The sequence below is a fragment of the Streptomyces sp. R11 genome (assembly GCF_041051905.1).
Lineage (GTDB): Bacteria > Actinomycetota > Actinomycetes > Streptomycetales > Streptomycetaceae > Streptomyces.
Window position 1 is genome coordinate 3,705,001 of sequence record NZ_CP163432.1, and the last position, 114,355, is coordinate 3,819,355.

Annotated in this window: 98 protein-coding genes, 1 tRNA gene and 1 riboswitch (1 of these 100 cut by a window edge); of the genes, 38 read left to right on the plus strand and 61 right to left on the minus strand. The window is 71.0% G+C overall.

Annotation, left to right across the window (positions count from 1 at the left end):
* On the plus strand, positions 1-774 hold the 3' portion of the coding sequence (locus tag AB5J55_RS16805; RefSeq protein WP_369271459.1) for an RDD family protein. Its footprint begins 210 nt before the window's first position; only the last 774 of its 984 coding nucleotides appear in the window; the start codon falls outside the window, past its left edge; the stop codon is at positions 772-774.
* Positions 775-798: 24 nt separating this feature from the next.
* Here AB5J55_RS16805 and AB5J55_RS16810 read toward each other — a convergent pair whose 3' ends face one another.
* Complete coding sequence (locus AB5J55_RS16810; RefSeq protein WP_369271460.1) at positions 799-1,413, minus strand: hypothetical protein; 615 nt, start codon at positions 1,411-1,413, stop codon at positions 799-801.
* A gap of 197 nt (positions 1,414-1,610) precedes the next feature.
* Positions 1,611-3,068 carry an adenosylhomocysteinase gene (ahcY, locus tag AB5J55_RS16815; protein ID WP_369271461.1) on the minus strand — a complete coding sequence of 486 codons (1,458 nt, stop codon included), beginning with the start codon at positions 3,066-3,068 and terminating at the stop codon, positions 1,611-1,613.
* 550 nt (positions 3,069-3,618) lie between these two features.
* Here ahcY and AB5J55_RS16820 point away from each other — a divergent pair.
* Positions 3,619-5,742, plus strand: a complete 2,124-nt coding sequence (locus AB5J55_RS16820) for a fructose-specific PTS transporter subunit EIIC (RefSeq protein WP_369271462.1) — start codon at positions 3,619-3,621, stop codon at positions 5,740-5,742.
* Positions 5,743-5,818: 76 nt separating this feature from the next.
* Here the strand turns inward: AB5J55_RS16820 and AB5J55_RS16825 are convergent, their stop codons facing one another.
* The 7 genes from AB5J55_RS16825 to AB5J55_RS16855 all read right to left on the minus strand — a co-directional run bounded on the left by AB5J55_RS16825 (position 5,819) and on the right by AB5J55_RS16855 (position 13,878).
* Complete coding sequence (locus AB5J55_RS16825; protein ID WP_369271463.1) at positions 5,819-6,799, minus strand: cation diffusion facilitator family transporter; 981 nt, start codon at positions 6,797-6,799, stop codon at positions 5,819-5,821.
* Positions 6,800-6,970: 171 nt separating this feature from the next.
* Complete coding sequence (gene manA / locus AB5J55_RS16830) at positions 6,971-8,122, minus strand: mannose-6-phosphate isomerase, class I (RefSeq protein ID WP_369271464.1); 1,152 nt, start codon at positions 8,120-8,122, stop codon at positions 6,971-6,973.
* Positions 8,123-8,240: 118 nt separating this feature from the next.
* Positions 8,241-9,374 (minus strand): SIS domain-containing protein, encoded by a 1,134-nt coding sequence (locus AB5J55_RS16835; RefSeq protein ID WP_369271465.1) that lies wholly within the window; start codon positions 9,372-9,374, stop codon positions 8,241-8,243.
* Positions 9,375-9,684: 310 nt separating this feature from the next.
* The gene (locus AB5J55_RS16840) at positions 9,685-9,855 is read right to left on the minus strand and encodes a Trm112 family protein (RefSeq protein ID WP_086725970.1); all 171 of its coding nucleotides are present in this window, start codon (positions 9,853-9,855) and stop codon (positions 9,685-9,687) included.
* Positions 9,856-10,257: 402 nt separating this feature from the next.
* Positions 10,258-11,622 (minus strand): phosphomannomutase/phosphoglucomutase, encoded by a 1,365-nt coding sequence (locus tag AB5J55_RS16845; RefSeq protein WP_369271466.1) that lies wholly within the window; start codon positions 11,620-11,622, stop codon positions 10,258-10,260.
* A 113-nt stretch (positions 11,623-11,735) separates the two neighbouring features.
* Positions 11,736-13,352: an L-lactate permease gene (locus tag AB5J55_RS16850; protein ID WP_369276207.1), complete on the minus strand. Its 1,617-nt coding sequence runs from the start codon at positions 13,350-13,352 to the stop codon at positions 11,736-11,738.
* Between the two features lie 148 nt (positions 13,353-13,500).
* Positions 13,501-13,878, minus strand: coding sequence for a DUF3499 domain-containing protein (locus tag AB5J55_RS16855; RefSeq protein WP_228044524.1), 378 nt, complete (start codon positions 13,876-13,878; stop codon positions 13,501-13,503).
* A 343-nt stretch (positions 13,879-14,221) separates the two neighbouring features.
* On the opposite strand from AB5J55_RS16855, the gene AB5J55_RS16860 reads away from it, so the two are divergent.
* Positions 14,222-14,671, plus strand: a complete 450-nt coding sequence (locus tag AB5J55_RS16860) for a metallopeptidase family protein (protein ID WP_369276208.1) — start codon at positions 14,222-14,224, stop codon at positions 14,669-14,671.
* 291 nt (positions 14,672-14,962) lie between these two features.
* Here AB5J55_RS16860 and AB5J55_RS16865 read toward each other — a convergent pair whose 3' ends face one another.
* The 3 genes from AB5J55_RS16865 to AB5J55_RS16875 all read right to left on the minus strand — a co-directional run bounded on the left by AB5J55_RS16865 (position 14,963) and on the right by AB5J55_RS16875 (position 20,652).
* The gene (locus AB5J55_RS16865) at positions 14,963-16,480 is read right to left on the minus strand and encodes a DUF5719 family protein (protein WP_369271467.1); all 1,518 of its coding nucleotides are present in this window, start codon (positions 16,478-16,480) and stop codon (positions 14,963-14,965) included.
* Positions 16,477-20,169: a glycosyltransferase gene (locus tag AB5J55_RS16870; protein ID WP_369271468.1), complete on the minus strand. Its 3,693-nt coding sequence runs from the start codon at positions 20,167-20,169 to the stop codon at positions 16,477-16,479. Before AB5J55_RS16870 ends, AB5J55_RS16865 begins: the two co-directional genes overlap by 4 nt.
* 219 nt (positions 20,170-20,388) lie before the next feature.
* Complete coding sequence (locus tag AB5J55_RS16875) at positions 20,389-20,652, minus strand: WhiB family transcriptional regulator (protein ID WP_003975777.1); 264 nt, start codon at positions 20,650-20,652, stop codon at positions 20,389-20,391.
* A 647-nt stretch (positions 20,653-21,299) separates the two neighbouring features.
* On the opposite strand from AB5J55_RS16875, the gene AB5J55_RS16880 reads away from it, so the two are divergent.
* The 4 genes from AB5J55_RS16880 (at position 21,300) to AB5J55_RS16895 (ending at position 25,209) form a co-directional block, all read left to right on the plus strand.
* Complete coding sequence (locus tag AB5J55_RS16880; RefSeq protein WP_369271469.1) at positions 21,300-21,842, plus strand: cysteine dioxygenase family protein; 543 nt, start codon at positions 21,300-21,302, stop codon at positions 21,840-21,842.
* A gap of 33 nt (positions 21,843-21,875) precedes the next feature.
* Positions 21,876-22,835 carry a 2-phospho-L-lactate transferase gene (cofD, locus tag AB5J55_RS16885; RefSeq protein WP_369271470.1) on the plus strand — a complete coding sequence of 320 codons (960 nt, stop codon included), beginning with the start codon at positions 21,876-21,878 and terminating at the stop codon, positions 22,833-22,835.
* Positions 22,832-24,142, plus strand: a complete 1,311-nt coding sequence (locus AB5J55_RS16890; RefSeq protein WP_369271471.1) for a coenzyme F420-0:L-glutamate ligase — start codon at positions 22,832-22,834, stop codon at positions 24,140-24,142. Before cofD ends, AB5J55_RS16890 begins: the two co-directional genes overlap by 4 nt.
* Positions 24,143-24,207: 65 nt before the next feature.
* Complete coding sequence (locus AB5J55_RS16895; protein ID WP_369271472.1) at positions 24,208-25,209, plus strand: DNA-3-methyladenine glycosylase; 1,002 nt, start codon at positions 24,208-24,210, stop codon at positions 25,207-25,209.
* Between the two features lie 286 nt (positions 25,210-25,495).
* Here AB5J55_RS16895 and AB5J55_RS16900 read toward each other — a convergent pair whose 3' ends face one another.
* Both AB5J55_RS16900 and AB5J55_RS16905 read right to left on the minus strand, forming a co-directional pair.
* A complete protein-coding gene (locus AB5J55_RS16900) occupies positions 25,496-26,578 on the minus strand; it encodes a sugar phosphate nucleotidyltransferase (protein WP_369271473.1) in 1,083 nt (360 codons plus the stop codon).
* Between the two features lie 258 nt (positions 26,579-26,836).
* Positions 26,837-28,360, minus strand: a complete 1,524-nt coding sequence (locus AB5J55_RS16905; RefSeq protein ID WP_369276209.1) for an N-acetylmuramoyl-L-alanine amidase — start codon at positions 28,358-28,360, stop codon at positions 26,837-26,839.
* A gap of 123 nt (positions 28,361-28,483) precedes the next feature.
* On the opposite strand from AB5J55_RS16905, the gene AB5J55_RS16910 reads away from it, so the two are divergent.
* The 4 genes from AB5J55_RS16910 (at position 28,484) to AB5J55_RS16925 (ending at position 35,242) form a co-directional block, all read left to right on the plus strand.
* Positions 28,484-29,239 (plus strand): TIGR03089 family protein, encoded by a 756-nt coding sequence (locus AB5J55_RS16910; protein ID WP_369271474.1) that lies wholly within the window; start codon positions 28,484-28,486, stop codon positions 29,237-29,239.
* Positions 29,240-30,112: 873 nt separating this feature from the next.
* Entirely contained in the window at positions 30,113-31,189 is a 1,077-nt protein-coding gene (locus AB5J55_RS16915; protein ID WP_369276210.1) for an LCP family protein, read from the plus strand.
* A 224-nt stretch (positions 31,190-31,413) separates the two neighbouring features.
* A complete protein-coding gene (locus tag AB5J55_RS16920) occupies positions 31,414-33,219 on the plus strand; it encodes an LCP family protein (RefSeq protein WP_369271475.1) in 1,806 nt (601 codons plus the stop codon).
* Between the two features lie 445 nt (positions 33,220-33,664).
* Complete coding sequence (locus AB5J55_RS16925) at positions 33,665-35,242, plus strand: LCP family protein (protein WP_369271476.1); 1,578 nt, start codon at positions 33,665-33,667, stop codon at positions 35,240-35,242.
* 21 nt (positions 35,243-35,263) lie between these two features.
* On the opposite strand, the gene AB5J55_RS16930 is transcribed toward AB5J55_RS16925, so the two are convergent.
* Positions 35,264-36,316 carry a glycosyltransferase family 2 protein gene (locus AB5J55_RS16930; RefSeq protein ID WP_369271477.1) on the minus strand — a complete coding sequence of 351 codons (1,053 nt, stop codon included), beginning with the start codon at positions 36,314-36,316 and terminating at the stop codon, positions 35,264-35,266.
* A 252-nt stretch (positions 36,317-36,568) separates the two neighbouring features.
* Between AB5J55_RS16930 and AB5J55_RS16935 the strand changes: the two genes are divergently transcribed.
* On the plus strand, positions 36,569-37,912 hold the full coding sequence (locus AB5J55_RS16935) for an LCP family protein (protein WP_369271478.1): 1,344 nt from the start codon (positions 36,569-36,571) through the stop codon (positions 37,910-37,912).
* A gap of 39 nt (positions 37,913-37,951) precedes the next feature.
* Here AB5J55_RS16935 and AB5J55_RS16940 read toward each other — a convergent pair whose 3' ends face one another.
* A complete protein-coding gene (locus tag AB5J55_RS16940; protein WP_369271479.1) occupies positions 37,952-38,509 on the minus strand; it encodes an acyl-CoA thioesterase in 558 nt (185 codons plus the stop codon).
* A 119-nt stretch (positions 38,510-38,628) separates the two neighbouring features.
* Between AB5J55_RS16940 and AB5J55_RS16945 the strand changes: the two genes are divergently transcribed.
* On the plus strand, positions 38,629-39,903 hold the full coding sequence (locus AB5J55_RS16945; RefSeq protein ID WP_369271480.1) for an LCP family protein: 1,275 nt from the start codon (positions 38,629-38,631) through the stop codon (positions 39,901-39,903).
* Positions 39,904-39,965: 62 nt separating this feature from the next.
* On the opposite strand, the gene AB5J55_RS16950 is transcribed toward AB5J55_RS16945, so the two are convergent.
* Together AB5J55_RS16950 and AB5J55_RS16955 are read right to left on the minus strand one after the other, a co-directional pair.
* Positions 39,966-40,328, minus strand: a complete 363-nt coding sequence (locus AB5J55_RS16950; RefSeq protein WP_369271481.1) for a four-helix bundle copper-binding protein — start codon at positions 40,326-40,328, stop codon at positions 39,966-39,968.
* 218 nt (positions 40,329-40,546) lie between these two features.
* Complete coding sequence (locus AB5J55_RS16955) at positions 40,547-41,704, minus strand: acyl-CoA dehydrogenase (RefSeq protein WP_369271482.1); 1,158 nt, start codon at positions 41,702-41,704, stop codon at positions 40,547-40,549.
* 189 nt (positions 41,705-41,893) lie between these two features.
* Here AB5J55_RS16955 and AB5J55_RS16960 point away from each other — a divergent pair, with 189 nt between their 5' ends.
* Positions 41,894-43,237: a UDP-glucose/GDP-mannose dehydrogenase family protein gene (locus tag AB5J55_RS16960; protein ID WP_369271483.1), complete on the plus strand. Its 1,344-nt coding sequence runs from the start codon at positions 41,894-41,896 to the stop codon at positions 43,235-43,237.
* Positions 43,238-43,619: 382 nt separating this feature from the next.
* On the opposite strand, the gene AB5J55_RS16965 is transcribed toward AB5J55_RS16960, so the two are convergent.
* Entirely contained in the window at positions 43,620-44,120 is a 501-nt protein-coding gene (locus AB5J55_RS16965; RefSeq protein WP_369271484.1) for a CGNR zinc finger domain-containing protein, read from the minus strand.
* A gap of 116 nt (positions 44,121-44,236) precedes the next feature.
* On the opposite strand from AB5J55_RS16965, the gene AB5J55_RS16970 reads away from it, so the two are divergent.
* Positions 44,237-44,596: a VOC family protein gene (locus AB5J55_RS16970; protein ID WP_369271485.1), complete on the plus strand. Its 360-nt coding sequence runs from the start codon at positions 44,237-44,239 to the stop codon at positions 44,594-44,596.
* 34 nt (positions 44,597-44,630) lie between these two features.
* Positions 44,631-45,017, plus strand: coding sequence for a VOC family protein (locus tag AB5J55_RS16975; RefSeq protein ID WP_369271486.1), 387 nt, complete (start codon positions 44,631-44,633; stop codon positions 45,015-45,017).
* Positions 45,018-45,047: 30 nt separating this feature from the next.
* Here AB5J55_RS16975 and AB5J55_RS16980 read toward each other — a convergent pair whose 3' ends face one another.
* Complete coding sequence (locus tag AB5J55_RS16980; protein ID WP_369271487.1) at positions 45,048-46,178, minus strand: dipeptidase; 1,131 nt, start codon at positions 46,176-46,178, stop codon at positions 45,048-45,050.
* A gap of 146 nt (positions 46,179-46,324) precedes the next feature.
* The gene (locus AB5J55_RS16985; protein WP_369271488.1) at positions 46,325-46,684 is read right to left on the minus strand and encodes a MerR family transcriptional regulator; all 360 of its coding nucleotides are present in this window, start codon (positions 46,682-46,684) and stop codon (positions 46,325-46,327) included.
* Positions 46,685-46,756: 72 nt separating this feature from the next.
* Here AB5J55_RS16985 and AB5J55_RS16990 point away from each other — a divergent pair, with 72 nt between their 5' ends.
* Positions 46,757-47,911 (plus strand): alkene reductase, encoded by a 1,155-nt coding sequence (locus AB5J55_RS16990; protein ID WP_369271489.1) that lies wholly within the window; start codon positions 46,757-46,759, stop codon positions 47,909-47,911.
* On the opposite strand, the gene AB5J55_RS16995 is transcribed toward AB5J55_RS16990, so the two are convergent.
* The 3 genes from AB5J55_RS16995 to AB5J55_RS17005 are packed head-to-tail and all read right to left on the minus strand — an operon-like array spanning position 47,860 to position 50,713.
* Complete coding sequence (locus AB5J55_RS16995) at positions 47,860-49,044, minus strand: dipeptidase (protein WP_369271490.1); 1,185 nt, start codon at positions 49,042-49,044, stop codon at positions 47,860-47,862. The two genes, AB5J55_RS16990 and AB5J55_RS16995, sit on opposite strands and share 52 nt — an antisense overlap.
* Before the next feature lie 5 nt (positions 49,045-49,049).
* Positions 49,050-49,577, minus strand: coding sequence for a 5-(carboxyamino)imidazole ribonucleotide mutase (gene purE / locus AB5J55_RS17000; protein WP_369271491.1), 528 nt, complete (start codon positions 49,575-49,577; stop codon positions 49,050-49,052).
* On the minus strand, positions 49,574-50,713 hold the full coding sequence (locus tag AB5J55_RS17005; RefSeq protein ID WP_369271492.1) for a 5-(carboxyamino)imidazole ribonucleotide synthase: 1,140 nt from the start codon (positions 50,711-50,713) through the stop codon (positions 49,574-49,576). The genes purE and AB5J55_RS17005 overlap by 4 nt, the downstream gene beginning before the upstream one ends.
* A 196-nt stretch (positions 50,714-50,909) precedes the next feature.
* Between AB5J55_RS17005 and AB5J55_RS17010 the strand changes: the two genes are divergently transcribed.
* Positions 50,910-51,479: a GtrA family protein gene (locus AB5J55_RS17010; RefSeq protein ID WP_369271493.1), complete on the plus strand. Its 570-nt coding sequence runs from the start codon at positions 50,910-50,912 to the stop codon at positions 51,477-51,479.
* Between the two features lie 51 nt (positions 51,480-51,530).
* Here AB5J55_RS17010 and AB5J55_RS17015 read toward each other — a convergent pair whose 3' ends face one another.
* Positions 51,531-52,805 carry an ATP-binding protein gene (locus AB5J55_RS17015; RefSeq protein WP_369271494.1) on the minus strand — a complete coding sequence of 425 codons (1,275 nt, stop codon included), beginning with the start codon at positions 52,803-52,805 and terminating at the stop codon, positions 51,531-51,533.
* 42 nt (positions 52,806-52,847) lie between these two features.
* Positions 52,848-53,525, minus strand: coding sequence for a response regulator transcription factor (locus AB5J55_RS17020; protein WP_369271495.1), 678 nt, complete (start codon positions 53,523-53,525; stop codon positions 52,848-52,850).
* Between the two features lie 489 nt (positions 53,526-54,014).
* Between AB5J55_RS17020 and AB5J55_RS17025 the strand changes: the two genes are divergently transcribed.
* Positions 54,015-55,511, plus strand: a complete 1,497-nt coding sequence (locus AB5J55_RS17025) for an oligopeptide:H+ symporter (protein WP_369271496.1) — start codon at positions 54,015-54,017, stop codon at positions 55,509-55,511.
* A gap of 82 nt (positions 55,512-55,593) precedes the next feature.
* Here AB5J55_RS17025 and AB5J55_RS17030 read toward each other — a convergent pair whose 3' ends face one another.
* From AB5J55_RS17030 to AB5J55_RS17060, 7 genes are all read right to left on the minus strand, one after another.
* Positions 55,594-56,910: a hypothetical protein gene (locus AB5J55_RS17030; protein ID WP_369276211.1), complete on the minus strand. Its 1,317-nt coding sequence runs from the start codon at positions 56,908-56,910 to the stop codon at positions 55,594-55,596.
* A gap of 62 nt (positions 56,911-56,972) precedes the next feature.
* On the minus strand, positions 56,973-58,079 hold the full coding sequence (locus AB5J55_RS17035) for a hypothetical protein (protein WP_369271497.1): 1,107 nt from the start codon (positions 58,077-58,079) through the stop codon (positions 56,973-56,975).
* Complete coding sequence (locus AB5J55_RS17040) at positions 58,076-58,930, minus strand: hypothetical protein (RefSeq protein ID WP_369271498.1); 855 nt, start codon at positions 58,928-58,930, stop codon at positions 58,076-58,078. Before AB5J55_RS17040 ends, AB5J55_RS17035 begins: the two co-directional genes overlap by 4 nt.
* A 31-nt stretch (positions 58,931-58,961) precedes the next feature.
* Positions 58,962-59,657, minus strand: a complete 696-nt coding sequence (locus AB5J55_RS17045) for an LPXTG cell wall anchor domain-containing protein (protein WP_369271499.1) — start codon at positions 59,655-59,657, stop codon at positions 58,962-58,964.
* 164 nt (positions 59,658-59,821) lie between these two features.
* Positions 59,822-61,117: a serine--tRNA ligase gene (serS, locus tag AB5J55_RS17050; protein ID WP_369271500.1), complete on the minus strand. Its 1,296-nt coding sequence runs from the start codon at positions 61,115-61,117 to the stop codon at positions 59,822-59,824.
* Between the two features lie 334 nt (positions 61,118-61,451).
* Positions 61,452-62,063 (minus strand): ATP-binding protein, encoded by a 612-nt coding sequence (locus AB5J55_RS17055; RefSeq protein ID WP_369271501.1) that lies wholly within the window; start codon positions 62,061-62,063, stop codon positions 61,452-61,454.
* Between the two features lie 237 nt (positions 62,064-62,300).
* On the minus strand, positions 62,301-62,687 hold the full coding sequence (locus AB5J55_RS17060; RefSeq protein WP_369271502.1) for an STAS domain-containing protein: 387 nt from the start codon (positions 62,685-62,687) through the stop codon (positions 62,301-62,303).
* A 237-nt stretch (positions 62,688-62,924) separates the two neighbouring features.
* On the opposite strand from AB5J55_RS17060, the gene AB5J55_RS17065 reads away from it, so the two are divergent.
* Both AB5J55_RS17065 and AB5J55_RS17070 read left to right on the plus strand, forming a co-directional pair.
* Positions 62,925-63,878 (plus strand): RNA polymerase sigma factor SigF, encoded by a 954-nt coding sequence (locus AB5J55_RS17065; protein WP_369271503.1) that lies wholly within the window; start codon positions 62,925-62,927, stop codon positions 63,876-63,878.
* A gap of 266 nt (positions 63,879-64,144) precedes the next feature.
* Positions 64,145-65,734, plus strand: coding sequence for a ricin-type beta-trefoil lectin domain protein (locus AB5J55_RS17070; RefSeq protein WP_369271504.1), 1,590 nt, complete (start codon positions 64,145-64,147; stop codon positions 65,732-65,734).
* 40 nt (positions 65,735-65,774) lie between these two features.
* Here the strand turns inward: AB5J55_RS17070 and hutI are convergent, their stop codons facing one another.
* From hutI to hutU, 4 genes are all read right to left on the minus strand, one after another.
* Positions 65,775-67,070 carry an imidazolonepropionase gene (hutI, locus tag AB5J55_RS17075; protein WP_369271505.1) on the minus strand — a complete coding sequence of 432 codons (1,296 nt, stop codon included), beginning with the start codon at positions 67,068-67,070 and terminating at the stop codon, positions 65,775-65,777.
* Complete coding sequence (locus AB5J55_RS17080) at positions 67,067-68,416, minus strand: formimidoylglutamate deiminase (protein ID WP_369271506.1); 1,350 nt, start codon at positions 68,414-68,416, stop codon at positions 67,067-67,069. Before AB5J55_RS17080 ends, hutI begins: the two co-directional genes overlap by 4 nt.
* A complete protein-coding gene (locus tag AB5J55_RS17085) occupies positions 68,413-69,621 on the minus strand; it encodes an allantoate amidohydrolase (RefSeq protein ID WP_369276212.1) in 1,209 nt (402 codons plus the stop codon). Before AB5J55_RS17085 ends, AB5J55_RS17080 begins: the two co-directional genes overlap by 4 nt.
* Positions 69,622-69,758: 137 nt before the next feature.
* Complete coding sequence (hutU, locus tag AB5J55_RS17090; protein WP_369271507.1) at positions 69,759-71,423, minus strand: urocanate hydratase; 1,665 nt, start codon at positions 71,421-71,423, stop codon at positions 69,759-69,761.
* A gap of 164 nt (positions 71,424-71,587) precedes the next feature.
* On the opposite strand from hutU, the gene AB5J55_RS17095 reads away from it, so the two are divergent.
* The 5 genes from AB5J55_RS17095 (at position 71,588) to AB5J55_RS17115 (ending at position 75,323) form a co-directional block, all read left to right on the plus strand.
* Positions 71,588-72,994, plus strand: a complete 1,407-nt coding sequence (locus AB5J55_RS17095) for a diaminopimelate decarboxylase (protein WP_369271508.1) — start codon at positions 71,588-71,590, stop codon at positions 72,992-72,994.
* Positions 72,995-73,176: 182 nt separating this feature from the next.
* Positions 73,177-73,569 carry a hypothetical protein gene (locus tag AB5J55_RS17100; RefSeq protein ID WP_369271509.1) on the plus strand — a complete coding sequence of 131 codons (393 nt, stop codon included), beginning with the start codon at positions 73,177-73,179 and terminating at the stop codon, positions 73,567-73,569.
* Complete coding sequence (locus tag AB5J55_RS17105) at positions 73,566-74,348, plus strand: transcriptional regulator (protein WP_369271510.1); 783 nt, start codon at positions 73,566-73,568, stop codon at positions 74,346-74,348. The genes AB5J55_RS17100 and AB5J55_RS17105 overlap by 4 nt, the downstream gene beginning before the upstream one ends.
* 88 nt (positions 74,349-74,436) lie before the next feature.
* Complete coding sequence (locus AB5J55_RS17110) at positions 74,437-74,934, plus strand: roadblock/LC7 domain-containing protein (protein WP_369271511.1); 498 nt, start codon at positions 74,437-74,439, stop codon at positions 74,932-74,934.
* Positions 74,935-74,948: 14 nt separating this feature from the next.
* A complete protein-coding gene (locus tag AB5J55_RS17115; RefSeq protein ID WP_328881188.1) occupies positions 74,949-75,323 on the plus strand; it encodes a hypothetical protein in 375 nt (124 codons plus the stop codon).
* 1 nt (position 75,324) lies between these two features.
* Here AB5J55_RS17115 and AB5J55_RS17120 read toward each other — a convergent pair whose 3' ends face one another.
* From AB5J55_RS17120 to AB5J55_RS17130, 3 genes are all read right to left on the minus strand, one after another.
* Entirely contained in the window at positions 75,325-75,912 is a 588-nt protein-coding gene (locus AB5J55_RS17120; protein WP_369271512.1) for a hypothetical protein, read from the minus strand.
* Positions 75,913-76,001: 89 nt separating this feature from the next.
* A complete protein-coding gene (locus AB5J55_RS17125) occupies positions 76,002-76,886 on the minus strand; it encodes a MurR/RpiR family transcriptional regulator (protein WP_369271513.1) in 885 nt (294 codons plus the stop codon).
* The gene (locus tag AB5J55_RS17130) at positions 76,883-78,400 is read right to left on the minus strand and encodes an aromatic amino acid ammonia-lyase (protein ID WP_369271514.1); all 1,518 of its coding nucleotides are present in this window, start codon (positions 78,398-78,400) and stop codon (positions 76,883-76,885) included. The genes AB5J55_RS17125 and AB5J55_RS17130 overlap by 4 nt, the downstream gene beginning before the upstream one ends.
* 141 nt (positions 78,401-78,541) lie before the next feature.
* Here AB5J55_RS17130 and AB5J55_RS17135 point away from each other — a divergent pair, with 141 nt between their 5' ends.
* From AB5J55_RS17135 to AB5J55_RS17155, 5 genes are all read left to right on the plus strand, one after another.
* The gene (locus AB5J55_RS17135) at positions 78,542-79,600 is read left to right on the plus strand and encodes an ABC transporter ATP-binding protein (protein ID WP_369271515.1); all 1,059 of its coding nucleotides are present in this window, start codon (positions 78,542-78,544) and stop codon (positions 79,598-79,600) included.
* Entirely contained in the window at positions 79,597-80,238 is a 642-nt protein-coding gene (locus AB5J55_RS17140; protein WP_369271516.1) for an ABC transporter permease, read from the plus strand. The genes AB5J55_RS17135 and AB5J55_RS17140 overlap by 4 nt, the downstream gene beginning before the upstream one ends.
* On the plus strand, positions 80,238-80,936 hold the full coding sequence (locus tag AB5J55_RS17145; RefSeq protein ID WP_369276213.1) for an ABC transporter permease: 699 nt from the start codon (positions 80,238-80,240) through the stop codon (positions 80,934-80,936). Before AB5J55_RS17140 ends, AB5J55_RS17145 begins: the two co-directional genes overlap by 1 nt.
* Positions 80,937-80,976: 40 nt before the next feature.
* Entirely contained in the window at positions 80,977-81,909 is a 933-nt protein-coding gene (locus tag AB5J55_RS17150; RefSeq protein WP_369271517.1) for an ABC transporter substrate-binding protein, read from the plus strand.
* A 91-nt stretch (positions 81,910-82,000) separates the two neighbouring features.
* Entirely contained in the window at positions 82,001-82,429 is a 429-nt protein-coding gene (locus tag AB5J55_RS17155; RefSeq protein WP_369276214.1) for a hypothetical protein, read from the plus strand.
* Between the two features lie 22 nt (positions 82,430-82,451).
* Here the strand turns inward: AB5J55_RS17155 and AB5J55_RS17160 are convergent, their stop codons facing one another.
* Positions 82,452-83,213 carry an SDR family oxidoreductase gene (locus tag AB5J55_RS17160; RefSeq protein WP_369271518.1) on the minus strand — a complete coding sequence of 254 codons (762 nt, stop codon included), beginning with the start codon at positions 83,211-83,213 and terminating at the stop codon, positions 82,452-82,454.
* Positions 83,214-83,368: 155 nt separating this feature from the next.
* Here AB5J55_RS17160 and AB5J55_RS17165 point away from each other — a divergent pair, with 155 nt between their 5' ends.
* Positions 83,369-84,199: a helix-turn-helix transcriptional regulator gene (locus tag AB5J55_RS17165; RefSeq protein WP_369271519.1), complete on the plus strand. Its 831-nt coding sequence runs from the start codon at positions 83,369-83,371 to the stop codon at positions 84,197-84,199.
* A 356-nt stretch (positions 84,200-84,555) separates the two neighbouring features.
* On the opposite strand, the gene AB5J55_RS17170 is transcribed toward AB5J55_RS17165, so the two are convergent.
* Complete coding sequence (locus AB5J55_RS17170; RefSeq protein ID WP_369271520.1) at positions 84,556-85,944, minus strand: cystathionine beta-synthase; 1,389 nt, start codon at positions 85,942-85,944, stop codon at positions 84,556-84,558.
* A gap of 159 nt (positions 85,945-86,103) precedes the next feature.
* Here AB5J55_RS17170 and AB5J55_RS17175 point away from each other — a divergent pair, with 159 nt between their 5' ends.
* The 3 genes from AB5J55_RS17175 (at position 86,104) to AB5J55_RS17185 (ending at position 89,789) form a co-directional block, all read left to right on the plus strand.
* On the plus strand, positions 86,104-87,138 hold the full coding sequence (locus AB5J55_RS17175; protein WP_369271521.1) for an SGNH/GDSL hydrolase family protein: 1,035 nt from the start codon (positions 86,104-86,106) through the stop codon (positions 87,136-87,138).
* A gap of 352 nt (positions 87,139-87,490) precedes the next feature.
* Positions 87,491-88,711, plus strand: a complete 1,221-nt coding sequence (locus tag AB5J55_RS17180) for an acetyl-CoA C-acetyltransferase (RefSeq protein ID WP_369271522.1) — start codon at positions 87,491-87,493, stop codon at positions 88,709-88,711.
* 295 nt (positions 88,712-89,006) lie between these two features.
* Entirely contained in the window at positions 89,007-89,789 is a 783-nt protein-coding gene (locus AB5J55_RS17185) for a hypothetical protein (RefSeq protein WP_369271523.1), read from the plus strand.
* An 87-nt stretch (positions 89,790-89,876) separates the two neighbouring features.
* Here AB5J55_RS17185 and AB5J55_RS17190 read toward each other — a convergent pair whose 3' ends face one another.
* Entirely contained in the window at positions 89,877-90,188 is a 312-nt protein-coding gene (locus AB5J55_RS17190) for a hypothetical protein (RefSeq protein WP_369271525.1), read from the minus strand.
* Between the two features lie 94 nt (positions 90,189-90,282).
* On the opposite strand from AB5J55_RS17190, the gene AB5J55_RS17195 reads away from it, so the two are divergent.
* Positions 90,283-90,513 (plus strand): DUF4287 domain-containing protein, encoded by a 231-nt coding sequence (locus tag AB5J55_RS17195; protein WP_030049879.1) that lies wholly within the window; start codon positions 90,283-90,285, stop codon positions 90,511-90,513.
* Positions 90,514-90,578: 65 nt separating this feature from the next.
* Here AB5J55_RS17195 and AB5J55_RS17200 read toward each other — a convergent pair whose 3' ends face one another.
* From AB5J55_RS17200 to AB5J55_RS17210, 3 genes are all read right to left on the minus strand, one after another.
* Positions 90,579-91,475, minus strand: a complete 897-nt coding sequence (locus tag AB5J55_RS17200; protein ID WP_369271526.1) for a Bax inhibitor-1/YccA family protein — start codon at positions 91,473-91,475, stop codon at positions 90,579-90,581.
* 215 nt (positions 91,476-91,690) lie between these two features.
* A complete protein-coding gene (locus AB5J55_RS17205) occupies positions 91,691-92,866 on the minus strand; it encodes a 4-hydroxybenzoate 3-monooxygenase (protein ID WP_369271527.1) in 1,176 nt (391 codons plus the stop codon).
* A gap of 149 nt (positions 92,867-93,015) precedes the next feature.
* Positions 93,016-93,099 (minus strand) — tRNA-Leu (locus tag AB5J55_RS17210).
* A gap of 393 nt (positions 93,100-93,492) precedes the next feature.
* Between AB5J55_RS17210 and AB5J55_RS17215 the strand changes: the two genes are divergently transcribed.
* Together AB5J55_RS17215 and AB5J55_RS17220 are read left to right on the plus strand one after the other, a co-directional pair.
* The gene (locus AB5J55_RS17215) at positions 93,493-94,263 is read left to right on the plus strand and encodes an ABC transporter ATP-binding protein (RefSeq protein ID WP_369271528.1); all 771 of its coding nucleotides are present in this window, start codon (positions 93,493-93,495) and stop codon (positions 94,261-94,263) included.
* Positions 94,263-96,797 carry an ABC transporter permease gene (locus AB5J55_RS17220; protein WP_369271529.1) on the plus strand — a complete coding sequence of 845 codons (2,535 nt, stop codon included), beginning with the start codon at positions 94,263-94,265 and terminating at the stop codon, positions 96,795-96,797. Before AB5J55_RS17215 ends, AB5J55_RS17220 begins: the two co-directional genes overlap by 1 nt.
* 110 nt (positions 96,798-96,907) lie before the next feature.
* Here AB5J55_RS17220 and AB5J55_RS17225 read toward each other — a convergent pair whose 3' ends face one another.
* The 15 genes from AB5J55_RS17225 to AB5J55_RS17295 form a co-directional block, all read right to left on the minus strand.
* Positions 96,908-98,221, minus strand: coding sequence for a class I SAM-dependent methyltransferase (locus AB5J55_RS17225; RefSeq protein WP_369271530.1), 1,314 nt, complete (start codon positions 98,219-98,221; stop codon positions 96,908-96,910).
* A 214-nt stretch (positions 98,222-98,435) separates the two neighbouring features.
* Positions 98,436-99,824 carry an NAD(P)/FAD-dependent oxidoreductase gene (locus tag AB5J55_RS17230; protein ID WP_369271531.1) on the minus strand — a complete coding sequence of 463 codons (1,389 nt, stop codon included), beginning with the start codon at positions 99,822-99,824 and terminating at the stop codon, positions 98,436-98,438.
* Between the two features lie 883 nt (positions 99,825-100,707).
* Entirely contained in the window at positions 100,708-101,661 is a 954-nt protein-coding gene (locus AB5J55_RS17235; RefSeq protein ID WP_369271532.1) for an exopolyphosphatase, read from the minus strand.
* On the minus strand, positions 101,658-102,197 hold the full coding sequence (locus AB5J55_RS17240) for a DUF501 domain-containing protein (protein WP_369271533.1): 540 nt from the start codon (positions 102,195-102,197) through the stop codon (positions 101,658-101,660). The genes AB5J55_RS17235 and AB5J55_RS17240 overlap by 4 nt, the downstream gene beginning before the upstream one ends.
* A 56-nt stretch (positions 102,198-102,253) precedes the next feature.
* Positions 102,254-102,730 (minus strand): septum formation initiator family protein, encoded by a 477-nt coding sequence (locus AB5J55_RS17245; protein WP_369271534.1) that lies wholly within the window; start codon positions 102,728-102,730, stop codon positions 102,254-102,256.
* 108 nt (positions 102,731-102,838) lie between these two features.
* Positions 102,839-104,119: a phosphopyruvate hydratase gene (gene eno, locus AB5J55_RS17250; protein ID WP_369271535.1), complete on the minus strand. Its 1,281-nt coding sequence runs from the start codon at positions 104,117-104,119 to the stop codon at positions 102,839-102,841.
* A gap of 317 nt (positions 104,120-104,436) precedes the next feature.
* The gene (locus tag AB5J55_RS17255; RefSeq protein ID WP_369271536.1) at positions 104,437-105,120 is read right to left on the minus strand and encodes a transglycosylase family protein; all 684 of its coding nucleotides are present in this window, start codon (positions 105,118-105,120) and stop codon (positions 104,437-104,439) included.
* Between the two features lie 4 nt (positions 105,121-105,124).
* Positions 105,125-105,323: riboswitch (cyclic di-AMP (ydaO/yuaA leader) on the minus strand.
* A gap of 206 nt (positions 105,324-105,529) precedes the next feature.
* The gene (locus tag AB5J55_RS17260) at positions 105,530-106,567 is read right to left on the minus strand and encodes a transglycosylase family protein (RefSeq protein WP_369271537.1); all 1,038 of its coding nucleotides are present in this window, start codon (positions 106,565-106,567) and stop codon (positions 105,530-105,532) included.
* Between the two features lie 166 nt (positions 106,568-106,733).
* On the minus strand, positions 106,734-108,035 hold the full coding sequence (locus tag AB5J55_RS17265) for a cytochrome P450 (RefSeq protein ID WP_369271538.1): 1,302 nt from the start codon (positions 108,033-108,035) through the stop codon (positions 106,734-106,736).
* A gap of 82 nt (positions 108,036-108,117) precedes the next feature.
* Positions 108,118-109,095, minus strand: coding sequence for a nucleoside triphosphate pyrophosphohydrolase (locus tag AB5J55_RS17270; protein WP_369271539.1), 978 nt, complete (start codon positions 109,093-109,095; stop codon positions 108,118-108,120).
* A 159-nt stretch (positions 109,096-109,254) separates the two neighbouring features.
* Positions 109,255-109,899, minus strand: a complete 645-nt coding sequence (locus AB5J55_RS17275; RefSeq protein ID WP_369271540.1) for a SurA N-terminal domain-containing protein — start codon at positions 109,897-109,899, stop codon at positions 109,255-109,257.
* A gap of 314 nt (positions 109,900-110,213) precedes the next feature.
* The gene (locus tag AB5J55_RS17280; protein ID WP_369276215.1) at positions 110,214-111,707 is read right to left on the minus strand and encodes a protein kinase; all 1,494 of its coding nucleotides are present in this window, start codon (positions 111,705-111,707) and stop codon (positions 110,214-110,216) included.
* Positions 111,708-111,745: 38 nt separating this feature from the next.
* Positions 111,746-112,399 (minus strand): hypothetical protein, encoded by a 654-nt coding sequence (locus tag AB5J55_RS17285; RefSeq protein ID WP_369271541.1) that lies wholly within the window; start codon positions 112,397-112,399, stop codon positions 111,746-111,748.
* A 188-nt stretch (positions 112,400-112,587) separates the two neighbouring features.
* Positions 112,588-113,331, minus strand: coding sequence for an N-acetyltransferase (locus tag AB5J55_RS17290; protein ID WP_369271542.1), 744 nt, complete (start codon positions 113,329-113,331; stop codon positions 112,588-112,590).
* Between the two features lie 64 nt (positions 113,332-113,395).
* The gene (locus AB5J55_RS17295; RefSeq protein ID WP_369276216.1) at positions 113,396-114,163 is read right to left on the minus strand and encodes an HNH endonuclease family protein; all 768 of its coding nucleotides are present in this window, start codon (positions 114,161-114,163) and stop codon (positions 113,396-113,398) included.
* Between the last annotated feature and the right edge of the window lie 192 nt (positions 114,164-114,355).

The following is a 114,355-nucleotide window of genomic DNA, read 5'->3' on the forward strand; positions in this document are numbered from 1 at the left end:
GGGCCGATCGCGGTCGAGACACTCAGTCATGGGCGCTCGCTCGGGAAGATGGCGTGCGGCTTGAGGGTCGTACGTGACGACGGGGGGCCGATCCGGTTCCGGCACGCGCTGGTGCGTGGCCTCATAGGCGTGATCGAGATTCTGATGACGCTCGGTGTCGTCGCCGTCATCGCCTCGCTGGTGTCCGCGCGCGGGCGGCGGCTCGGTGATGTCTTCGCCGGGACTCTCGTCGTGCGGGAGCGGGTGCCCCTCGCTCGGACGGGGTTCGTGCCGCCCCCTCCGCCATGGCTGGTCGGGCGGTTCTCGGGGCTTGATCTGTCGGCGGTTCCCGATGGTCTGTGGCTCGCCATTCGCCAGTATCTGACGCGGATGCAGCAACTCGACCCGCAGGTCGGCTGGAGCATGGCGGAGCAGCTGGCCACGGACCTCGCGGCGCGTACGGGCACTCCGGCGCCTCAGGGTGTTCCGCCGGCGGCATATCTGGCGGCAGTTCTGCAGGAGCGGCAGGCGCGGGAGGCGCGGCGGGCCTTCAGCCATGGGTCGTTCGAGGGTGGTGCGCCCACTGCGAGTGATGCGGGGACTGGGACCGGTGGGGCTGGCGCGTACGGTCCACCGGTTGTGCCGACCGCCGCTGCTGCGGCGCCTCCGCCTGCCCCGTATGGCGCGGAAGGGGATCGTTCCTCGGCGCCGTATGACGCAGTGCGGCAGCCGCCGGCGCCGCAGGACGCGCCGCCGGACGACCGGCCCTCCACGGGCTTTGCCCCGCCGGCCTAGCTCCTCCCAAGCCGGGGCCGTCGCTCAAGTGAACGTCGACGGCGGCGATTCCAGGTCCTCGAGCTCGATGCCCGGCGCCGCGAGGACCACGTCGCCCGTGATGTGTACGGCGTGCTGCTCGCCGGTGTCCAGGGCTGTGACCTGGTATTCGTCCACGGTCAGGGGGCCGTTGTCAGTGCCGTGTGTTTCTCTGTTCACCAAGGCCCAGGACTGGTCCACGGTGCGGGGGGCGAGGACCGGGTCCGTGAAGGCCAGGAGGCGTACGCGGGTTGCCGAGGCGGAAGGGGTGAGGCGCAGGAGACGAGTGGTGGCGATGAGGAACGCGGGGGATGTTCCGGTGAAGGCATGGGCGCGCACATTGCCTTCCGTGGCCTGAACCCCGGTGGGGTCGGTACGGACCCAGGTGACGCCGTCGATTGCGGCACCGCGGACCTGCCAGCCACCGGCGTGGAGTTCGAGGCGGATGGGGCGGCCGAGTTCGTCCAGGGCGAGGTCGACGGAGCCGCTGTGATTGCCCTCAGGGGTGGTCAGCTGGGAGACGTAGCGCCAGCCGGAAGGGCCGGGGGCGCAGTGGAAGTGTTCTTCTGCGAGGGGGGTGTGATCGTGCGGATCGTGGAGCGAATAACGGCCGCGGGGCATCGGGGTCCTGGGTCTTGACGGGCTGGTCCACCCACGCGGGCTACGGGGGTCGCGCGGGCTGAAAGGGCCACACGGGCCAAAGGGGCAGGCCCCCGGCACGGGGGTGCGGGGGCCTGCCTCGGAGGATCTGCTGCCGACGGAGCGCGTCGCCGGCTGAGCAGCTACCCGGTTCGGCAGCGGCTCAGCGGCGGCTCGGCTCAGTAGCGGTAGTGGTCCGGCTTGTAGGGGCCCTCGACCTCGACGCCGATGTACGCGGCCTGCTCGGGGCGGAGGGTCGTCAGCTTCACGCCGAGCGAGTCCAGGTGCAGGCGGGCGACCTTCTCGTCCAGGTGCTTGGGCAGCGTGTACACGCCGGTCGGGTAGGCGTCCGGCTTGGTGAACAGCTCGATCTGGGCCAGCGTCTGGTCCGCGAAGGAGTTGGACATCACGAAGGACGGGTGACCGGTGGCGTTGCCCAGGTTCAGCAGGCGGCCTTCGGAGAGGACGATCAGCACCTTGCCGTCGGGGTAGGTCCAGGTGTGGACCTGCGGCTTGACCTCGTCCTTGACGATGCCCGGGGTCTTGGCGAGGCCGGCCATGTCGATCTCGTTGTCGAAGTGGCCGATGTTGCCGACGATCGCCTGGTGCTTCATCTTGGCCATGTCCGAGGCCATGATGATGTCCTTGTTGCCGGTCGTGGTGATGAAGATGTCGGCCTTGTCGATGACCTCGTCGAGGGTCGTGACCTGGTAGCCGTCCATCGCCGCCTGCAGGGCGCAGATCGGGTCGATCTCGGTGATGATCACGCGGGCGCCCTGGCCGCGCAGGGACTCCGCGCAGCCCTTGCCCACGTCGCCGTAGCCGCAGACGACCGCGGTCTTGCCGCCGATCAGGACGTCGGTGGCGCGGTTGATGCCGTCGATCAGGGAGTGGCGGCAGCCGTACTTGTTGTCGAACTTCGACTTGGTGACGGCGTCGTTCACGTTGATCGCCGGGAAGAGGAGGACGCCGTCGCGCTGCATCTCGTACAGGCGGTGGACGCCGGTCGTGGTCTCCTCGGTCACGCCTCGGATCTCAGAGGACAGCTGGGTCCACTTCTGCGAGCCGTCCGTGATGGTGCGGTGCAGGAGCTCGAGGATGACGCGGTGCTCGTCGGACTCGGCGGTGTCGACCGAGGGGACCTTGCCGTCCTTCTCGTACTCGACGCCCTTGTGGACGAGGAGGGTGGCGTCACCGCCGTCGTCCAGGATCATGTTCGGACCGCCGGTGGGGGTGTTCGGCCAGGTCAGCGCCTGCTCCGTGCACCACCAGTACTCCTCCAGGGTCTCGCCCTTCCAGGCGAAGACCGGGATGCCCTGGGGGTTGTCGGGCGTGCCGTTCGGGCCGACGGCGATCGCGGCGGCGGCGTGGTCCTGCGTGGAGAAGATGTTGCAGGACGCCCAGCGGACCTCGGCGCCCAGGGCGACCAGGGTCTCGATGAGGACGGCGGTCTGCACGGTCATGTGCAGGGAGCCGGTGACGCGGGCACCGGCCAGCGGCTGCGTCTCGGCGTACTCCTTGCGGATCGCCATCAGGCCGGGCATCTCGTGCTCGGCGAGGGTGATCTCCTTGCGGCCGAAGTCGGCCAGGGAGAGGTCGGCGACCTTGAAGTCCTGTCGGTTCTCGACAGTCGTCATTACGAGCTGCTCCTCGGGGTTGGGTCGAGGGTGGGTACGGCTGGTCTGCACGGCGGCGGACACCGGGGTGCCCGAAGAGGACACAGGCATGCCCGCGTACGCGCAGCGCAGTCCGTCGGAGGCCCTCTCTCCCTCGGCCGGTCCGCGTCGGGACCGCCCGACCGCCATCAGCAGCGACGTCTGGCTCTGTCCCAAGCTACACCGGGACGCCCGGGAGCCACAGCGGGAGGCCTGGGCGTTCCCGGACCGTCTCGTCCGGCTCCGTACAGATCGCGCCATCAGGGCACCTGGGGGCGGGAGGGCAGCGGCAAGTTCACGGGTCGGCGGTCGGGGCCGGCGGCGGTCGTGGCGGGGAGGTGCTGCGCGGGAGCGATAACAGGACACCAACGAACGGCGCACAGGAGGCGGCAAACCGGGGCAGAGCTCCACTTTCGCCCCTTTGAGGCTGCGGCGAGGTGGGGCAGGATGCCCGGAAGATCTGAGCAACTGATCGATCTTGCGGGCCGTCCGGGACGGCGGTCCGCACGAACAAAGGCGTTAGGAGATCGACGTGACCAGTACGGCCGGCCCTCCCCCCACGGGCGGCGGCAGCGGCGAGCAGAAGCGGTTGAAGCTGCTCGCGGTGACCGCTTGCCCGACCGGCATTGCCCACACGTACATGGCGGCGGAAAAGCTCGCGCAGGCCGCCGAGAGCCGCGGTATCGACATGAAGGTGGAGACGCAGGGATCCATCGGGGCTGAAAATGTCCTCGATGACAACGATGTCAACACCGCGGACGGCATCATCGTCGCCGCGGACAAGGACGTGGACCTGAGCCGTTTCGCGGGCAAGCGGGTCCTTACGGTCGGCGTGGCCGAGGGCATACGCCATCCCGAGAGGCTGATCGAGCAGGTGCTGTCGGCGCCCGTGCACGAGGCGGGGGCGGTCACCGCGGCCTCGGGGGCCGGCGGTGGCAAGGAGCGGAGCGTCGGGTACAAGGCGCTGATGAACGGGGTCAGTTACATGATCCCGTTCGTCGTGGTCGGCGGGCTGCTGATCGCGATCTCGCTCTCGCTGGGCGGCCACACCGACCCGTCGGGCGGCCTGGTCATCCCGAAGGACTCCTTCTGGATGGACGTGAACAACATCGGCGTCATCGGCTTCACGCTGATGGTGCCGATTCTGTCCGGTTACATCGCGTATGCCATCGGGGACCGGCCCGCGCTCGTGCCGGGCATGATCGGTGGCTGGATCGCCAACACCGGGGAGTTGTACGACTCCAAGGCGGGCGCCGGGTTCATCGGGGCGATCGTGACCGGGTTCCTCGCCGGGTATCTGGTGTTGTGGATCAAGAAGGTCAAGGTTCCGAAGTTCGCGCAGCCGATCATGCCGATCATCGTGATTCCGATCGTGGCGTCGACGGCGCTCGGGCTGTTCTTCATCTATGTCATCGGCAAGCCGATCTCCTGGGTGTTCGAGAACCTGACCGACTGGCTCAGCGGGATGACCGGCACGAGCGCCATCCTGCTCGGTGCGATTCTCGGCCTGATGATCGCGTTCGACATGGGCGGGCCTGTCAACAAGACGGCGTTCCTGTTCGGAGCCGGGCTCATCGCGACCGGCAACCAGACGGTCATGGGCATGTGCGCGGCGGCGATCCCGGTCATGCCGTTGGGTCAGGGCCTCGCCACGCTGATACGGAAGCGGCTCTACACCGAGCAGGAGCGGGAGACGGGGCTCGCCTCGCTGTTCATGGGCTGCTTCGGCATCTCCGAGGGCGCGATTCCATTCGCCGCGGCACGGCCCGCTCAGGTGATCCCGGCCAACATGCTCGGCGGCGCGGTCGCCGGCGCGATCGCCGGAGTCGCCGGTGTGGAGGACGCGGTGCCGCACGGCGGGCCGATCGTGGCGGTGCTGGGCGCGGTGAGTGGCGTGCCGATGTTCTTCGTGGCGGTGGTGATCGGCACGGTCGTCACCGCGCTGACGACGGTTGCCCTGGTCGACGTCAGTGGGCGCAGGAGGCGCGGGGAGGCTCTCGTCGGCACGGGCATGGGCACGGCCGGGCTCGAGCCCGCGCTGGTCGGTGCGGGTGCCGGGGTGCCGGGCGCCGGCGCGGCTGCCGTCGTGGCGCAGGCTGCCGTACGTGAGGCGGCGGCCGGCTCGAGTACGTCGCCGACGGGGTCGCGGGCAACGTCCGTAGGTGCCGCGGACGAGACCGCAGCCGACGATGCCCCTGCCAAGGTCCTCTGCGGCCACCTCACCGAGCAGACCGTGAAGGTGCGGCTCGACGCCGCCGACAAGGAGTCGGCGATCCGTGAGATGGCTGAGCTGCTGGCGGGGACCGGCAAGGTCGCGGACGTGGACGAGCTCGTGGCGACGGCACTGCGGCGGGAGGCGCAGGGTACGACCGGGCTCGGTGAGGAGATCGCGATTCCGCATGCCAAGACCGATGCGGTGACCGCGCCGGTCGTCGGTTTCGCACGGTCCGTGCAGGGCGTCGAGTGGGACTCGCTGGACGGTACGAAGGCGAGGCTGGTGTTCATGATCGCCGTACCGGAGGCGGCCGTGGGCGACGAGCATCTGCGGATTCTGTCGCTGCTGTCGCGGAAGTTGATGGACGCGGGGTTCCGGGAGCGGCTGCTGGCCGCGCCGGACGAGTCGGCCGTCCTCGGGGTGCTGCGCGAGGTCGGGTAGCCGGGACAACTGGCAGCGGGGCCCGCCGAGTCGCTCGGCGGGCCCCGCTGCCAGTTGTCCGTTGTCCTACGAAACGTCAGTGGTCGGTGCCTTGGGGCGTCGGGCCGCCCGGCGCTGCCTCGCGGTCGGCGCCCTTGGCTGCCTCGGCCTCGCTGTAGATGTCCGGCTCGAGGTAGATCACGCGGGCGATCGGGACCGCCTCGCGGATGCGGGCCTCGGCGGCGTCGATGGCGGAGGCGATCTTGGCACCCGTGTCGCCCTGCGGAACCGCGATCTTGGCGGCTACCAGGAGCTCCTCGGGGCCGAGGTGGAGCGTGCGCATGTGGATGACGCGGGTGACCACGTCGCCGTCGACGATGGCGGCCTCGATCTTCTGCTCGTCCTCGGCGCCCGCGGCCTCACCGAGCAGCAGCGACTTGGTCTCGATGGCCAGGACGACCGCGATCAGGACGAGCAGGACGCCGATGCAGATGGTGCCGATGCCGTCCCAGACGCCGTCGCCGGTGAGCAGGGCCAGGCCGACGCCGCCCAGGGCGAGGATCAGGCCGACCAGCGCGCCGAGGTCCTCCAGGAGGACTACGGGCAGCTCGGGCGCCTTGGCGTGGCGGACGAACTCCTTCCAGGACTTCTTGCCCCGCAGGAGGTTGGACTCCTTGATGGCCGTGCGGAAGGAGAAGGTCTCGGCGATGATCGCGAAGACGAGCACGCCGACCGGCCAGTACCAGTGCTCGATCTCGTGCGGGTGCTTGATCTTCTCGTAGCCCTCGTAGAGGGCGAACATGCCGCCCACGGAGAACAGGATGATCGAGACGAGGAAGGCGTAGATGTAGCGCTCGCGGCCGTAGCCGAAGGGGTGCTGCGGGGTCGCCTCGCGCTTGGCCTTCTTGCCGCCGACCAGCAGCAGGGCCTGGTTGCCGGAGTCGGCGAGCGAGTGCACGCCTTCGGCGAGCATCGACGACGAGCCGCTGAACGCGAACGCGACGAACTTCGCTGCCGCGATCGCGAGGTTGGCGGCGAGTGCCGCCACGATCGCCTTGGTACCGCCTGACGCGCTCATGTGTCGCGTTGTCCCTTCGCCTTCGTCTTCGTACGCCTGTACGTCCGTACGCCGTTCAGGGCGTTGCCGAGAGGGCGTGCGGCCCCCGTTCGGCTTTGCCCGTCCTTTGCCGGTGGGCCATTGTTGCAGCACGGTCCGACAACGGCGCGCCGGGTCGTCGGATGCCCTCGGTCAGGCGACGACCGTGGCGCGGAAGACCGTACCGGCACCGGACACTTCGGCCTTTTCACCTGCCGGTACGAAGACGGACCGACCGGGCGTCAGGTCGTGCTCGCCGATGCGGACGGAGCCCGCCGTGCAGAGCAGGATCTGCGGGGTCGCGCGCGTGAGGTCGTGGGCGGTGGTGCCCTCCGGGAGGACGTACCGCGACAGCCGGAACTCATCGATCGGGGTCTCGTAGACCTCCTCGCCGTCCGGGGACGCCTCCGGACGCAGCACCCCGGGGTCGCCGGCCTCGAAGCGGACGACGCGCAGGAGTTCGGGGACGTCGACGTGCTTGGGGGTCAGGCCGCAGCGCAGGACGTTGTCGGAGTTGGCCATGATCTCGACGCCCAGGCCGCTGAGGTAGGCGTGCGGGATGCCGGCGCCGAGGAACAGGGCCTCGCCGGGCTGCAGGCGGACGTGGTTGAGCAGCATGGCGGCGATGACACCGGGGTCGCCGGGGTAGTGGTGGGCGAGGTCGGCGTACGGGGCGTAGTCGCCGCCGAGGCGGGCGCAGGCGGCCGCGGCGTCGGCGACCGTGCGGGCCATCTCGTCCGGGTCGGCGGTGAGGATCGCGGTGAGCACCTCGCGCAGGGCCGCGTCCTCGGGGTGGGCGTGCAGCAGGTCGACGTACGGCTTGAGGGAGTCGACGCCGAGTCCGTCCAGCGCGTCGGCTGCCTCGATGGGGTCGCGGAAGCCGCACAGGCCGTCGAACTCGGTGAGCGCGCAGATCAGTTCGGGCTTGTGGTTGGCGTCCTTGTAGTTGCGGTGACCGGCGTCCACCGGGATGCGCCGGCGCTCCTCGTCCTCGTAACCCTCCTTCGCCTGCTCCAGGTTGGGGTGCACCTGGAGGGAGAGCGGGGCGCCGGCGGCGAGGATCTTGAGGAGGAAGGGCAGGCGGGGGCCGAACTTCGCCACGGCCGCCTCGCCCAGCTCGCGCTCCGGGTCGGCCTCGATGACCTCGACCAGCGTGCCGCGCTCGGTGCGCGAGGGTGCGCCCGGGTGTGCGCCCATCCACATCTCTGCCTGCGGTTCGCCGGTCGGCTCGGCCCCGAGGAGCTTCGGGATCGCGGTGGTGGAACCCCAGGCGTAGGGGCGGACGGTGTTGTCGAGGCGGTCCATGCGGTTGTCTGCCTGTTCTCTGCGGGTAGGCGGGTTCTCTTCGTGGGGGACGCCGGTTCGCCTTGTGTACGCCTGCCGGTTCCATCGGCGTACGGCTGCCAGGGCCCCCTGGGACAGATCAGGCTCCCGAAGCGAGCGCCAGGTAAACGGCGGCGAAATCGGTGATGGCGATCAGTTCCGCGAGGGTCTCCAGCTCGCCGCCCGTTTCCGGCTCGAGTTCGCTGATCGGCGTGTCATGGCTCAGGGCCAGGTCGCGCGCGGCGGGCGCGGCGGTGAGGCCGCCGATCGGGCGGTCGCGCAGCAGCACCACGCGCGCGTGCAGGGCCGGTGTCTCCTCCACGCGGTCGCGGAAGAAGTCGTCGGGGTCGGCGTTCGCCGCGAGTCGGCCGGCGAGCAGGGCGCTGTGCGCGGCGAGTGCCTCGGGCAGTTCGGCGACGAGGGAGGGGTGGCCGGAGAGCTCGGCGAGCGCGGCGGCGAAGCGGCGGCCGGCCGGGCCGGCGGAGACGCCCTCGGTCCAGATCAACGGGAGCGAGTCGGCGAGTTCCGCGGCGAGGGTCTTGGCGGGGTTGCTGTAGGTCGCGATGGCGGGCCCGCAGCGTTCGGCGATGTGGTCGAGGCGGTCGGCGACCTTCTCGACGGCGTCGGGCGGAGCGGTGAGCATGCCCGTGCGGTCGAGGAGTGCCAACAGCGGGGTGAGCAGGGCCCACAGGACGCCTGGGGCGGAGGCGGCGGGGACTTCCTCCTCCCCCTCGTCGTACGGGGCGGTCGCCATCGGCACGAACAGGCCGTGGTTGTTGTGCACGGCTTCGGTGAGCGGGGAGCCTGCGGGGGCGACGGCTACGACTGTGAGGCCGCGGCGGTACGCCTGCTCGGCGAGGAGAGACAGGCCCGGCTCGCTGCCGTCGGGGGTGGTGATCAGCAGCAGGTCCACGGAGCCGGCCCAGCCGGGGAGCTCCCAGCGCAGGGCGCCGGCGGCGGGGGCGACGCCGGCCGGAGCCAGCCGGGTGACGGGGCTGGTGGCGCCGGCGAGTGTGCCGAGGAGGTCGGCGACGCAGATGGCGGCGGCGCCGGGGCCCGCGATGAGGATGGCGCGGGGGCGGCCGTCGGGTTTGAGGTCGTTGATGCCGGCCTCGGCTGCGTGCCGGGCGGCGGTGCGGACACGGGCGCCTGCTTCGGCCGCGCCGCGCAGCAGAGCACGGCGGTCGGCCTCGGCGAGTGCCTCCGGCGTGTCCAGCAACGATTCGTCGAGCATGGGCGGCAGCCTCCGATCGCCGGTTTTTTGGGGGGCGGGGGTCTTGCGCGGGGGCGGGCTGTGCGTCGGGGGGGCTTGCTCGGTCGTGGCGTGCGCAGGGGGCTTGGTGCCGGGTGGTGCTTGGCTCCGGGCGTCCTGGTGGCGGCATCCGTCCGCGGTCGTCTCCTGCCGGTGGCCGAGTCCGTGCGCCGGGGGCCGGACGGTGCGGCGTCGGGGGCAGCGGGGCCGGACGTCTGTGCGGCGGGGGCTGCTTGGTCCCGGACGGTGACCGGTCGTTGCGTCGCCCTTGCGCCGGTGCCGGGGCGGCCCGTTACGCGGGGCGGCGGGCCTCGTCCACGAGCAGGACGGGGATGCCGTCGCGGACGGGGTACGCCAGGCCGCAGCCCTGGCCGGTGCAGATCAGCTCGGCGTCCTGCTCCTTGAGAGGGGCGTGGCAGGCCGGGCAGGCGAGGATCTCCAGGAGGCCGGCTTCCAGCGGCATGAGGTGTCCCTTCTGGGGCGGGTGGGTGCGGTACGTGCGTGCGTGCGTGCGGATGTGCCTGGTCAGCGTACCGCCGGTGGGGGCGGGGTGCCGGGGTTGGGCGGTGGTGGGGCTGGTGGGGGTGGTTTCGCCCCCGCCGCCCCTGCCCTTCCCGTCCTTGAAGGGGCTCTGCCCCTTCCACCCCGACCTGAGGGCTGCCGCCCCCAGACCCCCGCTGTCGGCCTGCACGGCCTCGTCCTCAAACGCCGGACGGGCTGAAATACCCGGACCGGCGTTGAGAAGCAGCGTCGCCACTCGTGTGCAGCCGCCGGCGGGTGGGTGGGGCCGGGCAGGGAGGCACGGGCCGGCGCTGACACGCAGCGCCGGAGTACGTGCGCAACCCCCGCCCCTCACGTGACCCCCTCAGCCCCTGATGATCGCCAACGCCTCGTCCCGCACCTTCGCCATCGTCGCCTCGTCCCGTGCCTCCGCGTTCAGGCGCAGCAGCGGCTCCGTGTTGGACGGGCGGACGTTGAACCACCAGTCGGCGGCCGTGACGGTCAGGCCGTCGAGTTCGTCGAGTTCCACGCCCTCTCGGGCCTCGTAGGCGGACTTGATGGCCGCGAGGCGGCCCGCCTGGTCGGCGACGGTGGAGTTGATCTCGCCGGAGCCGGCGTAGCGGTCGTACTGGGCGACCAGGCCGGACAGGGGGCCGTCCTGGCCGCCGAGGGCCGCCAGGACGTGCAGGGCGGCCAGCATGCCGGTGTCGGCGTTCCAGAAGTCCGCGAAGTAGTAGTGGGCGGAGTGCTCGCCGCCGAAGATCGCGCCGGTCGTGGCCATCTCGGCCTTGATGAAGGAGTGGCCGACGCGGGTGCGGACCGGGGTGCCGCCGTTCTCCTTGACGACCTCCGGGACCGACCAGGAGGTGATCAGGTTGTGGATGACCGTGCCCTTGCCGCCGTGCTTGGCGAGCTCGCGCGAGGCCACCAGGGCGGTGATGGCGGACGGGGAGACGGGTGCGCCGCGCTCGTCGACGACGAAGCAGCGGTCGGCGTCGCCGTCGAAGGCGATGCCCAGGTCGGCGGACTCTTCGCGGACCCGCTTCTGGAGGTCGACGATGTTCGCCGGGTCCAGCGGGTTCGCCTCGTGGTTCGGGAACGTGCCGTCCAGCTCGAAATACATCGGGACGACGTCCAGCGGGAGGCCGCCGAGCACGGTCGGCACCGTGTGGCCCCCCATGCCGTTGCCCGCGTCGACGACGACCTTCAGGGGGCGGATGGAGGTCAGGTCGACGAGGGAGCGCAGGTGGGCCGCGTAGTCCTCCAGCGTGTCCCGCTGGGTGATCGTTCCCGTCTGCGCGGCCGCTTCCGGGGCGCCCGACTCGGACCAGCCCTCGACCAGTTCGCGGATCTCCGTGAGGCCGGTGTCCTGGCCGACCGGGGCCGCGCCCGCGCGGCACATCTTGATGCCGTTGTACTGGGCCGGGTTGTGCGACGCCGTGAACATCGCGCCCGGGAGCTTCAGCGCGCCCGAGGCGTAGTACAGCTGGTCGGTGGAGCACAGGCCGATCTCGGTGACGTCGACACCCTGGGTCGCCGCCCCGCGCGCGAAGGCGCGGGACAGACCGGGGGACGAGGGTCGCATGTCGTGCCCGATCACGATCGCGCTCGCACCGGTCACCCGCACGAAGGCGGCCCCGAAGAGCTCGGCCAGGGACTCGTCCCACTGGTCCGGGACGACCCCGCGCACGTCGTACGCCTTCACGAGCTGTGACAGATCAGCAGCCACGGCCAACCCTCCTGAAAGTCCTATCGGTCACCCCAAACTACCCGCCCGGACGGCCACCGCGCTGGGTGACCGCCTAGTGGACTCCCAGCCGTAACCTCAGGTCAGCGCGGAGGTCAGGGCAGCATCCAGCCCAGCACCGGTGAACTCTGGCCGACCACGATCAGGCACATCACCAGCAGCAGGCCCAGACTCCACGGCAGCACGCGTCGCAGCAGGTCCCCCTCCCGGCCCGCGAGCCCCACGGCAGCGCACGCGATGGTGAGGTTCTGCGGCGAGATCATCTTGCCGAGCACACCACCTGAACTGTTGGCGGCGGCCAGGAGTTCCGGCGACAGCCCCGACTCGCGGGCCGCCGTCACCTGCAAGGCGCCGAACAGCGCGTTGGCCGAGGTGTCCGACCCGGACACGGCCACCCCGAACCAGCCCAGCACCGGCGACAGGAAGGCGAGCCCGGCGCCGGCCGCCGCCACGAAGTAGCCGATGGTGGCCGCCTGTCCGGAGAGGTTCATGACGTACGCGAGCGCCAGCACGGACGTCACGGTCAGGATGGCGAACCTCAACTCGTGCACGGTCGCGGCCCACTCCTTGACCGCCACGCGCGCGTGCACCCCCAGCACGACCGCCGTGCACACTCCGGCGAGCAGCACGAGCGTGCCGCCGGTGGACACGATCGGCCAGCTGAAGACATTGCCGCTGACTGGCTCCCCGTCCGGGTTGGCGACGTTCAGGAAGGGCCAGTCGAACGTCCGGGTCGCCTCGGCCAGCCAGTCCTTGACGACAGGAATCTGCGCGATGGAGAAGATCACGACGATCAATGCGTACGGCGCATAGGCCCGTACGACCTCGCGCCGCGGATCGTCCTCGTCCAGTTCCTCGCTCCGCGACCCGGTCAGTACGGACGCGCGTACGGCCTCGGTGGCGGGCACACGCGCGTGCGGAACGGCGACCAGGGCGCCCGCACCGGCCAAGGCGGCGCCGATGTCGGCGAGTTGTGCGGAGACGTAGTTGGAGGCGGCGAACTGGGCGACGGCGAAGGCGATTCCGCAGACCAGTGCGGGCACCCAGGTCTCCCGCAGCCCACGGCGCCCGTCCACGAGCCCGACCAGCACGAGCGGAACGACCAAAGCCAGCAAGGGCGTCTGACGCCCCACCACGGAAGCCACGTCGTCCAGCGGCAGTCCGGTGACCTGCGCCAGCGTCACCACGGGCGTTCCCATCGCGCCGAAGGCCACGGGCGCGGTGTTGGCGACCAGCGCGACGACCGCCGCGCGCACCGGATCGAACCCGAGCGCCACCAGCATGACCGCGCAGATCGCGACGGGCGCCCCGAACCCGGCCAGGGCCTCCAACAGTGCCCCGAAGCAGAAGGCGACGACGAGTGCCTGGATCCGGGGATCGTCGGAGAGCCGCCCGAACGACCGGCGCAGGATGTCGAAATGACGCGTGCGGACGGTCATCCGGTACACCCACAGGGCGTTGACGACGATCCACAGGATGGGGAAGAGCCCGAAGAGCGCTCCCTGGGCGCCGCTGGAGAGCGTCTGGCCGAGCGGCATGCCGTACGCGAGCCAGGCGACCAGCACGGCCGCCCCAAGCCCCGTGAGCCCCGCCAGGTGGGCCTTCATCCGGACCCCGCCCAGCAGGACGAGGACGATCACCAGCGGCAGGGCCGCCACGAGCGCGGACAGTCCGAGCGAGCCGGCGACGGGTTCCAGTTCCTGCACATACACGGGCGCCTCCCCGGATTCCGCCATGCGGAAAGCGATTTCTCGTTCCGACATGCGGAATGGTCGTGTCCGCGCCAACGACACGTCAATGCTTGTGCATCACTCAACGAAACAAGCACACGAGAAACAGGAAATCCGACTGTTGCGACGGTCAGTTGTCGGGCGACCGCAGCACCCGCAGGTGCCCACGCCGCGCGACCTCCATCGGGTCGGCCCCACGGCCCCCGCCCCCGCCGGCCTCGGCCGCCCGCTCCTGCGGACGGGCCGCCTCACGCACGGCGTTGGCAAGCGCTTCCAGGTCATCACCGCTGGGACGGGCCGGAGCCGAACCGTCCAACAGCCGTACGACCTCCCACCCGCGAGGGGCGGTGAGGCGCTCGGAGTGCTCGGCGCACAGGTCGTAACAGTGGGGTTCGGCGTAGGTTGCGAGCGGGCCGAGGACCGCGGTCGAGTCGGCGTAGACGTACGTCAGCGTCGCGACGGCGGGACGGCCGCAAGCGGTGCGCGAACAGCGACGTACAGGGCTCACGACGTTGGACGGTACCGCACTCTTGAGCGGGCCGCGACGACTCTCCCCCGGCTCACTCCACCGTGTCGTGTTGTGAAACACCCCACACGCCCCTTTCACCCCACCTCGCTGACCTGCAGTGAAGCCTCGCCCCAAGATCCGGCACACGTCTGAAACCGGTCACCACTCATCACAAACCCCGTCATTTACCTCGCCATCGACGGTCTCGGAGGGATACGGAAACGAGCCCAACCTTGGCTGGAATGGTCATCTGCAGACATGCCGTACGAGCGGCCGGCCGTCACCCTCACCACTCCATGGAGATCGGACAGGCACCGGCCACGAGGACTACCCTTCATCAGTGATGGACACCCCCGTACCGCCCCGCGCCGCCGGCCCCGGGCCCCGCCGCCGTGATCGACACGGCCGGGGCATGCGCGGCCCGATCGCACCGCCCCAGGTCCCCCTCGCCGCGAGCCGCGCCGACGTCTTCGCCGACCTGGTCCAGGACTCCGTGGAACGCCTCGAACGCCGCTGGCCCCAACTGGCCGACATGGACTTCCTGGTCCTGGAGGTCCCCCGCCTGGACGGCCCCGGCCGAGCCTGGAACGACGAGGCGGTCCCCCTGGGCGGCACCATCCCCGCCCGCGAGGGCCGCCCGGCACGGGTCGTCATCTACCGCCGCCCGGTAGAGATCCGCACCAAGGGCCGCGACGAACGAGCAGCCCTGGTCCACGAGGTGGTCGTAGAGCAGGTGGCCGAGCTGCTGGGTCTCACACCGGAGACTGTGGACCCCCGCTACGGCGAGGACTGAAGCCACCGACGGAGAGGTGCCCAGGGCTGGGCGGTGATGGGGACAGTGGCCCCGCGGACCGCCAGTCGCGTACGGCGCGAAGCGGACGTGCCGGGGGGTGTCCGCCCGCAGTGGCCGACGTCAACACGCGGTTCCTCCTGGCCCAAGGGGACCGCCGGTCCGAGGACGGACGCCCCCCGGCACGGCCTCGACCCCCAACGCGCCCGCAGGCGCTACGCGAACCCCCACCGAACAGCAACAGGCCGCAGCAGGCCCCCCCAACCGCCGGAGGCCGCCGCAGGCACCGCCGGCCTACTTCTGCAGGACCGACAAGTCCTCATCCGCCTCCGGCACAGCCACCATCCCCCGATCGTCCGGCAACGTCTGCACGGTGAACCCGGCCGCCCCGTCCTCCGTGACCGCCAACGTCCGGGACGCGTACACCGGCCCACCCGACACCGACTCCACAGTCAGCGCGTACGTGCCCTTCAGCCCGCTCGGCACCGGCACCTCCACGTCCTGAGTGGTGCCGGACTTGACCGTGTACGACTTCGACGCCGCAGCACCGCCCTCACTACCCGCAGAAGCCGTCACCTTGACCTCCGCGGCACCGAAGGGCGCCGTCACGGACAACGTCGTTCCCTTCGCCCGGTTGTCCACCGCCGTCGCGCGCGTGCCCACCGCCCGGCTCGCCGGGATGAACGCCGTCTCCTGCTTGTCCCCCTTCCCACGAACCACCCGCACCGCCGCGACAACCGGCACCGACCGGTCCGTAGGAGTCAGCACCAGAGACCCCGCCTCGCCCTGCATGACGTCACCGAGATCCACCGCACTGGTCATCCCCGCCTTGACGTGCAAGGTCTCGTTCCCGGCAGGCGTGATCATCCCGGACGGCGAGGCAAGCCGCACCTTCAGATCCGCGTCGGCGTCCCCCGGCGTGAAGGCGACCAGCCGCACAGAGGTGGCGTCCTTCGGAATGCCGGGCAGCACCAGACTCCCCGCGGGATCGGCGGACGCCGCCAGCCAGTCCCCACCGAGCTTGTCGTCCAGCGCCTGCACCGAGGCCCCCACCCGACCGCTGCGCACACTCACATGCACGGTCACGTTGTCCTGCTTCTCACTGGTGAGCGTGGACAGCAGAATCGGCTCACCGGAGTGCGGCTGAACCGTGATCCCCTCCCCCACCGTGGTCTCGAGCGCACCGTCCTTGCCGTACAGCTCGATGTCGACGACGGCGGCGGAGTCGTCGGGGTTGGTCAGATGGACGTAGTCCGTGCGGTCGGGAGCCGTGCTGGCCCCGGGGAACCAGAACTCGGTGTCGGGCGCGGTGCAGTTGACGCCCTGCAGACCACGCCCGGTGCCCGCGGCGACCTCGGTGGTCTCCTGCACGGTCCAGCCGGGCGCGAACTTCCCGTCGGCGGTTCCGACGAGCGCGGGCGAGTCGGCCCCGGACGCATCACCACTGACCGGCGTCCCCGGCTGCTTGCCCTCCAGAACCGGCTTGTCGGCCTTCCCGGCCTTCCCGGCGCCATCGCCCTTGTCGCCCTTGCCGTCCGCCGCGTCGTCCTTCTCCTGCGCCGCGGACTGCAGTTCGGCCTTCCCGGCACTCGCCGTCCCCTTCGTGACGGGGGTGAACGAGGTGTACGTCGTTTCGGCGAGGTCCGAGATACTCGGCGCCGGACACACCAGGCTCGTACGCTCCACGGGCAGCTCGGCGGCCGCCTTGGCGGTGTTCGCACCGGACGCGTCCGGCGTCGTGAGCGCCGCGAGCCCGGTGACGGCGGCGAGGGCGGTGACGCCGGCGATCAGGGACAGGGTGGTGCGGTTCACTGCTGGCTCCCGTCGGGACGCTCACTGCCGTGCGGATGCTGCTGCGCCGGGTCGTACGTGCCGTCGTAACCCTGCTGGTACGTCTGGTCGTACGACGTGTCGTACGCCGCCGTGGAGGACTGCCCGCCGTACGCGTACGGGTCGTACTGGCCGCCCTGATACGGATCCGCCTGATACGCCTGGTCGTAGCCGCCGCCCGCCGGGTACTGCTGCCCGCCGTAGTTGCCGTACTCGGCACCCGCGTAGCCGGGCGTGTCCCACTCGCCGTAGGACTGCTGCTGGGGAATCGCCGCAGCCGGCGGCTCCGACGGAGGAGCCGGGAACTCGCCTTGCTGACCGGCCTCTTCGGCGTCGGCCTCGGCCTGGGCGCGCAACCGGCGAGCCCGCCGCCCCTCGCCGGCCATGGCCTCGGCCGGGACGACCGGCTCCTCGGGCAGGTCGTCGTCGATGTCGCGGCGACGTCCGGGAAGGGCCATCACGACGAGTACGAGGGCGAGGAAGCCCTGGGCCCACAGCCACACGCTGTGGCCGATCGGGTCGTCGTAGGTGACGTCAAGCTTGCCGCCGCCGGCGGGCAGTTCGAAGCCCTGCGCCCAGCCGTCGACCGTGGTCGCGGTGAGCGGCTTGCCGTCCAGGGTGGCCGTCCAGCCGTCGTCGGCACTGTCGGCGAGCCGTAGGACCCGCCCCTCGGCGCCACTGGGGATCGTGGTGTGGATCTCAACGGGCCCCGCGGCAACGGGCTGCGGCTCACCGGCCCCGGCGCCGCCACCGGCCGCAGACCCGGAATCAGCCCCTGAACCGGACTCGGACTCGGCCCCGGCGACGATGGCCGCCCGCGACACCTGCCGGTCGATCCGCCACAGCGCACTGCCGTTCTGCTCGCTCAGCCGCGACAGCCCGGGCGTGGCGTCCAGGACGCGTGTGACCTCACGCGGCGCGCCCTTGTGGACGAGGACATAACGCACGGCGAACGCGCCGAGCTGGTCGGCCTGGTCGGCGCCGGAGCCGGCTACGAGGTTGGCGACGATCTTGTCGAGCTTGGTGTTCTCCCCGTCGGCGGCGGCGAGCTCGGCGTCGCCGAGGCGGGCGCCGGAGCCGCGGACGAGCATGTAGCCGACATGGGCGGAGGATTCGCTGTCCAGGACGAGCGTGCGGGCCTGGTCGCGGGTGCCGCTCTCCTCGGCGACGAACGCGGGCACCTGTACGGGGTCGCGCCGCTCCAGCGGTCCGTCGGCGCCGCGGATCATCCAGCCGGCGGCGACGAGCAGCGGGCCCGCGGCAGCGGCGAAGGCGATCAGTGCGGCGACCGGCTGGCGCCAGCCGAAGCTCTGCTCGGCCACCCGCGCGCGTGCCCCGTCGGCGCCGAGCAGGGCGGCGGCCAGGAGGGCGATGCCGTAGACGAGGGTCGCGGGGCCGGCCCAGGTGGAGCTGTTGGACAGGACCGCGAAGACGAGGCCGACGAGGGCGACCGCCCACGCCGTCCGGATCCCGAACTGGCGCTCGGAGCGCATCAGGGCGGCCAGTGCGGCCAGCACGATGCCGATGAGCATCAGCCCGTCGACCGTGCCGGGCCCGCCGGGGCTGACGCCGAGCAGGTCCAGGGAGGACGCCGCGGAGGAGCCGTACTCCAGGCCGGCCTCCTGGAAGAAGCCGAACGGAAGCAGCGACAGCGACCAGGGCGCGAGGACCAGCAGGGGCACGCCGAGCTGGGCCAGGAAGCGCAGGCCGTACGCGGTGATGTCGGCGCGCCGCACCGCCAGCACTCCGAGCCCGAGGAGCAGGGCGATGGGCCACACGATCGGCGTGAAGGCCGTGCTGATCGTCAGCAGCAGCGCGTACGCCCAGGTGGCGCGCCAACTGCCGCGCGCGCCGGAGCCGTTCGTCAGGCCGCTCGCCGCGATGCCCGCGCGCGCGATGAGCGGCAGCAGGACGGCGAGGACGGCGGTGCCGATGCGACCGCCGGCGAGCGCGCCGGTGGTGGCGGGCAGGACGGCGTAGACAACGGCGCCCCACGCGCGCAGCAGGCGCGACTCGACGAGCGGGCGGGAGGCGAAGTACGCGGTGAAGCCGGCCAGCGGCACCGAGCAGACGAGCAGGACGGTGACCGCGAGCCCGGTCGATCCCAGCAGTACCGAGGCAAGCATCGCCACGAGCGCGAGATACGGCGGCGCGGACGGGGTGCCGCCTGCGCCCACCGGGTGCCAGGCGTCCACGTAATGCGACCACAGCTCACCGGAGTCGGCCGGAGCCGGCAGCAGTGCCCCGCCCGCGAGCGCGCCGCCGCCGAGGAGTTGCCGGCAGGCGATCAGCGAGACGAACAGCAGCACCAGGAAGAGCACCGGGCCGGGCTTGCGGGCGATGCGCTTGAGGCGGGCGAACTGCTCTATCTCCAGGAAGTCGGCGTCGTCGCCGCCGGGTCCGGACTCGATGGCGCTGCCGTGCCGTCCGGCGCCGGAGGTGGCCTCGGGATCGGAGCGGCCGACGAGGCTGCCCGCGACCTGTTCGACGGTGGCCCGCACGGTCGCGCCGGGCGGCGGGAACAGCGCCCGCAGCTCACCCTTGTCGATGACGGGACTGCCGCGCCTGCGCCGCCCGGCGATGATCCGCTCGGGCCGCAGCAGCGTGCCCATGAGGCCGCGGATCTCGTCGAGGGCCTGCCCGGGGACCTTGCCCACGAGGTAGGCGAGGGTGCGCAGGACCGTGCCGAGCAGGAGGCGCAGCAGCACCCAGGGCAGCACGGCCGTACGTGTGTTGACGAGCAGGGTGTAGACGGCGCCTGCCTTGTCGACCTTGTGCGGGGAGGCCGCAGTGCGGCCCACGCAGTCGACGGTGCGGCGCTCACGGGAGGAAGCCTCGGCGTGTCGTACGACTGCCTCGGGGGCGACGAGGACGCGGTGGCCGGCGGCCGTGGCGCGCCAGCACAGGTCGACGTCGTCACGCATGAGGGGCAGCCGGCGGTCGAAGCCGCCGAGCTGTTCGAAGATGTCGCGGCGGATCAGCATGCCGGCGGTGGACACGGACAGCACGGGCCGTACGTGGTCGTGCTGGCCCTGGTCCTGTTCGCGGCGGTCGAGGCCGGTCCAGCGGCGACCGGAGTTGGCGATGGTGACGCCGACCTCGAGGAGCTGCCGGCGGTCGTACCAGCCGCGCAGCTTGGGGCCTACTACGGCGACGTCGTCGCGGCCCAGCTCGTACTCGTTCTCCACGACGCGCAGCAGCTGGGCCAGGGCGTCGGGTTCGGGGGCGCAGTCGTCGTGCAGGAGCCACAGCCACTGCACCGGGTCCCCGTGGGGGAGTTCGGGCATGTCGTAGGCGTCGTCGCGCCATGTGCGCGTGACGGGGTCCCAGCCGCTCGGCCGCTTCAGATACGCCAGCTCGTCCGGCGTGAGGACGGGGGCGGTGCGGTTGGCCTCCTCGACGGCCTGGCCGAATCCGGTGCGCCGGGCGAGGTGCAGTACGCGGTCGGCGCCGAGGGCGTCGGTGACCAGCTGGGCGGAGTGGTCCCCACTGCCGGTGTCGGCGGCAACGGCGAACTGGACGGGGCGCTCCTGGCCGAGCAGCCCGGCGAGCGCGTCGGGCAGCCAGCGGGCGCCGTCGTGGGAGACGAGGACCGCGGTCACCACATGACGCGGGAACTCAGGTGTGGCAGCGACGTCGTGATGGGCTGCCGTGTGGCTGTGCACGGACATCGAGGTACGGGCCCCGGTTCGATGGACTGCGGTGGACGCCCGTGCCCCGTGGGGACAGTGCGGCGTCTCGGACGAGCGACCACACTATCGGCTGGGCATCACGGCGGCCCGCCGCCTGTGGATAACCCACCCGCGACGGGCCGTTCGAAACGTATTCGAGACGTATGTGCGTGCGTTGTCTGCGTGCGACGACCGTCGGTCGGGCGGTCGGTGCGACGCTCAGACGGCCGCCTTCTTCAGCCGGCGGCGCTCCCGCTCGGACAGGCCGCCCCAGATGCCGAAGCGCTCGTCGTTGGCGAGGGCGTATTCGAGGCACTCGGAGCGGACCTCACAGGCGAGGCAGACCTTCTTGGCCTCACGGGTGGAACCGCCCTTCTCGGGGAAGAAGGACTCGGGGTCGGTCTGGGCGCACAGCGCGCGCTCCTGCCAGCCGAGTTCCTCGTCCGCGTCGTCGACCAGCAGTTGCTGCACCAGCTCGGTCATGTGCGCCCCTCGTCTGTCTTTCGCGTCCCCGTGATGTAGCCGTTACCGATTCCGGCTGAACGACACGAGTGAAATTACAAGTGTGCTGCTCCGGGCGAGTCAAGCCGAGATCTGCTATTGAGCCCCTTATTCACTCTGCGGAACCAAGGCCTAGCGGAAAGTGTTCAAATCGGCATAAACCTTGACAAGCGGACGAGGCCCGGGAGGGCGTCCAACCCCGCCCAGAGCCTGTACGGAAAAGGACGCCCAGAAGTTCGATCTCGTTGCACACACGCGCAGATGCGAACCGGATCACAGTCGGATCACAGGATCACAACGACGCCGCGCGCCCGGTTGTGCGCCATGTGTCCCGGCCAACCCATGAACAAACCTTTCGCCACGGAGATGAACCGGATGAGGTGAAACATGTCCCACATAACGGGCGTCGAGTTGACACTGAAGGTGCAAACCGATGTCCTTGTGGGCATGCTCGCGAACTCGGCACTCACCTCGACCCGCACCGCCGGGTCCCACGGTGCTGCCCGCGCTCGCTGTAGCTGTTGCTGTCCCAGCTGTTGAGCCACACCTGCTCCAGCTGTAGGCCGAGCCACCCTTTTCTCGGCTCTCGTTCCCTCTGACCTTCCTTCACTGAGGAACCACCGCACCCCATGAACAGCGACAGCGACCTCCAGATCGCCGGCGACATCCTCGAAGTCCCGCACCTCCTCCAGACACCGCGCGAGCACCCGGCCACCGTCGCCGAGTTCGTCGGCCTGGCCCGCTCCATCGCCGCCGACCGCTCCCAGTGGGAGCACCTCGTCCGGTACGACGCCACCACACGCTGGTACCACCGGCTGAGCACGGGCCCCGGCTACGAGGTGTGGCTGCTGTCCTGGGTCCCCGGACAGGGCAGCGGCCTGCACGACCACGGCCCGTCCTCCGGTGTCCTCACGGTCCTGGACGGCACGCTCACCGAGCGCACGGAACGCGGCACGCGCGTGTTGGAGGCGGGCGCGCAGCGAGTGTTCGCGCCGGGATACATGCACGAGGTCGCGAACGACGCGCTGGAGCCGGCGGTGAGCCTGCACGTGTACTACCCGGGTCTGACGGAGATGCCGATGCTCCCCCAGTCCCAACTTCGTTCGACCGCGCAGACCCCCGTGGCCTCGGCCTGCGAGGCGCGTCCGCAGCAGCGTCCCGTGACTGCCTGACGCGTTGTCGTACCCGCCTGCAAGACTGCTCCCATGCGCATTGTGGTTCTGGCAGGCGGCATCGGTGGTGCCCGGTTCCTGCGCGGTCTGAAGCAGGCCGCACCGGACGCGGACGTCACGGTCATCGGCAACACCGGGGACGACATCCACCTCTTCGGGCTGAAGGTCTGCCCGGACCTCGACACGGTGATGTACACGCTGGGCGGCGGCATCAACGAGGAGCAGGGCTGGGGGCGGGCCGACGAGACCTTCCATCTCAAGGAGGAGCTCGCCGCGTACGGCGTCGGGCCGGAGTGGTTCGGGCTCGGCGACCGGGACTTCGCCACGCACATCGTGCGGACGCAGATGATCGGCGCCGGATATCCGCTCAGCGCGGTGACGGAGGCGCTGTGCGACCGCTGGAAGCCGGGAGTCCGGCTCATCCCCATGACCGACGACCGCGTCGAGACGCACGTCGCGGTCGAGGTGGACGGCGAGCGCAGAGCCGTCCACTTCCAGGAGTACTGGGTGCGGCTGCGGGCCTCGGTGCCGGCGCAGGCGATCGTGCCGGTCGGCGCGGAGCAGGCCAAGCCGGCGCCGGGTGTCCTGGAGGCGATCGCCGACGCGGACGTCATCCTCTTCCCGCCGTCCAACCCGGTCGTCTCGGTCGGCACGATCCTCGCCGTACCCGGTATCCGCGAGGCGATCGCAGACGCCGGCGTGCCGGTCGTGGGCCTGTCCCCCATCGTCGGCAACGCGCCCGTGCGCGGGATGGCCGACAAGGTGCTCGCGGCGGTCGGCGTGGAGTCGACGGCACCGGCGGTCGCCGAGCACTACGGCTCGGGGCTCCTGGACGGATGGCTCGTCGACACCGTGGACGCGGGCTCCGTCGAGCAGGTCGAGGCGGCCGGGATCCGCTGCCGGGCCGTACCGCTGATGATGACCGACCTCGACGCGACCACGCAGATGGCCCGCGAGGCGCTGACGCTGGCCGAGGAGGTGCGAGCGGCTTGAGCGACGTGTCTGCCGACGGCTACCGCGTCTGGGCCGTCCCCGGGATTCCCGAGGTCCAGCAGGGGGACGACCTCGCGAAACTGATCGCCACCGCCGAACCCGGCCTCGCCGACGGGGACGTGCTCCTGGTCACCTCGAAGATCGTGTCCAAGGCCGAGGGACGGATCGTCGAGGCGACCGACCGGGAAGCCGCCATCGACGCGGAGACCGTACGGGTCGTGGCGCGCCGCGGCGCCCTGCGCATCGTCGAGAACCGGCAGGGGCTCGTGATGGCCGCCGCCGGGGTCGACGCCTCCAACACGCCCGCCGGGACCGTGCTGTTGCTGCCCGAGGACCCCGACGCGTCCGCGCGGGCGATCCGGGACGGGCTGTGGGACGCCCTCGGGGTCGACGTCGGGGTCCTCGTCACCGACACCTTCGGCCGCCCCTGGCGCGCGGGGCTCACCGACGTGGCGATCGGCGCCGCCGGCATCCACGTACTCGACGATCTGCGCGGCGGCACGGACGCGTACGGCAATCCGCTCAGCGCGACCGTCGTGGCGACCGCCGACGAACTCGCCGCCGCCGGTGACCTGGTGAAGGGCAAGGCCGCCGGGCTGCCCGTGGCCGTGGTACGCGGGCTGGCGCACACCGTCGCCGAGGAGCACGGCGAGGGCGCGCGGGCCATGGTGCGCGGCGCTCGTGACGACATGTTCCGGCTGGGCACGTCGGAGGCGCTACGGGAGGCGGTGACCCAGCGCCGTACGGTCCGGGCCTTCACGGACGAGCCGGTCGACGCCGGGGCCGTACGAAGAGCGGTCGCGGCGGCGGTCACGGCACCGGCGCCGCACCACACCACACCGTGGCGTTTCGTGCTGCTGGAGTCGCAGGAGTCGCGGACGCGGCTGCTCGACGCGATGCGGGACGCCTGGATCGCCGACCTGCGGCGTGACGGCAAGAGCGAGGAGTCCATCGCCAAGCGGGTGCGACGCGGGGACGTGCTGCGCAACGCGCCGTATCTCGTGGTGCCGTGCCTGGTCATGGACGGATCGCACACCTACGGCGACGCACGGCGGGACGGTGCCGAGCGGGAGATGTTCGTCGTCGCCACCGGGGCCGGGGTGCAGAACTTCCTGGTCGCGCTGGCCGGGGAGCGGCTGGGGTCGGCGTGGGTTTCGTCGACGATGTTCTGCCGGGACGTGGTGCGGGAGGTCCTCGGGCTGCCGGAGGACTGGGATCCGATGGGGGCCGTGGCGATCGGGCATCCGGCGGAGAAGCCTCGGCCTCGGGCGGAGCGGGATGCGGGGGCTTTCATCACGGTGCGGTAGTGCGCGCCGTGGAGCGCCTACGCTCGTAGGGGTCTCTCCATACCGGTTTTCTTAGGACTTCACTCGTGGCAGGACGCTTCACTCCGCAGTCCACGCGTACGACGGTGCGCGGCGGACATGTCCCCGTGCCCGCCGGGATACCGCGTCAGGCGCCGGCCCCCGGGCGGGTGCGCACCTGGGTGCCGGAGTGGCCGCTCGATCTCGGGCTGGTGCTGGGGCCTCTGCGGCGTGGGCCCGGGGATCCGACGTTCCGGGCGATGCCGGACGGGTCGGTGTGGCGGGCCTGTCTCACGCCTGCCGGGCCCGGGACGCTGCGGGTCGGCATGCGGGGTTCCGAGGTGCGGGGCGAGGCCTGGGGGCCTGGAGCCGAGTGGCTGCTGGAGCAGTTGCCCGAGCTGCTCGGAGCCGCCGATGATCCGTCCGCCTTCGTGCCGCGGCATCGGCTGGTGGCGCTCGCTCGGCATCGGCGGCCGGGGCTGCGGTTGACGCGGACCGGCCTGGTGCTGGAGTCGTTGATTCCGTCGATTCTGGAGCAGAAGGTCACGACCGATGAGGCGTATCGGGCGTGGCGGTTGCTGGTCCGGAAGTACGGGGTGGCGGCGCCGGGGCCCGCGCCCGGGCGGATGTGCGTCATGCCGGACGCGGCGACCTGGCGGATGATTCCGTCCTGGGAGTGGCATCGGGCCGGGGTGGACAACAAGCGGGCGTCGACGATTCTGCGGGCCGTACGGGTCGCTGCGCGGCTGGAGGAGGCGGTGGGGATGGCTCCGGCTCAGGCGCAGGCGCGGTTGGAGGTCGTGCCGGGGATCGGGCCGTGGACGTCTTCGGAGGTTGTGCAGCGCAGTCATGGGGCGGCGGATGCGGTGACCGTGGGGGATCTGCATCTACCGGGGATCGTGGGGTTTGCGCTTGCCGGGGATCGGGATGCGGATGACTCCGTGATGCTGGAATTGTTGGAGCCGTACGCGGGGCAGCGGCATCGGGCGGCTCGGTTGATTCTGTTGAGCGGGCGGGTGCCGGGGCGGCGGGCTCCGCGGATGCCGGTGGGGGATATCGGGCGGTTGTAGGGGGCGGGGTTTTTCGCCCCCGCCGCCCCTGCCCTCCCGTCCTTGAAGGGGCTCCCGGCCCTTCGACCCCGGACCTGGGGGCTGCCGCCCCCAGACCCCCGCTTCGGCCTGAACGGCCTCGTCCCAAACGCCGGACGGTCTGAAATGCCTGGACCGGCGCCGAGAGGCACCGTCGGCATGCGCGCGGCCCCCAGCGGGTGGGTGGGGGCTAGGGATGGCACAGCCTCGCCCTCAACGCCGGACCGGGCTGAATGCCTAGGCCGACGCTGGGAAGTGGCCGGCGCTCCTACAGGTCTGGCGAGAAACGTACCGACCCCGCCGGGATCCGAGCGTCGCACCACACCCGTACCCCGTCCCTCAGCTCGTTGTCGGCGCCGATGACCGCGCCGTCGCCGATGACCGTGCCGGTGAGGACCGAGCGTTGGCCCACACGGGCGCGGGTGCCGATGAGGGAGTCGGTGATGATGGCGCCGGGTTCGATGACGGCGCCGGGGAGGATCGTGCTGCCGAAGACGCGCGCGCCCTCGGCCACGAAGGCGCCCTCGCCCACCACCGTGCCGCCGGTCAGCTTGGCGTCGGGGGCGACGCTGGCCGTGGGGAGGATCAGGCGGTCGCCGCAGCGGCCGGGGACCGCGGGGGACGGGGCCCGGCCCAGGACGAGGTCCGCCGAGCCGCGGACGAAGGCCGCGGGGGTGCCCAGGTCGAGCCAGTACGTTGAGTCGACCATGCCCTGGAGGTGGGCGCCGGCCGACAGGAGGTCGGGGAACGTCTCGCGTTCGACCGAGACGGGCCGACCCGCCGGGATCGTGTCGATGACCGAGCGGCGGAAGACGTACGCCCCCGCGTTGATCTGGTCGGTGACGATCTCCTCGGGGGTCTGCGGCTTCTCCAGGAACGCCGTCACCCGGCCCGTGTCGTCCGTCGGGACCAGGCCGTACGCCCTGGGGTCCGTCACCTGTGTGAGGTGGAGGGAGACGTCCGCGCCCGTCGTCTCGTGCGTACGGACCAGGGCCCTGATGTCCAGGCCCGTCAGGATGTCCCCGTTGAAGATGAGCACCGGGTCGTCGGGCGCGGAGTGGAGCCGGGAGGCCACGTTGCGGATCGCACCGCCCGTGCCGAGGGGCTCCTCCTCCGTCACGTACTCCAGGTGGAGACCGAGCGCCGAGCCGTCCCCGAAGTACGGCTCGAAGACCTCGGCCAGATACGAGGTCGCCAGGACGATGTGTTCTACGCCCGCCGCTCTCGCTCTCGCCAACTGGTGCGTGAGGAACGGGACCCCGGCCGCCGGGACCATGGGCTTCGGCGTGTGCACGGTGAGCGGACGCAGCCGAGTGCCCTTGCCACCGACCAGGAGGATCGCTTCTGTCACCTGTCGTCTCTGCTTCCTGCCGGGACCGGCCGAACTGTCTTTCGGCCGGCCAGTGTATGCAGACCGTTGTGCGACGCCTTCGACGGCAGTGCGGCAATCCGCCTCATGCCCCCCGACGGCGGTGAATGCGACCCCATGCACCTCATGCCCCCCATGAGTCCAGCTACGAGCGCTACGAGTCCCCTACGGTCCCCGAGTCCCGCATGGTCCCGCATGGTCTCCAGACGCTTGCCCCGCCCCCCTCAACTCCGCGCCCGTTCAGCGCCCCTGGTAGCGGGCCGCCGACGCGCGGGCGGAGCCGAGCTTGCTGTAGAGCTGCTTGCCGGGGCACTCCGTGGAGAAGCCGTCCCGGTGGCCGGAGATCACATTCAGTCGTACGTTCTTTCCCTTTCGGTAGAGATTGCCACCGCCGGACTTCAGGTATGTCTTTCCGCGCGGATTGGCACCGTAGAGCCCCAGTTTCCAGGCCGTGAGCCGCGCCACGGCCTTCACCGAGGCGGCGGTCGGCTTGGTGACGCCGTAGCTGCCGAGGACGGCGATCCCCATGCTGTTGGTGTTGAAACCGCGAGTATGGGCACCCAGGACCGGCTTCGCCACTCCCCCGGCGCGCCCCTCGTAGATGTTTCCGCACTTGTCGACGAGGAAGTTGTAGCCGACGTCACGCCAGCCCATGCTCACCACGTGGTAGCGGTAGATACCGCGAATGAGCGAGGGGACCTGCGAGCAGGAGTACTTGCTGCCGGAGGCCGTGTGGTGCACGAAGGCCGCCTGCACCTTCTTCGTGTAGACGAAACTCCGCTCCCGCCAGCTCTCGTTCGCGCCCCAGCCGCGCCGCGTGACGATGCGCGGCCGCGGCCCGATGTACGGCTTCGCCCGCTGCTCCTGCGTCAACTCGGTACCGCGAAGCGCCAACAGCTCCCGCTCGGTGGCGGCCCGGCCGAGCTCGGGGATCTCGGCGGCACCGACGGGCGCGAGGTCGACGTTGGCTGCGGAGGCGGCCAGGGACTCGGCGGTCTCGACGGTCTCGGGGTTGAGCGTTCCGGGGCGGGGTGCGCCGGCGGTGTCGCCGCCCTGCGCGGGGGCTGGGTCGCCGGGGTCGACGAGTTCGAGGCGAAGGCCGGCGGGAAGCGTCGAGGCGGCCTCGGGGCGGGCTGTCGTGTCGTCACCACTGCCCCCCACGCCGTCCTCGGGCTCCTCGGAGGCCTTCTCGGGTTCCCCGGTCGGCCGCGGCCCGGCGGCCTCGGTGGCCTCCGGGGTGACCCGTACCTCCACGCCGTCCGACTCCCCGACCCACAACGGCGCCGTGGAGCCGCGGACCCGGCCCGAGGTGCGTTCGGCGGTGCCCGGGTCGGCCGCGTGATCGGCATTGTGGGTCTCGACGTCCTGCCAGCCGGACCAGATGCCCGTGCCGACGGCGCGGGCGCGGACCTGGACGCGGCCGTGCAGTTCGACGTCCGGGTCGTCCCAGATGACGCCGACGAGGGAGAAGTGCCCTACGCCGCGGGGTGACAGGCCCTGTTCGGCGGGAGCACCGCTGACTCGGTCACCGTCGAGGGGGGCGAGGGGCAGCGACTGGGTGCTGCCGGGGACGTACGACTCACCGCCCGGCTGACGCACCGCCGGCCCGGCCATCGTCCCTGCGCTCGTGGCGGCTTCCGCTCCGAGCGCCGGTCTCGCGGTCGCCGCGACGGCAGGTGGGGTGAGCGGGAGGGCCAGAGCGGCCGCGCACGTGACACCGATTGAGGAAGCAAGGAATCCACGCATAGCAACGATGTTGGACATAGTCATACAAACCTGTCCATCGGGGAGCTGACGGGGCGTCGGCCTGCGATTCGTCCGAACCGGTGGCGGTCGGACGGCCCCGGTGGGGGGTGCGCGGGCGCGTGTCCGCGTACGCTTGCGCGGGTGAATGCCACCGATCGCACCCCTGCCGACCTGCTGCGTTCCGCGCTGACCGCGGATCCGAGCCGTCCCCTGGTGACCTTCTACGACGACGCCACCGGGGAACGCGTCGAATTGTCCGTGGCCACGTTCGCCAATTGGGTGGCCAAGACCGCGAATCTGCTCCAGGGGGACCTGGGGGCCGGCCCCGGCGACCGCGTCACGCTCTTGCTCCCCGCCCACTGGCAGACCGCGGTCTGGCTGCTGGCCTGCTCGTCGGTCGGCACGATCGCGGACGTGGGCGGGGATCCGGCGGCGGCCGACGTGGTGGTGAGCGGGCCGGACGGGCTGGAGGCGGCGCGGGCGTGCCGGGGGGAACGGGTCGCGTTGGCGCTACGGCCGCTGGGGGGCCGCTTTCCGCAGCCGCCGGCCGGCTTCGCCGACTACGCGGTGGAGGTGCCGAGTCAGGGTGACCGTTTCGCGCCGTACGCGCCGGTGGATCCCGAGGATCCCGCGTTGATCGTGGCCGGGCGGGAGTTCAGCGGTGCCGAGGTCGTGGAGCGGGCGCAGGCCGAGGCGACGGGGCTGGGGCTCACGGGGCCGGGGTCGCGGATTCTCTCCGCCCTTCCCTACGACACCTGGGAGGGGCTCAATGCGGGGCTGTACGCGGCGCTGGCGACCGGGGGGTCCGTGGTGTTGTGCCGGCACCTCGAATCCCTGGGCGAGGACGCCCTGGCCAAGCGCATCGAGGCCGAACGGGTGACGGTGACCGCGCGGTAGCCTCCGGCAATTCCGGGAGTCTCGTCATCCGGCCCTGCGAAGATCCCCCTCCTTCCTCGCCCCCGCCGCCCCTACCCTTCCCGTCCTTGAAGGGGCTCCAGCCCCTTCAACCCCGGACCTGAGGGCTGCCGCCCCCACGCCCCCGGCATCGGCCTGAACGGCCTCGTCCTCAAACACCGGGCGGGCTGAAATACCTGGACCGGCGCCGAGAAGTGCCGTCGGCACGGTGCGTAGCCACCCGCGGGTGGGTGGGGGCTAGGGATGGCACAGCCTTGCCCTCGACCGCCAGACGGGCTGAAACGCCAGGACCGGCGCCGAGAGGAACCGTCTGCACGCGTGCACCGCGCCCCTGCGAGTGGGCCGGGGTCGGGGATGGCGCAGCCCCGCTCCCACCGCCGGAGGGGCTGAATTACCTGGACCGGCGTCGCACAGTGGCCCTGGCGGTGGCGCACCCCCGCGGCGCCGCACCCACCCACGCCGGCAAGGGGACGTGCCGGGGGTGTCCGCCCGCAGTGGCCGGCGTCAAGGAACGGCACCTCTCAGCCCGACCCCCAGCCGCCGGTCCGAGGACGGACACCCCCCGGCACATCCCCGACCCACCCACACACCGGCAGGCGCCACGCGAACCCCCACCCACCAGCAACAGGCCGCCGCAGGCACCCCCCCCCCGCCCGACCGCCGGAGGCCCCGTCACCCATTCAGCCCCCCACCACCCCCCCCCCACCACTCATCCGCGCCACGGTGGTAACAGCAGCCCACACCGCACGCACTACGCACTGAGGGGTGGACCCAGCCGTGACCGACTCCGCACGTGCGCGCCCCGGGGCGTCGGGCAGTAAGGCGGGCAGGGACAACAGGTCCGTACGGCGGTGGGTGCGGCGGGGGGCCCTGGGGCTCGGGCTGGTGGTCATTGCCGCCGGTGGTGCCGGATGGGCCGTGTACGCGAAGCTCAACTCCAACATCACGCCCGACGAGGCCGCCGCGGCCGAATTGGCCCGGTATGAGAAGGAGCGCCCCACCGCACGCGTCAGCGGCGCCCAGAACATCCTGCTCATCGGGTCGGACTCGAGGGCGGGCCAGGGAAACCGCCGCTACGGACGCGACTCCGGCACCGAGCGCTCCGACACCACCATCCTGCTGCACCTCTCCGGCAAGCGCCGCAGCGCCACCGCCGTCTCGATACCCCGCGACCTGATGGTCGACGTCCCCGGGTGCCGGAAGTCCAACGGCTCCCGCAGCGAGCCCATGTTCGCGATGTTCAACTACGCCTTCCAGATAGGCGGTTCGGCCTGCACCATCCGCACCGTGGAGCGGATGACCAACATCCGGGTCGACCACCACATGGTCGTCGACTTCCACGGCTTCAAGGAGATGGTCGACGCCGTCGACGGCGTGGAGATCTGCCTCAGCAAGCCCATCAACGACAAGGCCGCCAAGCTGAGGCTCCCGGCCGGCAAGGTCACCCTCAACGGCGAGCAGGCACTCGGCTACGTCCGCGCCCGCAAGACCCTCGGCGACGGCAGCGACACCGACCGCATGGACCGCCAGCAGCGCTTCCTCGCCGCGCTCGTGCACAAGGTGCAGAGCAACGACGTACTGCTGAACCCGGTCCGTCTCTATCCGGTCCTGGACGCCGCCACTTCCTCCCTCACCACGGACCCGGCCCTGGCCAGCTTGCGTGGTTTGTACGAACTTGCGCGTGGGGTGCGCGACATCCCCACCGAACGCGTGCAATTCCTCACGGTCCCGAGGGAGTCGTACATCTACAACGCCAATCGCGACCAACTCGTGGAACCCGAAGCCGAGCGACTCTTCCAGCGACTGCGCGCCGACGCCCCGGTGGAAGTCGTGAATTCGCCCGAAACGTCCCAGGGGCCCGAGCCCTCGGATCCCGTTTCCCCGGCACCCACCTTCCGCGGCAACACCGCCGCCCAGAACCCCTGCGGGTAAAGCGCTCACCAAGTCGACGAACCCCAGTTCAAAGAAATGCGCCGGATTGCCCAGTTGTAGGGACGTGGAATTTGTCACCGTCGTCGCTTGACGCTGAACTGGGCGGATAGTGTGAGCGACCCGGTGCACCCGGCCGTAGTTAGGCTTGCGCACTGTTTGACCGAGACCCGAGCGCCTTGGAGGGGGTAGGCGCCGCGTGGCCCCGACGGAGGATTCAGACAACCGTGGACGCGCAAGGCCGTGGGCGGGCGGACGACATCGATCCCGCAGACCAGTGGGTGCTCAATCCGAACACCGGCGAATACGAACTGCGACTGGCTCCTTCCGCACCGCAGTCGTCGGTGCCCGGGCCCCGCAGATCCGCCTCCCGGGCGGGAGCGGCTTCCCGTGCCGGTGGCACGACTGCCGGGGGGACTTCCGCCGGGGGTGCGGGTAGCGGCGCGGGCGCCGGGGGTGCCGTACGCAATCGCACCGCCGCCCCCGCACGCGAGACGCGTCCCGCGCCGGGCCGTGAGGTCCCGTCGCAGCGCAGACGCAGGGGTGCGCCGGAGGAGCCGCCGGGCCGGCGTGGCCGGCGGCCGGTGAAGAAGAACAAGGCGAAGCGGGCCCTGCTCTGGACCGGCGGAATCACCGCGTTCGTGGTGGTCGCCGCCGCCGCGGGCGCGTATCTCTACATCGAGCACCTCAACGACAACATCCAGTCCCTCTCCGACGACGGCGCGAGCACCGGTGGCTTCTCGAAGGACAAGGCCATCAACATCCTGCTCATCGGCACGGACAAGCGCACGGGCGCGGGCAACGACAAGTACGGCGACTCGGGCAGTGCGGGGCACGCCGACACCACGATCCTGCTGCACGTCTCCAAGGACCGCTCGAACGCGACCGCGCTGAGCATCCCGCGTGACCTGATCGTCGACATCCCGGACTGCCCGACCACGCAGGCGGACGGCTCCTCGAAGGTCATCGCGGGCGAGACCGACGTCCGTTTCAACACCAGCCTCGGCCAGGAGGGCCGCACGCCCAGTTGCACCGTGCGGACGGTCACCGAGCTGACCGGAATCCAGGCGGACAACTTCATGGTGGCCGACTTCAACGCCGTGAAGACGCTGACATCTGCGGTCGGCGGCGTCGAGGTGTGCCTCGCCAAGGACATCAACGACCCCGACTCCAAGCTCAACCTCCCCAAGGGCGAGCATGTGATCGAGGGTGAGCAGGCGCTGGCCTTCGTCCGCACCCGGCATGCCGTCGGCACCGGCGGCGACCTGAGCCGGATCGGGCTCCAGCAGCAGTTCCTCAGCGCGCTGATGCGCAAGTTGAAGTCGAACGACACCCTCACCAGCCCGTCGAAGATGATCAAGCTGGCCGAGGCGGGCACGAAGGCGCTCACCGTCGACTCGGCGCTCGACACCATCGACAAGCTGAAGGACCTCGGCCTTGAGCTCGGCAAGCTCAACACCAAGAACCTGACCTTCACGACGGTTCCGGTGATAGACAACCCGACGGAGAAGGTCCGGGCGACGGTCGTCCCCAACCCGACCACGGCACCCCAGGTCTTCCAGGCGATCCAGAACGACGTCTCCTTCACCGCGGTCAAGGAGCAGAAGAAGAAGGAAGCCGCCGCCGTGGCCGCCCGGCTCAAGGGCACCAAGGCCGACCCCGCCGATGTGCGGGTGCAGGTCTACAACGGCGGAGCGCCCGCGGGCAGCGCCCAGGAGACCCTCACCTGGCTGCAGACCGAGGAGGGCGTGGAGAAGTCCGAGAACGCGGGCAACGCCCCGGAGTCGCTGTCGAAGACGACGCTCGAGTACGCGCCGGACCAGGCGGACCAGGCACGCCGACTCGCCGCGATCATGGGGCTGTCCGGATCCGCGCTGAAGCCCGGCAAGAGTGTGACCAACTCCCAGGGCCTGCCCACGATGACGCTGACGCTGGGCAAGGACTTCAAGGGTGCGGGCGTATCGCTCACGACTCCGAGCAAGGCGCCCGACGTGGAGAAGTCCACGGCCGACAAGGTGGAGTGCGCGAAGTAGTCACTCAACGGGCCCGTCCGACCGTCTGCTTGGCGTGCGGCGGGCCCGTTCCGCTCGGCAGCGTCGGCAGGGCATCCGTGGCCCGCATCCGCGGTGCGGCACCGCGGCACGGAATGTCCGGTACGGAAACTCGGGCGGGGAACGCAACTGTGGCCGACTCTCGTTGGTCTGACACAAGACACGGTTGTGTCAGGCGGCGTTGGCCCGACACACCACGCGGCCGTGCCGTGCGTGGATTTTGCCGACGCGTGGCCAACCGGGCTCGGACCCACAGGGGTCTGACAGGTTGCGAACCGGCGTCGGACAGGGTGGTCCGACATGGTTCGCTCCACACCGGACAGGGAGGTCCGGCGCGGGGCGGAGCCGTGTCGGGCAATGGGTGGGGAAGGGCAGACAGTTGGCGCAGAGCAGTGTGCGAGGGGATGCCCCCGCGGTGGAGGACACCATGTCCCTCACACCGCAGGCCGACCATGACACGCCGGCCGACCAGGGCGGCCGCCACGGTGGCGGGGGTTCCGGGGGCGGCCGTGGGACCGACGGCAGACCCCGCAAACGACGGGTGCTGCGCTGGTCGGCGACGGTTCTGGCGGTGGTGATAATGGGCACCGCGGGTGCCGGATATCTCTACTACCAGCACCTCAACGGCAACCTGAAGAAGGACGACCTCAACATCGGCGACGCCAAGGACCGCGCTGCCGAGACCGAGGCGAACGCGGCCGGTCAGACGCCGCTGAACATCCTGCTGATCGGCTCGGACGCCCGGGACAGCAAGGAGAACCAGAAGCTCGGCGGCGCCAAGGAGACCTTCGGCGGCACCCCCCTCGCCGACGTCCAGATGCTGCTGCACGTCTCGGCCGACCGCACCAACATGTCCGTGGTGAGCATGCCCCGCGACACGCTGGTGGACATCCCCAAGTGCACCGACCCGGACAGCGGGGACGTCTACCAGGCCCGCAGGCGCGCGATGACGAACCAGTCGCTCGGCCGCGGCGGCCCGGGGTGCACGGTGGCGACGTGGGAGAAGCTGACCGACATCCACATCGACCACTTCATGATGATCGACTTCTCGGGCGTGGTGTCGATGGCGGACGCCATCGGCGGCGTCCCGGTCTGTGTGAACGCCAACATCCACTCCAAGGACAGCCAGGGCCACGGCTCCGGGCTGAAGTTGGAGAAGGGCACGACGTACGTCAAGGGCGAGCAGGCCCTGCAGTGGCTGCGCACCCGGTACGGCTTCGAGGACGGCAGCGACCTGGCCCGCGCCAAGGCGCAGCACCAGTACATGAACTCGATGGTCCGCGAGCTGCGCAAGAACGCCAAGCTGAGCAACCCGGGCAAGCTCCGCGCCCTGGCCGAGGCGGCCACCAACGCGCTGACCGTCGACCCGGGCCTGGGCACGGTGGCCAAGCTCTACGACCTGGCCGGGGAGCTCAAGAAGGTTCCGACCTCGCGCATCACCATGACGACGATGCCCAACCGCTACGTCGGTTCGCGCGTCGAGCCCACCGAGGACGCGACCAAGCTGTTCCGGCTGGTGCGCGAGGACATCGCCCTCGACGGCAAGGACAAGAAGAAGGCCACCGAGGAGAAGACCTCCACCGATCCGGCCGCGGCGGACGACGAGATCGCCGTGCAGGTGCAGAACGGCACCCGCACCGACGTCCTCGCCCCGGCCCAGGGCCGCGCGACCACCGTCGCCGGACTGCTCGTGGACGAGGGCTTCACCCAGGCCGTCGCGGACGCCTCGGCCACGCCCACCGCGGACACGACCCTCGTCCGTTACCCGAGCGCCGACCTGGAGGGCGACGCCCAGCGGCTCGCCAAGGCCCTCGGCATCCCGGCCGACGCCGTCGAGAGGTCCACGGACGTCTCCGGCGTCACCCTCGTCGTCGGCGCGGACTGGCGGGAGGGGACGGCGTACAAGGCCCCGAAGCAGGACGACAGGACACCGGACACGGCGGAGGCGCTGAACGCCTCCGACACCAAGGCCTGCATGAAGGTCGACCCCGACTTCACGTGGTGACGGGCACCCCGCCCGGCGGGCTCAGCCGGCGCTGTCGACGCTGAGCACGGCCGGGCGGCGGGAGGCGATGACCTTCCTCGCCAGGGCCCGCGGGCTGGTCAGGAAGCCGTAGCCCCAGGACATGTGCATGGTGGCGAGGGCGACAGGGATCTGGAGGCGTGCCTTCAGCGGGAGGCCCTTGCCGGCCGGGAGCGAGCCTGCGGTGATGGCCGCGAGGTAGCCGCCGGGGACGACCAGCGCCCACGGGGTGACCAGGGCGCCGAGCACGAGGCCCGCCGCGATCGCGCACACCGCCGTCGGCGGGGCGAGGTAGCGCAGGTTGATGGAGCCGGCGTGGTAGCGGGCGACGACGTGACGCCAGCGGCCGTAGTCCTTGTACTGCTTGGCGAGTGCCTTCACCGACGGCCTCGGGCGGTACGACACCTTCAGCTCGGGCGAGAACCAGATCAGTCCGCCCGCTTCCCGGATCCGGAAGTTGAGCTCCCAGTCCTGGGCGCGGATGAACTCCTCGTTGTAGCCGCCCTGTTGCTCCAGCGCCTCACGCCGGAACACACCGAGGTACACGGTCTCGGCCGCCTGCGCCTCGCCGCCGGTGTGGAAGGCGGCGTTCCCGACGCCGATCCTCGACGTCATCGCGGCGGCGACGGCGTGCTCCCAGTCGTTCTCGCCCTCGGCGTGCATGATGCCGCCGACGTTCTGCGCGCCGGTCTCCTCCAGGAGCCGTACGGCGGTGGTGATGTAGTTCGGCGAGAGCATGCCGTGGCCGTCGACGCGGACGACGATCGGGTGGCGGGAGGCCTTGATCGCGGCGTTGAGGGCGGCGGGGGTGCGGCCGGTCGGGTTCGGGACGGTGTGTACGCGCTTGTTCTCGGACGATGCCGTCTCGGCCACGAGCTCGGCGGCGATCTCGTCCGTGCGGTCCGTGGACGGACCGAGGGCGATCACGACCTCCATCTCGCCGGCGTACTCCTGCGCGAGGATCGCTTGGACTGCTCCGCGCAGATGCCGCTCCTCGTTGAGGACGGGCATGATCACGGACACGGCGGGGAGCTGCACGTCGGGATTGGCGTTCATAGGGGGCTCACGTTACCGCGAACGGGGGACACCGGTGCGCCCCGCCGGGGCCGGTGCTCCGGGCAGCAGATCGTATGGGCCTACGGTGCTCACGGATCCCACGTACGGCCCCCAGGGCAACCCCAGCGGAGGTATCCCCCCATGCCCACGCCGCCCCGCCGCTCTTCCGCCCCGCCGCAGCGCAGCCCGCAGCCGCCCCGTGGCGGAGCGCGGCCGGTCGCGCCTGTACGGCGGAGGCGGCCGCGGTGGGCCATGCGGGCGGTGACCACGCTGTCCGTCGTCGTCCTCGCGTCCGCCGGGATCGGGCACGCGGTGGTCACCAGCCTGGACGCGAAGATCGCGCGGGTGGACCCGTTCAAGGACATGAAGAACCGGCCGCAGGCCGGGCACGGGATGAACGTCCTGCTCGTCGGCACGGACGGCCGCGACCGCATCAGCGAGGAGGAGCGGCGCAGGTACCGGCTCGGTGGCGCCCCGTGTCACTGCACCGACACGATCATGATCGTGCACATCTCGGAGGACCGGGAGCGGGCGAGCGTGGTGAGCCTGCCGCGCGACTCGTACGCCGAGGTGCCCGCGGGTGAGGGGCGCAAGGCCCATCCCATCAAGATCAACGCGGCGTACGCGGAGGGCGGGCCGAACCTCACCGTGCGCACCGTCGAGCACATGACGCACGTGAAGATCGACCACTATCTGGAGGTCGACTTCACCAGCTTCATGAAGACGGTCGACGTGGTCGGCGGTGTGCGGATCTGCACGGCCGAGCCGCTGAAGGACTCCTACACCGGGCTGGACCTGCCGGCCGGCACGCATCGGCTGATGGGCGGGGAGGCGTTGCAGTACGTCCGCGCGCGGCACGTCGACAGCGACTCGGATCTCGGCCGGGTGCACCGTCAGCAGCGGTTCATGGCAGCGCTGATCGAGCGGGCGACGTCGTCCGGGATCCTGCTGAACCCGATGCGGTTCCGGGACGTGACGCGGGCGGTGCTGGGGTCGGTGCGGGCGGACAAGGGGTTCGGCACGGGGGAACTGCTCGACCTCGGGCGGGCGATGCGGAACTTCTCGCCGTCGTCGTCGGAGTTCACGACCGTGCCGATCGGGCAGCTGGCATACGAGGTGAAGGGCCTCGGCTCCACCGTGAAGTGGAACACCTCACAGGCCGAACGCCTCTTCCGGGCCCTGCGCGAGGACAAGCCGCTGGCCGCGCAACGGCCGAAGAGGAGGGCCGTGCCGGTGGAGGTCGCCCCGCAGCAGATCCGCGTCCAGGTGGAGAACGGCACGGCGACGGCGGACCTCGGCAAGCGCGTCGACGCCGCGCTCGCGGCGGCCGGGTTCCGTACGACGGGCCGTCCGGTGAACGCGGCGGACCGCTCCGTCAAGCGCACGGTCGTCGCCCACGACCCCGGCTGGGACCGCTCGGCGAAGTCCCTGGCAGCAGCACTCCCGGGGAGTCAACTGCGCCCCGTGAAGGGGCTGGGTCCCACCCTGAAGGTGATCGCCGGGACGGACTTCAAAAAGGTGCGCAAGGTACGGGCCGAGGACCCGACACAGGGCCAGGCGACGGTGGTACGGGGCGACGAGGCGGGGTGCTCCTAGTACGGCGGATGCCCCGCCCGGCAACCCTCGGCAGCGCCCTCAGTCCTCGTACCCCTCCGCCGCCCTCTTCTCGCGGAGTTCCTTGATGGCTCGCCTGCGGGCCAGACGGTGGGTGCGGCGGATCTGGGCCTCCTGGTTGCGGCGCTTGTCGCGTTCGGTTTCCGGGAGAACCTCGGGGACGCGCCGTGGCTTGCCGTCGGCGTCGACCGCTGCGAAGACCAGGTAGGCCGAGCCGACCTGGGTGGGCGGGGCGGACTCGTTCCAGCGTTCCGCAAGGACCCGTACGCCGACCTCCATCGAGGTCCGGCCGGTCCAGTTGACCTGGGCCTTCACATGGACGAGGTCGCCGACGCGGACCGGCTCGAGGAAGACCATCTCGTCCATGGACGCGGTGACGGCGGGGCCGCCACTGTGCCGGCCGGCCACCGCGCCCGCGGCGTCGTCGACGAGTTTCATGATCACACCGCCGTGCACCGTCCCGAGGAGGTTGGTGTCGTTGTGGGTCATGATGTGGCTGAGGGTGGTGCGGGATGCGGAGGTGGGCTTGCCCGGGATCTCCGGAGTGCCCGACTCTGCGGCGGTGACCTGGTCTGTCATGGCCTCCACCTTATGCCGCGTCGACATTCGCGGACTTTGTGTTGGGTTCGCAACAGCCGTGCCTCTATTTTCCGCCGAACCTTGTAAGTGACCTGGCCATGCCCTGCACACTGGGGCGCATGAATGACTGGCCCCAGGCATGGTCCGACGACAACCGCGGCAACCGCTACGGACGCGGCAGCGCGAGCGCACAGCCCGAGAGCGCGCGCGTGATGCGGCAGGTCCGCCGCGGTCAGGCGGCGCCGCCCGGCCAGGGCTACGGCGGGGTGCCGCAGCAGCAGTCGTACGTCAACGGCCAGGGCCACGGCGGCTACGGCGACGACGGGTACGACAGCGGTTACAACACCGGCCAGGTGTACGGCGGTGGCGGGGGCGGCCGTGACGGCGGGGGGATGCGCGAGCCGCGGCCCGCGCCGAACTGGCGGCGCCGTATCAAGGTGACCACCATCACGCTGGTGACGGTGCTGGTGGTGACGTCCGTCGCGACTTACTTCTGGGCCGACTCCAAGCTCAACCGTGAGGTCGACCTGTCCATGGTCATCGACCGACCGGAGGCGGGCGAGGGCACGAACTACCTCATCGTCGGCTCCGACAGCCGTGAGGGGCTGTCCGACGACCAGAAGAAGAACCTGCACACCGGGTCCGCCGACGGCAAGCGCACGGACTCGATGATGATCCTGCACGTCGGCAGCAACGGCGACACCCTGATCTCGCTCCCCCGCGACTCGAACGTCACGATCCCGTCGTACAAGGGCTCGGACTCCGGGAAGCTCTACCAGGGCACCGGCCGTCAGGTGAAGCTGAACGCGGCGTACGCGGAGGACGGTCCCGAACTGCTGGTCCGTACCGTCGAGTCCAACACCGGTCTGCACATCGACCACTACGTCGAGATCGGCTTCGCGGGCTTCGCGAACATCGTGGACTCCGTCGGCGGTGTCGAGATCGACATCCCGCAGGACATCAAGGACTCCAAGTCCGGCGCCGACTTCAAGAAGGGCAAGCAGACCCTGAACGGCGAGGAGGCGCTCGCCTTCGTCCGCACCCGGTACGCGCTGGCCGGCTCCGACCTGGACCGTACGAAGAACCAGCAGAAGTTCCTCTCGGCCCTGGCCAACCAGGTGGCGACCCCGAGCACCGTCCTGAACCCCTTCAAGCTGTACCCGACGATGGGCGCCGGCCTGGACTCGCTGATCGTCGACAAGGACATGGGCCTGTACGACCTGGCGTCCATGTTCTGGGCGATGAAGGGCGTCAGCGGCGGCGAGGGCAAGTCCATGAACATGCCGATCTCGGGCAACTCCGCGAACGGCAACCTCCAGTGGGACACCGCGAAGGTGAAGACGCTGGTGGAACAGCTGAAGAACGACGAGAAGGTCACCGTCTCGGGCAACTGAGGCACCGACGGCAGCGGCGAGGGCACTCCGGCGGGGTGCCCTCGACTGTTGTCGGGCGGTCGTCACATCACGGCGCCCGCCATCGCGCGGCAGGTCGTGGCACAGCGGCGACACGCCTCTGCGCAGCGCATCATCTGGGGATCGTCCGGCATGGACATACACGCCTCCGCGCACATCTCGCAGGCCTTGGCGCACATCGCGCACATCTCGGCCGACATGGGCGAGCGGCGCATCATCATGTCCGCGCACATACGCGTCGTCTCGGCGCAGTCCATGAGCGCCCGCATGATCTGCATCTGAGCCTGGCCGCCCATCTGCATGCAGGAGCTCATGGTCTCCTCGCAGATGCTGTGGCAGGTCATGCACGCGTCGACGCAGTCCTGCATCTCCTTGCTCATCGCGGGCATCGTCTGGGGCTGGGTCATGGCTCCTCCTGGGGGTGCGGGAGCCCGGGTGCGGGCCCCGTGCCCTTCCGTCCTACGCCCGCCCGCCGCGCCGCGCCATCGGGCGGACGCGAACAATTCCCATCAGATGCCACACAGGGCACGGTCGCCCGGGTTCCGCTGCAAGACGGTGCAACAGGTCCAAATGAGTGAAGGGTGCCCGGAGAACCGGACACCCTTCGCCTTCAAATCCCCTGGGGTTACGGCAGGTTGCGCGCCATGACGATGCGCTGGACCTGGTTCGTGCCCTCGTAGATCTGCGTGATCTTGGCGTCGCGCATCATGCGCTCGACGGGGTAGTCACGGGTATAGCCGTAACCGCCGAGGAGCTGGACGGCGTCCGTGGTGACCTCCATCGCCACGTCCGAGGCGAAGCACTTGGCGGCGGCGCCCAGGTAGGTCAGGTCGGCGTCACCGCGCTCGGAGGCGGCGGCGGCCTGGTAGGTCAGGGCGCGGGCGGCCGAGATCTTCATGGCCATGTCGGCGAGCATGAACTGGATGCCCTGGAAGTCGGCGATCGGCTTGCCGAACTGCTTGCGCTCCTGGACGTAGCCCTTGGCGTAGTCGAGGGCGCCCTGGGCGATGCCGAGGGCCTGCGCGGCGATGGTGATGCGGGTGTGGTCCAGCGTCTTCATCGCGGTGGCGAAGCCGGTGCCCTCCTCGCCGATCATGCGGTCCGCCGGTATGCGAACGTTGTCCAGGTAGACCTCGCGGGTCGGGGAGCCCTTGATGCCGAGCTTCTTCTCGGGGGCGCCGAAGGAGACGCCCTCGTCGGCCTTCTCGACGACGAAGGCGCTGATGCCCTTGGAGCGCTTCGTCGGGTCGGTGACCGCCATCACCGTGTAGTACTCGGACTCGCCGGCGTTGGTGATCCAGCGCTTCACGCCGTTCAGCACGTAGTGGTCGCCGTCGCGGACGGCCTTCGTCTTCATGCCGGCCGCGTCGGAGCCGGCGTCGGGCTCGGAGAGGCAGTACGAGAACATGCCCTCGCCCTTGGCGAGCGGGGTCATGTACCGCTTCTTCAGGTCCTCGGAGCCGGAGAGGATCACCGGGAGCGAGCCCAGCTTGTTCACCGCCGGGATGAGGGAGGAGCTCGCGCAGACGCGGGACACCTCCTCGATGACGATCACCGTGGCAAGGGCGTCCGCGCCCGCGCCGCCGTACTCCTCGGGCACGTGGACGGCGTGCAGGTCGTTGGCCACCAGGGCGTCCAGCGCCTCCCGCGGGAAACGGGCCTCCTCGTCCACGGCGGCGGCGTACGGCGCGATCTTCGCCTCGGCCAGCGAGCGAATGGCGTCACGGAGCATGTCGTGCTCCTCGGACGGGCGGTACAGGTCGAAGTCAGCCGATCCGGCCAAGGTCTCTCACGCTCCAAGGACGCTGTGTGGTCAGTGCGAAGCTGGCGCTAATTACCGTTAAGTAACTCAAATTTTAGGGGGCGGCCCACGGGAGTGATACGTGAGCTTCGCGACAGCTGGGAAGTTGCCCTTCAGACCCTCCGACTATGCTCGGGGCCGCATGTCCCCGTCCTTCTCCCTGGAGTCCCCATGGCCCTCAAGATCACGGTGATCGGCACCGGTTACCTCGGCGCGACGCACGCCGCGGCCATGGCCGAGCTCGGCTTCGAGGTGCTGGGGCTCGACGTGGTGCCCGAGAAGATCGAGATGCTCGGCGAGGGCCGGGTCCCGATGTTCGAGCCGGGCCTGGAGGAGCTGCTGCGCAAGCACGTCGCCGGTATCGAGGGTTCCACCGGGCGGCTGCGCTTCACGATGGACTGGGCCGAGGTCGCCGAGTTCGGCGATGTGCACTTCGTCTGTGTGAACACCCCGCAGAAGCACGGCGAGTACGCCTGCGACATGAGCTACGTGGACGCGGCCGTCGAGTCGCTCGCCAAGCACCTGCGTGGGCCCAGCCTGGTCGTCGGCAAGTCGACCGTGCCGGTCGGCAGCGCGGACCGGCTCGCGGCCCGCATCCTGGAGCTCGCCCCTGGCGGCGGTGAGGTCGAGCTCGCCTGGAACCCCGAGTTCCTGCGCGAGGGCTTCGCCGTCCAGGACACGCTGCACCCGGACCGGATCGTGGTCGGCGTGCGCAGCGAGCGGGCCGAGAAGCTGCTGCGCGAGGTGTACGCGACGCCGATCGCGGACGGCTCCCCGTTCGTCGTCACCGACTTCCCCACCGCCGAGCTGGTGAAGACCTCCGCCAACTCCTTCCTCGCCACCAAGATCTCCTTCATCAACGCCATGGCGGAGGTGTGCGAGGCGGCCGGCGGCGATGTGGCCAGGCTCGCGGAGGCCATCGGCCACGACGACCGGATCGGCAAGAAGTTCCTGCGGGCCGGTATCGGGTTCGGCGGCGGCTGCCTGCCCAAGGACATCCGCGCCTTCATGGCCCGCGCCGGTGAGCTGGGTGCCGACCAGGCGCTGACCTTCCTGCGCGAGATCGACTCGATCAACATGCGTCAGCGCGGGCAGATGGTGGAGCTCGCCCGGCAGGCGCTGGGCGGCGGTCCCTTCCTGGGCAAGCGCGTCGCCGTGCTCGGCGCCACCTTCAAGCCCGACTCGGACGACGTCCGCGACTCCCCCGCCCTCAACGTCGCCGGCCAGATCCACCTCCAGGGCGGCCAGGTCACGGTGTACGACCCCAAGGGCATGGACAACGCCCGCCGCCTCTTCCCGACCCTCGGTTACGCCGACACCGCGATCGACGCGGTGCGCGGCGCCGACGTCGTACTGCACCTGACCGAGTGGCGGGAGTTCCGCGAGCTGGACCCGGCGGCGCTCGGCGAGGTCGCGGCAGCGCGGGTCATTCTGGACGGACGCAATGCCCTCGACCCGGAGGTGTGGCGCAAGGCCGGCTGGAACTACCGGGCGATGGGCCGACCGACGGCCTAGACCGCGGGCCACACGGCCGACGACCAGGCCACGGGACGCAGGGGGACCTGACCTCTCCGACGCACAGAGCCGGAGCGCGTGAGCCACGGGGCCGGAGCGCGTGAGCCACAGAGCCGGAGCACGTGAGCCATGGGCCGGAAAGTCCTGATCCACGGCGTCGGGGGTCGCGCTCCACGGGACCGGAAAGCCCTGACCCACGGGGCCAGAAGGCTCTGACCCACCTCGCCGCAACTCCCTCTGCCCGGCGCCGCAATGACCCGCCGACGAGACAGACGACGCCGTTTCGGCCGAGGCTCAGTCGGCCGAAACGGCGTCTTGTCGCATTCTGCCCCACCCGGACCACCCGGCGCCGAGCGGTCGTCCAACCCCACTGAGAAAGGGCTTACTTCGCCCGATACCTCCGCATCTTCGCCCGCGCACCGCACACCTGCATCGAGCACCACCGGCCACGCCCCGCCGGACTGCGGTCGTAGTACGCCCAGTGACAGTCGACCGCCTCGCACGCCTTCAGCCGCGCCCAGGTCCCGTCACCGAGGGCCTGGGCAATCGCCATCGCCACCCGGGACAGCAGCGAGCCCCCGTCCGCGGCGAGCAGATCGGCGGAGCCGTCGGCCGCATCGACCGTGACGACCAGCGGACCCGCCGCCAGCAGCTCGCCGAGCGGCGTGGCCGCACGGTGCGGCGGATGTCCCGCGTGGGCGAGGAGGGCCACCCGCAGGGACTCCCGCAACTCCCGTGCGCCGGGTATGTCCTCCTCGGCCAGCCCGAAGCGCGCCCGCCCCTCGGCCGTGTCCAGCGAGTCCGCGCCCGACTCGAGGTCCAGCGTGTTGACCAGGGACTCAACCAGCTCCAGGCCCCCGGGCGCGGGCGATCTCTCACTCATGAATGCACGCTACCTCCCGAATCCCCTTGCGACGTTACCCCCAATGCGGGACTATGCGGTAACCGCGTTACCTGTTGACGCCAAGTACAGGTAACCACCGCTTCGAGGAGGAAGCCATGGCCATCGCAGAACTGGGCGCCGTCGTCCTGGACTGTCCCGACCCCCGCGCCCTCGCCGACTTCTACGCGCGCGTGCTCGGCGGCAGCATCGAGGACCAGGAGGACTGGGTGGACGTGAAGGTGCCCGGCGGGCCGACCCTGGCGTTCCAGGCCGCCCCCGGATACGTACCGCCGCAGTGGCCGTCGCCCGAGCACTCGCAGCAGTTCCATCTGGACCTGACCGTCGAGGACTTGGACGCCGCCGAGAAGGAGGTGCTGGCCCTGGGTGCGAAGCCGCTGGACACCGAGGACCGCTCGCGGACCTTCCGGGTTTACGCGGATCCGGCGGGGCACCCGTTCTGTCTGTGCGCCTGCTGAGTGCCGAGCACCCCGTGACCCTCGGGAGGAACCCATGGCCCCCGTGACCCGTCTGCGTTCCGTCGTCATCGACTGCCCCGACCCGCGCGCCCTCGCCCGCTTCTACGCCGGCGTCGGCGGCGGCACGGTCGAGGACGACGACCCCGACTGGGTCGTGCTGCGGCTCCCCGACGGACCTCGGCTCGCCTTCCAGCCGGCGCCCGGGTACACCCCGCCGGAGTGGCCGCGGGCCGACCGCAACTCCCAGCAGTTCCACCTGGACTTCGACGCGGGGTCCACCTGGGAGGAGGTCGAGGCGGCCCAGGAGAAGGTGCTGGGGCTGGGCGCTAGGTTGCTGCACGCGGAGGACAAGGAGGACTTCCGGGTGTACGCCGATCCGGCGGGGCATCCGTTCTGCCTCTGCCGGATCGAGGAGCCCTGAGCCCGCCGGCGGCCGTCCCCGGTTCCCCCGTTACCCGTCCAGCTCGGAGATCTTCATCGTCGACGGCGCCCGGCGCCGCTGTGCCTCCCGGGCGGTGAAGTCGGCCTCGCGCAGGACCCGCTGGACATTGCCCCAGGTCAGCAGGGCGATGTCGGCCTCGGACCAGCCCCTGCGCAGCAGCTCGGCGACGAGGTGCGGGTAGCAGGAGGCGTCGGTGAGGTCCTGCGGGTGGGCGGTGCCGGCGTCGTAGGTGCCGGACAGGCCGACGGACTCCGCGCCGGCGACCTCACGGACGTGGTCGAGATGGTCGGCGACGTCACGGACGGACGGCCCGGTCTGCTCGGCGGTGAGCGGCACCATGCACAGGCCGCGCACGGCGCCCAGCTCGGTGAGCAGGTCGTCGGGGAGGTTGGCCGGATGGGGGCGCAGGGCGCCGGCGGCGGAGCGGGCGCACAGGACCGGGGCCTTGGACACCGCGCACGCCCGGCGCACGGTGTCCGGCGAGGCGCCGGAGAGATCGGCCAGCACACCGAGACGGTTCATCTCGCGCAGCACCTCCTCGCCGAACCGGGTCAGCCCCGCCTCGCTCGCCCAGGCCACGCCGGACAGCGTGAGGGCGCGCAGCCCCAACCCGTGCAGGGAACGCAGGATCCCGAGCGAGTCACCGAGGGCGGCGGCCCCGGCCGGGCCCGGTAGGACGGCGATTCGGCCGCAGTGGCGGACGTCGGTGATCGGGCCCGGGTTGTCGGCCAGGCGCAGGCCCTCCGGGTGGGCCCGTACGACGGTCTTCACAAGGTCCAGCTGGTCCAGCGTGGCACCGACGGCCCGGTCGCCGGTCAGCCCGTCCGGCAGGTGCAGCGCCCAGAACAGCGCGCCGACGTGTCCCTCGCGCAGCCGCGGCACGTCGGTGTCGACGGCGCTCTCGCCGAGCTCCAGGTCGAACCAGGGCAGGCGGCGCAGCGCCCACGGCAGCCCGCTGTAGCCGTCGGCGACGGGATGGGCGGCAAGGAGGGTGTGGGCACGGCCGAGGAGATCCGCGTCGGTGCCCTCACCCGGGCCGGTGACGGAGTCGGACGGCTCCTCTTTGGGCAGGGGGGCGGGCAGGTCATCGAGTTCGCCGACCTCGGGGCTGGTGTCCGCTTCGTACTTGAGGTCTGCCATGGCGGTCTCCGTACGTGATCGGCCTGATGATCCGCAGTACGGTTCACCGTCGCACGGGCCCGGACGGGCTTCCTGGTGGACGGGGCGTTCGGGGGTACCGCGTGCCGACGGGCATGGAACGGCGTGCGCGGGGGTATCTGCGCGCGTCAGCTCTCCCGCGCCGCCTCGATCACCTCGTCCAGGGTGTCGCGGGAGCGGACCAGGTCGGCGATCATGCCGTCGATGCGGTCGCGCTCGGCGGTGAGGTCCTCGACAAGCCGGGGCGTGGCGATCGCGGAGGGGCCGCCGTCGGTGTCCCGCATGCAGGGCAGCAGCTGCGCGATCCGGCTGCTGTGCAGCCCGGCGGCGAACAGCTCCTGGATCCGGACGACCCGGTCGACGGCCGCCTCGGAATAGTCACGGTGGCCGCCTGGGGTGCGCTCGGCGCGCAGCAGCCCTTGGGCCTCGTAGTAGCGCAGCGACCGCTCACTCACGCCGGTGCGCCGGGCCAACTCACCGATCCGCATGCCGTGCCCCCCTGGTTCCCTGGTCCGTCCGGGCTTGAACCTGACACTGATGTCAACTTCTACGGTACGGCCATGACGCACTCGACGGACAAGACGGCAGCCGTACGTCCCCTCCTCGCCCCGGCCCGCCTGGGCCCCCTGCACCTGCCGAACCACCTGGTCATGGCCCCGCTGACCAGGAACCGCGCGGCGGCGGACGGTACTCCGACGCCGCTGATGGCCACCTACTACGCTCAGCGCGCGACGGCCGGGCTGCTCATCGCCGAGGCCTCGACGCCGAACGCGGTCGGGCAGACGTATCCGAACATCACCGCGATCCACACCCCGTCGCACGTGGCCGGCTGGCGGCGGGTCACGGACGCCGTGCGGGCCGCGGGCGGTGGGCCGATGTTTCTCCAGCTCCAGCACGGTGGCCGGGTCGGGCACCCGGCCACCAGCGGACTGACGCCGGTCTCGCCCTCGCCCGTGCCGCTCCCGGAGACGATCTTCACGCCGGACGGGCACCGCCCCGCCGTCGTCCCGCGGGAGATGACCGCCGACGACATCCGCGCCACCGTCGCCGACTTCGCGACGGCCGCCCGCAACGCCGTGGCCGCCGGTTTCGAGGGCGTCGAGGTGCACTCCGCCAACGGCCATCTGCTGCACCAGTTCCTGGCCGGCAACACCAACCGCCGCACGGACGAGTACGGCGGCTCGGTGGCCGGGCGGATCCGGTTCGTGCGGGAGGTGGTCGAGGCGGTGGCCGCTGCGATCGGGCCGGAGCGGGTGGGCGTGCGGATCTCGCCGCGGAACACCGTCAACGGCATCGACGAGACCGACAGCGACACGCTCCACCCGGCGCTCGTCGAGGCGCTCGGCGGGCTCGGACCGGCGTATCTGCACCTCGTGTACGCCGACCCGGCGGACCCGCTGTTCGGCCGGATCCGCGCCGCCTGGCCGGGGACCCTGATCGCCAACCCGGTGCTCCCGGAGCTGTCCGCCGAGGCGATCGGCGACGCGTCGGCCCGGCTCCTCGCCGCCGGTGCCGATCTGATCGCCCTCGGCCGCCCGTTCCTGGCCAACCCCGACCTGGTGCGCCGGCTCGCGCTCGGGGCGCCGCTCAACCCGGTGCGGGACAGGTACCTGATGTACACGGGCGGGGCGACCGGCTACACCGACTACCCCGCCCTCGACGATCAGCCGTCCAGTGCCTCGACGGTCGCGTTGGACGGGCCGCGCGTGGCCTGAAGGTCACGGGCCACGTCCTCCGCCGCGCCCAGCACCCGTACCGCGTTCTGCCAGGTCAGCTTGGCCAGGTCGGGCTTCGACCAGCCGCGGTCCAGCAGTTCGGCGATCAGGTTCGGGTAGCCGGAGACGTCGTTCAGACCGTCCGGGGTGAAGGCGGTGCCGTCGTAGTCGCCGCCGATGCCGAGGTGGTCGATGCCGGTGACCTCGCGCATGTGGTCCAGGTGGTCGGCGACCGTGGACACCGTGGCGATCGGGCGCGGGTTGCCCTCCTCGAAGGCGCGGTGCACCTTCATCGCCTCGGCGGTCGTGTCGAGGTGGTGGAAGCCGTGGGCGCGCATGTTCTCGTCGGCCGCGACCGTCCAGTCGACCGCCGCCTGCAGCACGAACTTCGGTACGAACGTCACCATCGCGACGCCGCCGTTGCCGGGCAGGCGCTCCAGGACGTCGTCGGGGATGTTGCGCGGGTGGTCGCAGACCGCGCGGGAGGAGGAGTGGGAGAAGATCACCGGGGCCGTGGAGGTGTCGAGCGCGTCGCGCATCGTCGTCGCCGCCACGTGCGAGAGGTCGACGAGCATGCCCTCGCGGTTCATCTCCCGCACGACCTCGCGGCCGAAGGCCGACAGACCGCCCACCCCGGGCTCGTCCGTCGCGGAGTCGGCCCACGCGATGTTGTCGTTGTGGGTGAGGGTCATGTAGCGCACGCCGAGCGCGTACAACGCCCGCAGCGTGGCGAGGGAGTTGGCGATGGAGTGGCCGCCCTCGGCGCCCATCAGGGAGGCGATACGGCCCTCGGCGCGGGCCGCCTCCATGTCCGCCGCCGTCAGCGCGGGGCGCAGGTCGGCCGGGTGGCGGGCCAGCAACTGCCGTACGCAGTCGATCTGTTCGAGGGTGGCGCTGACCGCCTTGTCACCGGCGTAGTCGGAGCGCACGTACACCGACCAGTACTGCGCGCCCACGCCGCCCTCGCGCAGCCGGGGGATGTCGGTGTGCAGGTGGGCGCCCTGGTCGGCGGCGATGTCGCGGGCGTCGAGGTCGTAGCGGACCTGTTCGCGCAGGGCCCACGGCAGGTCGTTGTGGCCGTCCACGACCGGGAACTCGCGCAGGAGTTCCCGGGCTGCCTCCAGGGAGGTCATCGGCGTCACTTCCCCGAGCCGAAGCCGAAGCCGCTCGCGCCCTCTACCTTGGCGCGCAGGCGCTTGCCCTTCTCGGTGGCCTGGTCGTTCAGCTCCTGCTGGAACTCCCGCATCCGCTGGAGCAGGTCCTCGTCGTGAGCGGCGAGGATGCGGGCGGCGAGCAGACCGGCGTTGCGCGCGCCCGCGACCGAGACCGTGGCCACGGGGACGCCGGCCGGCATCTGCACGATGGAGAGCAGGGAGTCCATGCCGTCCAGGTACTTCAGCGGGACCGGGACGCCGATGACGGGCAGCGGCGTGACCGAGGCGAGCATGCCGGGGAGGTGGGCGGCGCCGCCGGCCCCGGCGATGATCGCCTTCAGACCGCGCTCGGCCGCCTGCTCGCCGTAGGTGACCATCTCGCGCGGCATCCGGTGCGCGGAGACGACGTCGACCTCGTACTCGATCTCGAACTCGTCGAGGGCCTGCGCGGCGGCCTCCATGACGGGCCAGTCGGAGTCCGACCCCATGACGATGCCTACAACGGGGCTCATTCGGTGATGGTCCCTCTCAGGTAGCCGGCAGCGTGACGGGCGCGCTCCAGCACGTCGTCGAGGTCGTCGCCGTAGGTGTTGACGTGACCGACCTTGCGACCGGGCTTCACGTCCTTGCCGTACATGTGGATCTTGAGCTGGGGGTCGCGGGCCATGCAGTGCAGGTACGCGGAGTACATGTCGGGGTAGTCGCCGCCGAGGACGTTGACCATGACCGTCCACCCGGCGCGCGGGCGCGGGTCGCCGAGGGGGAGGTCCAGGACGGCCCGGACGTGGTTGGCGAACTGGGACGTGATGGCGCCGTCCTGGGTCCAGTGGCCCGAGTTGTGCGGGCGCATCGCCAGCTCGTTGACGAGGATGCGGCCGTCGCGGGTCTGGAACAGCTCCACGGCGAGGTGGCCGACGACGTCCAGTTCCTTGGCGATCGTCAGGGCGAGCTTCTCGGCCTTGAGCGCGAGGACCTCGTCGAGGTCGGGGGCGGGCGCGATGACCGTGTCGCAGACGCCGCCCACCTGCTGGGACTCCACCACGGGGTAGGCGACCGCCTGGCCGTGCGGGGAGCGGACGACGTTCGCCGCGAGCTCGCGGACGTAGTCGACCTTCTCCTCGGCGAGGACCGGGACGCCGGCGCGGAAGGGGTCCGCGGCCTCCTCGGCCGACTCGACGACCCAGACCCCCTTGCCGTCGTACCCGCCGCGGACGGTCTTGAGGACGACCGGGAAGCCGTCGCCCTCGGCCGCGAAGGCGACCACGTCCGCTGGATCGGTCACGATGCGGTGCCGCGGGCACGGCACGCCGATCGCGTCGAGCTTCGCCCGCATCACGCCCTTGTCCTGGGCGTGCACGAGCGCGTCGGGGCCCGGGCGGACGGGGATGCCGTCCGCCTCCAGAGCCCTGAGGTGCTCGGTGGGTACATGTTCGTGATCGAAAGTGATCACATCGCAGCCCCTCGCGAAGTCGCGCAGCGTGTCGAGGTCGCGATAGTCGCCGATGACGACATCACTGACGACCTGCGCCGCGGAATCCTGAGGGGTGTCACTGAGGAGCTTGAACCTGATGCCCAACGGGATGCCCGCCTCGTGTGTCATACGAGCAAGCTGACCCCCGCCGACCATGCCGACTACCGGGAACGTCACGCCCCTAGGGTATCGGCCACTTCGCGGCGGCCGGTTTCCGTCCCCTGCCGCCGGCCCTCGCCGGTCTTCTTACCCGAGTTTCCGGGTCTCTTCCCCGCCTATGAGCTTGCGCACAGGCAATCGTCGAGGGGGGTGGTTAGCATGGCTGGGTTGACGAAACCAACCGACAAACCGACCGACAGGAGCCTTTACGACCATGGGACGTGGTTCCTCGGGGCTTCATACGGCGCCTCCGGCACCCCGCAGTGCCGTGCGGCAACGCTTCGACCGGCTGGTGCGTGAGGTCGCCAAGTTCGGTGCGGTGGGTGGGGCGGGACTCCTTGTCAACCTGCTCGTGTTCAACCTGGTACGGCATGTGACCGACCTGCAGGTGGTGCGCGCGAGCGTCATCGCGACGGTGGTCGCGATCATCTTCAACTACCTCGGCTTCCGGTACTTCACCTACCGGGATCGCGACAAGGGCCGCCGCACGAAGGAACTGGGCCTGTTCCTGCTGTTCAGCGTGGTCGGCCTGGTGATCGAGAACGGTGTCCTGTACGCGGCGACGTACGGCTTCGGCTGGGACAGCCCGCTGCAGAGCAACATCTTCAAGTTCCTCGGCATCGGCATCGCGACGCTGTTCCGGTTCTGGTCCTACCGGACGTGGGTGTTCCGCGCGCTTCCCTCGGAGGAGCCGGTGGCCGGAGCGGAATCGTTCCTGGAGACGCCTCGGAGGGGTGCGAGGGGTACGGAGAAGCCGGAGAAGCCGCGGGTCCGGGTGGGCTGACGCCGACGCGTCACCGGCCCTCTCGGGGTCACCCCCGGACGGGCCGGAGTGTCACCTGACCGTCGTGCTCGATTCCTGGCCCGGCTTCTTCGGCGGGGGCGTGCGGGAGAGGAACAGGGCCAGGACCGGGGGCTTGGTCTGGAGCATTTCCAGGCGGCCGCCGTCCGCCTCGGCCAAGTCGCGGGCCACCGCGAGGCCGATCCCGGTGGAGTTGCGGCCGCTGATCGCGCGCTCGAAGATGCGAGCACCGAGGTCCGCCGGGATTCCGGGGCCCTCGTCCGTGACCTCGATGACCGCCTGGTTGCCGGTGACTCGGGTGCGCAGCGCCACGGTGCCGCCACCGTGCATGAGGGAGTTCTCGATCAGGGCTGCCAGGACCTGAGCAACGGCGCCCGGCGTGCCGACGGCCTCCAGGTGCCGCTTGCCCGAGCTGACGATCGCCCGGCCCGCGCTGCGGTAGGCGGGGCGCCACTCCGCCAGCTGCTGCTGGATGACCTCGTCCAGGTCGAAGGTGACGGCCGAGCCGGTGCGGGGGTCGCGGGAGTTGGTGAGGAGGCGTTCGACGACGTCCGTGAGGCGCTCCACCTGCGTCAGGGCGATCGTGGCCTCCTCCTTCACCGTGTCGGGATCGTCGGTGAGGGTGATCTCCTCCAGGCGCATGGACAGTGCCGTGAGCGGGGTGCGGAGCTGGTGGGAGGCGTCAGCGGCGAGGCGGCGTTCCGCCGTCAGCATGCGCCCGATGCGCTCGGCGGATGAGTCGAGGACGTCCGCCACGCGGTCCAGCTCATGGACGCCGTACCGCTTGTGCCGGGGCCGCGGGTCGCCGGAGCCGAGACGTTCCGCCGTCTCCGCGAGGTCGGTGAGCGGCGAGGCCAGCCGGTTCGCCTGGCGCACCGCCAGCAGGACCGCCGCGATCACCGCCAGCAGAGCGACCGCGCCGATGATCAGCAACGTACGGCCGACCTCGCGCGTCACCGACGAGCGCGGCTCCTGCACGGTGACCGTCTCGCCCTCCTCGCCCGTCTCACTGGCGCTGATGACGTCACCGGTCGGCCGCTCGCCCACCTCGATCACGGGCTTGCCCGGGATGCGGATCCGGGCGTACCGATCCCCCTGGATCTGGTCCCGCAGCACCGCCGCGTCCACGGTCTCGTCGCCGAGCAGCCGGCTGTCCACGATGCTGACCAGCCGCACCGCTTCGGTGTCCACCCGCTCCTGGGCGGTGCTGGTGATGGTCCGTGTCTCGACGATGACGAGTGACACGCCGAAGACGGCGATCACCACGAGAACCACGGCGAGGGTGGACTGGATCAGTCGGCGGCGCATGTCCTCTTACTTACCTGTGTGCCATGCCGGTACGGCAGCGGCTCAGCTCTTCTCGAAGCGGAAGCCCACGCCCCGCACGGTCGCGATGTAGCGGGGGTTCGCCGCGTCGTCGCCGAGCTTCTTGCGCAGCCAGGAGATGTGCATGTCGAGCGTCTTGGTCGAGGACCACCAGGTGGTGTCCCAGACCTCCCGCATCAGCTGGTCCCGGGTGACGACCCGCCCCGCGTCGCGCACCAGCACCCGCAGCAGGTCGAACTCCTTGGCGGTGAGCTGGAGTTCCTCGTCGCCCATCCACGCGCGGTGCGACTCGACGTCGATGCGCACCCCGTGCGTGGCGGGCGGCTGCTGCGGCTCGGCGGCGCCGCGCCGCAGCAGGGCCCGGACCCGCGCGAGCAGTTCGGCGAGCCGGAACGGCTTGGTGACGTAGTCGTCGGCGCCCGCGTCCAGGCCCACGACGGTGTCCACCTCGTCGGCACGCGCGGTGAGGATGAGGATCGGCACGGCGTGAGCGTCGGCGCGCAGCCGGCGGGCCACCTCCAGGCCGTCCATGCCGGGCAGGCCGAGGTCCAGCACGACCAGGTCGATCCCGCCCTGCAGTCCTGCGTCGAGTGCGGTGGGGCCGTCCTCCCGCACCTCGACCTCGTACCCTTCCCGGCGCAGTGCGCGGGCCAGCGGCTCCGAAATGGACGCGTCGTCCTCGGCGAGCAGTACACGGGTCATGAGCTGATGGTAGTCCGCCCATGACAAGAGCCGGGGTGTGATCGGACGCCTTGGTTCTTACCCGGCTCGGGTGAATCTCTTACCTTCGGCCGCAGTGGTACAGACCATGTCTGCGAAGTGCGATCCTGGGAAGGACCTTCGAAAGGGCGGCTGCGGTTCCCTCGACACCTGTGATCCGTGTCTCAAGTCCTTCCATTTCAGGCGGTGTCCTGACGTATGGTGACTCTACGCCTGTAGCACTGCGGGGACCTTCGGCGCATTTGACGCTGAGGGTCTCTTTTATGTGCGCACCGAAAAAGGAATGACCTGTGGGCCGGGCCCCCGAAGGCGGGGGTGTGGATCCCGGCGGTCGCCGCCCTCCGCTTCGCGACCCGGAGCGGGACTCCCCCCGGGCGTGGGGCCGGCGGCCGTCCCGCCGGTGCCGGCCGCCCCCACCGGGCGCGTGACCGTATCTACGTCGCCGCGCGTCCCGACCAGCAAGGATCGACCATGGCGTCCAGCCTGACGAAGGACTCGGCCCGCCCGGGCACCCCCGGCTCCGAGAAGACCTTCTTCGGCCACCCCCGCGGACTGGCCACTCTCTTCATGACCGAGATGTGGGAGCGTTTCTCCTACTACGGCATGAGGGCTCTGCTCCCGCTGTACCTGGTCGCTCCGGGCGGCCTGCACCTCAACGCGGCGACGGCGACCGCGATCTACTCGGTCTACGTGTCGATGGTGTACCTGCTCGCCATGCCCGGCGGCTGGTTCGGCGACCGGGTCTGGGGGCCGCGCAAGACCGTCGCCGTGGCCGGCGGCATCATCATGCTCGGCCACCTCACGCTGGCTCTGCCGTCCTCCGGCACGTTCTACGCCGGCCTCGGCCTGGTCGCGATCGGCTCGGGTCTGCTGAAGGCCAACATCTCCACGATGGTCGGCCACCTCTACGACGGACCGGACGACCCGCGCCGCGACGGCGGGTTCACCGTCTTCTACATGGGCATCAACCTCGGTGCCTTCGCGGCCCCGCTGATCATCGGCACCATCGGTGAGAGCGTCAACTGGCACCTGGGCTTCGCGCTCGCCGCACTCGGCATGGCGCTGGGTCTCGCCCAGTTCCTGATCGGCTCCCGCAACCTGGCCGAGCGCTCCAGCGTCGTCCCGACGCCGCTGTCCGCCGAGGAGAAGACGTCCACGCTGCGCAAGGCGGCGATCTGGGCCGGTATCGCGGTCGTCTTCTACGCGATCGTCGGCTTCTCCGGCAGCTACACGCTGAACTGGGTCCTGGTCCCGCTGACCCTGCTCGGTGTGATCATCCCGACCATGGTTCTGGTCCGCATCAAGCGCGACAAGGACCTGGACCGTCCCGAGCAGTCGAAGATGTCCGCCTACATCTGGTTCTTCGTCGCCGCCGCCGTGTTCTGGATGATCTACGACCAGGGCGGCTCGACCCTGTCGATCTTCGCCGAGGGCTCCGCCGAGAACAGCGTCTTCGGCTGGGACTTCCCGGTCTCCTGGTACCAGTCGGTCAACCCGGTCCTGATCATGGCGCTGGCCCCGGTCTTCGCCTGGTTCTGGCTCGCGCTGAACCGGCGCGGCAAGGAGCCGAGCACGATCGTGAAGTTCGCCTCCGGTCTGGTGCTGGTCGGCGCGTCCTTCTTCCTCTTCCTGGCCCCGCTGACGATCGCCGAGGGCGGGCACAAGGCGGCCGCGATGTGGCTGGTGGCGATCTACTTCACGCAGACCGTCGGTGAGCTGCTGCTCTCCCCGGTGGGTCTGTCGGTGACGACGAAGATGGCTCCCGCGAAGTACGCCTCGCAGATGATGGGCGTCTGGTTCCTGGCCGTCACCGCGGGTGACGCCACGACCGGCCTGCTCTCCATCGCCGGGGTCGACCTGAACAAGACGAACATCGTCGCCCTGGAGGCCACGCTCGCCGTGCTCGCCGGTGTGGCGGTGTGGATGTACCGCAAGAAGGTCAAGGAGCTCATGGGCAACGTCCGCTAGCGCGCTGCCGGAGCCGACGAAGGCCGTTGCACCCGGGTGGGTGCAACGGCCTTCGTGCGTTGCGGATGGGTTCGCGGGCGGGCTAACGCGCCCTGCGTCCGGGCATGAACGTGAACACCGCCCCGCCCAGCAGCAGCGCCGTCCCCGCCACCAGACCCAGCGCCTTCAAGGACCCCTGGTCCTCCGCGCCGGTCGCCGCCAGGCCGCCGTCCGTCGACGAGCCGCCCGCCGAGCCGCCCGCTGAACCGCCCGTCGATCCGCCGCCGGACGCGCCGCTCGCCTGCTCGCTCGTGTCCAGCGTCAGTGACACCTCCGACTTGGCCGGTGTGCAGGTCGTCGTCGTGCCGAGGGCCTCGATCGTCAGGACTCCCGGGGAGAGGGTCGACTCGCCGCTCGCGCCCGGCTTGTACGTGCCCGTGAGGTCGGGGATCTCGATCGGGTCGCCCGACTTGACGGCCTCGGAGTTGGTGGGCCCCTCGACGTGGACCGTGCCCTTGTCGGCGCCGCCCAGGGCGACCTCCATCGACGGCTTGACCGAGTCCTTGGGGATGTCGGCGGGGCTGTCCATCACCGACTTCTTGAACTGCACCGTCAGATCGAAACTCCCGCCGTTCTTCTTGGCGTTGATCTGGACCGGCGAGGTCGCCTCCTTGTCGCCGATGGGCGTCTTGCACTTGTACGGGACCTGGACCTCCTTGCCGGTGAAGTCGGTCTGGCCGCCGTCGCCGCCCCCGGTGCTCGTACCGCCGGTGCCCCCGCCCGTCTCGCTCTCACTCGGCGCCGGGTCCGAAGGGCTCGACGACCCCGTCGGCAGACCGGTCGGCACGCTCGTCGGCAGCGTCGGGACGACCGTCGGCAGGCCTCCCGTCGTACCGCCCGAAGTCCCGCCCCCGTCCGTCACCTTGATCGTCGCGGCCTTCTGCACCGTCTCCTTCGGCGCGCACTTGGTGTCCGTGGAGATGGGCTTGTTGACGTTGATGTTGTACGCGCCCGGCGTCAGGGTCACCTCGCCCGGTGCCGTCAGCTTCAGCTTGCCCTTCATGTCGGACAGCTTCATGTCGCTGCCCTTGGGGATCGCCGGGTTCTCCCGGGGCCCCTGCATGGCGACGTCCGCGGTCTGCGCACCGGCCGCCTTCAGCGTTCCCGACGGCTGGACCGTGTTCGCCTGCAGGTCGAGGATGTCGGGGTTCTTGGACGCGGCCTGGACGAACTTCCAGACGATCTCCACCTCGTCGCCGACCTTCGCCTCCGCGGGCGCGGTGATCTCCACCTTCGTGGTGCCCTGGACCGGCGGCAGCCCGGAGATGGCGGGCGGAATGCACTCGGTCGCGTACGCCACCTCAGCGGCCTGGGCGGGCGCGGCGGACACGCCGAGCAGGATGCCCGCGCCGCCGAGCATCAGCGCGACGCCCGCCGCGCCACCTCTTCCCGGGCGTGCCGGTGTGACTCTCCTTCGCTTGCTCACGGGGGTCCCTTCCTGGTCGGAGCCGACGGAGTCGTGGGGCCCGTCGAACTCGTCGGGCTGTCGTCGTGCGGTGCGGAGAGCCGACCGGCCGTGCCCGGATCGCTGTCCGGGGTGAACCACGGCAGGGCCGAGGAGGAGGAAGAGGGGAGGGCGTGCCTCGCCTCTTCGCGGGGCTTCAACCCCGGTAGGCGCAGGGCAGGTTCGGGCAGCCGGAACCCACGGCGGCGGGCCGTCTGCCGCGGCCGTACCCGGTCCACGACCGCCAGCCCGACGCGGAACAGCGCCGCCGGTACGACCAGACAGACCAGGATCCAGAACAGCGTCACGCCCCAGGGCCGGCCCACGCCCCAGGGCTGTTCGGCCATCACCTTGCCGCCGTACTTCAGGGAGACCGCGTAGTCGCCGTGCGCGCCGGCGGCGAGTTCCACCGGCAGCTCGATCCGCGCCTTCCTGCCCGGCTGGATCGTGCCGCGCCACTGCTGTTCCTGCCACTGCGGTGCGAACACGCCGTGGGAGGTGCCGACCTGGAAGACCGGGTTCCTGACGGGTGAGGTGCCGACATTGCCGACCGTGAACACCAGCGTCCGCGCCGGCGGTGCGCCGAACCAGGTGAGCAGACCGCTCGAACCGTCCAGCCGGGTGTCCGTGAGGACCGACAGGCGTCCCCCGGCCGGCTCTGCGGGCAGCGGCTCGACCGCGTGCCCGGCCACCTGGAAGATCGCGTCGGCCTCGGCCTTCGCCCCGGTCACCGTCGCCACGTGCACCACGCACGGGCACGGAACGGGCGGCTCGGCCACCGGAAGTTTCCGGCTGAAGCGTCCGTCCGCGTCGGTCGTCACGGCCCTGCCTTCCGCATTGGCGCAGGAGTTGGTGCCGCCGCTCACGCCGGTCGACGGCACGGACCGGCCGCAGATGAGGATCATCAGCAGGGTGCGGGCCCGCCAGCCGCTGCCGGTCACGGTGATCGAACCGCCCGTCCCGGCCTGGGACTTGGACAGCTTGACGGTGGGCGGGTCGTCCGCGGCCGACACGTTCACGGCCGTCACCGGCGACAGCAGCGCCAGCACGGCAAGCAACACCGCGATCCGCACCCTGGCGTTCACGTCCCCGCTCCCGTCAACTCGGCTTGCCTGTAGGCATGTTCCGTTTCGGCCGACTCGCCGTCGTCGGGCCTACGGCGCCCTCGATGCCGTACGACGAACAAGGCGCCCACCACCGCCACCACGAACCCCCCGACCCCGGCCACCGCATCCCACAGCACGAACCGCGCCGACGCCCGCGCCGTGTCGCTCGCCCCGCCCGCCGCCGTCACCGTCAGGCGCACGTCGACCGCGTCGAGCGCGGGCCGGTCGGGCCACGGCTCGGTGAGCTTCGTACGGCTGCCCGGGGGCAGGTCGACGGAGAGGGGGCGCGGGGCGCGGTCGAGGAGGCGGCCGAAGACACCGTCGGCGCGGATCGCGAGGCTCGGGGCGAGGGCGGTCGTACCGCGGTTGACCAGCTCGTATGTGATGCCGTCGGGGTGCACCCGGACGTGTTCCACCGTCAGCGCGGACAGCTCCGGGCCGGTCACGCGAAGGCGGAGCGGGACGGTCCGCGCGCGGCCGTCGGCGTCGCGGGCGACGATCTCGCCGGAGCGGTCGCCGGGGGCCGTGCCCGGCGGGACGGTCACCGTGAAGGGGACCTCGGCGCGGGTGCGGGCCGGGATCCGTATCGCGCCGGCGGCGAAGGCGATCGGGACGCCGGCGCCGTGCAGCCGTACGGTGACCGGCTCGCCGCCCCGGTTCGTCACGGACACCGTGTCCTGCTGGACCGTCCCGGGCGCGCCCTCGGCGTAGAAGGACGGCCGCCCGCCGCCGGAGGGCGCGACGGTCCAGGCCCCGGCGGCGGTCGCCACGGGAGCGGCCGCCACCAGGAGCAGCAGGGACAGGCACAGGACACGGACGGCTGACGACATCGGCGGCTCCAGCGGTGATCAGGCGTGAAGGTCAGCGGCGTACCGCCTGACCCCTCCGCGTCAGCCACAGCGCGCCTGCCGCGCCGGCGAGCAGCACCGTGCCGCCGAGGGTGCCCAGGGCGATGGCCGAGTCCTCGGGGCCGGTCTGCGGGAGCTCGGCGCCGGAGCCGGAGCCGGAGCCGTCCTGGCCGGAGCCGCCCGTGCTGCCGCCGCCGGCCGCCGCCGTCACGTCGAGGTCGAGCGAGGGCCCGGGGCTGTTGCTGGGCGTGCACGTGGTCGTCGTGCCGAGCGCCTTGATGGTGAGCACGCCCGCCGTGAAGGTGACCTTGCCGGTCTTCTTCGGGGTGTACGTGCCCGTCAAGTCGTTGATCTTGATGGGGGTGTTGGCGGGAATCGCCTCCTGGTTGGCCGGGCCGGTGACCGCCAGGGTGCCGCTGTCGGCGCCGCCCAGCTTGATGGTGGCGCTCGGGTTCATCGCGCCCTTGCCCAGTTCGACCGGGCTGGACGAGACGCCCTTCTGCCACGACATGGTGATCTTGTAGCCGCTGCCGCTCTTGACGCCCTTGATGTCGATGGGCGAGACGGCGCTCTTGTCGCCGATCGGCGTCTTGCAGGCGTAGTTGACGTCGACGACTTCGGCCCGGGCCGCGGGGGCGGCCATCAGCACCGCCGAGCCGGCCAGGGCCGCGGCCGTCGCGAGCGCGGCGGTTCGCTTCTGCTTCGACACGGTCCCCTCATTTCCTGACGGCACATCAGATCGGCCGTCAAGGTACGCCCGGCGCCTTGAGGAGGGAAGACACGGCGCACGCCGGAGTTGTGACGATCCGGCGTGCGCCGCAGGGGGTTCGGGTGGAGAGCCGACCCCTCAGGGTGACCCTGGGTAACCCAGGGTCAGGCCGGGCGCAGCAGCTCGGGCAGCCCCCAGCGCCGCAGCACCTCCGGCACGAGCACCGTTCCGTCCGCTCGCTGGTGCTGCTCCAGGATCGCGGGGAGCAGTCGGCTGGTGGCGAGGCCCGAGGCGTTGAGGGTGTGGACGTACGCCGCCTTGCCGCCGCCGGCCGGGCGGTACCGGATGCCGCCGCGCCGGGCCTGGTAGGTGCGGGCGTTCGACACCGAGCTGACCTCGGCGTACGCGCCCAGGCTGGGCAGCCAGACCTCCACGTCGTAGGTCTTGGCCTGCGCGGGGCTGGTGTCGCCGGCGGCGAGCTTGGTGACGCGATAGTGCAGCCCGAGCTCGGCGACCAGCTCCTCGGCGCGGGCGAGCAGTTCGAGATGCGCGGCGTCCGAGTCCTGCGGCCGGGCGAACTGGAACAGCTCCACCTTGTTGAACTGATGCCCGCGCAGCGTCCCGCGCTCCGCCGTGCGGTGGCTGCCGCTCTCCTTGCGGTAACAGGGCGTGTAGGCGACGTACCTGCGCGGCAGCTCGCGCTCGTCGAGCGTCTCGCCGCGATGGAGATTGACCAGGGCGGTCTCGGCGGTCGGCAACAGGAAGTGGTCGTCGTCCGTCCGGAAGACCTCGTCGGCGAACTTGGGGAACTGCCCCGCCGTGTACCCCGCCTCGTACGTCAGCAGGTGCGGCGGCAGCACGAACTCGTATCCCGCCCGGCGATGCGCGTCCAGGAAGTGATTGAGCAACGCCCACTCCAGCGCGGCGCCCTCCCCCCGGTAGACCCAGTGGCCGCGCCCGGCGAGTGCCGTACCCCGCTGGTAGTCGACCAGCCCCAACTCCTGCGCGAGCCGGACGTGGTCCCGCCCCTGGAACCCGAGGTGCGGCGGCACCCCCACGGTGCGCACGACCTGGTTGCGCTCCTTCCCCCCGGCCACCACGTCGTCGTCCGGAAGGTTGGGCAGCGCGTCGAGGAACTCCTGGTGCCGAGCACCGAGCTCGACGAGGCGAGCCTCGGCCCGGGCCAGCTCATCGGTCAGGGCCTTGGCGGTGGCGTGGAGTTCCTCGGTGGGGAGCAGGGCAGCAGCCCGGTCCTCCGCCGGCGTTCCCTCCCGCCGCAGCGCAGCGATCTCCGTCGAGATGCGGCGGCGTTCGCCGCGGAGGCGCTCCACGGTTGTGCGGGCCTCGCGGAAGGCGGTGTCGAGGGTGAGGAAGGCGGGGATGTCGGGGGCGACGGCGCGTTTGCGCAGGGCTGCCCGGACCTGGTCGGGGTGGGTTCGGATGAGGGTGACGTCGAGCATGGGGTGCGCTCCGTCCGGTCGGCCGGAGCGGCAGAGGTCGCCCCGGGGTGGTCCCTCGGGGCGTGGGCGAGAGGGTGCTCGCGGTGCCACCACGCCTTCACCGCCGTACGGCGGACTCGTTCGGGCCCGGTGACGGGGGCCGGCCGGCGGGGCATTTCCTCCCCGCACTCGGGAGTGGATTCACCTGGGCGCGAGGCCGCTTTCACAGCGAACGGCGGCTCTCTCGACTCGCGGACCCGGGCTACTTGTCTCCGTCAGCGCGTTGCAGAAAGCGTAGAGCCGCGCCTCGGCGGTGCGGAAACGAATTTCCGGTACGGCAGGCCGAACGGGTGAGCTACGCCGGTGCTCCCAGTTCCGCCCACACCGTCTTGCCCGCTACCCCCGGCGTCCGCACGACGCCCCAGTCCAGGCACAGCCGCTGCACGATGAACATGCCGTGGCCGCCGGGACGCCCCGCGCGGTGCGGTGTGCGCGGCGCCGGCTGGCCCGTGCCCTTGTCGGAGACCTCGACGCGGATCACCTTGTTGTCGCAGGCGATCCACAGCTCGTCCGGTCCGTCGGCGTGCAGACAGGCGTTGGTGACCAGTTCGGACACGACGAGCAGCACATCCTCCGCGGCGGCCCGCTGGTCGGCGGTGGCCGCGGGGAGCCAGCCCCACGCGTACAGCGCCTGGCGGGCGAAGTCACGGGCGAGCGGGACGACGCCGCTCTGGCCTCGGAGGACCAGCCGGCGGACCTGCCGCCCCGCCGACACCTCGGCGGACGCCGCGGCTTCCACGGACTCCACGGGCCTCAGGGACGGCACGGTGCCCCCGCCGGACCCTCCAGCCGCCGCAGAGCCCTCGTCGGGGCCCTCCGTGGCCGGCACGCCGCTCTCGGACGCCCCCGAAGCGCCGCTGGGCTCAGGGCCGCGGTCGCCCGGCGAGAAAGGCCGGGTGGTGCTCATCAGCGCTTCACCTCACCGATTCACCAGTTCAACGTTCACACGATTCAGAAGTCAGTACGTAGAGTCAGTACGCCAGTACACGGTCCTTGCCTGATACGTCGGTCACAGTCCCCCACCCCGGTGGCCGACATCACAGCCGACGGGCTTCAGGATGTCTCCTGCCCGACCGAGCCGAGGGAACACCCCTGTATTCGGCACGAATGATGTGACGTCTGATGCGGGGCCGGACGCGAGGGGTCAACCCGCCCCGTCGGCCTCGTCGGCCAGGGCGGCGTCGAGCGAGTCGTGGACCGTGAAGACGGCCTCGGCTCCCGTGATCTCGAACACGCGTGCGACTACGGGCAGCATCCCGGCGAGATGCACACCGCCACCGGCGGCCTCCGCCTTCAGCCGGGCCCCGAGCAGCACGTTCAGACCCGTGGAGTCACAGAACTCGAGTCGCGAGCAGTCGACGACCAGCCGGCTGAAGCCCTTCTCGAGGCAATCCTCGAGTGGCTCGCGCAACAAATCGGCGGTGTGGTGATCCAACTCACCCGCCGGGGTCACGACGGCGCTGACGCCCTCTTCCCGCACCTCGACCAGAAGTCGGCCAGACTGTGCGCTGCCGACCGTGCCGCGGTCCATGCCGTCTCTCACTCCCGACGTCGTGGCTGCTGACTGACGCTGTCGAACACTACGCCCTCCCCACGCCTCCCAACACCCGAACATCCACCTAGAATCGGACATTTCGGACCAGAGCGCACTTGCGGTGAGCTCCTGAAAGCGGGTAGGGCTAGTAGGGACACGTAACCGACTCGGCCGGCTTTGGAGGCGCCGCACACCGCAGTGCACGCAGGCTTCGGCAGCCGTATGCCGAGAACGATGGAGGACATCATGTCACCCCGGCTCGACGCATCGCATACCCAGAGCGCGACGTCGGCATCCCAACCGGAACAGCTGGATCCCATCGAGTTGAGCGCCGACGTACGTCCCGAACTGGACTTCGGTCAGGAGTTCGGTCAGGACGACGCGCTCGCCGGGCTTCCGGACATCCCGCCGTACGACGAGGTGGGGCCGGTGGACGCGCGGGCCCTGTCCAAGACCCTCTTCGAGCGGCTGGAGTCGCTGGAGGAAGGGACCCACGAGTACTCGTACGTCCGCAACACGCTCGTCGAACTCAACCTCGCGCTGGTCAAGTTCGCCGCCTCCCGCTTCCGCTCGCGCAGCGAGCCGATGGAGGACATCATCCAGGTCGGCACCATCGGCCTGATCAAGGCGATCGACCGCTTCGAACTCAGCCGCGGCGTGGAGTTCCCCACCTTCGCGATGCCGACGATCATCGGTGAGATCAAGCGCTTCTTCCGCGACACGTCGTGGTCCGTGCGGGTACCGCGTCGGCTTCAGGAGCTACGGCTCGACCTGGCCAAGGCCGGGGACGAACTGGCCCAGAAGCTCGACCGCGCCCCGACCGTGGCGGAACTGGCGGAGCGCCTCGGCCTGACCAACGACGAGGTCGTCGAGGGCATGGCGGCGTCGAACGCGTACACCGCCTCGTCGCTGGACGCCCAGCCCGAGGAGGACGACGCCGAGGGCGCGCTGGCCGACCGGATCGGCTATGAGGACCACGGGATCGAAGGCATCGAGTACGTCGAGTCCTTGAAGCCGCTCATCGCCGAACTGCCGCCCCGCGACCGGAAGATCCTGTCCCTGAGATTCGTGGCGGGCATGACCCAGTCGGAGATCGGCGAAGAACTCGGTATCTCGCAGATGCATGTGTCGCGACTGCTGTCGCGGACGTTGGTCCGGCTCCGCAAGGGGCTCACGGTCGAGGAATGACCGATCCAGGAGTGGCGCCTCCTCCGCGCTGACCTGCGCTGTGCCCGGTGCCCCGCCGAATTCCGTCGGCGGGACACCGGGCACAGCGCGTTCGGGGACCGGATGCGTCCCACGCGGCAGTGCACGCGCGACTCACGGGTTACCCACAGAAAGGGTTACCCGCAGAAACCCTTTCCCCACGGCTTCCCTTCCTCCACTATGAGCCGTCATACCCGCCGGTAGGTCAGGACTCCGGGCGGGTCGCACGGCTGCAAGGAGGCAGGCGGATGGCTCGGGCCGACGACGGTGGGGACCGTGACCGTGGGATCCACGCGGGCGCGTCCGACGCACGGCTCACCGAACTGCTGCGTGCCGACACGGCCACCGCGTATCCGGCGCTCCAGGAGCTGCGCTCCCGCCATCACGCGCCCGTCCTCGCCTATGCCCGCCTGTGCACCCCGAACGACTCCATGGCCCGACAGCTGGCGGCCCAGGCATTCACCCTGGCGGCCCGTCAGACCGCGCGGGGCATCGACCCCGGACTGCCGTGGCGGCACCAACTGCTGATGCTGACCGCCCGGTTGGCCGGGACCTGGGCCATGGACGAGCGGGCCGCGGGCCTCGACGCGGGACTGCTGCTCGTGCTGAACACGGCCGGCCCCTCCGGCCCGGTCCCGCCCATGCTGACGGCGTTCCAGGCCCTTCCGTCCCGTACCCAGGGCATGATCTGGTACGGCCTCGTGGAGCAGGAGCCGGCGGACCGGACGGCCGGCCTCCTGGGCCTCACCCGCGAGGACGTCACGTACGGCACGGACCCGGCGCTCCAGCAGCTCGCCCGGTCCTGCCTGCGCGCCCGTCTCACCGCCTCCGACGACCCCGACTGCTCCGACTTCGGCCGCCTCATCGAGGAGTCCGTACGGCCGGACAACCCCCGCGACAGCGCCGATCTGCACGCCCACATGGCGCACTGCCCGCATTGCACGACGGCGTACGAGGAACTGTCGGCCCTGCGGGACTCACCGCGCGCGGCGCTGGCGGAGGGGCTGCTGCCGTGGGGCGGGACGGCTTACGCGGCGGGCGTTCCGGGAGAGCGGGAGGGTGCGCGGCGCGGGGGTGCCGCCGCCCGCCTTGCCGCGAAGAGGAGTTGGCCGGTGCCCGGATGGCCGTCCGATCGGCGCCGGGTGGTGCTGGTGTCGGCGGCGCTCGGGGTGGCGTTGCTGCCGCTGGTGGCGTTCCTGGTCGCCCAGGGCGGCTCGTCGTCGCAGGATCCGGTGGGCGCGGTCGGCACTCCGGTGAGCGTGCCGCCGGTGGCGGTCACGGTGACGGCCACCGTGTCGGCGACGCCGTCGACCTCATCGCCCTCGCCGTCGCCGTCGCCGTCGCGGAGCTCCAAGTCGCCGTCGCCCACGAAGAGCGCGACGCCGACGAAGACGGCCCGCCCCAAGCCGCCGCCCTCCCCCACGCACCCGCCGAGCGGCACGTATGCCCAGGTCGTGAACGTCGCCTCGGGGCTGTGCCTGGACGTGGGCGGCGCCTTCTTCAACGGGACCGATGTGATCACGGCTCCCTGCTCGTCGTCCGGCACCCAACGCTGGCGGGTCGACGCGGATCGCGGTGTGCTCCAGTCGTCCGCCGATCCCGACTACTGCCTGGACAGCCGTGGTTCGACGGACCGGGGCGTCGGGGTCTGGACGTGCGACTCGGTGGAGGGGCGCAACGGTCAGAACCTGATGTTCGTGGTGGACGGCGACGGCGTGATCCGCCCCGCCATCGCCTTCGGGACGGCGGTGACCCCGGCGGGGGGTGCCGGGGACGGCCTGTCGCTGGAGTCGGTGAGCGGGGGCGGCGGGCAGCGCTGGAAGGCGGGGGCCGCCTAGGCCCTGGTGCAAGGGCCCCGGGCTGGGCGGCCCTTCGGGCTCAGGCCTCGCGTACGCCCCGTCGCCACACCTCGCTGACCAGCGGCACGCCCGGGCGGTAGGCCAGGTGCACATGGCTCGGTGCGTCGAGCAGGAGCAGGTCGGCGCGGGCGCCCGGGGTGAGGCGGCCGATGTCGTCGCGCCTCAGGGCCGCCGCGCCGCCCGCGGTGGCCGACCAGACCGCCTCGTCCGGGGTCATCCCCATGTCCCGTACCGCGAGCGCGATGCAGAAGGGGACGGAGGAGGTGAAGGACGAGCCCGGGTTGCAGTCGGTGGACAGGGCGACGGTGGCGCCCGCGTCGAGGAGGCGGCGGGCGTCGGGCCACTGGGCGCGGGTGGAGAACTCGGCGCCGGGGAGCAGGGTGGCGACCGTGCTGCCGTTCGCGAGGGCGTCGACGTCCGCGTCCGTCAGGTGGGTGCAGTGGTCGGCGCTGGCGGCGTCCAGTTCGACCGCGAGTTGCACGCCGGGGCCGTAGGAGAGCTGGTTGGCGTGGACGCGGGGGTGCAGGCCCTTGGCCTTGCCCGCGGTGAGGATCGCGCGGGCCTGGTCGCCGTCGAAGGCGCCCTTCTCGCAGAAGACGTCGACCCAACGGGCGTACGGCGCACAGGCGTCGAGCATCTCGCCGGTGACGAGGGCGACGTAGGCGGCCGGGTCGTCGGCGTGGTCCGGGGAGACGATGTGGGCGCCGAGGAAGGTGACCTCGTCGGTGTGGGCGGCGGCGATGCGCAGGGCGCGGGCCTCGTCCTCGACCGTCAGGCCGTAGCCGGACTTGGTCTCGAAGGTGGTGGTGCCCTGACGCAGGGCCTCGGCGAGGTAGTGCGTGAGGTTGCGCTCCAGGTCCTCGTCGCTCGCCGCCCTGGTGGCCGCGACGGTCGTGCGGATGCCGCCGGCGCTGTACGGCCGCCCTGACATCCGGGCGTTGAACTCCTGCGTCCGGTCGCCCGCGAAGACGAGGTGGGAGTGGGAGTCCACGAAGCCCGGGACGACCGCCCGGCCACCGGCGTCGACCCGATTGTCAGTGGCGGGTGCTTTGCTTTGATCACCGGTCCACGCGATGCGGTCGCCCTCGATGACGACGGCCGCGTCCTGGATCAGTCCGAGGGGGGAATTGTCACCGAGGGAGGGGTCGTTGGTGACCAGGGCGGCGATGTTGGTGATGAGCGTGCTTGCGGTGCTCGCGGAGTGGGCGGGGCTGACGGTCGTCGCGTTGCTCATGGCGTCCTTGGTTGCCTGGTCGGCGGTGGGGTCGGGTTCGGGGGCGGAGGCGGGCCGCGCCGGTGGGCGGCCCCGCGTCATCCGCGCAGGACTTCGACGGCGTCCGCGAGGGCTTTCGGTACATCCGGTACGAGGGTGTGGACCCCGTCGCGTACGACGTGCCGACCTGCCACGACCGTATGCGACACGTCTGCTGCCGACGCAGCGAATACGGCCGTCTCGGCCCCGAGCCGCGCAAGCGGCCCTGCCGTCCTGACCGAGTCGAGCGCGATCGTCGTGAGGTCGGCGAGCGCGCCGGGTTCGATGGCGCCCGCGCCGTCCCAGCCGAGGGCCGCGTGGCCGTCGGCCGAGGCCGCCCGCAGGAGGGCCGCCGCCGTCCAGTGACCCCGCGTCCGGGTGCGCAGGCGCTCGTTCAGCTCCATGGCGCGCGCCTCTTCGAGCAGGTCGATCACGGCGTGGCTGTCGGAGCCGAGGCAGAGCGGGGAGCCGGCCCGCTGGAGGGCGACGGCGGGTCCGATGCCGTCCGCCAGGTCCCGTTCGGTCGTCGGGCACATGCAGGTGCCGGTGCCGCTGCCGCCGATGAGGGCGATGTCCTCGTCGGTGAGGTGGGTGTTGTGGACGCCGGTGGTGCGCGGCCCGAGGACACCGTGGTCGGCGAGCAGCGTGGTGGGCGTGCAGCCGTGGGCCTCCCGGCAGGCGTCGTTCTCGGCGGTCTGCTCGGACAGGTGCACATGCAGCGGCGCCCGCCGCTCCTCGGCCCACCGCGCCACGGTCGCCAGCTGGTCGGCGGGCACGGCCCGTACGGAGTGGATCGCCGCCCCGATCCGTGCGTGATCCCGGTCCTTGAGAACTGAACAGCGTTCGGCCCAGGCCTCCGCGCTGCCGTCGGAGAAGCGGAGCTGGTGGTGGTTGGGGGGCTGTCCGAAGCCGGAGGACAGGTACACGGTGTCGAGGAGGGTGATGCGGATGCCGGCGTCGGCGGCGGCCTCGACGAGGGCCTCGCCCATGGCGTTGGGGTCGGCGTAGGGGGTGCCGCCCGGCGCGTGATGCACGTAGTGGAACTCGCCGACGGACGTGATCCCCGCCAGCGCCATCTCCGCGTACACCGCGCGGGCGAGCTCGCGGTAGGTCTCCGGGGTCAGCCGGTCGGCGGTGGCGTACATGACCTCACGCCAGGTCCAGAAGGTGCCGGAGCCGACCTGGACCGTGGAGCGCAGGGCGCGGTGGAAGGCGTGGGAGTGGGCGTTGGAGAGGCCGGGGAGCGTCAGGCCGCGGAGGGTCTCGGCGCCCGGAGGCGGGGTTTGCGTGCCGGTGCGGACGGCGGCGATGCGGCCGTCCGCGACCTCGACGGCCACTCCCGGCTCGACGTGGGTGCCGAGCCAGGCGTGTTCCAGCCAGTAGGTACGGGTCTGCTGGGTGGGCGTCACGTGCAGGCCAGTCCTTCCAGTACGTCGGCGAGGGCGATGACTCCGGCCACGCAGTCGTCCTCGGCGGCGAACTCGGCCGGGGAGTGCGAGACGCCCGTGGGGTTGCGTACGAACAGCATGGCGGTCGGGATGCTCCCTGACAGGATTCCGGCGTCGTGTCCGGCGCCGGTGCCCAGGACGGGGACCTTGAGCTCGGGTTCCCTCTCCTGGCCGAGGATGCGGGCGAGTTCATCGCGCAGGGCGTGGTCGAACTCGACGACCGGCGTGAAGGACTCGCGGACGACGTCGAGGTCGATGCCGTGGGCTGCCGCGTACTCGCGGGCCGCCTTCTCGACGCCGCCGACGACGCGGTCCAGGCTCGCCTGGTCCTCGGCACGGGAGTCGAGCCAGCCGCGCACCAGGGAGGGGATGGCGTTGACGCCGTTGGGCTCGACGGCGATCTTGCCGAAGGTGGCGACGGCACCGGCGAGTTCGGCCTCGCGGCGGGCGGCGAGCACGGTCTCGGCGTACGACAGCATGGGGTCGCGCCGGTCCACGAGCCGGGTGGTCCCCGCGTGGTTGGCCTCGCCCCGGAAGTCGAAGCGCCACCGGCCGTGCGGCCAGATGGCGCTGGCGATGCCGACCCGGTCGCCGGACAGGTCGAGGGCACGGCCCTGCTCGACGTGCAGCTCGACGAAGGCCCCGATGCGGGCGAGCCGCTCCGGATCGGCGCCGATGGTGTCGGGGTCGTAGCCGGCGGCCTCCATGGCCCGGGGCAGGCTGACGCCCTCGCCGTCGGTCAGCTTGTGGGCGCCCTCTACGGTGAGCTGCCCGCCGGTGAGCCGGGACCCGACACAGGCGAGCCCGAACCGCGCGCCCTCCTCGTCGCCGAAGTTGACGATGGCGAGGGGCTTGGTGAAGTCGGCGCCCCTGCCGCGCAGTTCATCGAGCGCGGCGAAGGAGGACACTACGCCGAGGGGCCCGTCGAAGGCGCCTCCGTCCGGCACCGAGTCGAGATGCGACCCGGTGACGACCGCGTCCCCGGCAGCGGGGTCCCCGAGCCAGGCCCACTGGTTCCCGTTGCGGTCGACCTCGTAGGCGAGCCCGCGCGCTTCGGCCTGCTCCTTGAACCAGGCCCGGCATTCGAGGTCCACGCCGGTCCAGGCGAAGCGCCGGTACCCGCGGGAGGCGGGGTGGCGGCCGATGGGGAGCAGGTCGCGCCACATGTCGTGGAACGTGCGGCCTTGGCCGGGCTGGGGGCAGTCGTTCCGCAGGGCGGAACGGGTGGGCACAGCCGAACCCGCATCCGGCGACGAGACCTCAGCCCCCACCGAAGAGTTGCCGTGCCCGCCCGAATGCTGAGTCACGCGTCGTCACCTTCGCGCATCGGGACGCGGACGTCCCGCTCGTCGGCAACCGACTCCGCGATGTCGTACCCGGCGTCGACATGCCGGATGACGCCCATCCCGGGGTCGTTCGTGAGGACCCGGCGAATCTTCTCGCCGCCGAGCTTCGTGCCGTCGGCCACCGTCACCTGGCCCGCGTGAATGGACCGCCCCATCCCCACGCCGCCCCCGTGGTGCAGGGACACCCACGACGCACCGGACGCCACGTTCACCATGGCGTTCAGCAGCGGCCAGTCGGCGATCGCGTCGGACCCGTCGAGCATGGCCTCGGTCTCGCGGTAGGGAGAGGCGACGGACCCGCAGTCGAGGTGGTCGCGCCCGATGGCCAGCGGTGCGGCGAGCTCACCCGACGCCACCATGTCGTTGAAGCGCTCGCCGGCCTTGTCCCGCTCGCCGTAGCCGAGCCAGCAGATACGCGCGGGCAGACCCTGGAAGTGCACCCGCTCACCGGCCATCTTGATCCAGCGGGCGAGGGACTCGTTCTCCGGGAACAGGTCCAGGATGGCCTTGTCGGTCTTGGCGATGTCGGCCGGGTCCCCCGACAGGGCGGCCCAGCGGAAGGGGCCCTTGCCCTCGCAGAACAGGGGGCGGATGTAGGCCGGCACGAAGCCGGGGAAGGCGAACGCCCGGTCGTACCCGGCGAGTTGGGCCTCGCCGCGGATCGAGTTGCCGTAGTCGAAGACCTCGGCGCCGGCGTCCATGAAGCCGACCATGGCCTCGACGTGCTTGGCCATGGACTCGCGGGCCCGGGTGGTGAAGCCGGCCGGGTCCTTGGTCGCGTAGGAGGCCATGCCGTCGAAGTCGACGCCCAGCGGCAGGTACGCCAGCGGGTCGTGGGCCGAGGTCTGGTCGGTGACGATGTCGATGGGGGCGCCCATCGCCAGGAGCTGCGGGAGCAGTTCGGCCGCGTTGCCGAGGACGCCGATGGACAGCGGACGGCGGGCGTCACGGGCCTCGGTGGCCAGCTGGAGGGCGTGGTCGAGGGAGTCGGCCTTCACGTCGAGGTACCGGTGCTCGATGCGCCGCTCGATGGCACGCGGGTCGCAGTCGATGCAGATCGCGACGCCGTCGTTCATGGTCACGGCGAGCGGCTGGGCGCCGCCCATGCCGCCGAGACCGGCGGTGAGGGTGATGGTCCCGGCGAGGGTGCCGTTGAACTTCTTCGCGGCGACGGCGGCGAAGGTCTCGTAGGTGCCCTGGAGGATGCCCTGGGTGCCGATGTAGATCCAGGAGCCGGCCGTCATCTGGCCGTACATGGTCAGACCCAGCTGTTCCAGGCGCCGGAACTCCTCCCAGTTGGCCCAGTCGCCGACGAGGTTGGAGTTGGCGATGAGGACGCGCGGGGCCCACTCGTGGGTCTGCATGACGCCGACGGGGCGGCCGGACTGGACGAGCATCGTCTCGTCCTGCTTGAGGCCCTTCAGCGTGCGCACCATCGCGTCGAAGGAGCGCCAGTCGCGGGCTGCCTTGCCGGTGCCGCCGTAGACGACGAGCTTGTCGGGGTGCTCGGCGACCTCGGGGTCGAGGTTGTTCTGCAGCATCCGCAGGGCGGCCTCCTGCTGCCATCCCAGGGCACTCAGTTCCGTACCGCGCGGTGCTCGGACGGGGCGGGGTCCTGACATGGTCTGCCTCCCAGCGGACTGTGACTGCGAACTGTTGAGGTGGGTATTCACATCCTGGCCGCCTGAATAGAACTAGTCAATACATCCGTGCGCCAGCATCGGCACGTCCCGGATGTTTGGCTGGATGCGTGGGCTCCTACGACGACGTGGCAGGGGGCGACGACATGACGGGGGATGTTGTGGGCAACGGAGCGGGCAGCGGAGCCGGGATCCCGGCGTATGACGCCGAGCGGGTGGCCCGGCGGGACGACGCGGTGCGGGCGGCCGTGGAGCAGGGGCTGCTCGGGCCCGGCTCCCCGATCGTCGGCCTGCTCGACGTCACCGGCATCCGGGAGTCGGCGGCGGCGCTGCGGGCGGCGTTCGACGCGGTGGTGGCGCCGGGCACGCCCGTGCTGCACGCCTTCGCGGTGAAGGCGACCCCGCTGGTGGCGGTGGTGCGGCTGCTGCGCGAGGAGGGCATCGGCGCGGAGGTGGCGAGCCCGGGCGAGCTGGCGCTGGCGCAGGCGGCGGGTCTGGGTCCGGAGATGACGGTCCTGGACTCGCCCGCCAAGACGCCGGCCGAACTGCGGGAGGCGCTGGCGCTGGGCATCGCCGTCAACGCGGACAACCCGCAGGAGCTGGACCGCATCGACGCCCTGATGAGGTCGGCGGCCAGCCGCTCGCCGCTCGGGATCCGGGTGAACCCGCAGGTCGGCGGGGGTTCCATCGAGGCGACGTCCACGGCCACGGCGACGTCGAAGTTCGGGGTGGCGCTGCGCGACGAGGGGGCGCGGGAGTGGGTCGTACGGGCGTATCAGGACCGCCCGTGGCTGACGCGGCTGCATGCGCACACCGGCTCGCAGGGCATCCCGCTGTCGCTCATGGCCCAGGGGGTCGCCGAGGCGTATGCGCTCGCCGAGGAGATCAACCTGCGGATCGGGCGGCGCCAGATCGACACGCTCGACATCGGCGGCGGGCTGCCGGTGAACTTCGCCTCGGACGTGACGACACCGACGTATGCGCAATACGTGCGGCTGCTGGGCGAGGCGGTGCCCGGGCTGTTCGACGGGCGGTACGGACTGGTCACCGAGTTCGGCCGGTCGCTGCTGGCCAAGCACGGGACGGTCGTGGCGCGGGTCGAGTACGCCAAGAGCGCGGGCGGGCGGCCGGTGGCGGTGACGCACGCGGGGGTGCAGGTCGCCACGCGGACGGTGTACGCGCCGGGGAGCTGGCCGCTCAGGATCGCCGCGTACGACGGCAAGGGGCGCGCGAAGGAGGGTCCTGCCGTGGTGCAGGACGTGGCCGGGCCGGCCTGCTTCGCGGGGGACCTGCTGGCCGAGGGGGCCGCGCTGCCGTTGCTGGAGCAGGGGGACTTCGCGGCGGCGCTGGACACGGGGGCGTACTACTTCGCGCACCACTACGCGTACAACTCCCTGGCCCGGCCCGGCATCCACGGTTTCGTGCCGGACGGGGCCGGGGGCATCGCCTTCGCGACCGTGCGCGAGCCGCAGTCGCTCGACGAGATCGTGGCCGAATCGGGAGGGGCGCACGCGGCCTCGCTCACCACCCTGGCCACGCCGGAGCGCGGTTGACGTAGGTCAACACGCAGCAGTACGCCATATGCGATCAAGCCACGTGAAAACAGGGTCAGTTGACCCACCCTAGTCACTCGGCGCATGTTCCACTGGAAAATGCCCGAACGCTCACTCGCCGCACACACGTTGCGTAGTTTGGCGGTCACTCAGCCGGACCCCGAGGCGGGAGGGGAGCGACGGTGCCCGGAATCGACGAGTGCTTGCTGGAGACGATGCGGCTGCCAGGTGCGCGTGGTGCCGCGTTGGTCGACTGGACGAGCGGGCTGGCCCTGGGCACGGTGGGCGATCCTCCGGGCGGCGACCACGAGACGGCGGCCGCCGAGGCGGCGGAGCTGGCACGGCTGGCCGCCGAGCAGCACGCCTTCGGGCCGGAGGACGGCTCCGACGCCACGGATCCGCCCGTCGAGGACGTGATCCTCAGCAACCGGGACAGCTACCACGTGCTCCGGTTCGTGCCGACGACGTTCGACAGCAGCGTGTTCCTGTACCTGTGGCTGGCCCGCGCGGACGGCAATCTCGCGCTGGCCCGCATCCGGCTCGGCGAGATGGCCGAACGGCTGGTGCTGGGATGACCGTGGTCACGCCACCACCGCGGCTGCCGGTACGGGACCGGCAGACGGCGCACCAGCGGGCCGGCGGTGTCTCCCCGATGCTGACCCGTCTCGCGGACGAGCGGGCCACCGGCGTCCTGGACCGCGAGCACGGCACGCTCCACCTCGCCGAGGGCCGGGTGGTGCACGCCGAGAGCCCGCTCGCTCCCGGGCTGGACGAGCTCCTCACAGCCCACGGCATCCTCGGCGCCGAGGCCTGGCGGGACGCCGAGGACAGCGCCGACGAGGGGCGACTGCTGGGACACGGTGTCACGCCGGGGGCGCTGGAGCTGGCGCAGGTGAGCGCCCTGTACGACGCCGCGTACTTCGCGCTCGCCCCCAGCAGCACGCCCGGCCGCTTCCGCTACGGCACCGCGCACTGGCTCGCCTCCGTGCATCCCGTGCCCGTCGTCGCCGTGGAGCGCGAGACGCTGCGCCGCCGGGCCCTGCTGCTGGGCATCTGGCCCGACCCGGCGACGGACGGCGCGCCGCTGATCCGGGCCGACCCGGTCGCGGCGCCCGCGGTGCCGCCCCGGCAGGCCGCCGTACTCGCCCGGGTGGACGGCGTACGGCGGGCCACGGACATCGCGCGGGAGCTGGGCAGATCGGCGTTCCACACGCTGGTGCACATACGCCGGCTGGCCGCGGCGGGGCTCGTGGCCCCACAGCCGCCGCCCGCAGTCGAAGACCCCCCGTCCGACCCAGCCGATCCCTACATCGCGCTGCTGAAGAGGGTCAGGGATGCGCTGGAGGCCCTTTGACCGCAAACCCTTCGAGGACCGCGAGCCGCCCGGGCCGCCCGAGCCGCGGCGCCCGCCGCAGCGGTCCCGCGCCGAGAGGAGACACCTGATGGCGGCCGAGGCCCCGATACTTGACGAATTCCGCCGGCTCAGAGCCCGCGTGCCCCAGCTGACCGGAGCACTCGCGGCCGGCGTCGACGGCCTCGTCCTCGCCCACGACACCCCCGGCGTCGAACCGGACGGCCTCGCCGCCCTCACCGCCGCAGCGCTCGGCGTCGCGGTCCGGGTGACGGACGCGACCGGCCGCGGCGACTTCCGCGAACTGCTCATGCGCGGCACGGAGGGCTATGTGGCGACGTACGCCGCGGGCCGTACCGCCGTGCTGACGCTGCTCGCCGAGGACGGCGTCAACGTCGGCCGGCTGCACCTGGAGGGCCGCCGCGCGGGTGCCCGTATCGGGGAGCTCGTCGACGCGGAGGCGGCACCTGTGCGCCGCAGCCCTGCCAAGAGCGCCGCCAAGGAGCCCGCCAAACCCGTGCCCACCCGCACGAGAACCGCGCGCGCCGCACGCACCAACGCCAACGCGCGTACCACTACTGAGAGTTGAGAGGAACACACGTCATGGCCAACACCGAGACCACGCTGAAGGAATGCCTCGCTTCGATCGAGGGCGCGACAGGGGTCGCGCTCGTCGACTACACCAGCGGAATGGCGCTCGGCACGCTCGGCGGCAGCAAGACCTTCGACCTCAATGTCGCCGCCGCCGGCAACACCGACGTTGTCCGCGCCAAGATGCGCACGATGGAGCACCTCGGGCTGAAGGGCGGCATCGAGGACATCCTGATCACTCTCAGCGACCAGTACCACCTGATCCGGCTGATCGCCGGGCGCGGGGGGAACGGTCTCTTCCTGTACCTGGTCCTCGACGCCAAGCGCGCCAACCTGGCCATGGCCAGGCACCAGTTGCGGAAGATCGAGGAGGACCTGGAGGTCTGACCTACACGAGCGCCGCGGTGCGGCGGCGGGCTCCTCCGGGGGCCGCGTCGCCCGCGGCGACTCCCGTGGTGCGGTAGCCCTTCACGGCCTTGCCCGCGGGGCGGCCGCCCCGGCCGTCGAGCCAGTCCACCCGTACCCACAGCAGGGCGTTCTCGGCTCGCTCCAGCCGTCCGAGCCACGCGGCCTTGAGCCGGAGCCCCGCCCCGCACCCCGCCAGCAGCATCCCGCCGGCCGCCGGCACCGCGAACGCGCTGCCCAGCGCGGCGAGGAACGCCAGGACCAGCCACCAGCGGTGGCCCCGGCGCCAGTTGCGCACGGCCACCGCGCGGTCCTGGAGCACGTCGTGCTTGCCGGCACGGGTGGCCGAGCCGATCAGCGCGGTGTAACGCTTGCGGCGCGCGGACGCCACCACGACCGCCGTGCCGATGAACAGCACGGCGCCGGCCAGGACACCGATCCTGCGGCCCGTGATGCCCGGCACCAGCACGCCGATCCCCGCCGCGAACACCCCGAGCCACCACAACGGCACCGCCCCGGCCCGTACGACGACGGCCACCCGAGCCAGCCCCTGCCCTCCACCGCGTGCCACGTTCCGCCTCCTGTCTCAGCACTGTCCAGCCGCTGTGCGCGCACGCTAGCCAGCCAACGTGAGACAAGCCTTAAGAAGCTCTCAGGGCTTCACTCGACGAACAGCCCCCGGGCCACCGCCCGCGCGTCGAACTCCTCCAGCCGCGCCTGCGCGTCCGGCAGGTCGTCGGCCATCGCCTCCAGCAGGACCCGGCCCAGCAGCATCGGCGCGCACGCCGTGTCGAAGGCGAGGCCCGTGCCGACGGCGGCGGGCAGCAGCAGGTCGGAGACCTTGGCGACCGGAGCGAAGGCGGAGTCCGCGACCGTCACGACCGTCAGCCCGGCCTCCTTGGCGTAGGCCAGGGTGTCCACGACCTCGCGCGGATGCCGGGGCAGCGCGAAGCAGAGCAGGGCCGTCGCGCCGGCCCGTACGGCGGCGTCGATCCGGTCGTGGATCATCGTGCCGCCTTCGTGCAGCAGCCGTACGTCCGGGTGGACCTTGGCGGCGAAGTAGGCGAAGCCGTACGCCTGGGAGGCCGCGGCCCGCAGGCCCAGCACGGGCAGGGGGCGGGAGGCCGCGAGCACGCGTCCGGCCTTCTGCACCGGGCGCGGGTCGGCGAGCACCTCCGCGAGGTGCCGCAGGTTCTCGATCTCGGCCTCGACAGCCTGCTGGTACTCGTTGTACGAGCCCGCGTCCGCCGCCGGCTCCACGGGCGCGACCTCGCGCAGGTGCCTGCGCAGGGCGGGATAGCCGTCGAAGCCGAGGGCGACGGCGAAGCGGGTCACGGACGGCTGGCTGACCCCGGCCAGCTCGGCCAGCTCCACGCTGGACAGGAACGGCACGTCGGCGGCCCGCCGCACCATGCTGTGCGCGATGCGCCGCTGGGTCGGGGTGAGCCGGTGCCCCTCGAAGAGCGCCTGGAGACGCGCGGCGGGGCTGTCGGCCCCATGGGACGTTCCGTGGGCCGTCCCGCTCGTGGTCCTGTCCGCGCTCATGCGGCGCTCCCCCTCCAGATGTCCGTGAACCGGTCCAGCAGTGCTGCCGCCGCCGTCACGTCGTCGGTGAGCGGACGGTCGGCCAGGTCGTCGTCGAGCACCGACTCGGCCAGCTCCAGCGCCCGGCTCACGCCGAGCTCCGGTTCGGGCCTGAGGCCGCGCAGCCGCAACGCCCGTACGGCGGCGACAAGTTCACAGCCGACGACGAGACGGTACGCGTCGCACGCGCGCAGTGTCTGCCGCGCGGCGAGCGAGGCGAAGCTGGCCTGCTCCTCCACGCCCCGGGAGAGTACAGCGTGGCCGAGCGAGGCGGGGGCCGAGAACGCGCGCAGGTCGCCGAGGGCGGCACCGGCGGCGTACTCCAGGATCATCACGCCGGACGAGGCGGGCTCCTGGTCGGCGAGGAAGGGCTTCAGGCGGGTGTAGGCGGGCTCGTTGAGGGTCGACAGGCGGGACGTCGACAGCCGCGCCACCTGGGTCAGCGCCAGCCTGAAGTGGTCCAGGGAGAGGGCGAGTTGGGCCTGGTAGAAGCCGCCGTGGTGGTAGGCGGCCATGTCCTCGGGGGAGATGAGGGGGTTCTCGGCGGCCGCGTTGATCTCGACCGCCAGCACCTGCTCCAGGGCGTCGGCCGCGTCGTGCGCGGGGCCGTGGATCTGCGGCAGGCAGCGGAAGCCGTACGGGTCCTGGAGCCGGCCCAGCGGAGGGGTGGGCCGGTCCTCGGCGCCGATGAACTCCCGCATCCCGCGGGCGACTTCGGAGCTGCCCCGGTGCGGTCGGGCGGTGTGCACGGGAGCGGCGTACGCCTCGTGGGAGCCGTCGACGGCCAGCAGTGACAGCGCGGCGACGACCTGGGTGGCGGCGATCAGCCCGCGCAGTTCGTGCATGGCGAGGGCGGCCTGGCCGAGGGTGAGGGCGTTGCTGCTGATGAACGCGAGGGCGTCGTTGTTGTCCAGCGGCTGCGCCTCGGGGGCGCCGGGTCCCCGCCACGGATGTTCGCCGGCCAGCGCGAGGCCGGTCTGCGCCAGTGCCGCGAGGTCGCCGGTGCCGACCGAGCCGAACTCGTTGACGACCGGGTGGGCGCCGCTCTCCAGCGCCTCGCACATCGCCGTGATGACGGTGGGCCTGAGGCCCGCGCCGCCGGCCAGCAGCTGGTTGGCCCGTACGGCGAGCATGGCCCGCACCTGCCGGGCCGGCAGTTCCGCGCCGATGGCGCCGGCGTGGCTGCGCAGCAGACGCAGGCCGTGTTCGGCGGCGGCCTCGGTGGGCACGTCCTCGTTCCGGTTGGCGCCCACGCCGGTGGAACGGCCGTAGACCCGCCCGGTCGCGGCGATGAGGCGGGCGGCGTCCCAGGACTCCTCGGCGCGCTTCATCGCGTCGGTCGCGGGGACCGGCCGCGCGGTCCCGTCGGCGAGGCGTACGACGTCCTCGACGCCGAGCCCGATCCCGTCGAGGACGACCAGGGCGGTGTGCCCAGAAGTCACAGCACTCGGCGCGTCCACGATCCGAGACGACATAAAGCCCAAGCTCCCCTCAATCCGGACATCGGGTCTTGCCTATCGGCCATCCGTTACTTCGGATTTACACCAACCCGTTGACAACCTATTCAGCTACCAAGAACTCTGCATGACGTTATACAGCCGGGCAAGGGACAACTCATGATCCAGTTCGACGCGGTCCACAAGCGCTTCCCCAACGGCACGACAGCAGTCCACGATCTCTCCCTCGAGATGCCGGAGGGCGGCGTGACCGTCCTGGTCGGATCCTCCGGTTGCGGCAAGACGACCACGCTGCGGATGATCAACCGGATGGTGGAGCCGACCTCCGGCACCATCCGGGTCGGGGGCAAGGACGTCACCCGGCAGGACGCCGCCGAGCTGCGCCGCTCCATCGGGTACGTCATCCAGCAGGCGGGCCTGTTCCCGCACCGCACGGTGCTCGACAACGTCGCCACCGTGCCGCTGCTGCTGGGCCACGGCCGCAGGAAGGCCCGGGCCCGCGCGGCCGAGCTGCTGGAGACCGTGGGCCTCACCCCCGACACCGGCAAGCGCTACCCGCACCAGCTCTCCGGCGGCCAGCAGCAGCGCGTCGGCGTGGCCCGCGCGCTCGCCGCCGACCCGCCCGTGCTGCTGATGGACGAGCCGTTCGGCGCGGTCGACCCGGTGGTCCGCACCCAGCTCCAGGACGAACTTCTGCGCCTGCAGCAGGAGCTGAGCAAGACCATCGTCTTCGTCACGCACGACATCGACGAGGCCGTACGCCTCGGCGACCAGATCGCGATCTTCCGCACCGGCGGCCACCTCGTCCAATGCGCCTCCCCCGCCGAGCTCCTCGCCCGCCCGGCCGACGACTTCGTGGCCGACTTCCTCGGCGCCGAGCGCGGCCTGAAGCTGCTGTCGCTGCGGACCCTCGCGGACGTCCCGCAGGGCCCGGCGCCGGAGGGCGGCGACTGGAGCCTCGTACGCGACGAGGCCGGCAAGCCGCTGCACTGGCGTTCCACGGACGGCGCCGAGATCCCGGTACGGCCGCTCAAGGACTCCGATTCCCTCCTCGCGGCCCTCGACGAGTCCATCGCCTCGCCCGTCGGCCTGATAGCCCGCGTCGACGCCGACGGTGTCCTCACCGGCGTGTCGTCCCGCGACGACATCCACGAGCACGCGGGCCAGGCGCACACCGAGGCCCGCGCCCACTCGTCTCAGACCGAGGTGGCCGCATGACCATCGACTGGTCGTGGATCGGCGACCACACCGACGACCTCACCACCCTCACCGTCTCCCACCTGCAGGCCGCGCTCACCGCCGTCCTGCTCGGCGTACTGATCTCGCTGCCCCTCGCGGTGATCGCCCACCGGGTCCGACCCCTGCGCGGCTTCCTGCTGGGCCTGTCGAACGTACTGTTCACGATCCCGTCGATCGCGATCTTCGTCCTGCTGCTCCCGGTCTCCGGCCTCACTCGCACCACGACCGTGATCGGCCTGACGGTCTACACCCTGGTCGTCCTGCTCCGGAACACGGTCGAGGGCCTCGACTCGGTCCCCGCGAAGGTGAAGGAGGCCTCGAAGGCGATGGGCACGCGCCCCCTGCGCACGCTCCTCACCGTCGAGTTCCCGCTCGCACTCCCCGTGATCATGGCCGGGGTGCGGATCGCGACGGTCATGTCCATCTCGCTCGTCTCGGTCGCGACCTACATCGGTGACGGCGGCCTCGGCCAGCTCTTCACCGACGGCTTCCAGCGCAATTTCCCCACCCCGGTGATCGCCGGAGTGGCCCTCACCCTCCTGCTGGCCGTGGTCGCGGACGCGGCCCTGGTCGCCCTGCAGTACGTCCTGACCCCGTGGCGGAGGCGGCGAGCCTGATGTACGAACTCTTCAAGAACCTCGGTGACTGGCTGGTCAGCGGCGAGCAGTGGTCCGGCTCGGACGGCATCGCGCACCGCCTCGCCGAGCACCTGCAGTACTCCCTGCTCGCCACCCTCATCGCGGCTGCGATCGGCCTCCCCCTCGGCCTGCTCATCGGCCACACCGGCAAGGGCGCCTTCGTCGCGATCAACCTCGCGTCCTTCGGCCGCGCGCTGCCGACCGTCGGCCTGGTCGTCCTGGTCTTCCTGGCCGGCGGGCTGTCCATGCTCCCGGTCTACGTCGCCCTGGTCGCCCTCGCGGTCCCGGCGATCGTCACCAACACCTACGCGGGGATGACAGCCGTCGACCCGGACGTGAAGGACGCGGCGCGCGGCCAGGGCATGCGTGCCCACCAGGTCCTCTTCCAGGTGGAACTCCCGCTCGCCCTCCCCCTGATCATGACCGGTCTGCGCCTGGCCCTGATCCAGGTCGTGGCCACGGCGACCATCGCCGCGTACGTCTCCTTCGGCGGCCTGGGCCGCTACGTCTTCGACGGCCTCGCCCAGCGCGACCTCGTGCAGGTGCTCGGCGGCGCGGTGCTGGTCGCCGTGGTCGCCGTCGCCCTGGACCTGCTGCTCTCCGGCCTCCAGCGCTTCCTCTTCCTCCCCCACTCTCGACTTCGCTCGAGCGGGGGGACCCCCACCCGCACTGCCTAGGACCCCCTCGATGAACCGACGCTCGACGAACGGACGCGCGATGAACCGACGCACCCTCCTCGGCGGCCTCTTCGCAGCGGCCTCCGTCCCCGCCCTCGCCGCCTGCTCCAGCGGCATCACGTCCCTCGAGGGCCAGGGCTCCGCCGGCTCCGGCGGCGGCTCCAGCAAGGGCGGCCTCACCATCGGCACCGCCAACTTCACCGAGAACCAGGTGCTCGGCTACCTGTACGCGGCCGTCCTGGAGGCGGCCGGCGTGAAGGTCACCGTCCGCCCCAACCTCGGCACCCGCGAGATCCTGATCCCCGCCCTCAGGGGCGGCGACATCGACCTGCTCCCCGAGTACCAGGGCGCCCTGCTGCACTACGTCTCCCCCAAGGCGACGGCCACGGAGGAGGGCGAGATGCAGAACGCCCTCACGATCGCCCTCCCCAGCGGCCTCCAGGTGCTGCCGTACGGCATGGCCGAGGACTCGGACGCCTTCGCCGTCACCCGGGAGACGGCCGAGAAGTACGGCCTGACCTCTCTCGCCGACCTGAGGAAGCAGAACGGCAAGCTGGTGATCGGCGCGGCGCCCGAGGTGAAGAAGCGGGAGGTCGGGGCCGTGGGCCTCAAGGAGGTCTACGGGGTGGAGTTCAAGGAGTTCAAGTCCCTCGACTCCTCCGGTCCGCTGGTCAAGGGCGCCCTGAAGAAGGGCGACGTGGACGTGGCCAACCTCTTCACCACGGACACCGACATCCAGGCCAACGACTGGGTGGTCCTCACCGACCCCAAGAACCTCATCCCCGGCCAGCACGTCGTCCCCCTCATAGCCGACCGCAAGGCCGACGCCACGGTCCGCAGGGCCCTCGCCCGCCTCGGCAACACCCTGACGACCGCCCAGCTCACGGAGCTGAACCGGCTGGTCGACAAGGACAAGAAGGATCCGGAGGACGTGGCGGACGAGTACGCCAGGGAGCACGGGCTGGTGAAGTGACGGCGCACTGCCGTACACCCCCATCCGAACAGGGGGGCTAACCCCAGTGCGGCCCCCGCCGCCGCTGCCTACCTTGGATCCCATGACCGGAATGGACGCGCGGGACACCGAACTCAAGAAGGAACTCAACGCCACCCTGCAGGCCCGCAGGGAGCTGGGCGAGGAGTACGAGTCCGCGCTGGTCGACTCATTCATGGAGAAGGTCGACCAGCGCATCGACGGGGCGGTCGAGCGCCGCATGCGGCGTCAGATGGCCGAGCAGCAGATGGTGGCGGCCCGCGGCTCGCGGTCGCCGAGGCCGACGGACTCCTTCGGCGAACGCTTCGGCTTCGCCATCGTCTCGCTGGTCCTGGCGATCCCGCTGTCCGGGATCGGCGCGGGCGTCGCCGACCTCCCCGGCCTGCTGGTCAGCTGGGTCGGCATCGTCGGCGTCAACGTCGTCCAGGCGGCCCGCACCACCCCCGGCCTCTTCCAGGGCTGGCGCCGCAAGGCCAAGGACGAGGACCGCTGGGAGGGCTGACCCTCGCACCGGCCCATGAGGTTCACGCCTGCCGGGTCGGCATGGCCATGATCTGCCGCAGGTTCACATGCCGGGGCCGGCTCGCGGCGTAGGCCACCACATCGGCGAGCTCCGCCGCCGACAGCGTGCCCATCGCCTCGACCATGCCGTCGACCTGCGCCGAGATCTCGTCGTTGTCGGTGTGCGACCGCAGCTCGCTCTCCACAAATCCGGGCTCGATGTTGGTGACCCGTACGTCACGCGGGCCGAACTCGGTGCGCAGGCACTGCGAGAGATGGGTGATCGCGGCCTTCGTCGCCCCGTACACCGCGTAGTTGGGGAAGGCGAGGTGCGCGCCGATGGACGAGATGTTCACCAGGTCGGCGGTGCGGCCCTCGGCGGCCGCCGCCACCAGGTCGCCGGTGAACGCCCGGACGACGCGCAGCACCCCGGTCACATTGGTGTCGATCATCCGCTGCCACTCGTCGAGCCGTCCCGCCTCGACGGGGTTGCCCAGCATGACGCCGGCGTTGTTGACGACGAGGTCCACGGCCCCGTACGCCTCGTGGACCCGCTCCGTGGCCGCGGCCACGGACGCGTCGTCGGTGACGTCGGCGACGACGCCCAGCGCCGCGCCTCCGCCCGCGGTGATCTTCGCGGCGAGCTCGTCCAGCCGCTGCCCGCGCCGGGCCAGCAGCGCGACCCGCGCCCCCTGCTCGGCGAGCAGCACGGCGACGGCCTCGCCGATCCCGCTCGCCGCTCCGGTCACGACGGCTGTACGGCCGGTCAGGTTCTCGTACGACATGGGATTCCTCCAGGTGAGGGAGCCGCCGGGCGTGTCCCGACAACTCGCGGACACCACTCACCCTCCGCCGCCGTGCCCGCCCTACCCAGGGCTGCGTTGTTCCTGTGTCTGGCAGTACCAGGCTCACGGCCCGCCACCCGTCTACGCTCGAAACCATGGACGGGGACCTTGGAGACTTCCTGCGCTCACGCCGCGGCCGCATCCAGCCGCAGGAGGTGGGGCTGCCCTCGTACGGGCGGCGCCGCGTTCCGGGTCTGCGCCGCGAAGAGGTGGCGCAGCTGGCCGGAGTGAGCGTCGACTACTACGTCCGCCTCGAACAGGGCCGGGGGCAGAGCGTCTCGGATGCCGTCCTGGACGCGATCGCGCGGGTCCTGCGGCTGGACGAGACGGAGCACGACTATCTGCGTACGGTGGCCCGTCCCCGCGACCGAGCCCTCCGCCGCCCGGACACGGCTCGCGTCCGCCCGGGCGTCCAGACCCTGCTGGACAGCATGGACCGCACGCCCGCCTTCGTCATCGGCCCCCGCATGGACGTCCTCGCCTGGAACGCCCTCGCCGACGCGGTGAGCGACTACGGCCGTACGGCTCCCGCCGACCGCAACATCCCCCGCCACGTCTTCCTCGACCCCGACTCCCGGGCCCGCTACCCGGAGTGGCCCGCGATCGCCGCGCAGGCGGTCGCCCACCTCCGCCTGAACGCCGGCCACCGCCCGGACGACCGCAAGCTGTGTGCCCTCGTCGGCGAACTGTCCATCCAGAGCGAGGACTTCCGCCGGCTGTGGGCGGACCACCAGGTCGAGGCCTGCATGTCCGGCACGAAACGCATCCAGCACCCGCTCGCGGGCCTGCTGACCCTCCCGTACGAGACCATGACCATCCAGACGGAACCGGACCAGACGATGGTGGTCTACACACCGGAGCCGGGCTCGGAGACGGCGGAGAGGCTTGCGCTGCTGGGGAGTTGGGCCGCGGCGGAGGCGGGCTGAGGCTGCCGGCGGCCCGACCGACCGCCGAACAGAGCTATGCGCGGGGACCGCCGCACCCCCGTTTCCGGGGGGCGGGACGACGGCGGTCCCCGCGAAGGACGTCGACCGGGTCAGGGCCAGGTCTCACGTCCGGGCGTCCATGGAGGTCCGGGAGCCGCTCCGGAGGTCCTTGGACGTTCGGCGCCGGCTGGGGCGGGGAGCCGCTCCCGCCCTGCCGACACCCACTAATGTGCCCGACCCGTGTTAAGCGGGTGCTGCGTGGACGTGACGCGCTCGTACCAGTTCCGCGACGGTCCGAGCGACGCCGGTCACCGCAAGTTCGCCGCGGACACGGGCCGTTCACCGCAGGTTTGCCGCTACTTCCCGCCCTTGGCGAGGAAGGCCAGCAGGTCCTGACGGCTGATCACACCGGTCGGCTTGCCCTCGACCAGGACGATCGCCGCGTCGGCCGCGCCCAGCACGGACATCAGGTCCGCGACCGGCTCACCGGAGCCGACCTGCGGCAGCGGGGCCGACATGTGCTTCTCCAGCGGGTCCTCCAGCGAGGCCCGCTTGGCGAACAGGGCGTCGAGCAGCTCGCGTTCGACCACGGACCCGACGACCTCCGCCGCCATGACGTCGGGGTGGCCGGCGCCCGGCTTCACGATCGGCATCTGCGAGACGCCGTACTCGCGCAGCACCTCGATGGCCTCACCGACCGTCTCGTCCGGGTGCATGTGGACGAGGGACGGGATGGCGCCGTGCTCCTTGTCGTCGAGGACGTCACTGACGCGCGCGCTCGGGCCGGTGTCCTCAAGGAAGCCGTAGTCGGCCATCCACTCGTCGTTGAAGATCTTGGAGAGGTAGCCGCGGCCGCTGTCCGGCAGCAGCACGACCACCACGTCGTCCGGGCCGAGCCGCTCGGCGACCCGCAGCGCGGCCACGACGGCCATGCCGCAGGAACCGCCCACCAGCAGGCCCTCCTCCTTCGCCAGCCGCCGGGTCATCTGGAAGGAGTCCTTGTCGGACACGGGGACGATCTCGTCGGCGACGGTCCGGTCGTACGCCGTCGGCCAGAAGTCCTCACCGACGCCTTCGACGAGATACGGCCGGCCGGACCCGCCGGAGTACACGGAGCCCTCGGGGTCGGCGCCGACGACCTGCACCTTGCCGTCGCTGGCGTCCTTGAGGTAGCGGCCCGTGCCGGAGATGGTGCCGCCCGTCCCCACACCGGTCACGAAGTGGGTGATCTTCCCCTCCGTCTGCTCCCACAGCTCGGGGCCGGTGGAGTGGTAGTGGGAGAGCGGGTTGTTCGGGTTGGAGTACTGGTCCGGCTTCCAGGCGCCCGGCGTCTCACGGACCAGCCGGTCGGAGACGTTGTAGTACGAGTCCGGGTGCTCGGGATCGACGGCCGTGGGGCAGACGACCACCTCGGCGCCGTAGGCCCGCAGCACGTTGATCTTGTCGGTGCTGACCTTGTCGGGGCACACGAAGATGCACTTGTACCCCTTCTGCTGCGCCACGATGGCGAGGCCGACACCGGTGTTGCCGCTGGTCGGCTCGACGATGGTGCCGCCGGGCTTGAGCGCGCCGCTCTCCTCCGCGGCCTCGATCATGCGCAAGGCGATGCGGTCCTTCACGGAACCGCCCGGGTTGAAGTACTCCACCTTGGCCAGGACGGTGGCCCGGATGCCCTTGGTCACGTTGTTGAGCCTCACCAGCGGGGTGTTGCCGACGAGACTGATCATCGAGTCGTGGAAATGCACCGTTGTCTCCGGATGCTGCAAAAGAAGTGGTCTTAGTGGTTCCGCCAGCCTATGGCCTGCACGGGGCCCATGACGGTCGTTCACTCCTCGTTGGGATTGGGCCACGGTCCGTGCGGGGCAAGCAGTTGATGTACGGCTATGAGGAGGTGGCGGCGACGCATGACGAGCATGTCGAGGGCGAGGGTGGCACGGCGGATCGCGGCGGGCGCCGCGTACGGCGGAGGCGGCATCGGTCTGGCGGGGGCGGCGGCCGTGGGCCTGGTCCTCGCCGAGGTGCGGATGGCCCGGCGCCACGTGGGCAACGGCACGAGCAACCACGTACCGAACGCCGACGGCCGGTACGGCCGCCTGTACGCCACTCCTGGCGAACCGCCCCTGCGTCTGACCATCCTGGGTGACTCCACGGCCGCGGGGCAGGGCGTACACCGGGCGGGGCAGACCCCGGGGGCGCTGCTGGCGTCGGGGCTGGCGGCGGTGGCGGAACGCCAGGTGGTGCTGCGCAACGTGGCCCTGCCGGGCGCCCGCTCGGACGACCTGGACCGCCAGGTGGCCCTGGTGCTCGCCGATCCGGCTCTGGTGCCCGACATCTGCGTGATCATGGTCGGCGCGAACGACGTCACGAACCGCATGCCGGCGACCCGCTCGGTGCGCCACCTGTCCGCCGCGGTACGGCGCCTGCGCACGGCCGGCGCGGAGGTCGTGGTGGGCACCTGCCCCGACCTCGGCACGATCGAGCCGGTCCAGCAGCCGCTGCGCTGGCTCGCCAGACGGGCCTCACGCCAGCTGGCGGCCGCCCAGACGATCGGTGTCGTCGAACAGGGCGGCCGCACGGTGTCGCTGGGCGACCTGCTGGGCCCGGAGTTCGCGGCGAACCCGCGTGAGCTCTTCGGCCCCGACAACTACCACCCCTCCGCGGAGGGCTATGCCACGGCGGCGATGGCCGTCCTGCCGACGCTCTGCGCGGCCCTGGGCCTGTGGCCGGCGGAGGAGGAGCGCCCCGACGTCACCCGCCGCGAGGGCTTCCTCCCGGTGGCGCGCGCGGCGGCCGAGGCCGCTTCGGAGGCGGGCACGGAGGTCACGGCGGCCATGCCGACCGGCCCGAAGGGCCCCTGGGCCCTGCTCAAGAGGCGGCGCCGGCGGCGGGTGCAGGAGGCCGAGCCGACGTCCACGCCGTCCAGCCCGTCCGGCGTGTGAGGACGAGGCCCCACCAGCGCCGCCCGGGGCCTGGGGCGCGGCCGGGCGGGGACGACTCCCCCAACCCACCGGCGCCGCGACGCGGCGAAGGCGGGCACCGAGCCTGGGAGCGAGCGAAGCCCCAAGGGACGGCGGCCCCGTCCGCCCGCACGCCTTCCGGCTCAACCGCCGGAGGCCCAAGCAAGCGCTTAGAAAGCTGCGGCCAAGGTCACATGCCCATCCCCGTGACCCGATGGGTACGTACGGGTAACTTCCCTCACAGCCCTGCCCGACCCCCCGGTATGCCCACCCGTCGCCCGACCACCACCCCTCAACGAGGCGCTGCGCGCCGCACCTTTCAACTGGAGCCGTGATGCCCGAAGCCGTGATCGTCTCGACCGCCCGCTCCCCCATCGGCCGCGCCTTCAAGGGCTCCCTCAAAGACCTGCGCCCCGACGACCTCACCGCCACGATCATCCAGGCGGCTCTGGCCAAGGTCCCCGAGCTGGACCCGCGCGACATCGACGACCTGATGCTCGGCTGCGGCCTCCCCGGCGGCGAGCAGGGCAACAACCTCGGCCGCATCGTCGCCGTGCAGATGGGCATGGACCACCTCCCGGGCTGCACGGTCACCCGGTACTGCTCCTCCTCCCTGCAGACCTCCCGCATGGCCCTGCACGCCATCAAGGCGGGCGAGGGCGACGTCTTCATCTCGGCCGGCGTCGAGACGGTCTCCCGCTTCACCAAGGGCAACTCCGACAGCCTCCCCGACACCCACAACCCCTTCTTCGCCGAGGCCGAGGCCCGCACCGCCGAGGTCGCCCAGCAGGAGGGCACCAACTGGCACGACCCGCGCGAGGACGGCCTCGTGCCGGACGCGTACATCGCCATGGGTCAGACGGCCGAGAACCTCGCCCGGATGAAGGGCATCACCCGCGAGGAACTGGACGAGTTCGGCGTCCGCTCGCAGAACCTCGCCGAGGAAGCCATCAAGAACGGCTTCTGGGAGCGCGAGATCACCCCGGTGACCCTCCCCGACGGCACCGTCGTCAGCAAGGACGACGGCCCCCGCGCCGGCGTCACCGTGGAGGGCGTGGCGGGCCTCAAGCCGGTCTTCCGCCCCGACGGCCTCGTCACCGCCGGCAACTGCTGCCCCCTCAACGACGGCGCCGCCGCACTCGTGATCATGTCCGACACCAAGGCCCGCGAGCTCGGCCTCACCCCGCTCGCCCGCATCGTCTCCACCGGTGTGTCCGGCCTGTCCCCCGAGATCATGGGCCTCGGCCCGGTGGAGGCCTCCCAGCAGGCCCTGCGCCGCGCCGGTCTCACCATCGACGACATCGACCTGGTCGAGATCAACGAGGCGTTCGCCGCCCAGGTGATCCCCTCCTACCGCGACCTGGGCATCGACATCGACAAGCTGAACGTCAACGGCGGCGCCATCGCCGTCGGCCACCCCTTCGGCATGACCGGCGCCCGCATCACCACCACGCTCATCAACTCCCTCCAGCACCACGACAAGCAGTTCGGTCTGGAGACGATGTGCGTCGGCGGCGGCCAGGGCATGGCGATGGTCATCGAGCGCCTGAGCTGAAACCGGCCATTTCGAGCCCCTGGGTAGTCAACTCGCGACCCAGTGTGAGCCTTCGGCCCAGAACCCGGGAAACCCCGCGGTTCTGGGCCGTTTTGTGATCCAATCTCCCCCAGGATGTGACCTATCTCCCTCGACAGAGGGATTCACGCAGGTCAGAGCCGTTCACCGCTAAACATCAGGCCCAAAGTCCTGTCCGTTTGGTGACGTTACGCACTGACAGCTGGATAGTCCGCCCTTCAAGCTGATGTAGGAAGTCGGGGGTCGACTTTGAACCGGGAGTACGTCAGTGAGCGCCATGCCGATTGCCTTGCTGCTCACCACGGCCGCCACCGGCGCCGTGGGCGTCGCCGTCCTGCGCACCCTCTTGGTGCTGCGCCGACAGGTCGCGGCCCTGCACACCGAGCTGGAGCGGACCAACGCGGGCTCGGCCCGCGGCCTCGTCCCGCAGGCCCGCCTCTCCGCGGACGCCGATGAGATACGCGCCGCGGTGGCCGAGGCGCTCGCCGAGGAGCGCGAGCGGGAGCTGGCCGAGGCGCGGGCCTTCTGGGCCGCCCAGGAGTCCCGTGACGCCGCCGACGCACCCACCCTGCTGGGGCTGTCCGACAGTGAGCTGTTCCTGCCCCGCCAGGCCGATTTCGCGGGCCTGGAGCACCTGGAGCCGGTGACCGAGTCGACCGCGGACGCCGACGAGTTCGCCGGGGAGTCCCCCGAACTGGCCGCGGCCCGCCGCCGGCACCCCTCCCACCCGGACTTCGTCCCGGTCTCCTCACCGGCCGTGAACGATCACGAGCGCACCGTGGCCACCCTCGAGGACCTCGCCGCCTCCGCCACCGAACTGACCGACGTCCGCCCGGGCCCGCTGGGCACCCTCGACGTGTACGTCTTCGCGGACGGCACGACCCTGTGCATGACGCCGGGCCACCGCGAGACCGCGGAGCGGCTCGCGACCGCCCTGCGCGCCGGCGAGACGCCGGTACTGCTGGGCGGTTCGGGAGTCTCGGGCGCGTACACGCTGACGTTCGCGTGCGGCGAGGAGAACGTCTACATCCTGGCGGACCGGGTCATAGCGTCCCTTTAGCCTCTGCGGCGCCGGGGACCACAACGCGCTCAGGGGCGCGGGGAACTGCGCGACCGGCCTCCACGCACCCGCGGCCGCCGACGGCGCTCAGACCCCCGCCCTCTTCTGCGCCTCCTCCACCAACCGCACGGCTTCAGTGACCTGGTCGTCGCTCTCAAGAACAACTGCCAAGTCATGCACGGCAACGGTGATCTGATCCGCCGCAGCGAACATCCCGGCATCAGGCATCACTCGAGGCTCGACCCCGGGCGCCTCCAGAACCTGCGCCCACCGAGCCAACTCCCTGGCCAGCGCCAGCGCCTCCGCGGCCGCGCTTCTCTGCAACCGACTCTGCGGTGCCGCCCGCAACCGGTCGGCGAAGTGATCTACGGCTCGGGTCAGACGCGTCGTATCAACCACGCCGTGAGCGTACGCGACTGTTGCCAACGGGCGAACGCTCAGGCACGGTGACCTGAAGGACCGGCTTACATCCCCTTTGCGTCCGGAGGCGCCGATGTCCCACGTCCTCTCCGAGGAGACCCACCGCAACATGCTCGCCCGCATCCCCCACTGCACCGGTCGTGAAGTCTCCGACTGGCTCCGCACGGTAGAAGAAGGCCCGGCCCTCGTCCGCTTCGAGGAGAAGGTCAGCTGGCTTCGCCACGAATACGACCTCGCGTACGGCCACGCGAAGGCGATCGTCCACGAGTACGACCTGAGGAGGGCGGCGCGCAAATTCCTCTAGGCGCGCACACACGACGAAGGGCCCCGGAATGATCCCGGGGCCCTTTGCTGCAAAGCCGTCGCAGGCTAGTCGCTGCTGTTGAGGATCGAGATGAGCCTCAGGAACTCCATGTAGATCCACACCAGCGTCAGCGTGAGACCGAAGGCGGCGAGCCAGGCCTCCTCGCGCGGCGCGCCGTAGGCGAGGCCGTCCTCGACCTGCTTGAAGTCCAGGGCGAGGAAGCAGGCGCCGAGCAGGATGCCGACGATGCCGAACACGATGCCGAGCGGGCCGCTGCGGAAGCCGAGGCCGTCACCGCCGCCGAAGACGGCGAACAGCAGGTTGACCGCCATCAGCAGGATGAAGCCGAGCGCGGCCGCCATCACGAAGCCGACGAAGCGGCGGTTGACGCGGATCCAGCCCGCCTTGTACGCCACCAGCACGGCGGCGAACACCGCCATGGTGCCGATCACCGCCTGCATGGCCGCACCGCTCGCGATGCGGTTGTCGACGACGCTGGAGACGACACCGAGGAACACACCCTCGAGCGCGGCGTACGACAGGATCAGCGCGGGCGAGGCCTTGCGCTTGAAGGACTGGACGAGCGCCAGAACCATGCCGAGCAGACCGGCAACGATGGCGATGCCGTACGACCGGCTGATGTTCGCGTCGTCGACGGGCAGCAGCGCCCAGGCGAGCGCGGCCGTGACGATCAGAGTGCCGAGCGTGGTGCCCGTGCGCAGGATGACGTCGTCCATCGTCATCCGGCCGGTGGTGGCCGGGGCCTGCGGCGGTGCGCCGTGCTGAAGGTCCGTCTGGGCGTAAGGGTTCTGCGCATACGGGTTGCCGGCCTGCGGCTGGGCGTACGGGTTGCCCTGCGTGCCGACAGCGGCGCCCCCGGCCTGCGGCGCGGTGTTGAAGCCCGCGTAGCCGTTGTCGCGGCTGAACCCCCGTCGCGAGAAGACCGGGTTGCTGCTCCTCATTTCACTCCTCCATGGCCACCGTGCGTGGCCTTGGCTCAAGAGTAATAGGTTGGCAAAGGATCGACCCTAATACCTGCGGAGGATCTTTCCTTCTTCGTGCTGCGCAACACGGTACGCGGCTGGGTGATTCCCGGCCATGGACGGGATCATTCATGACCAACCTGGGACGTGGCCGGAACCCGTCGGAGATCACTCCTCCGGCCCCGCCCCCGCACTCACCCGAACGGAAAGCCCGTGTACCCCTCGGCCAGGTCCGCCTCGGCGGCCCGCGACGACGCGAACCGCTCCAGTCGCGCCAGCTGGAGCCGGTCCTCGAAGGGCGTCGCGCCGGGGGCCCGGTGCAGCAGCGTCGTCATGTCGTACGAGAACCGCTCGGCCTGCCAGACGCGGCGCAGACAGGTCTCGGAGTAGGCGTCGAGCAGCTCCGCCGAACCCGTCTCCCGTTGATGCGTCAGCGCCCGAGCGAAGGTGACGACGTCCCCCACGGCCAGATTCAGCCCCTTCGCGCCCGTGGGCGGCACGATGTGCGCCGCGTCACCCGCCAGGAACAGGCGGCCGTACCGCATGGGTTCGTGGACGTAGGAGCGCATGGGGGTGACGGACTTCTGGGTGATCGGGCCGCGCCGGAGCCGCCAGTCGTCGTCCGTCTCGAAGCGGCGCTCCAGCTCCGCCCAGATCTCGTCGTCGCCCCAGTGCCCGGCGTCGGTGCCGTCCGGCACCTGGAGGTAGAGGCGGGAAACGGACGGGGAGCGCATGGACAGCAGGGCGAAGCCGCGGTCGTGGCGGGCGTAGACCAGCTCGTCGTGCGAGGGAGGTACGTCGGCGAGGACGCCGAGCCAGCCGAAGGGGTACGTCCGCTCGAAGACCCGGGTCAGCTCGGCGGGGATCGCCTTGCGGGACACGCCCCAGAAGCCGTCGCAGCCGACGAGGTAGTCGCACTCCAGGACGTCCTCGCGCCCCTCGTGCCGGAAGCGCACGCGCGGGCTGCCGGTGTCCGCGCCCTCCACCGCGAGCGCCTCCGCCTCGAACAGCAGCGGGCCGCCCTCCTTCAGTTGGAGGGCGATGAGGTCCTTGCAGACCTCGGTCTGGGCGTAGACCATCACCGACCGGCCGCCGGTGAGTGCGGGGAAGTCGACGCGGTGGCGCTTCCCGGCGAACCGCAGCTCGACGCCGTCGTGCCGGAGGCCCTCGCGGTCCATCCGCGCCCCGGCGCCGGCCGCGCGCAGCACGTCCACGGTGCCCTGCTCCAGGATCCCGGCGCGCTGGCGGTGTTCGACGTAGGCGCGGTCGCGGCTCTCCAAAACGACCGAGTCGATGCCGGCGTTGTGGAGCAGACGGGCGAGGAGGAGGCCGGCCGGGCCCGCTCCGATGATGCCGACGGAGGTGCGCATCGGTCGCCTTCCCTTCGATGTTCGCCAGGTGAAGTTTCATTCACCATTTCCTGACGCGAGTCTCCGACCGCACACGCCCGCTGTCAACGGTTCGGCGAAGACTTGAAGGGAGCTTGCAGGAAGCTCAAGGGGAAGGAGAACGTCGGAAGTGCCCAGAGCCGGACTTGAACCGGCACGCCCGCGAAGGGGCAGCGAGGTTTAAGCTCGCCGTGTCTGCATTCCACCATCTGGGCAGGCCATGGGCTCCGCATCGAGGTTCCGAGCCTATCGGGATACATCCCCCGAACAGCGGACGGGCGGACCGATGTTGTCTTATTTTATTGACGTCTGAGGGTGCATCAGCCCACGGAACACGCCATCCGCACTTGCCAATAGCCTTACGTGCGGCGGTCGACGGCGCATACGGAATGACGGAATTTCACCGTCCGAACGAGGACGCTCCACCTGTTCTTGACACGAGGGGCCGTCAGGGGTCCTCGTCATCCTCAGGTATGACGCGGCGAGGTCCGGTCCATCCGCAGTCTGCCTTCGGAACCGGAACAGCGACTGACTACACGGCGCACTCCGGCCGGGACGATGGACTACGTCCCCTCGTACACACCGTCGTCCCTCAGGAGTGCCTTCTCGTGACCACCGCATCCATCGCCGGCCGGGCCACCTCCGTGGCCGCGCGCGCCACGGATCTGTCGAAGATCTACGGACAGGGCGAGACCCAGGTGGTCGCCCTGGACCGGGTCTCCGTCGAATTCCGGCAGGCCGAGTTCACCGCGATCATGGGCCCGTCCGGCTCCGGCAAGTCCACGCTGATGCACTGCGTGGCCGGCCTGGACACCTTCTCCTCCGGTTCGGTGCGCATCGGCGACACCGAGCTCGGCTCCCTGAAGGACAAGCAGCTGACCAAGCTGCGCCGGGACAAGATCGGCTTCATCTTCCAGGCGTTCAACCTGCTGCCGACGCTGACGGCCCTGGAGAACATCACCCTCCCGATGGACATCGCGGGCCGCAAGCCCGACAAGCAGTGGCTGGACTCGGTCATCCGGATGGTGGGCCTCGCCGACCGCCTCAGCCACCGCCCCGCCCAGCTCTCCGGCGGTCAGCAGCAGCGCGTCGCCGTCGCCCGCGCCCTGGCATCCAAGCCCGAGATCATCTTCGGCGACGAGCCCACCGGAAACCTCGACTCGCGCTCGGGCGCCGAGGTGCTGGGCTTCCTGCGCAACTCCGTACGGGAGTTGGGGCAGACCGTCGTGATGGTCACGCACGACCCGGTGGCCGCCGCGTACGCGGACCGCGTGGTCTTCCTCGCCGACGGACGGATCGTCGACGAGATGTACCGGCCGACCGCGGACAACGTCCTCGACTTCATGAAGCAGTTCGACGCGAAGGGCCGCACCAGCTGATGTTCCGCACCGCCCTGCGCAACGTACTGGCGCACAAGGCCCGGCTCCTGATGACCGTGCTCGCCGTCATGCTCGGCGTCGCGTTCGTCTCCGGCACCCTGGTCTTCGCCGACACCCTCTCCAACGCCTTCCGCAACCAGTCGGCGAAGAGCTACGACAACGTCGCCGTCTCCATCACCTCGTACGCCAACCCCGACGACGCCAAGGAAGAGCCCGGCCTCTCCCGGAAGACCCTCGACAAGATCGCCGCGGTGGACGGCGTCGACGCCGCGTACGGCCGCGTCGAGGGCTTCGCCGGGGTCGCCGACCCCGACGGGAAGCTGATCGGCGTCGGCTGGTCCAACAAGGGCTCCAACTTCGCCCCCGGCAAGGACGGCAAGGACACCGCCTACACGTTCACCGACGGCTCGGGCCCGGTGAAGGACGATCAGATCGCCCTGGACAAGGAGTCCGCGACCAAGGGCGAGTACCAGGTCGGCGACCGGGTCCGGGTCGCCACGAACGGGCCGGTGAAGGAGTACACCCTCAGCGGCGTGTTCACCACCGAGGACGGCGCCGTGAACGCCGGCGGCAGCCTCGTCCTCTTCGACACCGCGGTCGCCCAGAAGCAGTACCTCAAGCCGGGCTACTTCGAGAGCGTCACCGTCACCGCCGCCGCCGGCGCGGACGACAAGAAGATCCTGGACGCGGTCAAGCCGCTGCTGCCGGACAGCGCCGAGGCCCAGACCGGCCAGGCCCTCGCCGACGAGCAGGCCGAGCAGATCGAACAGGGTCTGGGCTCGCTCAAGCAGGTCCTGCTCGGCTTCGCGGGCATCGCGCTCTTCGTCGGTATCTTCCTGATCTCCAACACCTTCACGATGCTGGTCGCCCAGCGCACGAAGGAGATCGCCCTGATGCGCGCCGTCGGTGCGTCGCGCAAGCAGATCACCCGCTCGGTGCTCGCCGAGGCCGCGGTGGTGGGTCTGGTCGCCTCGGTGATCGGCTTCGTCCTCGGCATCGGGCTCGCGGTCGGCCTGCGGTCCGGGATGGCCGCGTTCGAGATGAAGATTCCGGACGGCCCGCTCGTCCTGTCCGCCACGCCGGTGATCGCCGCGATCAGCGTCGGTGTGCTGATCACCATGTTCGCCGCCTGGCTGCCCGGCCGCCGGGCCGCGAAGATCCCGCCGGTGGCGGCCATGAACAGCGTCCACGCGGCGGCCACCACCAAGTCGCTGGTGCTGCGCAACTCCATCGGTACGGCCATCACCGGCCTCGGCGCGGCCGGGATCGTGCTGGGTGCCTCGACCGGCGGCGACGACGGCCGGATGTACATCGGGGCGGGCGCGTTCTTCGCGCTGATCGGCGTGATCATCCTGATCCCGCTGCTGTCCCGGCCCGTGATCGCGCTCGTCCGTCCGCTGCTCGTCGGCCCGTTCGGCGTGGCCGGCAAGCTGGCCGGACAGAACGCGGTCCGCAACCCGCGCCGCACCGGAGCCACCGCCTCGGCGCTGGCGATCGGACTGACGCTGGTGACCGGCCTGTCGGTGCTCGGCATCACGGTCGGCACGGCCATCGACAAGATGACCACGGACAACATCAAGGCCGACTACATGGTCTCGATGGCGAACGGCGGGGACCTCGACCAGTCCGCGCTGACGGCGCTGGAGAAGGCCAAGGGCGTCTCGGCGGTCTCGCCGCAGCAGAGCGTCTACTTCCAGGCCGGTGACGAGGACTACGTGTCCGCCTCGGCGGTCACGCCGGGCGACATCCAGCAGGTCCTGAACGTCGACGTCGTCAGCGGCAACATCGACTCGCTCGCCGAGGGCCAGATCGCGGTCGCCGAGAAGACGGCCAAGAGCAAGGGCTGGAAGCCCGGCGACAGCGTCCCCGTCACGTTCAACGACGAGAAGAAGGGCACGCTCAAGGTCGGCGCCGTCTTCAAGGACAGCGAGTTCCTCTCGCCCGTCCTCGTCGACACGAAGGTCGTGAACCCGCACGAGGTCCAGCCGTACATCCAGCAGATCTTCGTGAAGGTGGACGGCGGCCAGTCCGCGGCGAACGAGAAGGCCCTGATCAACGCGCTGGGCGACAACCCCGCGATCAAGGTGATGGACAAGCAGGACATCCGCAACGAGTTCGGCGGCGTCATCAACACCCTGCTGAACATCATGTACGGCCTGCTGGCGATGGCCCTGATCATCGCGGTGCTGGGTGTCGTCAACACCCTCGCGATGTCGGTCTTCGAACGGCAGCAGGAGATCGGCATGCTGCGTGCGATCGGTCTCGACCGGCGCCGGGTGAAGCGGATGGTCCGGCTGGAGGCAGTGGTCATCTCGGTGTTCGGCGCGGTGGTCGGCATCGGTCTCGGCTCGTTCCTCGGCTGGGCGATCGGCGAGACCTTCGCGGACCAGATCCCGGGCTACGCTCTGGTCCTGCCCTGGGACCGGATCGGGATCTTCCTGGTGCTGGCCGGACTGGTCGGCGTCCTCGCCGCGCTGTGGCCGGCCCGCAACGCCGCACGGCTGAACATGCTGAACGCGATCAAGGCCGAGTGACCACACTCCGGCACCCCGAAGGGCCGGGCTTCCCCACCACGGGGAAGCCCGGCCCTTCGGCTTGCGTCCTCTCGCGTCCCCTCACATCCGGATCAACGGCCTCATCCGGATCAACGGTGCTCGGGCTCACTCCACTTGCGGGCCCGCAACGGCATCCCGGAGTCACCGGAGTCGGGCGTCCTGACGGCCAGCACCTGGTTGACGCCGATGCGGTTGCGCTCGAAGGCGAGCACGCAGGCGGCCATGTACAGCCGCCAGACGCGGGCACGTCCGACGCCGGTGAGCTTGACGGCCCGCGGCCAGTCGGCTTCCAGGTTGGCGACCCAGCGGCGCAGCGTCAGGGCGTAGTGCTCCCGGATCGACTCGACGTCACGCACCTCGAAACCGGCGCGTTCGAGCTGGGTGACGGTGACGCCGATGGGCTGGAGCTCGCCGTCGGGGAAGACATACGCGTCGATGAACGCGTCGACCTCGTACGTGGATTCGTCCCGCTGCGGCCGACGCCCGATCTGGTGGTTGAGCAGCCGCCCACCGGGCTTGAGCAGCCGGTGCAGCATGTCGGCGTACTCCAGGTACCGCTCGGCGCCGACGTGTTCGGCCATGCCGATGGAGGAGACGGCGTCGTACGGCCCGTCGCCGACGTCCCGGTAGTCCTGTACGCGGATCTCCACCTTGTCGGTGAGCCCCTCGTCGGCGATGCGCTTGCGGGCGTAGGCCGCCTGCTCCTGGGAGAGGGTGATGCCGACGACGCTCACGCCGTACTCGCGGGCCGCGTGCATGGCCATGGAGCCCCAGCCGCAGCCGACGTCGAGCAGCCGCAGGCCGGGCCTCAGGTCGAGCTTGCGGCAGACGAGGTCGAGCTTGTCGCGCTGGGCGGCCTCGAGGGCGCCGTGCGGGGGCGGGGCCGGCCAGTAGGCGCAGGAGTACACCATCGACGGGCCGAGGACGATCTCGTAGAAGTCGTTGCCGACGTCGTAGTGGTGGCTGATCGCGCGTCTGTCGGTGCGCTTGGTGTGCAGATGGGCACGGGCCCGGCGCACCTCCTCGGGAGGCGGCGCGGGCGGCAGCGGCAGTCCGCCGAGCTTGACGAGGCCGCGGACGGCGGCACGTACGTCGGGATCCCGGAGCGCCTGAGCCAGGCTGCGGGCATCCTCCCCGCGCTCCCACACGAGCTCCGCGAGCAGATCGAGGCCGGCGTACAGGTCGCCCTCGATGTCGAGGTCCCCGGCCACCCAGGCCCGGGCCAGCCCCAGCTCGCCGGGCTTCCACAGCAGCCGCCGTACGGCGCGGCGATTGCGTACGACGAGGGTCGGCGCGCCCGGCGGACCCGTCTGCGAACCGTCCCAGGCGCGAATGCGCACCGGGAGCGGAACCCCCAGCAACTGTTCGAGCAGGCCCTTCAGCCGCCCGGCGGCGTCTGGCATGGCGCACACCTCCGTGATGGGATCCCGGAATGTCCAACACCACGTAAACACCTGCGAGCCCCGGGCGCAGTCCCCCACGCGCGTCACAGCTGGGCAAACCCTGGGAAGGCGTACGCGACCGGCACCCGCGCAGGGCTCCTGGACAGCCCGAAGGGGGCCTCCCGCACCACGGATGGCGGGTGGCCCCCTTCGGGGTCGTTCAAGTGACCGGAGGTCAGGAGGCCTTGGCCTTCTCGCCCTTCTCGGCGGTGCTCGCGGGAGCGACCGGGGCCGGCTTCGCGGCCTCGTAGAACTCCTCGCGCGGGGACTCCAGCGCGCCCAGCGCCACGACCTCACGCTTGAGGAACATGCCGAGGGTCCAGTCGGCGAAGACGCGGATCTTGCGGTTGAAGGTCGGCATCGCCATGCCGTGGTAGCCACGGTGCATGTACCAGGCGAGACGGCCCTTGAGCTTGATCTTCATCTTGCCCATGACGATCATCGCCACGCCCTTGTGGAGGCCGAGGCCCGCCACCGCGCCCTTGTTGGCGTGCGAGTAGTCCTTCTGCGGGAAGCCCCGCATACCGGAGATCACGTTGTCGCCGAGGACCTTGGCCTGACGCAGCGCGTGCTGGGCGTTCGGCGGGCACCAGGCGTTGGGGTTGCCGGCCTTGCGGCCGACGAGGTCCGGGACCTGGGCGTTGTCGCCGGCGGCCCAGATGTAGTCCGTGCCCGCGACCTGGAGGGTCGGCTCGCAGTCGACGTGACCGCGCGGGCCGAGGGGCAGGCCGAAGCGGGTGAGGGCCGGGTTCGGCTTGACGCCGGCCGTCCACACGATGGTGTTGGAGTCGACCTCGAGCCCGTTCTTCAGCACGACGTGGCCGTCGACGCAGGAGTCCATGGAGGTGGAGAGGTAGACCTCGACCCCGCGGGCCTCCAGGTGCTCCTTGCCGTACTGGCCGAGCTTCGGGCCGACCTCGGGCAGGATCTTGTCGGCGGCGTCGACGAGGACGAACCGCATGTCCTCACGGGACACGCTGGTGTAGTACTTCGCCGCGTCGCGGGCCATGTCCTCGACCTCGCCGATGGTCTCCGCACCCGCGAAGCCACCGCCGATGAAGACGAAGGTGAGCGCCTTGCGGCGGATCTCCTCGTCGGTCGTGGAGTCGGCCTTGTCGAGCTGCTCGAGGACGTGGTTGCGCAGGCCGATGGCCTCCTCAATGCCCTTCATGCCGATGCCCTGCTCGGCGAGGCCGGGGATCGGGAAGGTGCGGGAGACCGCGCCCATCGCGATGACCAGGTAGTCGAAGGGCAGCTCGTACGCCTCGCCCACGAGCGGGGCGATCGTGGCGACCTTGCGGTCCTGGTCGATGGTGGTGACCCGGCCGGTGAGGACCTCCGCCTTGGGCAGCACGCGTCGCAGCGGGACGACGACGTGGCGCGGGGAGATGCTGCCGGCGGCGGTTTCGGGGAGGAAGGGCTGGTAGGTCATGTACGACCGGGGGTCGACGACCGTGACGGTCGCCTCTCCGTAGCGCATCTTCTTGAGGATGCGCCGAGCTGCGTACAGGCCTACGTACCCACCGCCTACTACGAGGATCCTGGGACGCTCCGTGGTGCTCATGCCATCGAGTATCCACCTGCCCCAGGGGGGTCGCTCGTGCGCCCCTTCACAAGCTCTTGCAGCCCCTGTGCTACACTCCCCGGCCCGCGTGACGCAGGTCATGGTCACGATCGGGAACCGGGAAGCGATACGCCCCGTTGTCAATGCCGCGTGAGCTGCCTCTCTGTCGCTCCGGAGCCCCTGTGAGCGTCTCGGAACACCCTCGGGCGAGAAGCTCCCGGAGCCTCTTTACACCGGCCATCTGAACATGTTCAAGGGGTTGTTCACCCCTCGGAAGGGTCAACCGACACCGATCTGTGGTCCGACAGGGCCGAATTCCTTGTGAAGAACTTCACGAACTTTCTCGGACGCGCGCTCGTGGCGGGTCGACGAGGGCCCCGAAAGCCCCCTTGGAGGCGCTCATACGCTAGCCGACCTGCTCAACCGAAGCTACCCATCAGTAGCGAATCGAGACCCGGCCCACCCCCGTACGGCAAATCTGAGGGACCGTCACCCGGTCGGCCACACTCCGCGCGAAATTGATCAGAAGGCCACATAACGTGCAGCCATGATCACCTCACAGAAGGCGCCCCTGCGGGCTGCCAAGCGAATAGTCTCGGTCGGCGCTGCCCTCGGCATCGCCCTTGCATTGGGGACGGCTGCCGCATCCACTGCGGTAGCGACGCCCGCCGCCACGAACGCCTCTGCCGTACAGTCCAGTCCGGCCCACGGCGGCCATGGCGACGACGGAGGGTGCAGCGGCCTCCTCGTTCTCCTCTGCAACTGACGGACAGCCCGCACGGGCTTTGAGGCAACGGCCCCGGTCCCTCTTCACGAGGTACCGGGGCCGTTCCGCGGCTTCGCGCATCCGCGGGTGCACCACGGCTCAGTGGCTGCGCCCGCCCTACCGGGCCGCCGCCGCCACCTTGAAGGCGATGCCGTCGAGGATGTCGTGCTCGCTGACGACGACCTCCTCGGCGCCGATCCGTTCCATGATCGCCAGCAGCACCAGCGCGCCCGCCGCGATGACGTCAACTCGCCCCGGGTGCATGGACGGTACGGCGGCGCGCTCGGCGTGGGTGGAGCGCAGGAGCCAGTCGGTGATCTCGCGGACCCGCTCGTGGCCGATCCGGGAGTGGTGGATGCGGGCCGAGTCGTACTCGGGCAGGTCCTGCGCGATCGCCGACACCGTGGTGACCGAACCGGCAAGCCCCACCAGCGTCCTGGCCTCGCGCAGCGGCACCGTCTCCTCGGCGAGGTCGAGGGCCGCCTCGATGTCGGCCCGCATCGCCGCGATCTGCTCCTCGGAGGGCGGGTCGGAGACGACACCGTCGCGGACCAGATGGCGCTCGGTCATCCGCACGCAGCCGACGTCCACGGAGCGTGCCGCGCGGACGTGCTCCTCGCCGACCACGAACTCGGTCGACCCGCCGCCGATGTCCACGACGAGGTAGGGCCGGTGCAGGTCCTCGCGCCCCACGAGTTCCTTCGTGGCGCCCGTGAAGGAGAACTCGGCCTCCTGGTCCCCGGTGACGACCTCGGGCTCGACGCCCAGGATGTCCATGACCCCGCTCACGAACTCGTCCCGGTTCTCGGCGTCCCGGGAGGCGGACGTGGCGACGAACCGCAGCCGCTCTGCGCCGTGCTCCTTGATGATCGCCGCGTAGTCACGGCAGGCGGCGAAGGTCCGCTCCAGCGCCTCGGGCGCGAGCCGCCCCGTGCGGTCGACGCCCTGGCCGAGCCGCACGATGGTCATACGGCGGTCCAGGTCGACGAGTTCCCCGGTGTTCGGGTCGACGTCGGCCACGAGGAGCCGGATGGAGTTCGTACCGCAGTCGATGGCGGCGACGCGGGTCACTGGCCGCCCTCCTCGGACTTCTCAGGGAGCGTCACGCACGCGCCCTTGCTCCACCACTCCGGCAGCATCGCGATCGCCTCGTCGCCCAGCGGGTTCACCCCCGGCCCCGCGGCCAGCGAGTGCGCGACCAGCACATGCAGGCACTTCACCCGGTCCGGCATGCCACCCGCGCTCGGAAAGCCCGTCAGCTCCTCGATCTCGTCGCGCCGCCGGATGTAGTCCTCATGCGCCGAGCGATATGCGGCGGCCAGCTCCGGGTCGGACTCCAGCCGCGCCGTCATCTCCTTCATCACGCCGTTCGCCTCCAGCGTGCCGATCGCCGACGACGCCTTCGGGCACGTCAGGTAGTACAGCGTCGGGAAGGGCGTGCCGTCGGGCAGCCGCGGGGCCGTCTCGACGACGTCCGGCTGCCCGCACGGGCACCGGTGCGCGATCGCGCGCAGCCCGCGCGGGGGACGCCCGAGCTGCTGCTTGAAGGCCTCGACGTCCGCGTCGGTGGGCTCGGTGCGCGGGGTGGGCGGCGGGGCGGTTTCCATGCCTGTCTTTCTGTCTGTTCTCGTCGGCGGTCTGTCGACCGGTCCGGACGATCGGTTCACTGGCGGGACGCGTCGGCCTTGTCGACCCCGTCCCAGATGTTCGCGTACCAGGGGCGGTCGGCCGCGCCCAACTCGGCGCGCGACTGCTTGGCCGCGTCCGGGTCGATCACGACGTATCCGGTCTCCCCCGGCATCACATAGTGCAGCCGCAGCCGGATCTGCTGCTCGGCGTAGGCGTCGTCCTGCCAGCGTGCCTTGACGTCGCGCAGTTCCTCGACCCGCCGGGCGGCCTCTTCCTTCTCCCGCTGCATGTCGGCGATCTCGGCGCGCTGGGAGACGTACTGCCTTATCGGGTAGGCGAGCGCCACGACCATGGAGCAGACGACCAGCGCGAGCAGCGCGGCGCGTCCGGTGAGCCTGGAGCGCCGGGCCTGCCGCTTGGTCTGGGAGCGGTAGACACGGGCCGCCGTCTGCTCGCCGAGCAACCGGATCCTGGTCGCGGTGGAGAACCGGTCCCGATCCTTGACGGCCATGTCCCGCCTCCCGTTTCACATGCGTACGTCCCCGCACACGGTACGGGACCGAGTACGGGGACGTACGTACGACTGGCTAAGGCTCACCCAAGGTTGGGTTCGGCCCGGTCAGCCCTTGAAGCGCGGGAACGCGCTGCGGCCGGCGTACACCGCCGCGTCGTCGAGGATCTCCTCGATGCGCAGCAGCTGGTTGTACTTGGCGACGCGCTCGGAGCGGGCCGGGGCGCCGGTCTTGATCTGGCCGCAGTTGGTGGCGACGGCCAGGTCGGCGATGGTGACGTCCTCGGTCTCGCCGGAGCGGTGGGACATCATGCACTTGAAGCCGCTGCGCTGGGCCAGCTCGACGGCGTCCAGCGTCTCGGTGAGCGAGCCGATCTGGTTCACCTTCACCAGCAGGGCGTTGGCCGCGCCCTCGTCGATGCCGCGGGCCAGGCGCTCGGGGTTGGTGACGAACAGGTCGTCGCCGACGAGCTGGACCTTGTCACCGAGCTTGTCGGTGATGGTCTTCCAGCCGTCCCAGTCGTCCTCGAACAGCGGGTCCTCGATGGAGACGAGCGGGTACGCGTCGACGAGCTCCGCGTAGTACTCGGTCATCTCGGCGGCCGAGCGGTCCTTGCCCTCGAAGGTGTAGACGCCGTCCTTGTAGAACTCGGACGCGGCGACGTCGAGCGCGAGGGCGATCTGCTCGCCGGGGGTGTAGCCGGCCTCCTTGATCGCCTCAAGGATGAGGTCGAGGGCCTCGCGGTTGGAGCCGAGGTTCGGGGCGAAGCCGCCCTCGTCGCCGAGTCCGGTGGCCAGGCCCTTGCTCTTCAGGACCTTCTTCAGCGTGTGGTAGACCTCGGCGCCCCAGCGCAGGGCCTCGGAGAAGGACTCCGCGCCGATCGGGGCGATCATGAACTCCTGGATGTCCACGTTGGAGTCGGCGTGCGAGCCGCCGTTCAGGATGTTCATCATCGGCACCGGCAGCAGGTGCGCGTTCGGGCCGCCCAGGTAGCGGAACAGCGGGAGGTCGCTGGCCTCGGACGCGGCGTGGGCGACGGCGAGCGAGACTCCGAGGATGGCGTTGGCGCCGAGGGAGCCCTTGTTGTCGGTGGCGTCCAGGTCGAACATCGCCTGGTCGATCAGGCGCTGCTCGGTGGCGTCGTAGCCGACCAGCTCCGGGCCGATCTGCTCGATGACGGCGAGGACGGCCTTCTCCACGCCCTTGCCGAGGTAGCGGTTCGAGTCGCCGTCGCGGAGCTCGATGGCCTCGAAGGCGCCCGTCGAAGCGCCGGACGGAACGGCGGCACGACCCGTGCTGCCGTCGTCGAGGCCGACCTCGACCTCGACCGTGGGATTGCCTCGGGAGTCCAGGATTTCCCGGGCTACGACGACGTCGATGGACGGCACGAGTATCTCCTTCTTGGGATGTGAAGCACTGTGTCGCTGGTGGTGCGGGGCTGTGAGCCTTGCGACTAGAGCCTAACCGCCCCGGGGACATCGGCAGCCGACCGACCGTCCCGTGGACAGGACCGAACCGTACCCATTGTTTCCTACCGGAACAAAGGGCGGGTGACTTACAGGGAAAGAAAAAGCCCCGCCCCGGTGCGTACGGGGGAACACGCACCGGGGCGGGGAGCCCGTGGGGGACGGGGGTGACCCTCACGAGGTCTTCATGATGAGTTCCACGGATGTGAGGGCTCTGCGGTTCAGCTTGTGGCCGCGTATTACTTCAGGTGCAGCTGCTGACCCGGGTAGATCAGGTCGGCGTCCTCGACGATGTCCTTGTTCAGCTGGAACAGCTTCTCCCAGCCGCCCTTGACCTTCTTCTTCTCGGCGATCGAGCTGAGGGTCTCGCCCTTGGCGACCTTGTACTCGCCGTCGCCCTTCTTGACCTTCTTGCCGGTCGGGGTGGTGACGGTCTTGGTCGACTTCTTCTCGGCCGCCGGACGCTCGGCGGAGCGGGAGGCCGGCTGCTCCTCGGTGGCGCGAGGGGCGTCCTCGGTGCTCTGCGAGGAGCCGGAGCCGTTGTACGCGGCGCTCGACAGGCCGGTGCCGCAGTGCGGCCAGGCACCCTTGCCCTGGCCCGCGAGAACCTTCTCGGCGATCTCGATCTGCTGGGCCTTGGTGGCCTTGTCGGCGGTGGAGGCGTACGCCGTGCCGCCGTACGCGGCCCAGGTGGAGGCGGAGAACTGCAGGCCGCCGTAGTAGCCGTTGCCGGTGTTGATCGACCAGTTGCCGCCGGCCTCGCACTGGGCGACGGCGTCCCACTCGGAGGCGGTGGCGGCGGAGGCGCTGCCGGCCGCCATCAGCGGGGCGGCGACGGCGGCGGCGCCGGCGACGCCGACGACGGCTATGGCGCGGGCGGCCTTGGACGGACGACGGTGCTTGCCCTTGCTGGAAAACAGCATGGTTGGATCCCCTCACCGACGCCTGCGAGGTGAGCTGTCGGGTTCGGGCCGGTTGAGTTGCCCGGCCGCGCTCGTCCGCCTTTCGGCTCGCGTTGCGCGGCTTCACCCCAAGCCGACTCCGGCGTGCGGCCCCGAAAGGCCTCAACTGCCGGACCCGGCGCTTACCTTGGGTCCCCCGCTCCTGCCTACGGCGCTTGACGCGACGACTGTTCCCGTGCGGCCGCTGGCAGGATTCGGCGTTGCGGCAGCCGGGGCTCGTGGTGACGAGCGATCACGACCGTAGACACCCGATTCCCGGAATTACAAAGACGATCAGGGCTTCTGAGATCTATCTCTCACTGCATTTAAAACGGACATTCAGGTGCGAAAGGTGACGCGAACTCCCGCTGTTTTTCGCCCCGTTCGGCCCTTATTCGACGGGGACGTCCAGGGTCTGACCGGGGGCGATGTCGTTCGCGTCGGCACCGATGGCGCCCTTGTTCGCGTCGTACAGCGCCCGCCACCCGCCGTCGAGGTCAAGGGAGTCGGCGATGGAGGCCAGAGTGTCGCCGGCCCGGACCTTGTACGAGGCATGGCGACCGGAGGGCTCGGCGGCCGGGTCGGCAGCCTCACTCTCGTCGGCACTGGACCCGCGGTGACGCCCGGAGCCGGCCGCCTCGCCGGTGAGCGTACTGGTGTCGACGAGGCTCCAGGCGCCCACATCTTGCACCCAGTTGTCCTGATTGTCCCCGTCCGGGGTCTCCACGGGGGAGCTGTCGGGCGACTGTGAGGCCTTGGCGTCAGGTGACGCGTCAGGCTTCGCCGAGCTGTCCGCCTTGGCCGACGAGGAAGGGGAGGAAGAGGGAGAAGAGGATGAATCCCGGGGCGATTCGGACGAAGCACTGGGGGATTCACTCGACGAGCTCGATGAACTCGACGGTCCATCGGTCGAGTCCGACGAGTTCGAGGAACCCGAGGAGTCAGACGAATTGGATGAACTCGACGAGCCGGACGAATCGAGCAAGCCGGAGGATCCGGACACCTCGGAGGGTGAGTCGTCCCCCACTCCGGTGTCGAGGTCGACCAAGCCGTTCTTCGGGGTGAGCCCGTTGAGCACCGCACAGGTACCCCAGGGCTTGGTTCCCTGGTCGGCGAGGATCTCCTGCGCCACGGCGATCTGCTGGGAACGGCTCGCCAGGTCGGGGCGCGGGGCGTAGTCGAGGCCGCCGTACTGCTCCCAGTCGCCCTGGGTCAGTTGCAGGCCGCCGTAGCGCCCGTCGCCCTCGTCCGTGCTCCAGGAGCCGCCGCTCTCGCACTCGGCCACCTTGTCCCACACGGTGCCGTCGGCGGCGCTCGCGCTCGCGGCGCCGAGCAGCGGGATGGCGATGGCGGACCCGGTCACTCCGGCCGCGACGAGGAGAGCCGGAGCCTGACGGGGGCGACGGTGACGACCGTTCCCGGAGAGCATGCGGGGACCTTTCACGAGGCAGCAGTGAGCGCGGCGCGTGAAACCTGGCGCCGTCGTTGATCCGTGAACGTATAGGCAGACGATCACTTGTCACAAGTTAATGCCGCGTAGATCACGTGAAGATCACAGACTTGAGCGCGTGTCACGTTTGACTAGGTGGACGCACTCACCTAACTGGTGTGAAATCCACCGGAAGTGTGCGCAGCCCTCGCATGATGAGACCTCCGCGCCACCTCAACTCCCCCGGGTCCACGGCGAGTCGGAGATCCGGGAGACGGGTGAGGAGGGTGGCGAGGGCGGTCTGGCCCTCCAGTCGGGCCAACGGGGCGCCGAGGCAGTAGTGGATGCCGTGGCCGTAGCCGAGGTGCTGGTTGTCGCGGCGGCCGAGGTCGAGGACGTCGGGGTCGGCGAACCGCTCCGGGTCCCGGTCGGCGGCGGCCAGGACGACGAGAACGGGGTCGCCGGCCGCGATTTCCTGCCCGCCGATGGTGAGCGGCTCGGTGGCGAAGCGCCAGGTGGCGAGCTCGACGGGGCCGTCGTAGCGCAGGAGTTCCTCCACGCCGGTTTCGAGGAGGCCGGTCTCCTCGGCAGCCAGGGACGTCTGCAGCCGGGCGCGCTGCTCGGGGTGGGTGAGCAGCGCGTAGACGCCGTTGCCGATCAGATTCACGGTCGTCTCAAAACCGGCAAAAAGGAGGATAAAGGCCATCGCCGCGGCCTCGTTCTCGGTGAGGTGCTCTCCGTGGTCGGAGGCCCGGATGAGACCGGAGATGAGGTCCTCCCCGGGCGTGGGCTCCTCGGGCAGGGCTTCCCGCTTGCGGTGGATGAGGTCGGCCAGATAGCCCCGCATCTTCTTCACCGACCGCGCGACACCGCCGCGAGGGCCGCCCTGGTGACGGATCATCATGCCCGCCCAGTCCCGGAAGTCGTCCTGGTCCTCGCGGGGGACGCCGAGCAGGTCGCAGATGGCGTAGATGGGGAGCGGGAAGGCGAACTCGTGGATGAGGTCGGCGCTCCCCTTCGCCGCGAACTGGTCGATCAGACGGTCCGTCAGCTCCTGCACCCGAGGCTCGAACTCGGCGACCCTGCGGGGCGTGAAGGCCTTGGAGACGAGCCTGCGCAGCCTGGTGTGGTCCGGCGGGTCGATGTTGAGCAGATGCGTCATGAGCTCGGCCTTGCGCTCACCGGGGATGCCGGTCTTGCCCTTGGCGTGCGCGGGCTCGTCGTGGTGGGCCGGGTTCTTGGAGAGCCGGTTGTCGGCGAGGGTCTGCTTGGCATCGGCGTACCGGGTGACCAGCCAGGCCTCCACGCCGCTGGGCAGCCGGGTCCGGTGGACCGGGGCGTGCTCGCGGAGCCAGGCGTAGGCGGGGTACGGGTCGGTCGCGAACTCCCAGGTGAAGAGGTCGGGGGGTTCGGGGGGTCCGGAGGTGGTGCCGGTGGGGGTGGGCTGGTTGGTGGGCTGGTTGGTCACTCCCTGACGGTATCCGTTGCCGGCGCGGCTCCCGCGCCCTGATCCGGCCCCCTCCCCCTCCCTTACCGGCCCCCTCTGCCTATCAAGGGGACACCCCCTCAGCAGCCCGCACCGCGTCCCGGTAGGTCCGAGCCGCGACTCTCAGGGCCGCCTCCGGGTCCACCCCGGCGGCCTCCGCGCGGACCGCCATCGCGAGGAGCTCGTAGCCGAGGCCGTCCCCCGTCGGCAGCGGCACCTCCAGGCCCGCCGTACGCACCCGCGACGCCAGCTTCGCGGCCAGTGCCAGGCCCGGCTGTCCCAGCGGGATTCCGTCGGTCACCGACTCGCGCTGCTTCTCCGCCGCCTTCGTGCGCAGCCAGTGCTCCTTGACCTCCTCGGGGGTCGTCGCCGTCTCGTCGCCGAAGACGTGCGGGTGGCGGTGGATGAGCTTGGTGACGATGCCGCCGGCCACGTCGTCGATGGAGAAGGGGGACTCCGGGTCCTCCTCGGCTATACGGGAGTGGAAGACGACCTGCAGCAGGACGTCGCCCAGTTCCTCGCGGAGTTCGTCGCGGTCGCCGTCCTCGATCGCCTCGACGAGTTCGTAGGCCTCCTCGATGCCGTACTTCGCCAGGCCCTTGTGGGTCTGCTGGGAGGACCACGGGCACTCGACGCGGATCCGGTCCATGACCTGGACCAGGTCGAGGAGTCGGGCGCCGGGCAGGTCGTAGGAGGCGGGGAGCAGTTCCAGTTCCGGCATGCTGACACGTCCGGAGCCCGCGAGGCGTGCCAGGCCGTCCGTCAGGGCCGGCTCGCCCTCGCCCGTCGCCACGACCACGACCGTGCGGCCGCCGGCGCACGCGTCGATCAGCTGCTCGGCGGTCGGGGCGTTCTCGTCGACCGCTATGCCTGCCTCGCGCAGATACGGCAGCTGGGGGTGCGCGCCGTCCGCGCACAGCACACGGTCGGCCGCGTGCAGCGCCTGCCAGGCGGGCCAGGACAGCAGGCCGGGCGCGACACGGTGGCTGGTGGTGAGCAGGACGATGCGGCCGGGGGCGGCTTCGGGACTGGTTGCGTTCACGATCCGAACGTAACCCACCTCGCCGACGGCCCCCGAGTTGTCCACAGGCAAGTTGTCCACAGGGTGGGGAGGCCAGGTGGGTCCGCCCTCGCCTGTTCACGGGGGCGGCTGTGGCGGCTGCCCCCTCGCCTGTTCACCTGGGGGCGGCTGCCCCTTCCGCTACGCCGTCTCCTGCGTACCCGTCGCCGTCACCTCGCGCACCCACGGCGTCTTCGCGTCCGCCCGGCCGCTCTTTTGGACGTCCCAGGTGCCGTAGCGCGGATTGAGGTCGATGTCGAGCTTCTTGGACGCCTCGGCCAGGGCGTTCCAGAAGGCGGGCTTGCCGGTGTCGGTGCCGAGGGAGGTGGCGAGTTTCTCCGCTTCCAGCTGGAGGCGGAGGTTCTCGTCGAGGCGCTGCGGCGGGATGCCGTACTGCTGGAGCCAGGCCGTCTCCAGCGCCTTGGCGCCACCGACCTGCTTCTCCAGGCCGCCGCGCATCTCCTGGAGCTCCTTGCGGGTGACGGTCACGCCCGCGTCCTGGGCGGCCCGGTGCAGCACCTGGTCGAGAACCATGGTGTGCAGGACGTCCCGCGGAAGGGTCCCGGACTTGGCGATGACCTGCGCGTACTGGGCGTCGTCGGGGACGGCCTCGCGCTGTGCGGCGCGTACCTCGCCGACCCGGTTCTCCAGCTGCGCGACGGTGATCCGCTGGCCGCCGACGACGGCCGCCGCACCGGGATGCGCGTCGCTTCCGCAGGCGGTCAGCAGGGGCGCCGCGGCGATCGCGGCGGAGAGAAGGAGCGCGGTACGACGGCGGCGGTGCAAGGAGACCTCCTGAGGGAGCTTGTGCGGCGGTGCACAAAGTCTTGCGGTGATCGATGGTAGGCAGTGGGCAAGCTCTGGCCAACCCATTCGACCAACGATTCGCCAGGACTTCGGGCACCGAAGCACCCCCGCCCGGCCCACTTGCGCCGGGCAGCCACGCAGCCGAGCAGCCGGGCGGGAACCAGGCCCTGTCGTTTGGATCATCTCGGCGTCGCGGGCCCTGGCACGCACATCTGCCGCGTTGCCGTCGGTCACCGACGCTCCGCGTCGACAGGAACCGACCCTCACAGCCGAGCTGATCCAAACGACAGGGCCTAGCCGCGCACCTGCCCCAGCCACTGCAAGGTCCGTCGTACCTCCGTCGCGAGCGGGTGGCCGGGGCCGTGCAGGCGTTCCACGTCGTGCAGCAGGCGGGCCAGGGTGTCGTGGGCGGCGGGACGGTCGCCGAGGGCGAGCAGAAGGTGGCCGATGCGGCGGCGGACGTCGTGGGCGAGCTGGGGGTCGCCGGAGACGTACTGGTTCTCGTAGTAAGGCAGCAGGCGGCGGTACTCGGCGAGCGCGGCCGCCGGTTCGCCGAGCTGTTCCAGGCACTGGGCGGCGTCGTAGCGGAAGCGCAGGGACTGCGGGTCGGCCTGACCGGCCTCGGCAGCGCGCTCGTCGGCGAGGCGGCGCAGCTCGGGCAGCGCGCGCCGGTACTGGCCGTCGTCCATGAGCGTGGCCGCGTACTGCTTGCGCAGGCTGCGCACGACCGGGGAATGCTCGCCGTGCTGTTCGGCGGCGGCCGGCAGGATCGAGCCGAGGATGTCGACGGCCTGGGTGATACGGCCCTCGCCGAGGAGGCGCTTGACCTCGTCGACGGCGCGCGCGACGTCCGGCTTGTCGGTGGCGGGCGGGCCGGGTGTGGCCGGGGCGGGCTGCGGCGCGGGGGTGCGGGCGCGGTCCGGCCAGGGTGCGTGCGGGCGCAGGAAGGGGCGCGTGGGGTCGAGGGGCGAGCCGGTGGGCATCCCGCGCGCGGGCAGGAGCGGCGCCAGATCCTCGTACACCTCCTGGGCGGAGGCGGGGCGCTGCTGCGGGTCCTTCGTGAGCAGGCGCAGGACCAGGGCCTCGAGTGCCTCGGGGACCTCGGGGCGGATCCGGCGCACGGGCAGCGGCGGCTCGTACAGGTGCCGGTGCAGCACGCCGAGCGCGGTCGAGCCGGAGAACGGCACGTCGCCGCTGAGGAGTTCGTGCAGGACCACGCCGAGCGCGTACAGGTCGGTGTACGGGCCGACCGCGCCGCCCATCGCCTGCTCGGGGGCCATGTAGGCGGGCGAGCCGATGGGGGTGCCGGTGTGGGTGAGGCGGGTGGTGTCGGCGTCCATCACGGAGGCGACGCCGAGGTCGAGGACGGTGACCGTGCCGTCCTGCTTCACCATCACGTTGCGCGGCTTGAGGTCGCGGTGGACGATCGGCACGGCGTGCACGGCGCTCAGTACGGCGCACAGTTGCGCGGCGACCGCCACGGCCCACTGCCAGGGGTAGGGGTCGTGCTCGGCGAGATGGCCGGCCAGGTCGACGCCGTCGACGTACTGCATGACGAGGAACAGCTCCTCGCCCGCGCTGCCCGCGTCGTGCACGGTGACCAGCCCGGGGTGGTCGACCTGCGCGGTGACCCGGCACTCGCGCTCGAACCGGCGGCGCAGTTCGCCCGCCTCCTGCCCGGCCACCTTGTCGGGGCGCAGCAGCTTCACGGCCACGCGCCGGTCGAGCCGCTGGTCGTACGCCGTCCAGACCTGTCCCATGCCGCCCTGTCCGATGAGCGTGGACAGTTCATAGCGGTCGGCGACGACACGTCCTGTCGTCACGGTCACCTGTCGCCCTCGGGGTCGCCGTCCTGGCGGCCGTCGTGCTTGCGCAGGTAGTCACTGAGCTCGTCGAGCTCGGCGCGCACCTGGTCGATGCGTGCGGGCGCGGGGCGCTGCGGGGGCGGCGGGACGGGGGTCCGGGGCATCGGCGTCTGGGATGTCGGGGTCTGGGGGCCCGGTGCCTGGGGTATCGGAGTCCCGGGTATCGGCGCCGACTGCGACACCGTCGTGGCGGTGTACGGCGACCCGGCCTGCGGATAGCCGTAGGACTGGCCCGGGACGGAGGGCCGCTGGGCGCCGTAGCCCGGGAAGCGGAGCTGGTGGAAGTGGCGTATGTCCGCGGAGAGGTAGTACGCGATCGCGGCCACGAGGCCGCCCAGGAGGAGGGCTAGGCCCAACCAACCGCCCGCGGTGTGGATCTCGTCGCCGGGCTCGGAGCCGATCATGTACAGGCCGAGGAACTCCACCACGATCGAGGCCGCGAACAGGGCCCAGTCGAGGGGCTTGCGGGTCACGATGGCCAGCCGCAGCATCATCGTCCACGTCAGCAGGCCGAAGCTCAGCACGGAGATCACGACGAACAGCAGGCGCAGGAAGACCAGCCACCCGGTGGGCGGCGGCTGCTTCACCGGCTGCGTGTAGCCGTGGCCTTGCATGGCTGCTCCTGTTGCCTGAAGTGGGCGTACGGACGGCCGGTCCTGCCCGGTGCGGGGCAACCTCGGTCGTGCGATTGTCGCTTCGAGCGTATAGGCCGACACCGACATACGGTCACCGGTTGTACCGAACCGTTGCCGAGCTGATCACTTCGTATAACGGCGGAGGTCGCGGAGGCCTCGCTTCCGCGTCACAGCGGGTGTCGCATCCACACGTTGGGCTCGACATACACCGCGCAGTCCCGCTCCGGCTCGCACCGCACCGGCACCAGCGCGCCCGGCACCTCGATGTCGCCCGCCGTGTCGAAGGGCAGTCCGGTCCAGCGGCGCCACTGCTCCAGGGAGCCGGCGACGGTCATGGAGACCGGCGCGATGGAGTCGATGGTGGCGCCGGCGCGGGCATGGACGCGCAGCCACGGGTCGTGCGGCAGGCCGTCGGGGCGTACGCGGTGGGCGTACTCCTCGATGGGGGTGTGCGGTTCGAGGTGCTTGGCGCTGGGGCGGACCGGGGCGACGACCTCGCTGAAGCCGTGGGCCCGGGCGTTGTCGCGCATCGCGGAGAGCATCCGGGCGGACAGACCGCTGCCCTGGGCGTGCGGGGCGACGACGACGGAGGTGGCGCTGACCGTGTCGGGGCGGACGCCGGCGCGCAGGTCGGCGAAGGCCCACACGAGCACCTCGTCCCAGCCTCGGGCGGGCAGCCGGCCACGGCCCTCGGTGGCGAGGGCGAACGGGACGCTGAAGGCGTGGGCGACGACCTCGCCGCGCTCGTCCTCGGCGAACAGCGCGTACTGCGGGAGTTCGCGCGGGATCCGGCCGTAGTGGGCGCTGCCCACCAGGTCCTGGGTCGTGAACTTGTGCCAGGTGTCCGGCATTTCCATGACCCGTTCGAGCATCTCGGGGCGCTCTGCGAGGCTCGATACCTTCAGCTCCATGCCGGTCACCGTAGGCGTAACCGGCCGCACCGGGAAGCTGTTTTCGGGGGCGCGGACCAGGGTGTCAGCCGCCGCACTGGCGGAGCATCATCTCCTTGTCGGCGGCCGTCACCGGAAGTTCGTACTTCAGCGAGACCTGGGCGAAACGCACCGCGTACGAGCAGCGGATCCGCTTGTTCGGGGGCAGCCAGGACGCGGGGCCGGAGTCGCCCTTGGAGCTGTTGGTCGGGCCGTCGACCGGTATGAGGTTGAGGGGGTCGTTGGCGATGTCCTGGCGCTTGCCCTTGGGCCAACGGGCGGCGCCCATCTGCCAGTCGTACGACAGCGGCATGACGTGGTCGATCTGTACGGTCGTGGCGCGGGACTTGGCCCACTCGATCGTCCGGCCCGTGTACGGGTCGTGCAGGGTCATGGAGGCCACGACACAGTCGGAGCCGGAGCGGTGACGGACGTCCTCACCGTCGCGCTTGAGCAGGTCGTTTCGGGTGTCGCAACCGTTGCGGGAGAACGGGACGCCGCCCGGGGCCGAGTCCATCCAGGCGTAACCGAACTCGTCGCGGTCGTAGCCCGTCTTCGGGCCGCGGCCCTTGGTCGCCACCTTCTCGATCAGGACCCGCGCCTCGGCCCGGTCGGCGTCCGAGGTGAGGGGCGCGAGGCCCGCCTTCGTGCCGTCCGGGTTGTCCAGTGGGCTCACTGCCCGGCCGCTGCCCGCGGCCGGGGCGGAGCCGGAGGGCTCCTCGTCCACGCGCAGATCGACGTTCTCGCACCCCGCCAGTACCAGCACCATGCCGAGCACCGCCGCGGCGCCGGCCGCCCCGCCCCTTCGACGCATCACGATGCGTCCCCTCCCTTGCCGCCCGTTGAGCCCGTTCCGCCCCGCACAGGCGGCATTCCCCGGTACACCGTCGTGCACACGGTAGCGACCCGGCGCACGGCGGCACTCGAGAGGTCCAGACCACCTCGGAGCCAGGCAGGCATACTTCACAACCCGGGCGTATCGTCGGTGGTGAGTCACCTCGGGAAG

Excerpts from the sequence above, each read along its gene's own strand:
- AB5J55_RS17065 (WP_369271503.1), top strand. The coding sequence starts at position 62,925 with ATGGAGGACATCATGTCACCCCGGCTCGACGCATCGCATACCCAGAGC.
- AB5J55_RS17160 (WP_369271518.1), bottom strand. The coding sequence starts at position 83,213 with ATGTCGTACGAGAACCTGACCGGCCGTACAGCCGTCGTGACCGGAGCG.
- AB5J55_RS17070 (WP_369271504.1), top strand. The coding sequence starts at position 64,145 with ATGGCTCGGGCCGACGACGGTGGGGACCGTGACCGTGGGATCCACGCG.
- AB5J55_RS17040 (WP_369271498.1), bottom strand. The coding sequence starts at position 58,930 with ATGTCGTCAGCCGTCCGTGTCCTGTGCCTGTCCCTGCTGCTCCTGGTG.
- AB5J55_RS17095 (WP_369271508.1), top strand. The coding sequence starts at position 71,588 with ATGACGGGGGATGTTGTGGGCAACGGAGCGGGCAGCGGAGCCGGGATC.
- AB5J55_RS17240 (WP_369271533.1), bottom strand. The coding sequence starts at position 102,197 with ATGGAAACCGCCCCGCCGCCCACCCCGCGCACCGAGCCCACCGACGCG.
- AB5J55_RS16995 (WP_369271490.1), bottom strand. The coding sequence starts at position 49,044 with ATGACCTCCCTGGAGGCAGCCCGGGAACTCCTGCGCGAGTTCCCGGTC.
- AB5J55_RS17155 (WP_369276214.1), top strand. The coding sequence starts at position 82,001 with ATGGACGCGCGGGACACCGAACTCAAGAAGGAACTCAACGCCACCCTG.
- AB5J55_RS16835 (WP_369271465.1), bottom strand. The coding sequence starts at position 9,374 with ATGCTCGACGAATCGTTGCTGGACACGCCGGAGGCACTCGCCGAGGCC.
- AB5J55_RS17055 (WP_369271501.1), bottom strand. The coding sequence starts at position 62,063 with ATGAGCACCACCCGGCCTTTCTCGCCGGGCGACCGCGGCCCTGAGCCC.
- hutI (WP_369271505.1), bottom strand. The coding sequence starts at position 67,070 with ATGACGCGGGGCCGCCCACCGGCGCGGCCCGCCTCCGCCCCCGAACCC.
- AB5J55_RS16940 (WP_369271479.1), bottom strand. The coding sequence starts at position 38,509 with ATGACAGACCAGGTCACCGCCGCAGAGTCGGGCACTCCGGAGATCCCG.
- AB5J55_RS16880 (WP_369271469.1), top strand. The coding sequence starts at position 21,300 with ATGAACAGCGACAGCGACCTCCAGATCGCCGGCGACATCCTCGAAGTC.
- ahcY (WP_369271461.1), bottom strand. The coding sequence starts at position 3,068 with ATGACGACTGTCGAGAACCGACAGGACTTCAAGGTCGCCGACCTCTCC.
- AB5J55_RS17225 (WP_369271530.1), bottom strand. The coding sequence starts at position 98,221 with ATGCCAGACGCCGCCGGGCGGCTGAAGGGCCTGCTCGAACAGTTGCTG.
- hutU (WP_369271507.1), bottom strand. The coding sequence starts at position 71,423 with ATGTCAGGACCCCGCCCCGTCCGAGCACCGCGCGGTACGGAACTGAGT.
- manA (WP_369271464.1), bottom strand. The coding sequence starts at position 8,122 with ATGGACCGCCTCGACAACACCGTCCGCCCCTACGCCTGGGGTTCCACC.
- AB5J55_RS16965 (WP_369271484.1), bottom strand. The coding sequence starts at position 44,120 with ATGAGTGAGAGATCGCCCGCGCCCGGGGGCCTGGAGCTGGTTGAGTCC.
- AB5J55_RS17260 (WP_369271537.1), bottom strand. The coding sequence starts at position 106,567 with ATGCTCTCCGGGAACGGTCGTCACCGTCGCCCCCGTCAGGCTCCGGCT.
- serS (WP_369271500.1), bottom strand. The coding sequence starts at position 61,117 with ATGCTCGACGTCACCCTCATCCGAACCCACCCCGACCAGGTCCGGGCA.
- AB5J55_RS16985 (WP_369271488.1), bottom strand. The coding sequence starts at position 46,684 with ATGCGGATCGGTGAGTTGGCCCGGCGCACCGGCGTGAGTGAGCGGTCG.
- AB5J55_RS17165 (WP_369271519.1), top strand. The coding sequence starts at position 83,369 with ATGGACGGGGACCTTGGAGACTTCCTGCGCTCACGCCGCGGCCGCATC.
- AB5J55_RS17195 (WP_030049879.1), top strand. The coding sequence starts at position 90,283 with ATGTCCCACGTCCTCTCCGAGGAGACCCACCGCAACATGCTCGCCCGC.
- AB5J55_RS16945 (WP_369271480.1), top strand. The coding sequence starts at position 38,629 with ATGAATGACTGGCCCCAGGCATGGTCCGACGACAACCGCGGCAACCGC.
- AB5J55_RS17020 (WP_369271495.1), bottom strand. The coding sequence starts at position 53,525 with ATGACCCGTGTACTGCTCGCCGAGGACGACGCGTCCATTTCGGAGCCG.
- AB5J55_RS16970 (WP_369271485.1), top strand. The coding sequence starts at position 44,237 with ATGGCCATCGCAGAACTGGGCGCCGTCGTCCTGGACTGTCCCGACCCC.
- AB5J55_RS17135 (WP_369271515.1), top strand. The coding sequence starts at position 78,542 with ATGATCCAGTTCGACGCGGTCCACAAGCGCTTCCCCAACGGCACGACA.
- cofD (WP_369271470.1), top strand. The coding sequence starts at position 21,876 with ATGCGCATTGTGGTTCTGGCAGGCGGCATCGGTGGTGCCCGGTTCCTG.
- AB5J55_RS17025 (WP_369271496.1), top strand. The coding sequence starts at position 54,015 with ATGGCGTCCAGCCTGACGAAGGACTCGGCCCGCCCGGGCACCCCCGGC.
- AB5J55_RS17175 (WP_369271521.1), top strand. The coding sequence starts at position 86,104 with ATGACGAGCATGTCGAGGGCGAGGGTGGCACGGCGGATCGCGGCGGGC.
- AB5J55_RS17015 (WP_369271494.1), bottom strand. The coding sequence starts at position 52,805 with ATGCGCCGCCGACTGATCCAGTCCACCCTCGCCGTGGTTCTCGTGGTG.
- AB5J55_RS17200 (WP_369271526.1), bottom strand. The coding sequence starts at position 91,475 with ATGAGGAGCAGCAACCCGGTCTTCTCGCGACGGGGGTTCAGCCGCGAC.
- AB5J55_RS17060 (WP_369271502.1), bottom strand. The coding sequence starts at position 62,687 with ATGGACCGCGGCACGGTCGGCAGCGCACAGTCTGGCCGACTTCTGGTC.
- AB5J55_RS17285 (WP_369271541.1), bottom strand. The coding sequence starts at position 112,399 with ATGCAAGGCCACGGCTACACGCAGCCGGTGAAGCAGCCGCCGCCCACC.
- AB5J55_RS17115 (WP_328881188.1), top strand. The coding sequence starts at position 74,949 with ATGGCCAACACCGAGACCACGCTGAAGGAATGCCTCGCTTCGATCGAG.
- AB5J55_RS17205 (WP_369271527.1), bottom strand. The coding sequence starts at position 92,866 with ATGCGCACCTCCGTCGGCATCATCGGAGCGGGCCCGGCCGGCCTCCTC.
- AB5J55_RS17030 (WP_369276211.1), bottom strand. The coding sequence starts at position 56,910 with ATGCTCGGCGGCGCGGGCATCCTGCTCGGCGTGTCCGCCGCGCCCGCC.
- AB5J55_RS16870 (WP_369271468.1), bottom strand. The coding sequence starts at position 20,169 with ATGTCCGTGCACAGCCACACGGCAGCCCATCACGACGTCGCTGCCACA.
- AB5J55_RS16980 (WP_369271487.1), bottom strand. The coding sequence starts at position 46,178 with ATGGCAGACCTCAAGTACGAAGCGGACACCAGCCCCGAGGTCGGCGAA.
- AB5J55_RS16990 (WP_369271489.1), top strand. The coding sequence starts at position 46,757 with ATGACGCACTCGACGGACAAGACGGCAGCCGTACGTCCCCTCCTCGCC.
- AB5J55_RS16935 (WP_369271478.1), top strand. The coding sequence starts at position 36,569 with ATGCGGGCGGTGACCACGCTGTCCGTCGTCGTCCTCGCGTCCGCCGGG.
- AB5J55_RS17110 (WP_369271511.1), top strand. The coding sequence starts at position 74,437 with ATGGCGGCCGAGGCCCCGATACTTGACGAATTCCGCCGGCTCAGAGCC.
- AB5J55_RS17295 (WP_369276216.1), bottom strand. The coding sequence starts at position 114,163 with ATGCGTCGAAGGGGCGGGGCGGCCGGCGCCGCGGCGGTGCTCGGCATG.
- AB5J55_RS16875 (WP_003975777.1), bottom strand. The coding sequence starts at position 20,652 with ATGACCGAGCTGGTGCAGCAACTGCTGGTCGACGACGCGGACGAGGAA.
- AB5J55_RS17150 (WP_369271517.1), top strand. The coding sequence starts at position 80,977 with ATGAACCGACGCACCCTCCTCGGCGGCCTCTTCGCAGCGGCCTCCGTC.
- AB5J55_RS17180 (WP_369271522.1), top strand. The coding sequence starts at position 87,491 with ATGCCCGAAGCCGTGATCGTCTCGACCGCCCGCTCCCCCATCGGCCGC.
- AB5J55_RS17185 (WP_369271523.1), top strand. The coding sequence starts at position 89,007 with ATGCCGATTGCCTTGCTGCTCACCACGGCCGCCACCGGCGCCGTGGGC.
- AB5J55_RS16840 (WP_086725970.1), bottom strand. The coding sequence starts at position 9,855 with ATGCCGCTGGAAGCCGGCCTCCTGGAGATCCTCGCCTGCCCGGCCTGC.
- AB5J55_RS16975 (WP_369271486.1), top strand. The coding sequence starts at position 44,631 with ATGGCCCCCGTGACCCGTCTGCGTTCCGTCGTCATCGACTGCCCCGAC.
- AB5J55_RS17220 (WP_369271529.1), top strand. The coding sequence starts at position 94,263 with ATGTTCCGCACCGCCCTGCGCAACGTACTGGCGCACAAGGCCCGGCTC.
- AB5J55_RS17105 (WP_369271510.1), top strand. The coding sequence starts at position 73,566 with ATGACCGTGGTCACGCCACCACCGCGGCTGCCGGTACGGGACCGGCAG.
- purE (WP_369271491.1), bottom strand. The coding sequence starts at position 49,577 with ATGAGCCCCGTTGTAGGCATCGTCATGGGGTCGGACTCCGACTGGCCC.
- AB5J55_RS16860 (WP_369276208.1), top strand. The coding sequence starts at position 14,222 with ATGGACACCCCCGTACCGCCCCGCGCCGCCGGCCCCGGGCCCCGCCGC.
- AB5J55_RS17255 (WP_369271536.1), bottom strand. The coding sequence starts at position 105,120 with ATGCTGTTTTCCAGCAAGGGCAAGCACCGTCGTCCGTCCAAGGCCGCC.
- AB5J55_RS17140 (WP_369271516.1), top strand. The coding sequence starts at position 79,597 with ATGACCATCGACTGGTCGTGGATCGGCGACCACACCGACGACCTCACC.
- AB5J55_RS16810 (WP_369271460.1), bottom strand. The coding sequence starts at position 1,413 with ATGCCCCGCGGCCGTTATTCGCTCCACGATCCGCACGATCACACCCCC.
- AB5J55_RS17290 (WP_369271542.1), bottom strand. The coding sequence starts at position 113,331 with ATGGAGCTGAAGGTATCGAGCCTCGCAGAGCGCCCCGAGATGCTCGAA.
- AB5J55_RS17085 (WP_369276212.1), bottom strand. The coding sequence starts at position 69,621 with ATGTGGCGCGACCTGCTCCCCATCGGCCGCCACCCCGCCTCCCGCGGG.
- AB5J55_RS17230 (WP_369271531.1), bottom strand. The coding sequence starts at position 99,824 with ATGAGCACCACGGAGCGTCCCAGGATCCTCGTAGTAGGCGGTGGGTAC.
- AB5J55_RS16925 (WP_369271476.1), top strand. The coding sequence starts at position 33,665 with ATGTCCCTCACACCGCAGGCCGACCATGACACGCCGGCCGACCAGGGC.
- AB5J55_RS17245 (WP_369271534.1), bottom strand. The coding sequence starts at position 102,730 with ATGGCCGTCAAGGATCGGGACCGGTTCTCCACCGCGACCAGGATCCGG.
- AB5J55_RS17130 (WP_369271514.1), bottom strand. The coding sequence starts at position 78,400 with ATGTCGTCTCGGATCGTGGACGCGCCGAGTGCTGTGACTTCTGGGCAC.
- AB5J55_RS16825 (WP_369271463.1), bottom strand. The coding sequence starts at position 6,799 with ATGAGCGCGTCAGGCGGTACCAAGGCGATCGTGGCGGCACTCGCCGCC.
- AB5J55_RS17145 (WP_369276213.1), top strand. The coding sequence starts at position 80,238 with ATGTACGAACTCTTCAAGAACCTCGGTGACTGGCTGGTCAGCGGCGAG.
- AB5J55_RS16930 (WP_369271477.1), bottom strand. The coding sequence starts at position 36,316 with ATGAACGCCAATCCCGACGTGCAGCTCCCCGCCGTGTCCGTGATCATG.
- AB5J55_RS16905 (WP_369276209.1), bottom strand. The coding sequence starts at position 28,360 with ATGTCCAACATCGTTGCTATGCGTGGATTCCTTGCTTCCTCAATCGGT.
- AB5J55_RS17125 (WP_369271513.1), bottom strand. The coding sequence starts at position 76,886 with ATGAGCGCGGACAGGACCACGAGCGGGACGGCCCACGGAACGTCCCAT.
- AB5J55_RS17010 (WP_369271493.1), top strand. The coding sequence starts at position 50,910 with ATGGGACGTGGTTCCTCGGGGCTTCATACGGCGCCTCCGGCACCCCGC.
- AB5J55_RS16960 (WP_369271483.1), top strand. The coding sequence starts at position 41,894 with ATGGCCCTCAAGATCACGGTGATCGGCACCGGTTACCTCGGCGCGACG.
- AB5J55_RS16950 (WP_369271481.1), bottom strand. The coding sequence starts at position 40,328 with ATGACCCAGCCCCAGACGATGCCCGCGATGAGCAAGGAGATGCAGGAC.